Source organism: Dehalococcoidia bacterium (assembly GCA_025054935.1).
GTDB lineage: Bacteria > Chloroflexota > Dehalococcoidia > SpSt-223 > SpSt-223 > JANWZD01.
Window position 1 is genome coordinate 1 of the sequence record JANWZD010000016.1, and the last position, 86,959, is coordinate 86,959.

Here is an 86,959-nt window from a genome sequence, read left to right on the forward strand (position 1 = left end):
GATGATGCGCCCGCGGGGGACGCCGCCGACCCCCAAGGCGAGGTCGAGGGAGAGGATGCCGGTGGGGATGACCTCGGTACTGACGCGCTGCAGTTCCCCAAGGCGCATGATGGCGCCTTTGCCGTACGCCTTCTCAATCTGCAACAGCGCCGCCTCCAGCGCGCGCGCGCGCTCCGCTGCCGGGTTCACAGTTTCAACGGGCATCGTCCCCTTCCTACCTTTATAGAACTCTTGTTCTATTCTACCGCTCGCCAGCCGAGGTGGCAAGGGGGAAGAGAGAAGAGGGCGCAGCAGCGCCTGCCGTCGCGGGCGTGGCGGGGAGGGGAGGGTGACCCTTCACCGCTTCTGATGGAATGCCTAGACAATGTAGAGAAAATCCAATACCTCTTTGAGGAGAGATATGTGATATACTTGACCTCAAGAGCATGTTCAGCGACCCGCCCGGTAGCAGCTCCGACCCATTTCTGGGTCGAACGCCACTCCGCGTCGCGCTGACCGCTCGGACATCGGCTGAAGGAGCCAGCGCAAGCATGGAGAAGGCCATGACCCCTCTCATGGACAAAACCTTGACCTGCCGCGATTGCGGGTCCGCCTTTCTGTTTACGGTCAGCGAGCAAGAGTTTTACGCAAGCAAGGGGTTTATGCACGAGCCGACCCGCTGCCGCGACTGTCGTGCCCGGCGTCGCGCCGCGATCGAAGGGAACTCCAGCTCGGGAGGAACATACAGCAGCGGCGGCGTGGCGGCATCGAGCTACGGCATGTCCTACGCCGCTGGCTCCGCCCGACGCGAATTCTTCTCGGCGACCTGCTCCTCCTGCGGCAATGAAGCGCGCGTGCCGTTCCAGCCCCGCCCAGACAAGCCGGTGTACTGTTCTAACTGCTTCGAAACCCAGCGTTCCTCTGGCGCGCCTTCCCGCGGCGGCCGCGCCACTCGGTGGTAAGCGACCGCGCCCGCTGAGCGAGCGGCGAGGACAGCGTCGTCCTCGCTTGCTTCGTCTTTAATGCCGTCCGCGCAGGAGCGAAACCGCGATACCAATCGCTGTCACGCCGGCGACTGCCCAGAATGCCCAGCGGATCGCCAGAAACGGTTCCTCTGCTCCTCCCGTCAGTCGGGTCGCTTCAGCGTAGACGGTTCCTGCGAGCGCCACTCCAACTGCCATCCCAATGTTGCGCGTTGCGCCGGCAAGCGCTGCTGCAGTCGCACGGCTGCGCTCTGGCACGGCGCTAAGCGCCGCCGCATTGTTCGGGGTCGTGAAGAGGCCGATCCCAACACCAACGAGGGCAAGCCGCCACGCGAGGTCCACCGGAGATGCCTCTGGCGCTGCTGCCCCGAGGGCGGCGAGACCTGCGGTAACCAGTCCCACTCCCGTGGCGGTCAGCCCCCGCGACCCCCAGCGGTCAGCCAGCGTTCCTGCTGCCGGTGCCGACACCATGGTCGTCAGCGGGATGATGCTCAGCAGCAGGCCAGCTTGCGCTGCGCCGACCCCCTGACCGTCGATCAGGAAGAACGGCATCAGGAAAGGCGGTACCCATCCCCCGAGATAGAGGAACACGGCGCTCGCATTCGCGGAGGCGAACACGCGCGACCGAAAGAGCCGCAGGTCGAGCAGGGGAGCCTCGACCTGCAGCTCTCGGACGATGAAGCCTGCCGCGGCAGCGACCCCGGCGCCGATCAAGCCCGCCACGCCGAGGGAAGTCCAGCCCCACACCGGCCCTTGGGTGAAGGCGAGGAGGAGGGCGCCGCTCGCCGCTGTCAGGAGCAACGCGCCGAGCGTGTCGAACCGGCTGCGGTCGGTGCGATGCGGCGCGTTGCCGGGAAGCCAGCGCGCAGCGGCGACCGCGACGGCAAGGGCAAAAGGAACGACGAACCAAAAGGCGGCGGGCCAGTCGCCGAAGGTCATGGCGATCCCCCCGAGCGCCGGGCCGACCGCGAGCCCGACGTAGGTGAACGTGACTGTCCACCCGAGGGCTTGTCCGCGTCGGGTTGGAGGAACGACGCTGACCGTAATCGCCGGGCTGGTGGCAGTGGCGAGGGCGGTGCCGATGATCACCACGACGCGCGCGCCGAGGAGCAGCACAAAGTTTGGCGCCAACGCCGACGCGAGCGAGCCTGCAGCGTAGCACAAGGTTCCCATGGCGAAGGCGCGCCGATTGCCGATGCGGTCTGCCAGCCACCCGGCGGGAAGCAGCGCCGATGTCATGACGACGTTCTGGAGGAGAGGCACCCACTGGGCGACCACCAGGTCGACCTGAAACGTTTCGGCAATCCGCGGCAGCGCCAGCCCGGCTGCGCCGAAGCCTATCGCCGAAACAAACGAGCCGACCCCGGCAATGAGGAGGGGAAGCCACCAGCGCGGAGAGAGCGCCGTGCCGGCTGCCGACGCCTGCGTTTCCGTCGTCATGTGGGGCTCAGGGTATCACGCTGGCGGCGTGCTTGGCCGGCGCATTGCTCGGCGGTGCCGGTCGTCCTTTTCCGTTCGGCGGCGGGGGGCGAGGCGCCAGCAGCCGAACGTGCGGCGCGGCCGCCGCGCTAGGCGCCGAGGCGCCCGTAGAGCTGACACAGCTCACGAAACCGTGCCGCGATCGCGGGGCGAAGCGCGTCTGGAGCAACGCGCCAGGTCCAATTCCCCTCGGCCTGACCGGGGACGTTCATGCGCGCTTCAGAGCCGAGCGACAGCAGATCTTGCAGGGGCACGATGGCCAGCTCGGCGACAGAGGCGAGCGCAAGGCGGATGAAGTCCCAGGCGATGTCGGTTCCTGGTACCCCAAGATAGCGGCGGACGAGGTCGCGCTCTGTCTCGGTCGCGCTGGCATACCAGCCGGTTGTCGTGTCGTTGTCGTGCGTCCCGGTATAGACGACGGCATTGCGCTCATAGTGGAAGGGGAGGTAGGGATTGGCCGGGACGTCGGTGAAGGCGAATTGCAGCACTTTCATGCCGGGATAGCCAAGAGCGTCGCGCAGGGCGATCACCTCTGGCGTGATCAAGCCGAGATCTTCGACGATGATGGGGAGCGGCCCGAGCGCGGCTTCCATTGCCTCGAAAACCGCCTTTCCCGGTCCGGGACGCCAAGTACCGTTGAGCGCGGTCGGCGCATCGGCTGGCACTTCCCAGTACGACTCGAAGCCGCGAAAATGGTCAATCCGGACGAGGTCGACGAGCGCCAGCATTGCCCGAAGACGCGCAATCCACCAGTCGTAGCCACGGGCGGCCAGCATGTCCCAGCGGTAGAGCGGGTTTCCCCAGCGCTGCCCAGTTTTCGAGAAGAAGTCGGGGGGGACCCCGGCGACGACGGTCGGCTCGCCCCGCTCGTCGAGGAAAAAGAGGTCCTGCTGGGCCCAGACATCGGCGCTATCGTGAGCGACGAAGATTGGAAGGTCGCCGAGGATCCAGATCCCGCGTTCGTTCGCTCGCTGGCGAATGCGGTGCCATTGGGTAAAGAACACCCATTGCACAAAGCGGTGATAGTCGACGCGGTCGGCCAGCCGCTCGCGCCATGCCGTCAGCGCCTCCGGCTGCCGGGAGCGCAGGGCCGGATCCCAGGCAGTCCACGGCCGGCCGCCAAAGTGTTCGCGCAGGGCAGCGTAGAGCGCCCAGTCTTCAAGCCATCCCCGTTCGCGGACGATGAACTCGTGATAGGAGCGACGGTCGCCCTTCCCGGAGACGAAACGCGCATGCGCAAGCGCCAGCGCTGCTGATTTCGCGACGTGCGCCGCCCGATAGTCGACCGGACCCTGCGGGGAGCCCGGGGTGCTCGCGACCTCCTCGGCGGTGAGCAGGCCCTCGTCGGCAAGGCGTTCGAGCGAGATCAGGAGCGGGTTGCCGGCGAACGCCGAGAGAGCGGCATAGGGCGAGCCGCCGGTGCCGACGGGCCCGAGCGGCAAGATCTGCCACAGCCGCGCGCCGGCATCGGCGAGAAAGTCGATCCATTCCTCGGCGACCGGGCCGAGGTCGCCCACGCCGTGGCGGCCCGGCAATGAGGTTGGATGGAGCACGATCCCAGCGCGCCGGCGACGCCAATCATAGGGGGGATGATTGTCCTGCACGGTTCCTATCCCGAGCGAGTGTGATGGCGCGCTCCCTCGGGCGGAGGAAGATCGTCCCGAGAGCATAGGCCTCATTATTGCGCCTCGGTGCGCCGGTTCCCAGCATGCTGCGCCTCTGTCCGAGGAGCGCAGCGCTCGCGCAGGCCAGCTTCTCTCCGCGGCGGAGGAGGGGATACCGCAGGCAGGCGCCTGCAGCATGCGCGGTGCCGGCAGCGCAGCGGAGTGATCCGCCCGCGCGGTTGCTCCTCCGCTCAGCGTTCTCCTTGAGCGCGGCCGACCGCGGCGGTGCACTGCGGGGAGACAGGGTTCCGCGTGGCCGGGAAAGCGCGCGCTTCCTTTCCATCCCTCGACCAAAACCGCGCTGCAGGGTGCAGCCCGCTCCACGGCTGAGAGCGACCCTGCTGGCGCAGCGAGGTGAACGCTTCTCGGAGCGGCGACGCCTGCTCAGTCCCGAGCCCTGCCGCCGCCCCTCGCCGAGCCCCGCTACTTCCTCGAGGACGTGTTGCTCCCCGCTCGGCGCGCATGAGCGATGGCGGCGACAGAGACATACTGCTGGGGCAACGGCCGCAGGAGCGTTCGCGCCTCGCGTGGGCCCTCTGCACCGAATGAGCGGCTTCCTCCCGGCACACCAGTAGGCGGCAGCTGCGCGAGATGCTTCATCCCGCTCTTGGTCTCGGAAAGGCCGCTGCCTCGCCCCTTGAGCGGAGGAGACATTCTGCCGAAGGAAAGAGCGAGATGGATGCCGCCCCTGACCTGCTCACGCGCGTTCTGGAACAGCTTCTCCCTGCGCTTGCCGATGCCGTCGCCGGACGGAGCGAGCGTCTTCTCATCTGGGTCGCGGTCGACCCCGCGACCGACCGGTGCGCAATCCGGTTTCTGACGCCGGCCTCGGTCATCCTTGCCGAACTGGCGGGGGAGCTGCCGCGCGGCGAGACGAACCGTCTTGCAAGCTGCTATCCCGCCCTTGCCCTCCCCCTCATTGTGACGAGCCCCACACGCCTTCGCCGTTCTTGGCTGCAGCTTCACCACCAGCCCCGCCCGATTTCGCCCAACTGAGTATCCTCACGGCATCTCGAACGGGAGGAGCGTGATGCCGACCAGCTTGACCCTCGCGGAGGCGCGCCAGCTGATCGATACCGCTTTGCGCTACGCCGAAGAGCAAGGGCTGGCGATGGCGGTAGCAGTAGTTGATGCGGGCGGCCATCCGATTGCAATGGCGAGGCTTGATACCGCCTCGATCCTCGCGGCAGAGTCGGTGATTTACAAAGCGCGCGCCGCGGCGTGGTTCAACCGTCCGACTGCCTCCGCTGTTGAGAGCGGCGCGCAGTGGCCGCATGTCTATCTCAGCTTCGCGATCGCGGCGCAGGGCGCGATCACCCTCAGCAAGGGCGGCTTTCCGATCCTGCGCGATGGGCAGATGATCGGCGCAATAGGGGCGGCAGGCGGCACCGGCGCCCAAGATGAGCAGGTTGCGCGCGCTGCGCTCCGCGCCCACGGCTACCCGACATGGGAGGGATAATCTGCCGCTTCCTGTGACCGCGCGCTGCTGACGAGGCAGCAGGGACGAGGGGCGAAGTTCGCTCGCCATCGGGAGTTCCCTGAGCGGAAGAGGACAAATGGCCATGACAAATCAGGACAATCGCTCAGGGAGGCTTGAGGTGGGAACCTCTCGTTTTTCTCGTCGGAACTGCCGATACTGCCAGCAACGGGAGGATGGCGTGACCCGAGACGACGCGTCGCCCAGCTTCACCGCTGGCGCGGCGCTCACGTCCCGAAGGAGGCAACGATGGAGGAGAGGTTTCTTCCTGAGGTGACGGGGGAACAAGCGGCGGTCAGAGGGGAAGCGGAACCCCTCGAGCTGGCGGATCGGCTTGGCCCCGAGGCGACGCGAACGCTCGTTGCCACCATTGTCCGTCAATTTCTTGCCGACGACCAGCGCGAAGTCTGGCGGCGGCGCCGCGAGCGCCTGCTCCATTTTCTGAATGTGGTCGAGCAGAACCTCGACTATGACTTGCGCGCGCGGGGGCTTGTCGACACCGCCGTGCGGGAGCATCGCTCCCTCTACCGCGGGAGATAGACCGCTGCAAGCCGAGCGGCTGCCGGTGACCGTGCGCGAGGGAACAGAAGCGCGAGGCAGAATGTCGTGCTGCCCTCTGGTAGAATCGCGTGCGCGGCGGATCATCCATTCCCGCCGGCGGAGCAGACGCGATGGCTCTTTTGCTGCCTACGGACTCTCCCACGCTGCTGACGCCCCGCCGCCGCACTCGTCCGGTGCGCGTGGGGCGCGTCACGATTGGGGGAGGCCACCCGATTGTTGTCCAGTCGATGATCACCGAGGAGACGCGCAACGTCGATGCCTGTGTCGAGGCGATCATTCGTCTTGCTGACGCGGGCTGCGAGCTCGTTCGGGTGACGACGCCGACCCTCAACGACGCGAAATGCCTCGGGGAAATCAAGAATAAGCTTGTTCAACGCGGCGTCGACATCCCGCTCGTTGCGGATGTCCACCATCAAGGGACTGACATTGCCGTTGCGGTGGCGGAGTTCGTTGATAAGGTGCGGATCAACCCGGGGCTGTTCGTCTTCCGCAAACCGCGCGGCCGGAGCGAAGAGTATTCAGAAGAAGAGATCCGTGCCGAGCGCGAAGCGATTGAAGAAGCGCTGGTGCCGGTCATCGAGGTGTGCAAGCGGCGCAACATCGCGATGCGGATCGGCGTCAACCACGGCTCGCTCTCGGAGCGGATGCTCGTGACCTATGGCGATACGCCGCGCGGCATGGTCGAGTCGGCGCTGGAGTACATCCAAATTTGCGAGAAGTACGACTACCGCAATCTCGTCATCTCGCTGAAGGCTTCCCGCGTGCCGGTGATGATTGCGGCGAACCGGCTGCTGGTGCAGCGGATGGATGAGCTCGGGATGGACTATCCCATCCATCTCGGCGTTACGGAAGCGGGCGACGGCGAGTATGGGCGCATCAAGTCGACGGCCGGTATCGCCACGCTGCTGGCGGAAGGGATTGGCGACACCATCCGGGTTTCGCTCGCGGAAGACCCGATCAATGAGATCCCGGTCTGCTATGACATCCTGCAGGCGTTGGGGCTGCGCCGGACCAAGACGGAGTTTATCGCTTGCCCGTCGTGCGGTCGGACGAAGTTTGACCTCCAAACGGTGCTGCGTGAGGTCAAGGCGGCGACCAGCCATCTCACCGGCCTGACCATTGCCGTCATGGGCTGTATCGTCAACGGTCCGGGCGAAATGGCGGATGCGGACTACGGGTATGTCGGCAAAGCGGGGGGCATGATCTCGCTCTATCGCGGACGTGAGCTGATCAAGTCAAGCGTTCCCCAAGAGCGGGGAGTCGAGGAGCTGATCGCGCTTATCAAAGCCGATGGGCGCTGGGTCGACCCCTGAGCCGAACTGATCGCGGCTGACCCGACGAACTTTAGCGCGAGGAACACGACGTGGACGTCGACCCGACGATCTTCAAGGCGTATGACATCCGCGGCATCTATCCGACCCAGCTGAATGAGGAGGTTGCCCGCGCGATTGGGCGTGCCTTTGTCACGTTCCTTGGCGCTGAGACGGTGATCGTTGGCCGCGATATGCGCACGTCCGGTCCGGCGCTGTTTGCGGCTGTCACCGACGGAATCCGCATGCAGGGGGCTGATGTCATCGATATCGGGATGGTCAGCACTGACCAGTACTATTTTGCCTGCTCCAAGTTCGGCTGTCCCGGGATGATGGTCACGGCTTCTCACAATCCCAAAGAGTACAACGGCTTCAAAATGGTCAAACAGATGCCCTATCTGCTCAGCGGCGAGGAGGGCATCCAAGATCTTCGGCGGCTGGTCGAGCGGGGACATTTTCCTGCGCCGCGCCGCGTGGGCGAACAGCGCGCAGTTGATCTCCAAGACGAATTTGTCGCGGCGCTGCTCCGCTTTGTCGACGTGCGCGCGATCAAGCCGTTGAAGGTGGTGGTCGACACTGCCAACGGCACGGTAGGGCCTGCGCTCACCAAGCTGTATGCAGCGCTGCCGGTGACCCTTATCCCGATGTACTTCGAGCCGGATGGCACGCTTCCGCACCACGGGCTCGACCCGCTGCAGCCGGAGAACCGCGCTGAGATTGAGGCGCGCGTGCCGCAGGAAGGCGCAGATGTCGGCTTTGCCTTTGATGGCGATGGAGACCGCTTCTTCGTGATCGACGATCGCGGCCGGTTTGTCCCGGGCGATTTCATCACTGCTCTGCTCGCCCAGTATCTGCTGCGGAAGCACCCTGGCAGCCGCATTGTCTATGATGTCCGCTCCTCGTGGGCGGTGCCGACCCTGATCCGCGAAGCGGGCGGGATCCCGCTCGTTGAGCGAGTGGGCCATGCCTTTATCAAGCGTCGGATGGCACAAGAGAATGCTCTTTTTGCGGGCGAGCTTTCGGGCCACTACTACTTCCGCGATTTCAACTTTGCCGACTCGGGGATGATCCCCTCGCTGCTGATGCTTGAACTGCTTTCTACCAGCGGCAAGCGGCTGAGCGAGCTGCTTGCTCCTCTGGAAACGACCTATTTCGTCTCAGGGGAGATCAATTCCCGGGTTGCGGACGCTGCCGCCAAGATGGAGGCAATCGCCGAACGCTATCGGGACGGCAAGGTCGAGCGGATCGACGGGGTTTCTGTCTCCTACGACGACTGGCACTTCAATGTCCGCGCTTCGAACACCGAGCCGCTGCTCCGGCTAAATCTTGAGGCGCTTTCGCGCGAAAAGATGGAAGAGAAGCGCGACGAACTGCTCGCCTTCATCCGCTCCTGAGCCGCAGCGCGACCACTCTCGTGCTGCCGGCACTCTGCCCTTGAGGATGCAGTGCTCTCAGCTTCGAGGGAAGTGCTGTCCGGGCATGGCTGCGCGGATCGGCGCGCCTGAGCAGGAAGGGTGCTTGCCTCTTGCCTTCGGGGGCCCCTTTCTCGTGCGTTGGCATGGGCGCTCCGGACCTCGCTGAAAGGCTGATCGCGCTCGGCCGCGATTTGTGCGCCTCCGGCAGAACGGGCGCGCGCTTTCGGCCGGGATTGCCACGGCCCGCCTTCGGCGGGCCTCGCAATGACGGGATGGTGCTGCCGGCGGCTGTTGCTCGATGTGGATGACGTCGGTGATGTCGCCGCCGGACTCGCAATGACGAGGTGGCGCCGCTGGCGGCTGCTGCTTCACGGCATTCGCGCTGCCGCTCCCGCTCCAGTACCTCGCAATGACGAGGCGGCGCCGCTGGCGGCTGCTGCACTTGGCGCCGGCGCGCCAGATGTCCGACTGCCGGCGCGCGATGACGGGATGGTGCTGCTGGCAGCTGTTGCTCGGGCGATTGGAGAGGACGGACGCTCGAATATATCCTCGCGATGACGAGGCGGCGCCGCTGGCGGCTGTTGCTGGTGAGGTGGATGCAGCCCTGCGGCCGGCGCGCGAAGTGCGCGATGATGGAGGTGGGCAGCCGTCGGCTGCTGTTCACGAATTTGGGATTTAGCTGCGGTCGGCCGGCTCGCCGCGACGGTGAGTGTGATGCTCTCGCTGGTGTTCGCGACAGTGGAGTTCTGTGGCCCGCGGTCAGTTCGCGATGATGGAGTGCTGCTCTCGTCCTCGTTCGCGATGAGGGGTCGCGCCGGGATCCCGCGCGGCTCTGACGGTCGGCGCTCCGCCGCCCTCGTCGTTGTTGGCGACGGTGGGGTCCCGCGGGCCGCGGCCAGAGCGCAATGATGGGGCGGCGCTGCTGTCGTCCTTGTTTGCGACGGTGGATGGAGACCGCATCTCGTAGCCAGTTCGTAATGATGGAGTGCTGCTCTCGCCGTTCTTTTTGTCGCTAGAGCGGGCGCGGTTGAGCGGGCCCGTTCCACTGCAGAAGAGTGCCCTCGTCGCGTTCAGTTGTCACTGTCATGAGGTCAGGCGCAAGCATCACGAGGTCAGGATCGCAAAGGCGCAAGCCGGTCGGGCTGCTATCGCGGCTGCGGCGGTGGACCGGGTCCGGCATCATCTCCTCCTCGAATGACCCACTGCCGCTCTGCAGTCACTGCGCGTCGCTACGCAAGGAAGGTGTCGAGAACACCGCATCTCGCATCGCCCCGTTGCTCCATCGGCTGCCTCACCACCTCAAACGTCGTCGCGAGCCGCGCGCAGCGCGGCGTGGCGACCCCGATCGTGAAGGGAACCGCGCCCCGCCTCGCCAGCAGCGAGCGCTTTGGAGGTGAGGTCGGGGTTGCCACGGCCGGCGCAGAGCGCCGGCCTCGCAACGACGCCTAACCAGCAGCGAAGCGCAACCACAGCGCCCGCCTGCAAACGACGCCCTCTCAGCAGCGCCCCCTCACCACCCTCTCTCCCGTAAACGGCGCCTGACTAGCAGCGTTCCCGAGCCGCACAAGGATAGCCCCGAGGCCAATACGCGCTCTCCCGTAAACGATGCCCGACTAGCAGCGCACCGCAGACCGGTCGCCCGCACGCCAACAACGCCCGACCGCGATGCACGTTTCTCGCCGCAGCAGGAGTAAGGATCAGTTGGAGAATCGCCGCCGACGCCTGACCGAGGACGTGCATCGCACGTTCAGATCGCTTTCTCGTGTTGCTCTGTCCTACAGGGTGGACGGCAGACTGGCGAGAAGTACGGCGTTGCGAGGAGCGCTGAGGCGAAGAGCGCGCCTCGTGAGGCGGCGACTCGCCTGCAGCAGGCGGCACCTGCCCCTGACCGCTACTCGTCCTCCTCCTGCAGGCGGGCGAGCACCGAGATATCTTCGAGCGTGGTCGTGTCGCCAAGCGAGGGGTCGTTGGTTGCAACCTTGCGCAGCAGTCGCCGCATGATCTTGCCGCTGCGCGTCTTGGGCAGGGCGTCGGTAAACCGGATCTCTTGCGGTCGGGCGAACTTGCCGATCTGGTTGCCGACAAACTCAATCAGCTCCGCGCGGAGTGCGGGCGATTTCTCTGCGTGGCCTTTGAGCGTCACGAATGCAACCAGCGCCTCTCCGGTGATCTCGTCCGGCCGGCCGATGACAGCCGCTTCGGCGACCAGCGGGTGCGAAACAAGCGTGCTTTCGATTTCGGCCGTGCCGAGCCGGTGGCCGGCGACGTTGACAACGTCGTCGATCCGGCCCATCAGCCAAAAATCGCCATCCTCATCGTAGCGGGCGCCGTCGCCGGTGAAGTAGACATGCGGGATCTGGCCCCAATATTGCGCCCGATAGCGCTCGTCGTCGCCAAACAGTGTCCGCAGCATCGACGGCCACGGCCGGTCAATAACGAGAAAGCCGCCCTGGTTCGGCCCGAGGGGATTGCCGTCACGGTCGACAACCTTCGGCGAGACGCCGAAAAACGGGCGTCCCGCCGAGCCGGGCTTCTGGGGGACTGCTCCGGGCAGTGACGCAATCATGATCGCGCCAGTCTCCGTCTGCCACCACGTATCGACGATCGGGCAGCGGCCGCCGCCGATCACGCGGTGATACCAGATCCACGCCTCGGGGTTGATCGGCTCGCCGACCGTTCCAAGCAGCCGCAGGCTGGAGAGATCGTACTTCGCCGGCCAGCTTTCGCCTTGGCGGACAAAGGTGCGGATCGCCGTTGGGGCGGTGTAGAAGATCGACACCCGATATTTCTCGATCAACGACCACCAGCGGCCGAAGTCGGGATACTGAGGCGCTCCTTCGTACATGACAATCGTGGCGCGGTTGGCAAGGGGACCGTAGACAACGTAGCTGTGGCCTGTCACCCAGCCGATATCCGCGGTGCACCAGTAGATATCGTCCTCGCGCAAGTCGAAGACATACTTCGTCGTGAGATACGTGCCCACCATATAGCCGCCGGTGGTATGGAGCACCCCCTTCGGCTTTCCGGTTGAGCCCGAGGTGTATAGGATGTAGAGCGGATGCTCGGCGTCCAGCGGCACAGCCGGGCAGTCATCCGATACCGCGGCCATCGCCTCGTGCCACCAGCGATCGCGCCCTTCGTGCCAGTCGATCGGCGTGGCAGTGCGCTGGTAGACGATCACGTGCTCGACAGTAGGGCACGCCCCGCCAGCAAGAGCCGCGTCGACATTCGCCTTGAGCGGCACGATTGCGCCTCGGCGCCAGCCGCCGTCGGCCGTGACCACTGCCCGGGCTTGGGCGTCGTTGACCCGCTCCCGGATCGCTTCCGCGGAGAAGCCGCCGAAGATCACGGTGTGAACAATGCCGAGGCGGGCACAGGCGAGCATCGCGATCGCGAGCTCAGGAATGAGCGGCATATAGATCGCGACCCGATCCCCCGCCCGCAGCCCAAGCCCTTTCAGCACATTCGCGAACTTCGCAACGTCGGTCTTCAGTTCGCGGTAGGTGAGGCGGCGCGTCTCGCCAGGCTCGCCCTCCCAGAGGAAGGCGATCGTGTCGCCGCTTGGCCCCTCCGCATGGCGGTCGACGCAGTTATACGCGAGGTTCGTCTTGCCGCCGACGAACCATTGCGCGTGCGGCTCTTTCCAGTCAAGCACGCGCTGCCACCGCTCGAACCAGTGCAGCTCGCTCGCTACTCGGCTCCAAAACTGATCGGGCTGCTCAAGCGACTCCCGATAAAGCCGCTCGTACTCTTCGACGCTCTTGACGCGCGCTCGGGCCTGAAACGCTGGCGGCGGTGGAAATACCCGCTCCTCGCGCAGGACATTCGTGATCTGGCTCATCCTCGTCTCCTGCCGCAGGTGGTGACGCGCCTCCCGGCGCCACCATTGTAGCGCAGGCGAACCCCGCTACTTGATCGCGTAGAGACGGCCTTCTTCCGTGCCGAGAAAGAGCAGGCCGCGAGCAATCGTTGGCGAGACGCGGATCTGACCGGGCAGCGCGATCTCCAAGACTTTTTCGCCGGTCGCCACACTCAGGACGAGAAGGCGCTTCTCCTCAGCGGCGGTATAGACGAGGTCGCCGGCGATGATGGGCGGCGCGGCGGGGTCGCCGACCTGCACTTGCCAGCGCCGCTGACCATCCAGCGCATTCAGCGCTGTCAGTTTTCCGTCGGTCCCCGGGACGAGCAGCACAGTTCCTGCGGCGGCCATCGCCGCCCGGACCGGCGAAGCAACATTCGCGCTCCACTTGTAGCCGGGCTGCGGTCCCGGCAGCCCGACTGGCAGTCCCCACAGATACAGCTGGGCCTGCAGCTCGCGGCGTTCCCACTCGAACGGCCCTCCCTTGGCGAAAGGGTCGAGGGCATGGACGATGCCCCGGTCGTTCGCAACGTAAGCGAACCCGCCGGCAAGCAGCGGCGGCGCGTCGATCGCGCCTCCCGCCCGGTAGATCCAGCGAAGCCGGCCGGTGACAAGGTCGAGGAGGTGCACCCGGCCGTCCGCTGTGCCAGCGACGACAAGCCCGTTGCCGATCGCAAGCGGGGCGCCGATCGCTGACCCGGCATCATAGCTCCAGCGCAGCGAGCCGCCGACTGCGTCAAGCGCATACACCCGGCCATCGTGCGAGGCGACGAAGAGCACCCCATCCACTGCCGCCGGCGCCCCGCTGAGCGGTCCGCCGGTGCGATAGTCCCAGCGCACGCTTCCGCCCCCGCTCTCTAAAGCGACAACGCGGCCATCCTTCAGGCCGACAAATACCACTCCGTCGGCGATAGCAGGGCCCGCTTCTATCGGCCCAGTCCCTCGGAACTCCCACCGTGCTTGCCCCGTCGTGACATCGCGCGCTACCACTCGGCCATCGGCAAGCCCGACGATGACGATACCTCCGGCGCTGACGGGCGGCGATGTGATCCCGGCGCCGAGACTCTGCTGCCACACAACCCGTCCTTCGAGGACCATCGCCGCTTCCGCCGCGAACGAGGTACGCGCCGGGTTGTGCCCAGCCATCGTCCAGCTGCCGGCGGGCGATGCGGTTGTCAGGGTCGAGAGCGCGCTCCCGGAGACCGCTGTCGCCGGCGGCGCGGCGAACCGGCTGACCCCGATCACGAGGAGCGCGACTGCGATGCCGCTCAAGATCGCCTCGGCCGGTCGGGCGCTGATCCAATGACGGAGCGTAGCGAGAAGATGCCGCGCCGCGTTCGCCAGAATGGCGGGGGCGAAGGAGGGCGAGCGCGGCGGCGACCCGTTGGCAGTGATGGCGGCTTGCCCGCGGCGGCGCCGCGAAACTGCGGGGGGGGCCTGCGCGACCCTGGGAGCGCTGCAGGAGGAAGAAGCCTCGACATGCTCAGTGCGGCGGCGCTCGGGCTCAGCGGCGGCAGCCGCTGGACGACGGTAGTGGAGCAGCAGAGAGCGCGGCGGTCGCCCCTCGCCTGAGGCGGCAACGAGAGCGCGCAGCACCGCGCCGGCGGCGGCGGGTCGGTCCTCCGGTCGCTCGGCGAGCGCGGCAAGCAGCGCGGCATCAACGGCGGGAGAAAGGCTGCCGACCACGGCGCTCGGCCGCGCGGGCGGCGCGCCGGACGACGTCGGGACCGGGGAATGCCCGGTCAGCAGCGCGTAGAGCAGCGCGCCGTATGCCCAGACGTCGCTCCGCGTGGTGGCAGGGTCGCCGGCGCGCTGCTCGGGCGCAAGGGAGAAGCGTTCCGCAAGCAGGGCGCCGCGCTGCCGAGGAGGGGCCAGCCAGACCAGCCGCGCCACGCCGAACTCGGCGACGGCCACAGAACCATCACTCCGCAGCAGGACCGCCGTCGGGTCGAGACCGCCGTGCACGACCCCCCGAGCATGCGCGTAGTCCAGCGCTTCCGCCACCCCTTGTGCGATTGGCAGCACTTCTCTCCAGCTGCGAGGATAGCCCATCAGTGCGGCGACGCTGCGCTCCGCATAGTCGTCGAGCACGAGATAGGGGACCCCCTCTGCCTCTCCCACATCGAGGAGGGGCGCGATATGCGGATGGCGCAGCTCTCGCACCGACGCCATCACCTCGTAAAAGCGGGCGAGGAGACGGCCGTCGGCGTCGGTCGGCAGTTGGTCGAGCAGCCGGAGGACAAGCACTCGCGCGCCGGAGCGCACCCGGTAGGCTGTTCCCAGCCCGACAGGCCCGAGCCGCTCGACAACGCGGTAGCGACCGATAACGGCCAGCGGCGCTGAACGCGAGCGCTCCATGGCGCGCAGTATAGGAAGCAAGCAAGCAGGGCAAAAGCAGTTAGCGCGCAGGCTGCACCGAGCAGCCCAGGCGGAGCCACACCCGCAGTATCCCGCTCGCGCCGATGAGAGGGCTCGGAACGGCTAGTTCGCGGCGGTTTTGATCACGTGGAGCGCGATCTCGCCGACGAGCTGGAGCGTTGCCGGCTGAACGAAGTGGGCGAGGTCGGTCGGCTTGTGGTAGTTCTCGTCGATCCCGGTGAAGAGAAAAAGCGTCGGGACCCCGATGCGCGCGAAGGAGGCGTGGTCACTCCCGCCGCCGGCGTTGGTCACCTCGGGGAGGGAGCGGCCGAGCGCTGCCGCTTTCTCGCGCGCTGGGGCGCTCAGGCGGGGCGCGCCCGCTGCCGAGAGCCGGATGTCGATGCCGACCATATCGAGGTTGATCATGCCGAGCAGTCGCGCCCGGTCAGGCTCACTCAGCTGCTGGACATAGGCGCGGCTGCCGATCAAGCCGTTTTCTTCGGCGCCGAACAGGATGAACCGCAGTTCGGCGCTCGTGGGGGAGCCGGCGAGCGCTCGCGCTAGTTCAAGAAGCACCGCCGAGCCGGAGGCATTGTCGTTCGCGCCGGGCGACCCCTCAACCGAGTCGAGATGGGCGCCGATGATGAGGATGCCCTCGCCGCTTCCTGGCCGGGAAGCGATGATATTCTCGCTTTCGATGGTCTCTTGGCGCGCCTCGACGGTGAGGGCGACCAGCACCGGGCCGGCAGCAGCCTCGCGCGCAAGCCGGCGACCGTCATCTCGCGAGATGAACACCGCCGGGATCGGTGCCGGCTGACTGAGCGACGGCTGGATCAGGCCCGCCTCGGTGTTATAGACGATCACGCCGGCTGCGCCGGCCGCGGCGGCGCGCTCAACCTTCTCTTGAAAGGTGATCTGGCCGCGCTCGATCAAGGCGATCGCGCCGGCAACGGCAGCGGGGACCTCCCCCTCGCGGCCGAGGCCGGCCGGCACGAGCGGAGCGGTAACCTCGCCGCTGCCCGAGTTCGTCATCGCCACTGCCTCAAGGACACCCGGCTGAGGCGAGACCACCCGCACCTCGACCCGGCGGACGCGAAACTCGTCGAACCGAAAGCGCTGGCGCTCAACGTGGTAGCCGAAAGCGCGCAGCTGGTTCGCCGCCCAGTCAGCGGCCCGAGCATAGCCCGCCGACCCTGCTGGCCGCGGCCCGATGGCCGTTGCGAGGTGGTCAACGATCCGCCAAGCCCGCTCGCCTGAGAATGTCGGGTCGGTGCTGACCGACGGTGCCTCCGCCCACGGGCTGGAGGCGGCCGGCGCCGGCGGCGGGGCGGCTGCCGGCGCTGCCAGCCGACAGCCCACGAGGGGCGAAAGGAGAACGGCAAGAAGAACGGCGAGAAACGCCCCGGCGCAACGACGAACCATCTGCTGACCCTGCCCACTCCGCACTGGCGCGGTCATTTCAGATAGTGTACGCGGCACCAGCTGGTTTCACTCGCCAGGCGCTCCATGCCTCAGCGGGAAGCGTTCGCCTCGCGCCGCACGCCAGCCAGTTCGGCAAGGTCGACTGCCAGAAAGCGGTCGAGCAGCCGACGCTGCCAGATGAAGAACAGGATCGCCGCCCAGACGACGACGACCAGCGCGATGAATGCATGCTCTGCGAGTCCGAGCGACGGCATCTCGAGCACCCAGTCCAGTTCCGGTACCGTCAGCACGGCGACGTAGGCGGCGAGGAGCGCGCCGGCGAGCACTGTCGGTCGCCGGTCGCCGCTGTAGCGCGCGCCGACTGCTAACCACCGAGTCGGCGGCTTCAAGAAGATGAGCAGGACCAACCCGCACAGCACGGAAAAGGTGGCGACGGCGGCTTGGGCGTAGGGCAGCGCCAAATCGGTTGCTTGCTCAGGGGGGAGCTCAGGCAGCGCCGTCTGCACCTCGAGAAAACCGAGGATCAGAAAGACGATATAGATGAACAGCCCTGCAAGCGAAAGGGTCAGGGACGACGGCAGCATGAAGTAGAGCAGCGTGCGAATATGCCGCCCTTTTACCACTGGCCCCGGCTCTGCCCACGCCGCGAGAGCGAGCGTCGGGAGCCCCACGGTGAAGAAGGTCGAGATCGAGGCGGTCTTCGGGGTGAAGGGAAACCCGCCGACGATCGAGGTTGAGAGGATGAGCAAGGCGAAATAGACGATTCGGGTCAGAAAGAGCCGCAGGATGTCTTGCATGCCGTTCAGAATGCGCTGTCCTTCACGCACGGCGGGCGGCAGCGCGGCGAAGGTGTTGCCGAGAAGCACGATGTCTGCCACGGCGCGCGTCGCTTGGCTGCCGTCTTCCATCGCGATGCCGAGGTCGGCTTTCTTGAGCGAGAGGACGTCGTTTACCCCGTCGCCGATCATCGCGACGTAGTAGCCCCGCCGCTTCAGCGCGTCGACGAGAGCTTCTTTCTGCTGCGGCGTGATGCGGCCGAAGACGTTTCCCTCCTCCGCTGCCGTCTCCAACTGCGCCGGGCTCGCGCCGACCAAGTCGAGCCCCGAGACGACACGGATATCGCTCCACCATCCTGCCTGCCGCGCGAGCGCTGCTACGGTCACCGGGTTGTCGCCGGAAATGATCTTCAGCTGCACGCCGGTCTCGGCGAATTGCTGGAGCGTCTCTTTCGCTTCGGGGCGCAGTTCGTCCGCGAAAGCGATGACACCGATTGCTTCGAGTTCAGGGGGGAGGACTGGCTGCCCATCGGCGCCGTACAGCGTTCCGCCCGGGCGTCGCGCGAAGAGCAGAACCCGCAATCCGCGCGCGACCCATGCCGCAACGATCTCGGCGGTCGGGTCGCTGATGAGGGCAGGCCGCACAATCTCCGGTGCGCCGAGGACATAGACTGTCCCCTCGAAGCGGAGGCCGCTCCATTTGCGCTCCGAGGAGAAAACGACTTCCTCCTCCACCGCCGCCGGCGTTCCGGGGAATGCCGCCGCGATCGCCTCGCTCGTTCGGGTGCCGCTGCTGGCGCTGGCGACAAACTGGCCCAGCAGCCGGCGCACTTCTGCCTCGTCCAGCCCGATCGCTTCGAGGCGCTCGAAGACGATCCGGTTTGTTGTCAGCGTTCCGGTCTTGTCGAGGCAGAGCACCTCGACGTTCGCCAGCGACTCGATGGCGTTCGCCTGCTGAACCAAGGCGCCCCGCCCCGCGATGCGCACTGCGCCGGCGGCATAGGCGACGGCGATTGCCAAGAACAGGCCGTTAGGCACCAAGCCGAAGATCACCACCGCCGCTTGGACACTCTCCAAGAAGGAGATCCCGGAGAGGACGGCATTAACGACGAGCAGGATCTCGAAGTAGACAACGGTCAGCAGCAGGACGCGGACGACGAGGTAGATCTTCCGCTGCAGCGGCGTCAGCACGCGCCGGAATGCCTTCGCTCCCGCAGTCAGCGAATGGGCGAAACTCTCGGCGCCGACTTTGGTCGCGACATAGCGTCCCGATCCGGTAATGACAAAGGAGCCGGAGAGGAGCAGATCGCCCTTCTCTTTCGGCACCCGGTCTGACTCGCCGGTCAGCAGCGACTCGTCGACCTCTATCCGGCTGTCGCTCGCAAGCACGCCGTCGACGACGATCTGATCTCCCGGGCCGACAACGAGCAGATCGCCGAGAACAATCTCCGACGGGTCGACGTCGCGCTCGACCCCGTCGCGCACTACGGTCGCTTTCGGCCGGGTGAGCAGCGCAATGCGGTCGAGCACCCGCTTGGCGCGTACTTCCTGCACGACCGACACAATGACATTGACGAGGATCACGCCGACCGAGACGAGCGCGTCGGTCACCCGGCCGAGCAGAACAAGCGTGAGGCCGAGGCCGAAGAGGACGTTATTGATGAAGGTGAAAACGTTCTCGCGCAGGATCTGGCTATACGAGCGGCTAGAGGCGAGAGGCGCGGTGTTGCCTTGCCCGGCAGCGCGGCGCCGGGCCGCCTCTTCCGAGGTCAGCCCGGTCGGCGCGACATCCAAGGTCGTTGTCATCCCGCGCTTGAGGATAGCGCACCGCTCGAACGAGCAGCAGAAAGCGCGGCGGCGGGAACTGCTCCCGCCGCCGCACCTCAAGGCAGAGGCGCCAGTTTAGCCGATAGTCACTACATTGGCGGTGCAGACCGTGCCGCCGACGAGGAAGTTGAAATTGAACGTGCCCGGCACGCCGATCTGCGCCTGCCAGCGCCAGACATAGCCTTTGCCGCCGCCCGAGACGCCGAGGAAGCGCGGGCTGCCGGGCCCTTGGACCGAGACGTTCACCGACGGCCGCGACGAGGTGACGGCGATCGTGAACAGTTGGTTCACCCGCGGCCGGCCGGGGTCGAAGCTCATCTCCTCGTCGCCTTGGCAGGCCGCCGGCTTCGGCGGGGCCCACGGCTGCCACCACCAGGGAACCCAGGGGCTCCAATACGGCTGGTAGTACGGGACGGCAGGGGTGTACGGCACGTACGGATAGGTGTACGGCGCCCAGATCCCGTAGATGTAGTAGGGATAGACCATGGGCCGGTGATAGACCCCGTAGGGATACCAGTGGCCCCAGTGATAGTTCACGGGGTAGTACGGCTGGGTTCGGACGGAAGGCGGCGCGTAGTAGGGATAGTACGGCAGGTAGTAGTACGGCTGCGGCAGCGTCACCGCCGCGTAGGGGAAGGCGCCCCCAGCCCCCCAGCGGAGCTGCTCTGCGGTTGTCGGCTGCGCTGCCCCAACGGGAATGAGCCCCGCCGCTCCGAGCATGTCGCCGGCATTGGGCACAATCACGGCGCCTGCTGGCGCGAAACTGGTGGCAGTGCGCCATTGCTGGAGCGCAAGGCGCTCGGTCCGCAGCGTGACCACCGGGCCAAAATCCTCAAGGGCAACTGGCTGGCCGAAGATCGCAGCCGCGTTCGGGATGGCGTGATAGGCGGCGGCGATGCTGCCGTTCGCGGCCAGCAGTTCAGCGTTCGGCTCGCCGCCCGCCGGCACAGCGTAGGTCGAGGTCAGCCAGTCATCAAGCCCAGCGTCGGCGAGGATGCGCATCACGCTCGCGAGCTGGACCCCCGCCCCCGGCCGCCACTCGAGCACCCCTCGCTGGAACGCTTGGACGACCGCGTCATCGAGGACGAACCGATGGGTTACCGGATAGCCCAGTGCGTCAACGCCGCCCAGCTGGCGGAATGCGTTGTAGAACGGGATACCGCCCGAGTCGAGCACGGCGAACCCCGTGCCGGCCGGCGCGGTGCCCCGCGTCTGCGTGAAGAACCACCCTCCTTGGACCGCCCAATCGTCGCCTGCTGCCGCCTCGCTCGCGCCCGGCAGCGCACTGACAAGCAGAGCACCAAGCGCGGCGAGTGACAACGCAGCGCGGAGGGCACGGCGCGGCGCAGCAATCCACCGTCGTCGCATCACTACCTCCTCCCGCACCGGCGCAGCGTTCAACTGGGCACAGTTCGCGCTGCCGGTATCGAAGCACCTCTCTCCGCTTTCGCGGCGGGCCGGCGAAGGGGGCGTGCTCTCGAAGCAAGCAGCGCTTCCTCGCCGTTTGGCCAGCCAACCAAGCACGCCGACATTCTACATTGCGCAGCATGACTGTCAAGACAGCGGCTCCGCCTATCCGGTTTGTGGAGGCGTCTTAGGCGGACCGCAAGATAGAGGGCACTCTTGGCGGCAGAACGGTTCGCCGCCCGGAGAGCGCGGAGACGAGGGAGGCGAAGGGCGGCTAGTTCTCGATATCGAAGAGCATAATCGAGTCGGGCTGGCCGGCCGAGGCAGGCCGGAGGACGCTCACGAGCGCCTTGTGAAGGTCGTGGGGCTCGTACTGGTTCTTCCCTTCGCGGTCGTCGAAGGTGAGGATGCAGCCGAAGTCGAAGCCGAGGGGCCGCGGGCCGACATTCTCGCCGGCGTGCACGCTGCGCACCGATTCGATGCCTTTGAGAGCGTAGCACGCCTGCTTCAGAGCGGCTTTCTCCTCGTCGGTGATCCCTTCCTTGAACTTCACCAAGATGATGCGGCTATACACACGGCCCTCCTCGGTGTCGTCATCCGGTGCCGGATGGGGTGGCGCCCGCGGGGCGCTGCCTCATCCTACATCATCGCCTTCAGTTCTTTCGTCAGCGCGGGAACGATCTTCTTCCAATCCCCCTCGACGCCGAAGCGCGCTTGCTTGAAGATCGCTGCCTCGGGGTCTTTGTTGATGGCGACGATCGTCTTCGCGCCGCTGCAGCCGGCCATGTGCTGCACCGCTCCCGAGATCGCGACGGCGATGTAGAGGTTCGGCGAGACGGTCGTGCCGGTCAGGCCGATCTGCATGTGGGTTGGCACCCAGCCGGCGTCGACAGCGGCGCGGCTTGCCCCCACAGCGCCTCCGAGCACCTGCGCGAGCTCCTCGAGGAGCTGCCAGTTCTCCTTCGCCTCGCCGATTCCGCGCCCGCCTGAGACGATCACGGCGGCGTCTTGGAGCTTCGGCCCGCTTGCGCGCTCCTTTTGCTGCTCGATGACCTTTACTGGCCCCTCGGGAATGTCGACCGCGAGGGGAACGACATTGCCCTGACGGCTGGGGTCTGGGGTGAGCGGTTCTTGCGTCTTCGCCCGGATCGTGAACACTTGGGGCGTGCCGTCGGGGAGGACCTCAGCCATCGCGCTGCCGCCGTAGACCGGGCGGGTCGCGATCACCTGGCCGTCTTGCACCTTCAGGTCGATGACATCGTTCGCGAGCCCAACATGGCGCCGGAAGGCAAACCGCGGGGCAAGGTCGAGGGTGACGAGCGACTTGCCGAAGAGCACAACTGCCGGATCAGCGTGGGAGACGATCGCGTCAAGCGCCGGCAGGAACGTGGCGTTGGTGTATTTCTCGAGCGTCGGCGCCTCGACGACATAGACCGTATCTGCGCCGGCGTGGATCAGCTCATGAGCAAGGCCTGCAACGCCCTGACCAATGAGCGCGGCGCTCACGGGGCCGCCGATCTGGTCGGCGAGCCGGCGTGCCGCGCCAAGCGCTTCCTTTGTCACTGCTAGCAGGCTGCCTTCGCGGTGATCCGCGTAGACCAACACACCCGAAGCCATCGTTTCTCTCCCCTGGTCGCCCGATGGGGCGAGCGTTCCTCTCTTCTTGTAACTCTAGATCACGCGCTCTTCGCGCAGGCGGCGCGCCAAGTTCGCTGCCTTCTCCTCCGGCGTGTCGCCCGGGATCCATTCGAGCTTCGATTCCACTTTGGGAACGTAGAGCCGCAGCAGCTTGACCTTGCGGCCGTTTGCGCTCAGGCCCAAGTCTGCCGCGGTCTTGACGTCGACCTTTGCGCGCGCCGCCGCCATGATCCCTTTCAAGGTGGGGTAGCGCGGCTGGTTCGCTTCGTTCGAAATGGCGAGCACCGCCGGCATCGGCACCTCGAGGATCTCGTAGCCGTCTTCGATCAGCCGTTTCACGCGCAGCGTCGACCCCACCACCTCGATGCCGGCGACCGGGGTGACGGACGGGAGGCCGAGCAGTTCGGCGAGCCCTTGCGGCACTTGAGCTTGGTCCCAGTCGGACGCCTGACGGCCGCAGAGAATAAGGTCATACGCGCCGACACTTTTGATCGCGGCGGCGAGGACGCTCGCCGTCTGGAAGGCGTCGGCATCGTCGAAGGCGGGGTCGTCGATCAGCAGGCCGGCGTCGCAGCCCATCGAGAGCGCTTGTTTGATCGCGTCGCGCGCGCTCTCTTTGCCAAGCGAGATGACGGTAATCCGGCCGCCGTGCTGCTCCTTCAACTGAACTGCAGCTTCGACGGCGTTGGCATCGTACTGGTTCAGCGTTGGGGGGATACCCGCTGGGGGGACCACTTTCTTCGCCGCTTCGTCTACTCGGAATTGCGATGCCGGCGTTTCCGGGTCCGGCACCTGCTTGACGCAGACGATGATGTTCATTCCTCACTCCTCGCCGGGCCGGCCGGCGTCCCAGCGTGTACTGCTTGATCGATCAGTTCTGCAATATCGCGAACACGGAAGCGATCGACCGCGTCCTTCACCTTCACGCCATCTTCGAACATCAAGGTGCAGTAGGGGCAAGCGGCAGCAAGACCGCTTGTTCCGGTATCGAGCGCTTCCTGCGTGCGAAGATGATTGATCCGGCTTCCGATCTTCACTTCGAAGAAAGAATGCCCGCCGCCGCCGCCGCAGCAGAACGATTTCCGGCTGTTGCGTGGCATTTCAACGATCTTCAGCCCCGGAATTGCATTCAAGACGGCACGCGGCGCATCGTACAGCCCATTGTGCCGACCAATGTAGCAAGGATCGTGATATGTCACTGTCTCTTCAATGCGTCCCTGAACGCGCAAGCGGCCGCTCTTGATCAGTTGGTCGATATATTCTGTATGGTGCATCACGTCGTACTGGCCGCCGAACTGAGGATACTCATTCTTGATGGTATTGTAACAATGGGCGCAAGCTGTCACGATTTTCTTGACGTTGTAGCCGTTCAGGGTGGCGATATTCTCCTGCGCGAGAAGCTGGAAGAGATATTCGTTGCCGCAGCGTCGCGCGGGGTCGCCGGTGCAGGTCTCTTCTCGGCCGAGGATGGCAAATCTCACTCCCGCCGCCTGCATTGTCCGTGCGAACGAGCGCGCGACCTTCTGATTGCGTTCGTCGAACGATCCGGCGCACCCGACCCAGTACAGTACCTCGATCTCTTCGCCTTCTGCTGCTGCTTCCGCGAGGATCTTCACGCCGAGTCCGTTTGCCCAATCGGCGCGTTGCGCCTTCGGTGCTCGCCACGGGTTCCCGGATGCTTCCAAGTTGTTGAACAGCCGCTGCAGTTCGGGTGAGAAGCGGCTTTCCATCATGACGAGGTTGCGCCGCATATCGACGATCGCCGGAATGTGCTCGATGAACATCGGACATTCTTCCATGCATGCCCGGCAGGTCGTGCATGACCAGAGCACGTCGTCGCTAATCACGTCGCCGACGAGCGTCCGGCCGTCCGGCGCAACGGAGGTGAGCGCCCCCTCTGCCGCTGCGCCGTTGGTTCCGGCGGCCCGCTGGGCAAGATAGCCGGGCCCCGCCGAAAGGAGATGGGCGCGGATGTCCAAGATCAGGGTCTTCGGCGAAAGGGGTTTGCCGGAAGCGGTCGCCGGACAGACGGCATGGCAGCGGCCGCACTTGATGCAGGCGGCGCTGTCGAGGAGCTGCTTCCAGGTGAAATCGGTCAGTTTGGCGACGCCGAGGGGCTCGCCGCGCTCGATCGCGCCTTCGAAGTCCTCAATCGGGCGCAGTGCCCGCCCCGCTTGCGGGTTGAAGAAGAAAATATTCAGCGGGCCAAAGAGCACGTGGCTCATCTTCGAGTAGCCGATCCAGGTCAAGACGCCGAGGGCTGCTAGGAGGTGAAGCATCCACATCGATTTGTGGAAACCGAGGACAAAGTCGACCGGCAGCGGCAGGAGCGCAAACGAAAAGACATAGGAAATCGGCGACCAGATAGCCCACTCGGGATGCTGAAGCGTTTCGGTAACGGCGAGCCGGGCTGCTTCAACGAAGAAGCCAGTCAACCCAACGACAGTGAACAGGGCGAGCGTGAGACCGTCATCGAATTGATATTCGAGCTTGCTCGCCTTCATAACGTAGCGGCGGTAGGCAGCCATGCCGACGCCGACGAGGAGGAGCAAGCCGAAGCTGTCGCCGAACAGCGAGTAAACGAGGTAGAACGGCCCGTTGAGAAAATGAATGCCGAAGAACCGCTCACCCCAGTAGTTCAGCGACTCCAAGATGGTGATGATCGTGAGAACGACGAACGAGCCGTAGATGAAGGCGTGCATCGTTCCCGCGTAGGCGTCGCGGCTGGTGCGGCGCTGGCCGAGCCCGAAGATAAGCAGATGGCGCAGGCGGCCGAGGAGGTCATTCGCCCGATACTCTGGTTTGCCGATCAGCCAGAGGCGATACCAGCGGCTGATGCCCCACCCAAGCAGCCCGACCATGAGCGCCGCCCCAAGATAGAGGACGATGCGCTCATCGCCGATATTCCAGAAGCTATCTCGACAGGGCAGCGGAGAGCAGCGAGGTTCCACGGCGGCCGTCCTTTCGATTGAGCTTCCCGGCGGCTCAGGTGCCGCCGACCGCAAGGTGAGGGCGCGTTATCGACGCCGTCATGGCGGGGAACGAGGCGCCGCTGTGTCAAGAGCACGTGAGCGCGCCGCCGACCATCGGGTGCAGCAGCTCGACCTTGTCGCCATCGCGAAGCGGGGTTTCGGGCGGGGAGTGTTCGCCATTGATCGCGATCATGATGAGGTCGTGATCGCTTGCGGGAAACTCGCGGTCGAGGATATCGCGCGCGCGCATGCCCGGCTCAAACGGGATCTGCTGTTCTTTCTTGCCCGACCGCGACAACTGGGGCAAGTCAAGGTACATCACGACAGTGATCACGCGGCTCGCCCCTCGGCGACTGCTCCCTCGTATACGAAAACCTGCACTCCCCGGGGATTGTACGGAGCGTCAATCCGCCTCGTCAAATGCGTTGGCCGCCGGGGAGGGCGCGCTCTGGGCGCGAAAGGAGCAAGCGGCGCAGAACGCGCTCGCCTCCTCGGATGCGATGGGCACGGGAGGAGGCGGTGCTTTAGGCGAGAATGCGCGAGACGGCGGTCGTTCTGTCGAGATAAGAAGCGCGCGTCGCGGCGAGTGCCGCATTCTCCCTCGGAGCTTCTGGAAGGATCGTCGGAAAAGGCTGGTCGCTGGGCGGCTGGGGGTGCTGCGCCGGCCTGCGGCTCGCTCGCAACGACAGGGAGCTGGACGTTCAGAGGCTCTCTAGGAAGTGAACCGTGCTGTCATCCCGACGGGCCTTGCAACGACGGTGACCCGGCGTGTGCGGAGGTTTGTGCCAGGGAGATGGCGTGCGCTCGCCCGCTGGACTCGGCAACGACAGCGATCATGCACTTTTTCTGCGACTGTTGGCGGAGAGCGCACCGAACGGCAGGGGACTGTCCCAGTAGCCGGCGCGAGAGAGAAAGCGCAGGTCGGCTGTCGTGATGGGTAAGGGTGCGCGCTGGTTCGTGCGGGGGTACGGCGGAAGGGAGGCCGTCACCGGAACGAGGGGGAGGAGATGTTCTGCCCCTCGAGCAGGGCGGCAGAGCAGCTGTCACGGCAGGCGAGGATGCGGGCGGGTCTTTGATGCCTCAGAAAGTGCAAGGCAGGAGGGTGGCCGTCATTGCGAGCCCAAGGCGAAGGGCGCAGCACTCCTGCCGGCATTCGTCCCTCGTCCCGGTCGCCGCTCTTTTCCCCAGAAGCAAGGCGCATGGCAATCCCGTCCTCTCGGCCGCTCCTGTCGTCCGCAGGGCCTGACGGCATCGAGCGGCAATTCTGTCCGCGCCTCCTCTCTCCCAGCTGCGGCTCTCACGACGACTTCGCCCGAGCGAGGCCCGGCGCCTGAATGCATCGCGCCGACACGACGGGGCGCGCCGGTGCGGGCGCTACAGGTTCGACGCCCCAAGCGAGCGCCCGCCGCAGACGATCAAGGTCTGGCCAGTGATGTAGGACGCTTCATCCGAGGCGAGGAAGAGCACGGCGTTGGCGATGTCGATCGGTTCGCCGATCCGGCCGAGCGGGGTGTTGGCGAGCATACGCTGGATATTCTCTTCGCTTGTCTGCCGCAGCAGGTCGGTCATCACCGCCCCGGGCGCGACAGCGTTGACGTTGATGTTGAACTTGCCGAGCTCGAGGGCGAGCGCCCGCGTCATGCCCACCAGCCCGGCCTTCGACGCCGAGTAGTTCGATTGCCCCGGATTGCCGAGCATCGCCCGCGACGAGATGTTGACGATCTTGCCGTAGCGCCGCTCGCGCATGCCGGGCACGACACACTTGATAAAGTTCCACGCGCCGAACAGATTGATCCGCAGCACCCGCTCGAAGTCCTGCGGCTCCATTCGAAAGATCGACTTGTCGATGAAGATGCCGGCATTGTTGACCAGGATGTCGACGCGTCCCAGCTCGCCGAGTGCCTGGTCGACCACAGCGCGCACGTCCTCGAAGTTCGCGACATCGCCGATGGCGACAAGCGCGCGCCGACCTTTCGCCCGCACGGCGGCTGCCGTTTTCTCCGCGCTGGCTCGGTCGATATCATTCACAACGACGTCTGCGCCTTCCTCTGCTAGCCGCAGCGCAATCGCCTCCCCGATCCCCTTGCCGGCGCCTGTGACTAGGGCGACCTTGTCACCGACTCGCACAGTGGTCCTCCTCGTCCGAAGTTCGGCGGCAGTGTAGCCCAAGCGGCTGGCGGTGCGGCGCTAGCGGTCGAGCAAATCGATCGGCTCTGCCGGGTCGGTAGCGCGGACATGCCGTCCGAACTGGGGATAGCGCTCGCGCAGCCGCTCCGCCATCTCCCACGCAGCGCGGCGGTATGAAAAGTGGCCGCTCGGTTTGGTGCGCAGCTCGGCAATATAGGCCGCTTCGGCGAGGTCCATCTTGAAGAGCGACCGGCAGCGTGTCGCGAGGGGCAGCAGATAGGTCGCGGCATGAGGAGCGCGGCTCGCGAGCTGTCGGACGGCGTCGTGCGCCCCGGCGATCGCGTCCGCGTAGCGCTGATGGAGCCCGGCAGCGAGCGCGGCCTCTGCTGCTTCTCCAAGGCCCTCGCGGAAGACCTCTGCTGCCGGGTCGACCCCGTAGATCGGGGAGAGCGGCTGCAGGATCTGCACGCAGCGCCGATGGCGGTGGAAGTCGCGGTAGGCGCCGAGATCGATGAGGAGATCGAACTTGACCGCATAGCCAGACCGGTGGAGCCGAAGCAGGTCATCGTGCCGGCCTCGGCAGCGCATCGTCAGGTCGAGCACCGCGTGTTTGCGCTCGTCGCTCCAGCTGCGGACAACCCCCTGCACTTGACGGTACGAGCGACCGTATTGGTCAGCGGAGAAGAGCGCGGTGGCGACCACTTCGTCGAGCGGGGTCTCGTCGTCGGCGAGCGCGACCCGCGCCGTCATGTCGGGCGGCAGGCCGTTCAGTTCGCGCCGCGCCAAGGCGACCAGCGCCTCATGCGTATGCGGGGAATAGCGGTCGGGGTGAGTATATTTGACCAACGTAGGGGCGACCGGGGTCGGCGTCAGCCACGCGAGCACCTCCTCGAGCGCTGCCCGGGCCGATGCGGGCAGCTCGGGGTGGGCCGCGACCGCCGCGACGTTGTTGCGGATCGCCTCGAGCAAGGGGGCTTCGGCCGGTCGTTGACAGGCAGCGCGCAGCTCTTGCCCGATCTGGCGGACTTCCTCGTACTCATTCGCCAGCAGACGACTGATCTGCCGTTCCAGCACCCGAGCGCTCACCACTTGGCCGACGCTTGTCGCCGTGGCGAGGGGCAGCAGCCCGCGAGTGACATCAAAGGCGCGCGCGCGCAACGTTCGGCGATAGTCCCGCTCATCCATCGCTGCTGGCCGGGGCACGGTCGCGGTCAAGATGGCGAGCAGCGTCTCTGTCAGAGCGCGGTATTCCGCGAAGAGCCGATCCGCGACAGCGCGGAAGAACTCGGCGTCGTCTCCTTCAAGCCCCGGCGGGACGATGTAGCCAGTCCGCGAAAAATCCTGATAGCGCGTTGAACGCTCCTGGCCATCCCAGAGCGGCTCGTCCACCAGCACAATCGCCGCCAAGATCGAGATGTCTTCGACCGCGAAGAACAGATGCGCGAGGTCCGCGATCGAGCGGTGGCCGTATTGAAAGTAGAACGTTTCCAGGAACCGCTCGGCTTTCTCCGCATTCAGTTCGGTGATGCTCTCCAGCATCGATTGACTGGAGCGGCTGTATTTCGCCATTGCATACGCTTGGATCTCGGGGGGGACGCCAGTCACGCTATAGATCCGCATCGGGTCACCTCCCGCTGGAACGCTTGCTTGCCTGACGATACGCTCCAAACACCGGTCCTGCTAGAAGTTATCTCGGATCGCGCGCGCGAAGGGAGAAGCCTCCTCGGGAGCGGCGCGGACGCGCCTCAGGTCGTGCTGTCGGCCGCTGCATCGCGGCTCGCTCGGCGGGCTGGAGAGCCCGCGACGTCTCGGCCGGCGCCCGGGGGCTGCGCCGCTGCTTCCCTGAGGGTGGATGCGGTTGGCGCTGAGCGCATGCGGCAGCGCAGCATCGCCCTTGACAACAGCGGCGCGGCTGGCAACGATCGCCTGCAGGGGGGTGTCATGAAAACCTTCGCCGATCTCGAGGTTGGCATGCGCTTGCCGCCGCTGAAGATGACGGTCACCGAGGAGTGGATTGCCACCGATCTCGCGCTGGCAGCCGACCCGAATCCGCCGGAGAAGAACCCCGATCACTTCGGCAGTGTCATCGCGCCGCCCGCCTTGACGAATGCCGATTTTGATCGCGTTCTGCGCGCGAACGGCTTCGACATGTCCGGCGTGATCCCAACCAAAACCCGCCACGAGTATTTCGGCCCCCTGCATCTGGGTCAGACGATTGTCACAACGTGCGAAGTGATTGACAAGTATGAGCGGAAGGGCAGAATTTATGTCACTTTCGAGTTTGTCACCTCGGACCTGACAGGGCGAGTGCTCGTGAAAAAGCGAGATACACTGCTCCAGATGCCAGTGGAGGCAGCCTGATGCAGGCGACGATCGAGACCCCGATTGGCGCTGCGTTGCCGGAATGGAGAGGCGTCGCCTCGAATGTGCACGCTCGGACTGATCGAGCGGGCGAGATGAATGTCCATGACGACGCGGCTGCGCAGAAGCTTGGCTTCCAACGCGGACTTGTTGCCGGCGGCCAAAGTCTCGCCTGGATCTCGCGCGCGCTTGTCCACTTTTTCGGGCCGACGTATTTCCAGACCGGCCGGCTCGAAGTGACCTACGTTTCCCCGGTGTACGACCAGGACCGCATCACGGTCAAGGGAGCGGTGCGCGCGCGTGTCCCCGAGGGGGAGGGGGTTCGGCTTGTCTGCGATGTCTGGCTCGAGCGTGAGGACGGCACGAAGGCGGTTGTCGGCACGGCCTCCGCAGTCGTTCGGGGCTGAGCGATGACCGAACCGCTCCGTGCGGCGATCCGCGCGGCGATGCCGGCCGCCCGCGCCGACCTCGAGCGGCTCATCCGCATCCCCTCGGTCGCGTTTCCCGGCTTTCCGTCCGAGCCGGTGCGAGCAGCGGCCGACGCAACGCGGGAGATCCTCGCCGCTGCCGGCTATCAGGGCGCGCGCCTGATTGAGATCCCGGGCGGGCAGCCGGCAGTCTATGCCGAGATCCCCCCTCCTCCTGGCGCGCCGACCGTGCTCCTCTACGCTCATTATGATGTTCAGCCCGCCGGCGACTGGCCCGAGGCCTTCACCCCTGTCGAGCGAGACGGGCGGCTGCGCGGCCGCGGAGCGGCGGACGATAAGGCGGGCATCATCATGCACGCACTGGCAGCGCGCGCATATGACGGCCGGCCGCCCGTCGGCATCAAGGTGATCGTCGAAGGGGAGGAGGAGACAGGAGCAAGCCGCCTCGAAGCGACCCTCAGCGACTATCGCGACCTGCTGCGTGCCGACGCGATCGTCGTCGCGGACGCGGGCAACTGGAAACTCGGCGTGCCGACCCTGACCACGACCTTGCGCGGAGTGGTCAAGGCGGTCGTCGAAGTGCGGGCACTTGAGAAGGCCGTGCATAGCGGGCTGTTCGGCGGTCCGGCCCCGGATGCGCTGATCGCCTTAGTGAAGATGCTGTCGGCACTCTACGATGATGAAGGCAACACCGTTCTCCCCGGGCTGGCGCGCGAGCCGTGGGAAGGGCTGGACTATCCCGAAGAGGAGTTTCGCCGGCAGGCGGGCGTTCTGCCCGGGGTCGCTCTCGCCGGCAGCGGCACGCTCTCTGAGCAGCTTTGGACAAGCCCCTCCGCCGCAATCATCGGGCTGGATGCGCCGCGGGTCGAGGGCGCGGGGAATGCGCTCGTGCCGGCTGCCCGCGCCGCCATCGCCCTGCGCATCCCGCCAAGGCAGGACCCGCAGGAAGCCTTCCACCTGCTTGCGCAGCATCTCCGGGCGGTCGCGCCGTGGCAGGTCCAAGTCGATATCCGATGCGAGGGGGTGGGCGCCGGCTTTGCCGTCGATACTGCTGCTCCCGCCTTTGCCGCTGCCCGCCGCGCGCTCGAACGCGCGTACGGCCAGCCGGCGGTGCTGATGGGCTCGGGCGGGTCGATCCCGCTCATCCCTGCCCTCGCAGCCGCCTTCCCCGGCGCGGCAATCGTTCTGTGGGGTGTCGAAGACCCCGAGGCGGGCATCCATGGGCCGAATGAGGGCGTTGATCTCGCGGAGCTCGAACGGATGGCGCTCGCGGAAGCGCTCTTCCTTGAAGAGTTGGCTGCTGCGTCCTGAGCGCGTCCGAATACAGGAGGACCGATGCCGAGCCGCGCGCATCCTTGGCTGACTGCTCCCGCGCCGATGGCAGCGCTGCCGCGCGATCAGTTAGAAGACCGGATCGAGCAGTTGCTCGCCTCGCAGAACATGGCGGTGCTGGCGACCGTCGACCGGCGCGGCGACCCGGTTGCCAGCCCGGTTGAGTATTACCACGCCGGTCTCACCGTCTACTTCGTCGCCGACACCGGCTCGCCGAAACTGGCGAACCTCCGGCGCCACCCGCGCGTCTCGCTCGCGATCTTTGCGCCGAACGTCGGCTGGGCAAGCGTCCGCGGCTGCCAACTCTTCGGTGAGGCGCGTGTCCTTGAGCCCGGCACGCCCGAGCACGCCGCCGGGATGGAAATCTACCGCTGGCAATCGTCCGCTGCTGACCTCGGCCGCCCAATCGTTGCGCCGCCCGCTACGCCGCTGGTTGAGGTGACGCCGCACCGCATTGTCTATACCGAACTCTGGCTGCGCAAGCACGGGTATGCTGCCAAGCAGGTCTGGCGTCTCCAGCCCTGAACGGCGGATAACGCGCCTGCTCCTTGGCCGACAGCGGCTCCGCAGTTCTGCATGTCCGGAAGACCGCTGCTCGCGCCTCAACGTCGGTCGGTCGGGGGGCAGAACGGGTGCAGAGGACGGGGTTCCCGCGGCCCGCTGCGCCGGCCTTGCAGCGATGGTGAAGAAACGCATCTCCTAGCGGCAGTGGGCGCACGCGCGCGGCTGGCGCGTGCCGGGCGAGTATCAGGCGTGCCTGAATGCGTCAGAACGGTGCCGGCAAGGACGATACCGTCCCGTTATGCGCGGGCGAGTGGCAGTCGCGCCTGAAGGCGTCAAAACGGCGTAAGGAAGGACGATTCTGTCATTGCGCGCCGGGCGCAGCCCGGCGCGGCAATCCCCCTCACCACAAAGAGCGCCCATCCGCATGGAGCGCTAACCGGATCACCTTCCGGCAGGGCAATCCTGACCAGCGCGAAGAGTGCCTCCCGTCGGCCGCGAGGCGTACGCTGGGAGCACTCCTCGGCGCTGCGAACACATGCGTCCATCAACCGGTGAAGGGCGTGCCGTCGGCGCCGTACACTGCGCTGGCAGAGGGAGGGAACGATGACCGCGAAGGCGCATCCCTGGCTCGCTCAGCCGTCGCCGCGCGCGACCTTACCGCGTGACCAGCTCGAAGCGCGGATCGAGCAGTTGCTCGCGACCCAAAACATGTGCGTTGTCGCGACGATGGGGAAGAACGGTCCGGTTGCCAGCCCAGTCGAGTATTACCATCATGGCCTGACAATCTATTTCGTCTCGAACTCGGGCGCGCCCAAGCTCCGCAATATGGAGCGCGACCCGCGCATTTCTGTCGCCATCTTCCAGCCCTTGGTTGGGTGGGCGAGCGCGCGGGGCTGTCAGCTGTTTGGGAAGGCGGAGATCCTGCGGCCAGGCACTCCCGAGCACGAAGCCGGAATGGAGATCTATGCCTGGCAGAAGGGCGCTGCCGATCTCGGCCGCGGTTTTGACCAGCCGCCCCAGCTCCCGCTGATCAGGCTCGTTCCAGACCGGATCGTCTACACCGAGCATTACTTGCGGAAAGAGGGCTACGCGCCCCGGCAGATCTGGCGGCGCGACGGCTGACGGCCGGCAGAGGGTGCACGAGGCAATACTTCCATCCTAGCGTGCAGGAAGGCGCGGCGTGGCCGGGCGGCAGGGCGGCGCCGCCCGGCCGCACGCTCCCCGCGAGACGGAGACGCACCCCGACAACGAGGGCCGTCTTCCGCCGCAAGCGCGCCTGTGCTTCAGAAAGGGGCGGAGCGCGCTCGCGCGGAGTTCGGCGGCGGCGCTGGGCGTCACCCTGTCGACGCGGGGCGGGCAGTCCGAGGCCGAGTTCCGGGCATCGCCGGCGCCTGCGCGTTCGCCCTGCCGCGAAACCGCGGGCCCTCCCGACACTCTCGGCGGCCCAGCATGGTACGGCGGAACCGCTCGCCGAAGGAGGCTGCTCCGCCGCCGAGGAGCGGGAAGCGCCGAGGACAGCGCCAACGCGATCCCGTCCCCCGTCCTCAGCGCATGACCCGCCGCAGGCCCATGCACGCCCCGATCCCCTTCTCGTTCCTGCGCGAAGTCATGGCCGCCGGGCGGACCGACCTGTTCGGACCCCTCTCCCATTTCGTTGAGGCCCCGCCACCCGCGCGGGCATGACGAAGTGACGCAGCCGGGCGCTCCGCTCCCCACAGTCGGACGCGAAAGAGCGCGCGTTCTGTCTCCGCTGCTCCCAGCGCACCGGCAGAGCCGCCGGCAGGGTGCGCGGCTGCTTGCAGCCGCGCGGGGTCTGCGGGAGCGACGGGCGCGCTGACGATCGCCTGCTGCTGGGGCGCGCGGCGGGACTCCCCCCGGCAGGATGGTTGGCATCGCGGCCGGCGTCGCGGGCCGTCCATCCGCTCTTCGGCACCCAGGGACAGCGACCGCGTAAACGATGGTGCGCAGCAGCTCACAGCGACAACCTGCCCTTCGGAACGCCGCAAAGCAGCCGCTCTCTAAGGACGACCGCGCGCGGCGCGCTCTTACTCTCGGCTGCGTGGCGAGCCGAAGCGGATACCTGCTCAGACACCGCTCCCTTGCCGCAGAGCCGCAGCATCGTCAGTGGGGGCGTGCAGTGCGCTGGCCCGTCCAAGCGCGGTCGGCCTCGGGCTCGATGCGCCGCTCGAGCAGGGTCTGCCGAAGCGAGCAGCGGCCTCGACGACGTGCTCGACACGGTCCCTTCCGCGAGTTCCCGCTTGACCTCGCAGCACAGGTCGCCTCCGAAGCGGCCCGGGGCGCGCGCCTTGGAGGCCCGTTCCGTCTTGCGGGGCTGCAGACGGTCCAAATGGCCGGGGAGGATGGCCGAGGAACTGGTATCCTTAGCACGGCGCGTGCGTTGGCCGCGTCGACACCGAAGAACTGTACCGCTGGGAGCACACACCTTCTGAAGGCGGAGGGGGCTTGCTCGCGGCGTGTCACGGGCCGGCGCTGCCTATCGCGGCCCGCTGCCGGAGCGGAGCACGGAGCAGAGGAGGAGCACAATGGTTCGCCCGCAGATCGGCACCACCCCTGCGTTCACCGAGCTTGATACCGAACTGTATCTCGATTTCGTCCAAGGACTGTTCGGCTTCGTCAGCAAACTTGACGCCGCCGCCCGTCCGCTCGTTGAAGCGGAATATGCTGCCTTCCGTGAGCGCGAGGGGCGGCCGATCACGGACATCAACGAGGCGCACGAGCGGTTCGGCAAGCTGCCGATCGTCGCTGCGCGGCATCGCATTCGCCATGCCATCCAGACGATGAACCATACTGCTGTCCGCACCGACCTCGAGCGGCGGCGAGAGGAACTGCTCGCGGAACTCGACCGCGCCGAGAAGATGGGGCCGGGCACGCTTCAGTACGACCCGAACTGGAAGATCCCTGAGTACGCTACGCGCGAGATCCATCGGCTGCGCGGCGGCTACGTCACCGACCCCCTCGCCGGGTACTTCTACCACGCCAACACCCGTCAGTTCTACGGAGGGCGCAACGACTACGACGAGATGCACCAAGCGCAAGTCGACAAGCTCCCCATCCCGGCGGATGGGCAGGTGCGGCGGATCCTCGAGATGGGGTGCGCCTCCGGGCAGAGCGCGACCGCGCTCAAGCGCCGCTTTCCGAACGCCGAGGTCTGGGCGATCGATGTCGGCATCCCGATGCTCCGCTACGCGCACAAGCGCGCGGTCGACCTCGGCCTCGAAATCCATTTCAAGCAGGCGCTCGCCGAAGATACCGGCTTTCCGCCCGCCTCGTTCGACATGGTCTATGCCTACATTCTCTTCCACGAGCTGCCGCTCGAGATTGCGGAGAAAGTGTGCGCCGAGGCTGCGCGGATCGTGCGTCCTGGCGGGCTCTTCCTCGTCCTCGACTTTCCGACCATCGATACACCGATGGGGCAGGCGCGCGGCATTTACGGCGAGATCCTCGGCGATATCGACCGCCGGCATAATGAAGAGCCGTATCGCGAAGCGTTCACCCACTCCGATTTCAGCGCGATGCTGCGCCGCCACTTCCCCAAGGTCGAAGTGATCACCGAGGGCTTTGGGCTGCCGCTGCGCGTTGCCACGCGCTAGGCCGCCTGCGACACCGTTCAGGCGTCTCTCTCGGCGCCATCGCGCCCAAGGTCGGCGTTGTCGGCATCGGTGTCGAGCAGCTGCTGCGCGGCAAGGCGGAAGCCGGCTTCGAGCGCTTCGACTTGGCGGACCACCGTCTCGCAGGTAGCAACAAACTCAGCGGTGGTGATCAGGCTCGGGGGCAGGTTGTGCATGTAGGAGACCACCGCCTGATTGTTCACCTGCTCGATGCACCAGAAGCCGCGCTGGTTGTGCGCGTTGCGCTCGAGGAGAAAGGCGAGCAGCGGCGCCGGCAGGTCCTGCGCCGATGCCTCGCGGATCGCGCTCTGGCAGGAGAATTCCCACACCTCTCCCATATCGATCACGAGGAGCGTCTGGGTGCTCTCACCAATCCCAAAACGGATGATTGCCCGCTGATCGTCGAGATCGTGGATCGCGATCCCGGCGGCATCGGCGAGGGTCTGGATATGCGCGCGAAAGCCGTTTCCCATCGGCCTCCTCCTCTCGGCGACTGCCCACCCGCATTGTGCCGAATTGCGGCCCGAATGTCGCCCACTTGATGCGCTCTGTTCTCAAGAGCGAGAGATGTCCGGCGCGCGCAGGCAGACGTTTCACGCCGGCGCGAGAGCGGTGCCGATGTCATCGCCCGCCTCAAGGCCAGAGCGCGCCGGCCCCAGCACGCTTCGGCCGCGCTCGCCGCTCTCCTCTCCTGCGGCCGAGAGCGTGACGCCCCCTCGCGTTGAGGCGCTGACTCCCCGTCGCCCAGAGCGGGCGCACCTTCCCTGCCGGCAGAAAGGCGCGCGCCTGGCCCACCGTGTTCCGCCCGACCCTGGCCGACGCCCGCTCGCTGCGGCGGGCGACAACGCGCTCGGGTGAACTCCGGCGGGGCGGCAGGCAGTTCCCGGGAGCTGCGTGCTGCTGCTGCCGCTCAAGGGGCGAGGCGCACCGGGACCGTGCCGCTTGCGGCAGGGAGGACCGGGAGCGCGGTTCGGTCGTCGCCGAGGCAGGACGGCGCCAATCGAAAAGAGGGCCGCGCTCCAGTATCGCCTGTCCCGTCGTGTACACTTCAAGCAGGCACGTTCCCGTAGAGAGAGGCGGGCGCCGATTGTGCGGCTCGGATCGGCATGGATCAGCGCTATATCCGCAATTTCTGCATCATCGCTCATATCGACCACGGCAAGTCAACCCTCGCGGATCGACTGCTTGAATACACCGGCACCATAAGCGAGCGCGAGATGGAAGAGCAGGTGCTCGACTCGATGGACCTCGAGCGCGAGCGCGGCATCACCATCAAGCTGCATCCGCTCCGGATGTATTACACCGCCAGCGACGGCATCGAATATGAACTGAACCTGATCGACACGCCGGGGCATGTCGACTTCACCTACGAGGTATCGCGCTCGCTCGCGGCGGCAGAGGGGGCGATCCTCGTCGTTGATGCCAGCCAAGGCATTCAGGCTCAGACCCTCTCGAACGTCTATCTCGCGCTGGAGAATGACCTCCACCTGATCGCTGTCGTCAACAAGATCGACCTGCCGAATGCCGACCCCGAGAAGGTGATCCACGAGATCGAAGAGGTGATCGGGATCCCCCGCGAGGACATCATCCTCGCGAGCGCAAAGGAAGGACGAGGCACGCGGGAGATCTTGGAAGCGATCGTTCACAAAATTCCGCCGCCCGCCGGCAATCCAGATGCGCCGACGCGCGCGCTTATCTTCGACTCAAAGTATGACCCCTACAAGGGCGTGATCGCGTATGTGCGCGTCGTCGATGGCAGGCTCGAACGGGGGCAGAAGCTGCTCCTGATGTCGAACCAGAAAGAGATCGAGCCGGTCGAGGTGGGCATCTTTCGCCCGGAGATGACGCCGGTCGATCGTCTCGAGGCGGGTGAATCGGGGTATGTCGCCACCGGCTTGAAGCAGGTGCGCGAGTGCCGCGTGGGCGATACGATCACGCTCGCGGAGACGCCGGCTGCCGAGCCCCTGCCGGGCTACCGACCTGCCAAGCCGATGGTGTTTGCGGGGCTGTACCCCGTCGACGGCGCCGATTATCCGCTGCTTCGCGACGCCCTCGACAAGCTGAAGCTGAACGATGCGGCGCTCGTCTATGAGCCGGAAACCTCGGCGGCGCTCGGTTTCGGCTTTCGCTGCGGATTTCTCGGCCTGCTCCATATGGAGATCATTCAGGAGCGGCTCGAACGCGAGTACGGCCTGCAGCTCCTCGCCACCGCGCCGAGCGTCGAATATCACGTCACCAAGACCAACGGCGAGGTAGTGGTGGTGGACAACCCCGCCGACCTGCCGCACGGCTCCGTGATCCAAGAGATCGCCGAGCCGTGGATGACGATCACAATCATTGTTCCCGCGCGCTACATCGGCCAGATTATGGAGCTCGTCACCTCGCGACGCGGGGAGTTCGTCAAGATGGAGTATCTCGAATCGTCCGGCCGCTCCGATACGGTGGCGGGCGATCAGCGCGTCTTGCTGCAGTACGACATCCCGCTCAGCGAGATCCTCGTCGACTTTTACGACCAGCTGAAGTCGCGGACACAGGGCTACGCCTCGCTCGACTATGCGTTCAAAGAGTATCGCGCCGGCCGGTTGGTGAAACTGGACATTCTGGTCAACAATCAGCCGGTCGATGCTTTGTCGATCATCGTCGACGCCGGCTCTGCGTATGAGCACGGCAGGCAGCTCGTCGAGAAGCTCCGCGGGCTCATCCCGCGCCAGCTGTTCGATGTCCCCATTCAAGCGGCGATCGGCAGCCGCGTCATCGCCCGCGAGACCGTGCGGGCGCTGCGCAAAAATGTGCTCGACAAGTGCTACGGCGGCGATGTCACGCGCAAGCGCAAGCTGCTCGAGAAACAGGCCGCTGGCAAGAAGCGGATGAAGCGGATCGGGCAGGTGGAAATCCCCCAAGAGGCGTTTCTTGCCGTTCTCCAGTTGAGCCGCTAGCGCTCGTTGCGCCGGTCGCGCCCGCTGCCGCCCCAACCGAAGCCGTGTCGGCAGTCCCGAGTGCCCGGCGCTCCTGCCCGCAGCTCGGGCGGCGGTCGCCGCCAGCGCATGCCAGCAGCGGGGTCCGATGGTCCCGCACCGACGAGCTGCGCGCTATTGCGCAGCCTCCCGCGCTCGGCGCCACGCGCAGGGGAGCTGGCGGCCGCGCAAACTGCCAGAATGCGGCGCGCCGCCGGTTGCTGCGCCGGCCTCGGGGCTGAGCGAGTGCGTTAGGCGGTCAGTTCGTGAACGAGCGCGACCGTCTCGCGCAGCGCCTCTGCCGACGTGCCGGGGAGGACGCCGCCGCCGAGATTGACGATATGTCCCGGCCGACCGTCTGCCTCAGCGAGCAGGGCCGCGACGCCCTCGCGCAGCGGCGCGCCCCGGGTGAGCAGCAGGGTCGGGTCGAGGTTGCCCTGCACTGCCCGGCCTCCTCCGCGCTCCCAGGCGGTGCTGAGCGGCACGCGATAGTCGATGCCGAGCGCGTCTCCGCCGGCCGCGCTCATCGCTTCGAGAAGGTGCGCGTTGTTCGTTGCGAAGTGGATAGTCGGCGTGCCAGTCAGCGCGGCGAAGATCCGCGCGGTGTAGGGCGCTGCGAAGCGCATCCAGTCGTCGCGTGAGAGCACCCCTGCCAGCGAGTCGAACAGCTCGATCACGTGGGCGCCCGCGGCGACTTGGGCACGCAGGTGGCGAGCAGTCACCTCGGCGAGCGCGCTGAGCAGCGCGTCCCAGGCGGCGGGCTCGGTGCGCAGAAAGGCCTTTGTCACTCGCCAGTCGGCGGAGTGACCGCCTTCGATAAGGTAGGCGGCGACGGTGAAGGGTGCGCCGGCGAACCCGATGAGCGGCACCCGCTCTCCCAGCGCCCGTCGCGTCAGGCGGATGCCCTCGAGGACGTAGTCAAGGGCTGGCTCTGCTTCCTGAGGACGGAGCCGCTCGATATCGGCGAGCGAGCGGATGGGAGGGTCGACCCGTGGCCCGACCCCGGGGAGAATATCGAGCGCCGCCCCCATTGCTCGAGGAATGAGCAGAATGTCGGCGAAGAGGATCGCCGCGTCAACGCCGCACCGCTCCACAGGTTCGAGTGTCACCTCGGCGACGACCTCCGGCCGCTCGCACATCTCGAGAAAGCGCAGCCGTTGCGCGATTGCGCTGAAGCGCGGCATCGCTCGCCCGGCCTGCCGGTGGAACCAGACCGGCGGCCGCGGGGTGGGGCGCCGTGCGAGCGCGCGGAGGAGCAGATGGTCTTCCTGCACAGGAACCTCCGAGGTGTCTGCCACGCGAATTGTGCCTATGATCCTGCCTGCCGTGAATAGACCGCCCGTCCTCCTCTTCGTCCAACATGGCTGGGCAGATCGTGCCCGCTCGCTGAGCGCCCTTGCGCGCCGGCTTGTCACTCCCACGACCACCGTGGTCAATCCGGACCTCGGCTTTTTTCAGACCTGGACGCGGATGGACCTCCTCGTCGACCGAGTAGAACGGGAGGCGGCCGCGGCGATCGCGGCCGCGCCGGGGTCGCTCATCCGTGTTGTCGGGCATTCGATGGGCGGGCTGATCTGGCTGGAAGTGCTGAACCGCCACCCGGAGTGGTGGACCCGCATCGATGGGGTGGTGCTCCTCGGCTCCCCTATCGGCGGTGCGCGCCTTGCGCATCTTGCTGATCCGCTCGATCTCACGATCGGGCGCGACCTTAAGGTAGACCGCCGGCCGCTGGCGAGCCAGCTGGCAAGGCGCATGCGCCTCCTCTCAATCGCGGGGAAGTCTGATGCTGCAGGGGATGGCGTTGTCCGCATTGCTGACGCCACGGCGCCTGGCATCCGGACTGTCGTTGTGCCGGGCGTGCCTCATCGCGATCTTCGGACGAGCCGGCCCGTTCTCCTCCTTGCCCGAGAGTTCTTCCGCAACCGGAAGACGACTATGCCGTCCCCGCAAACCCTCATCGCTCGGCTGCGCGCGATCCCAGGGATGACCGACAGTCGGCAGCGATCGATCTTCCTGCCTCCGCTTGCGGTGCTGTTCCGCGACGGCACAACGCTGCTCGCAGGCCGGACGGTGCTCGGGGTCACCGAGGTTGCTCTCGTCGCGCCGGCCGGCACGCCGCTGTACGCTGGCTACGTCGGCAAGGACGCCGTCGTTCACCTCCGCGCCGGCCTCGCGGCGATCGCCGCAGACTACGCGAGCGCTATCCTCTGGGCAGCGCAGCAGAGAGAGGGATGAACGTGCGGGGACAGCTCGTGCGCCGCCTCGGTATCGGGATTGCGGCGAGCTGCGCTGCCGGACTGGGCACCGCATGGCTGACGCGAGTTCGGACCGACCACCTCCGCAGTCGGCCGAACCCGGCGACCACCTATGACGAAGCGATGGCGCGCTTTCAGGCGCTGGCCGCGCTCGATGGACCCGCCGTCAACCCGGTCTGCCGATCCGCATTGCTGACCCACGGGCGGCGCGTGCGGCGAGCGATCGTCTTCATTCACGGGATGACCAACTGCCCGGCGCAGTTCGAGCCGTTAGGCCGGTTGTTCTTCGAGCGCGGCTACAACGTGCTCCTGCCGCGCATGCCGCAGAATGGCTACGCTGACCGGATGACAACTGCGCTGTCCCGCCTGACCGCGGAGCAGCTGCGCGACTTTGCCGACCAGATCGCGGATATCGCGGCAGGGCTGGGAGAGGAGGCCATTGTCGCTGGCCTGTCAGCGGGCGGGGTGGTCGCTGCTTGGATCACCCAGTTTCGCGCCGACATTGCGCGCACCGTCCTGATTGCGCCCTCGCTTGGGCTGGGCCGCTATCGCCCCACGCTTCAGCAGCTGCTGCTGCGGGCGCTCTTGCGGGTGCCGAACATCCAGACACAACGTCTCCGCCCCTTTGAAGATGGCCCGCCGTACAGCTACTACGGCTACTCAACGCGCGCCCTTGGCGAGGTGCTGCGCCTTGGGCTGGCGACAACGCGGGCGGCGCTCCAAGGACCGCCGGCCGTGCAGGACGTGATCGTCGTCACGAATGCTAACGACGCGGCTGTGAACAACAATGTCACGCGCCGGCTCATCGCTCTCTGGCAGGCCCAGGGGCTCGAGCGCGTCACCTCCTATGACTTCCCGAAGCGTGCCGGTCTTGTCCATGACCTGATCGACATTCATCAGTCCAAGCAGCGGACCGACCTCGTCTATCCGACGCTGCTCGATCTGATCGACCGGCCGGCGGCGCGCGTCTGACGTCTCAGACCTGCCTGCGCGGAAAGCGCCCGACGCATTGCCCGCCGCGCTCTCTACGCGCAGGAGGCCGCTCCTTCCCTCCCGATGAGGGCCATGCTCATCAAGGGCGCGCCCGGCCGACCTCCGCGCTAACTGGACGGGGGCTGCACGTTCAGTTGGAGGACCATCGGGGTTCGGACAAGCGGTCTCGTCAAACGGACAGTCAGCTGGGGGCGGCGACGGGGGCGCGGGGCTTTTCTGCGCATGGTTGCCCTCGCGTATCGGAGACGGTGAGCGGCCAGACTATGACAAGTATATGTCAAATCACAGACGAGGTGTGTAATTGATCTGTTAGCCTCGTAAATCCTCGGTGAAGTTCTCTTGCCGCTCCTCAGGCACCGCTCCGCGCGGGAGACCGCTCGTCTGGGCGTTATGACGCCGCGCGGCGCGGCGGCGCTCGGAGGGAGGGCGCGACCTGCTCCGGCGCCCCAGCCGCGCCCTCGTTCGGGGAGAACGGACGGCGCAGCTCCTGAGCGCGCGCCTTCCCGGGGACGGTCGTGTCGGCGCCGACGGCTTGTCTTCCCCCTGCGCTTCGCTCCGGCACGCGCGCGACGCGGTCGCGTATCGTCCCGCTCCGCGATTGCAACCATTCGCTGGAGACAGCGGACGGCGACAAGGTCTTGCTTCGCGAGCTTTTCTGGCGGGAACTCAGCTTCGGCCAGACGCCTCGCCGACTTGCCCGCGGCAGGGCGCGTCAGCCGGCGCGTTGCTACAATCGCTCCTTGCGGCCGCGGTGCGCGTGAAGCAAGCGGTCGGTACGGATACGCCTCCATGGAGCGAACCCAAGCGGGCTGGCGTCCCCGGACAACCCTGCAGCTGCCCGGCGCGCCGGCAGTCGGCCGCGGCGCACGGCGCAGCGCGCTTGCGGAGTGCAAACCGAGCTTCCTCGCGGTGATGGCGGGCGGCCTTGCAGGGCGCGGCGGCTCGGTCGTGCGTGGCCCCGCGATCACCCGCGTGATCGCCGCGAGCGGCGTCTTTCGCACTGGCGGGGCGGCTGGCGCTCGCAAAAGCAACTTCATCTTCTCGGGCGCGCTCGGGGCGCCGATTGCTCACCCTGTCGTCAACAGCCGCCCGGAAAGCAGTCCGAATGCCGGCGGCATAGCGGCTGCGGCCGTCCGCACGAGGCTGCTCTCCGGCGGCGCCGTCCGCTTCACGCAGGGGAGCACCGCCGGCGCGGCCGTTGGCAGGGGGACCGACAGCAGCGGCGCGAGCGCGCGCAACCAGCGAGGAGCATATTGGCTGACGAGACGGCAGCGCGTTGAGCGGGCGGCCGAGGGTGAGGTCGCGGTCTCCCGAGGGGCGTTCCTATCGCCTTGCTCGGCCAGCCGGCCGGTTGCCCGCGGGCAGCGCAGCGGGAGAAGGTGACAATGCCGATGAGCGACTATCCCCATGTCTTCTCGCCCTTCGATCTGGGCGGTATCCGGCTCAAAAACCGGATTTTCATCAGCGGCCATACGACGAATTTCGGCGAGAATACGCTGCCGAGCGATCGCGATGTCGCCTATCACGCCGAGCGCGCGAAAGGCGGCGTCGGACTGATCTTCACGGGCGGCATTCGCGTTCATCCGGCGAGCGTCGACCGGGCGCAGTGCATTGTCGCCTATGATGAGCGGGCACTGCCGCGTTTCCGGCAGATCACCGAGGCCGTCCATGCGCACGGCATCCCAATCTTCGCTCAAATCCTCCACACTGGGCGGCAGACGACAAACGTCCACCTGCGCATGCCGTCGTGGGCGCCCTCCCCGGTGCCGTGGTCGGCGACCGGCGCGATCCCGCATGAGATGACGCCGCGTGAGATGGAGGAGGTGAAGGATTCCTTCGTCTTCGCCGCTCAGCTTCTCGCGGATGCTGGCTACGACGGATTGGAGGTGCATTTCGGGCATGGGCACCTCCTGCATCAATTTCTCTCGCCGGCGGTCAACAAGCGCCAAGACGACTACGGCGGCAGCGTCGAGAACCGGCTCCGCTTCCCGCTCGCCGTGCTTCGCGCCGTTCAGCAGGCAGTTGGCGATCGCATGGTGGTGGGCATTCGAGTCTCGGGGGATGAGCTCGTTCCCGGCGGCCTCGGCCTCGCGGAGAGCGTCGACCTGATCGCACGCATCCATCAGGCGGCGCCTGTCCAATTCATTAATGTCTCGGTGTCGGCGTACGCCTTGCCGAGCATCGGCTTTCATGTCGCCGAGATGAACTATGGTCTTGCCCCCTTCCGCCACGTTGCCTTCGCCGTGCGCGAGGCGGTCCCCGACGTGCCCGTCTTCACGATCATTCGGTATACCACCCTTGCTGCCGCCGAGGAGACGCTTGCGACCGGCAAGGTTGACCTTGTCGGGATGACGCGCGCCCACATGGCGGACCCTCATCTGATCAAGAAGACAATCGAGGGACGCGAGGCGGAGATCCGTCCGTGCGTCTCCTGCAACTTCTGCATTGGTCAGCTTGCCAAGATGGTGCCGATCACCTGCATGATGAACCCGACGGTGGGCAAGGAGCGGGAATGGCCTGTTGATCCGCCCAAGACCGCCGCGCCGCGCCGAGTGTTGGTGGTCGGCGGCGGCCCCGCAGGACTGGAGGCAGCGCGCCTCGCCGCCGAGATGGGCCATCATGTCACTCTCTGGGAGCGGTCGGATGCGCTCGGCGGGCAGCTGCGGGTGGGGCAGCGGGGCGCCGGCCGGAGCGACCTCGGGCTCGCCATCGATTACTTCACCCGCCAGCTCGACCGGCTTGGCGTCGACGTTGTCCTCTCCTATGAGGCGACGCCAGAGCGGATCCGCGCCGCAGGGGCGGAGGTGGTCATTCTCGCGCTCGGTTCGACGCCAACCCCTCTTGTCATCGAGGGGTACGGGCCGGCGCCGACGGCGGCGGAGGTGCTCGCCGGCGACCTCGCTTCCTATGCCGGCCGCCGAGGGGTTGTCGTCGACTTGATCGGCAGCTGGGCAAGCGCCTCTGTGGCGGAGACCTTAGCGCGCGCTGGTGCGCAGGTCACCCTCGTCTCGCCCGGCGACGTCGTCTTCTGGGATATCAACATGTACAGCCGGGCAACAGCGATCGATCGGCTGGTCGCTCTCGGCGTCGTTCTTCGGATGTACCGCCGGCCGCTCCGCTATGAGCAGGGGGCGCTCCTCATCGGCGATGTGCTCTCCAGCATCGAGGAGCGTCTCGAAGGGGTGGAGTGGATCGTCGCCGTCACACCCAATACGCCGCAGGCGCTGCTTGCACGCGAGCTGGAGAACGAGATCCCCCAGCTGATCACGATCGGCGACATGCGCGCTCCGCGCTCCTTGCTCGAGGCGATCTACGAGGGACACGCCGCCGTTCGCGCTCTCAGCGCGGCGTAGCCGCTCGGTCGGGAACTTTTTCCCTCTCGGGTCGGGAAGAGCTCCTCTTCCCTGCCGCACTGGGCAGTACCTATGCTCATCGTACCGCGGCAACGCCCCTTCCTCGAAAGGCCGACAGGGGAGCCGCGTTCTCGAGGAGGTTCTATGGGACTGTTGGACCGACTGTTTGGACGACCGTCTGCCCAGCAGGCACCTTCGCCGCCGCCAGCGGGCGCGATGACCGACCAGCAGGCGATCGCCCGCTACCGCTACCTGCTCCAGACTGCGCCGCCTGAAGCGATCGAGCAGGCGCACCAAGAGGCGTTCGCCAAGCTGACCCCAGAACAGCGTGAACTGGTTCGCCGAGAGCTGAACGCCGTGGTGCCGCCGCACGAGCAGGCGACGAAAGATGACCCGGCGACACTCGCGCGCGTTGCCACCCGCGCCGAAATGCGCCAGCCGGGCACCCTCGAGCGTGCCTTCGGCGGCCGGGGGCCTGGCTTGGGGACGATGATCGGCGCCAGTCTCCTCTCGAGCATCGCCGGCGCCTTCATCGGCACCATGATCGCTCAGCAGCTGCTGAGTGGATTCGGAGACCCCATGGCCATGGCCGAGACGGGGCCGCTCGCTGATGCAGGGGCAAGCGATCCCGGAGACGACTCTCTCGATGCCGCCGACTTCGGCTTCGGCGATTTCGAGGAGTTCTAAGTCGCGGCAACGAGGGCTGTGCCTCAAACGAGGGGAAGTCATGGTGCTCGCTGTGAACCGTCCTGACCGCTCTCTCCCGCAGTCGGCAACGATGCCGGAAGAGTTCAACGGCGTGCTGGCCGCCTCGCTCGACTGGCCGGAGCTCCAGCGCTACCGCTACTTCCTCTGGTTTGCGCCGGGACCGGCTGTTGAGCGCGCGCATGAAGAGGCGTTCGCGCGCTTCACGGCGGAGGAGCGGGAAACCGTCCACCGAGTGTTGTGCCGCCGGCTCAGTCCCATCGACCAGTGGGACCCGGCGCTCGAAAAGACCGATGAGCGCACCCTCGCCTTTCTCGCAACCCGTGTCGAGCTGCGCCGGCCCGGCGAAGTGGAACGAGCCCTCCGCCGCCGTCTTCCCGGCGCACCCGACTTGCTGGCGAAGCTGGTCAACGGCGTGATCGCGTCGAGCGCTGGTCGCGCTTTCTTCCAGGAGGCAAGCGAGCGGATGATCCCATCCTGACCGCGCATCCGCGCGCTGCCGGCCGTCCCCGCCCGGCCGGCCCTTCCCCTTTACCCCCCGGCGATGCGGCGCGACCCCCTGCCGTTTCCCCACACCGCGCGCCGCCTCTCGCCGGGGTAGCATATCTTTTAGCGGCTCCGTACGATCTTCGACATGGCCGAGCAGCAAGACCCCGCCCGATGGCAGCTTCTGCGCCAGTTGCGCTGGCCGCTTGCCGCGATCTTTGCGGCCTCCTTTGCCCTCGTCCGGCTTCTTGAGACCAGCCTCCTCAACACCATCCGCAGTGAAAGCCGCGATCTCATCGACCTTGTTGTCTGGAGCGCAATCGGCGCCTTGGGGATCTGGGTCTGCCTGACGTGGCTGGCAAGCCGGGAAAGGCACCACCAGGCCAGCCTCGAAGCGACCCTCGCCGAGCAGCGGCGGCTGAATGCCGAACTGGAGCGGACGAACCGTCACCTGCGTCTTCTCAGCGAAGTAACCCGCCGGTTCGCGTCCTCCGCCACCCTCGATGAGATCCTCGACGCGGCTCTGAGCGCACCAGCGCAGCTCGTGCCGGTCGAGGCGAGCGCAATCGTCCTGCTCGACGGGGGCGACCCTACGGAGGTGCGCCGGAGCGGCGCAACGGCAGAGACGCTTGCTGTTCGTCGCCATGCGCTCGGCCTTCCGGAAATCGCGCCGAGCCTCACGGAAGCGCGATCGCTCACCTCGCCGTGGGGGGAATGTCTTCTCCTGCCGCTGTACGACGGGCTTGCGGTGATCGGCTGGATTGAGCTGTATCTTGGTTCTGTCCGCTCCACCGAAGATGAGCGGACACTGCTGTGGACGATCGGGCTGGAGGTTGCCGAGGCGATCAGCGGGGCGCGCCGCCGAGTGCGGGAAGCGGTGGCGGTCTATCAACTTGATCGCGCCATTGCTGAAGAGCGCGCTCGGATTGCGCGCGATATCCACGACGGCGTTGCGCAGAGCCTCGCCTTCCAGCGGATGCGGGTTGATCTCTGGTTAGACTGGGTCGAGCGCGACCCGGAGCGACTGCGCGCCGAGCTGGTCAACCTCAAGGCGATGCTGCGGGAGCAGATCGGCGAGATACGCCGCGCCATCTTCGCCTTGCGCCCCCTCCAGTTCGATGAAGTGGGCTTTCTTGCCGGCCTCAGCCGCTATGCGCTCGAGTTCGCCAATCAGCACGGGTGGCAGATCGAGATCGACACCGCCGACGCGCCGGCAGAGCTCTCGCCGGAGGTCGAAGCCGCCTGCTTTCGTGTCGTCCAAGAGGCGCTGACCAACGTGGCAAAACATGCCAAGGCACGACAGGTGACGCTCACCCTAGCGGCGTCGTATGGCGGGCTGGCGGTGACCGTTCGCGACGACGGCTGCGGCTTCGCCGCACCGCCGCGCGGCGGGCTGGGGCTGCAGCTGATGCGCGAGCGGCTGGCAGCGATCGGCGGCCGCGTCAGCGTCACCAGTCAGCCGCAGCAGGGCACGGTCGTTCGGGCGTGGCTGCCGCTGCCGGCGCGCTCCTTGGTGGCCTCCTAATGCCAATCCGCCTCCTCCTCGCAGACGACCATCGGATGTTCCGCCAGGGCTTGCGCGAGTTGTTGGAGCGTCAGCCCGCAATCGAGGTTGTCGGCGAAGCGGCGACCGGTCCTGAGGTGATCGCTGCCGTCGAGACCCTCCGCCCCGATATCGTCCTGCTCGATATTCAGATGCCTGGGCTCAACGGTGTCGAGGTTGCCAAGCGGCTTGCGGCCAGCCACCCCGAGGTGAAGCTGATCATGCTGACGATGTATCGGGAGGACCAGCACCTGATCGAGTCGATCCGGGCCGGAGCGCGGGGCTACCTCCTGAAAGACGCGGACGCCGAGGAGCTGATGACCGTGATCAGCCGCGTGGCGCGCGGCGAGTCGGCGCTCGACCCGTCGCTCGTCGCCGGGGTGTTTGCGGCCGTTCGAGGTGAGATACGGCCGGGCGGCGGGCCGCTCACTGAGCGCGAACTGGAGATTGTCCGTCTTCTCGCCGCCGGGCACGACAATCGCACGATAGCCGCTCGGCTCTACCTTTCGGAAAAGACGGTCGCAAATCGGCTGAGCGAGATCTTTCAGAAGCTCGGCGTCACCAATCGGACGCAGGCAGCCCTTGTCGCCATTCAACGCGGTCTCGTCTCACCAGACGAAGCGAACTGAGCGTCGCGCCTCCTCTCCTTGCGCGGTCTCATCGCCGTGTCCGCTATCATGAGGCGCACTACGTGCAAGGAGTGAGCATGGCAGTCGAGATCCCGGTCAAATGGTGGCGCTATCTCGGAGACCAGAAGATCGCTCGGCTGGCGACGGCCGACAAGCGCGGACGTCCCCATGTCAAGCCGACGTGGTACATTGTCTTCGAGCACAATATCTACATCGGCACCCAGAAAACCCGAAAAAGCTTCCGCAATATTCTCGAAAATAATCACGTCTGCTTCTGTGTCGACTCCGGGACGCGGGAGGACGAGTACAAAGGCATCATCATTTGGGGCTCAATGGAACTGCTGCCCGAAGACGATTTTCATGTCCTCTTCCGGCAGTTTCTTATCCAGCGCTACTACGGCACTGAAGATAACCCGGGATATCAATACGTCCGTTCGCTGCCCGCGCCTCAGCTGATGCGCCTCAAGCCGACCAAGATCTACACCTGGGACTTCTCCAATTTTGCCTAGCGGCGGTGGGCGCAGTTCGTCCTCCACGGCGCCTTCTCGGGGCTGGGCGGAGGCTTAGAGCAAGGTGCTCTGTCGGCGCTGGTAGTCGACAGCGGGCGGCGAGGTCATGCCGCCGACCCGCCGCGCCAGCCCGTGGAGGGCGGCGTTCTCGCTGTCATATTCCCAGCGTCCTTCGGGGGTCTCGGCGATCCACTTGCGCCGCTTCTTATCGAAGTAGACGCGGTTCGGTCGCGATTTTGGCTCGTCGCTCATCGTTCTCCTGCGTGTGGGAATAGCTGCCGGTTCTCGCTCTCCTCGTGGTATCATACTGCGGGCGGGGGAATCCGGTCGACGCGATGGTCAAGCACACGGGGCGCGCGTCGCGATGCCCCGTCTGGGCACACGGTCGCGCAGCAGCGACGGAGGAAACGCAGGAGTGGCCCGAGAGATCGCGGTCTTCTCTGGACGAGCGCATCTCAGCCTTGCTGAAGCCGTTTGTCAGGAACTCCACATCCCCCTCGGCCAACGCCAACTCTTCGATTTCACCAACGGCCAGACGTTCGTCAAGTACGAGCAGATGGTTCGCGACCGGGATGTGTTCATCATCCAGCCCGGCGCGGCGCTGCCGAACGGGTCCGTCAACGACGCGATCATGGAGCTGCTCATCATGATCGAGGCGGCGCGGCGCGCGTCGGCGTGGCGGGTCACGGCGGTCATGCCGTATTTCGCCTACGCCCGGAGCGACAAGAAGGACCAGCCGCGGGTGCCGATCACGGCGCGGCTGATCGCCGACCTGCTGGTCGCGGCGGGCGTCAACCGCGTGCTGACCCTCGACCTCCACGCCGGCCAGATCCAAGGGTTCTTCCCGGCGACGGTGCCGGTCGACGAGGTGACCGCATTTCATCTCCTCTGCGATCACATCTCCAGCCGGCGCTTTCGCAATCTGGTCGTGGTCGCCACCGATCTCGGCTTCGCCAAGCGCGCCAAGAATTTCGCCCAAGTGCTTGGGGCGCCCGTCGCCTTTGTCGCCAAATCGCGTCTTGGGAACACCGACCTGACGGAGGCAGAGCACCTCATCGGCGATGTCGCCGGGCGGGTGGCGCTGCTCGTCGACGACGAGATCGATACCGCAGGCTCGATCACGTCTGCGGCGCGCATCTGCATCGAGCACGGCGCCACAGAAGTGTATGCGGCAGCAACCCACGGGCTTTTCTCGGGGATGGCAATCGAGCGCCTCGCGCAGTCGCCCATCACTGAGCTGATCGTCACCGATAGCTTGCCCCAGCATACCGTTTGCGAGCGGCTGCCGAAGGTGACTGTACTGCCAATTGCGCGTCTCATCGCGGAGGCGATCCACCGCATTCACGAGGGCGAGAGCGTGGGCGCGCTCTACCGTACCCTCTATGGGGACTGGCTGCCGGTTTCTTAGCCGCCTGCAGGGGGGACTGGTAGAATTTGCGTATGCTCAAGTGGCTGAAGAACCTCCTCATTAGTGACTCACCCGAGAAGACGATCAAGCGGCTTACCCCCATTGTTCAGCAGATCAATGAGCTCGAGCCGCAGTTTGTTGGACTGAGCGACGAGGCGCTGCGCCGCAAGACCGAAGAATTTCGGCAGCGGCTCGCCGACGGCGAGGGGTTAGACGACCTGCTGCCCGAGGCATTCGCTGCCGTCCGCGAAGCAGCGCGCCGCTCGATTGGGCTGCGTCACTTCGATGTCCAGCTGCTGGGCGGCATGGTGCTTCACGAAGGCAAGATTGCGGAGATGCGGACGGGCGAAGGGAAGACCCTTGTCGCCACGCTGCCCGCTTACCTGAATGCGCTGACCGGGCGCGGCGTCCATGTGGTCACAGTGAACGACTACCTCGCTAAGCGCGATGTCCAATGGATGGGGCCGGTGTATCATCGGCTGGGCGTCTCGGTGGCGTCGATCCAGCACGAAGCATCGTTCTTGTACAACCCGGAATGGACAGAAGGCGACCCGCGCTTTCTTCATCTCCAACCGATCACGCGCAAAGAAGCCTACGCTGCAGATATTACCTACGGGACGAACAACGAGTTCGGCTTCGACTATCTTCGCGACAACATGGTAGTCGACCTGTCTCAGCGCGTGCAGCGAGGGTGGTACTATGCCATCGTCGATGAGGTAGACAACATTCTGATCGACGAAGCGCGAACGCCGCTCATCATCTCCGGCCAAGCGGAAGAGCCGACCGAGAAATACTATCACTTTGCGCGCGCAGTGCAGAATCTCCAGCCGGAAGAGGATTACACGGTTGACGAGAAAACCCGCTCGGTAATGTTAACTGATCAAGGGATCACTCGAATCGAGCGGATTCTCAAGATCGATAACCTCTTTGATCCGGCGAATTTCGAGATTGCCCACCATGTTCAGAATGCGCTCAAGGCGAAAGTGCTGTTCAAGCGTGACCGCGACTATGTCGTGCGAAACGGCGAAGTAGTGATCGTTGACGAGTTTACCGGTCGGCTGATGTTTGGTCGCCGGTGGTCAGACGGCCTCCATCAGGCGATCGAGGCGAAAGAAGGGGTGAAGATCCAGCGAGAGAGCGTCACGCTGGCAACGATCACCTTCCAAAACTACTTCCGCATGTATGAAAAGCTCGCCGGGATGACCGGAACGGCGCTCACCGAACAAGAAGAGTTTCATAAGATCTACAACCTGGACGTCGTTCCCATTCCAACCCATAAGCCGATGATCAGGATCGACTACGGCGATGTGATCTATAAGACCGAGAAAGCGAAATTCAATGCCGTTGTCGAAGAGATCATCGCTGAGCATAAAAAAGGCCGACCGGTCCTTGTCGGCACAGTCTCCATCGAGAAGAGCGAATATCTCTCCAGTTTGTTGTCGAAGCGCGGGATCCCGCACAATGTGCTCAACGCCAAGTATCATGAGCGTGAGGCATTGATCGTCGCTCAGGCTGGCGCGCCCGGCCAAGTCACAATTGCCACGAACATGGCAGGTCGCGGCACCGACATCATCCTTGGCGGCAACGTCGATCTGATGACCGACGATCTGCTGCGGAAGCAGGGAATTGAGCCGCATCAGGCGACGGAAGAACAGCGCGCTGCTGCGCGCGCCGAGGCCACTGCCCTCTGGGAGAAGCAGCGGGAGCAGGTCGTCGCTGCGGGAGGGCTGCATATCATCGGCACCGAGCGCCATGAAGCGCGCCGCATCGACAATCAGCTTCGCGGACGCGCCGGTCGTCAGGGTGATCCCGGGTCGTCTCGCTTCTTCGTCTCGCTTGAAGATGACATCATGCGCCGCTTCGGCGGCGATCGTGTCAAGAAAATCATGGAATGGGCCGGCATGGAAGAGGATGTGCCGATCGAACATCCTCTGGTCAGCAAGTCGATTGAGACGGCCCAGACCAAGGTCGAGGGATATAACTTCGACATTCGGAAGCACGTCGTTCAGTATGACGACGTGATGAATAAGCAGCGCGAAGTCATCTACGGCGAGCGGAACAAGATCCTCTCCGGTGCCGACCTCAAGGCAAATATCCGGGAGATGATCCACCGCTCCCTCGAGAACCTGATCGCACAATATGTCGGCGATCGCGTCGACGAAGAGACCGATTTCGAGCCGCTGCTGAATCAGATTCGAATGATCTTCCCCCTGCCGGCTGAGATTACGCCGGAGTATCTCTCGAGGATGAGCGCCGACGAGGTGATCGATGTCATCCTCGAGGCCGCCGACCGTGCCTATGAAGAGAAAGAGCGCGAGGTCGGCAGCGAGAACATGCGCTTGCTGGAGCGGCTTGTCCTCCTCCGCGCGATCGACACCAACTGGGTCCAGCATCTGACCCAGATGGAGCATATCCGCGAGGGAATTGGGCTCCGTGCCTATGGCCAGGCCGACCCGCTGGTGGCATACAAGAAAGAGGCGTTCGCGCTCTACGACGAGCTTCGCGCAAACATTGAGCGCGATACTGTCAACATGATCTATCACGTCGGCATTCTTCAGACGCCGCCTCCGCCCCCGGCGGTCCGCAATATTCAGGAAAACCGTCCCCCAGACGCCGAGTCGGCCGCGCGCGCGCGTGCTGCCAGCCGCGCAGTGGCCCCTCCCGCTCGGAATGGCGCTCGCGCCGCCGCTCCTGTCGCCGTGGGCGCAGGCCGCAAGGTCGGACGCAACGAGCCGTGTCCCTGCGGAAGCGGGCGCAAATACAAGAAGTGCCACGGCGCCCTCTGAGCGTGGCCTGAGTCAAAAAGGCGTTCATCCCTCTGCGGAAGCGCGGCCTCGTTCCTTCTCTCGCTGAAGGGGGGGAGGCGTTTCTGCGCATCGCCGCCAGCAGGAATAGCTTGCTGATTCCCTCGGCGCTGAGCGGATGGCGCTGTTCGGGGTGAAGAGCGCCGGCGCTGACCCCGCCTGCCCACCGCCGGCCGCCAACGAGGTCTCGTTGCTGTCGCGGCGAGAAAGGTCAGCGCGAGAGCGCGTCACATGCCTGCATGCTGGCCCGCAGCGTGCCGGCGTCGCAGAAGGGGCGCTGCGAGCAGGCGGAATGCACCAGCCAGAGGAAGGCGGTGATTGCCGAGCGTCGCTGAGAGGGCGTTGTCGCGACCAGAACGTCCAGCTAGCAAGGCTGCGCGTCATGCCAAGAAGGTCGCTCGACTGAAGCGGCGTTTTGAGGCACGGGCGGGATGGACGAAGCGTCATTGCGGGGACAACGCGGCGCTGCCGGCACCGAACGCTGTCGCAGCGCTCCACCGGCTCGCGCCCGAGCAAGAAAACGTTATGGCGAGGAGGGCGCGAAGCGCCCGACGCGACAATCCCGATCAGCCCTGCCCCGCCGCTGTGCCGCAGCGAGCGAGAAAGAGGCGGTAGGCAGCAATACGCCGCTGCAAAACGTGCCGAGCCGCCGCCGGCGATTTGGCTTGCGCTGCGCGCCCCTCGAGACGGCCCGCCTATCGCGCGGGAGAAGGGGGTTATTGCCCGCGCTGAAGGCGGCGGATCTTATTCACCAGCAACCAGCGGTCCTGCTCGTTGAGCAGATTGCCGAAGGGCGGCATGCCGTTCTGCGTGCCTTCGGGGTTATAGTTCAGGCCGCTCGTCAGAATGTAGAACAGGTCGCCGTCGGTTCGGTTCACGGTTACGGGGTCTTTCAGGCTCGGCGCGGGACGTCCTTGATAGGCAGTGAAGAAGGCATTGGCGCGCCCGTTCCCTTCTCCCTGCGGGCCGTGGCAGAAGGCACAGTTCGTCGCATAGAGGGCGTCGCCGCGCTGGGCGTTTTGAGTGAGCGGAATAGGGTTCTGCAGGCGGCTTGCTTCGACTGCGCTTGGCTTGTAGTTTGCGCCTGTCACCGGTACCGCGCCCTCGGGGGGATACAGCCGTCGCGGCTCTTGCGAGCGGAACGACTGTTGGTAGTGCATCTCGGGGAAGAGGTCAAAAGGATACTGGCCGCCGGCAAACGGCCAGACGTTGCCGTTCAGCGGTTGATTCACCGTCGGAGTGCAGGCGGTCGACAGCGCGCTTGCGCCTATCGCGAGGGCTGCAAGAATGAGCGGGAGTCGCATCGGCGCTCTCCTTAGCCGGCTCGCCCGGCAGCGGCCGCTTCCCGAACGACATCTTCGGCGCCGACCCGCTGAAAGATCGCCTCTGCTTCGGCCAGCCGCTCCGGCGACCCTTGCGCCACAATGCCGATGAAGCCGTCGGTCGTGATACGCGGGTCGTAAACGCCGCCTTCGAGGTTGGGGAGGCGCGATTCAAACAGCGTGCCGAGAATGGTGAAGATGATCGCGCCGAGCATCGTCCCTTCGTAGGTGATGATGACCATCGGCGGGATCGAGAGGATCGGTTTCCCGCCGGTGATCATCGGATAGGTGATCTGCATCCCGCCGGTGATCAGGATGCCCGCGACGAAGCCACAAATCGCGCCGATGATGGGGAAGATGAACAGCCGGTGCGGCGCGACATGCTCCCCAAAGACCTCTTCGGGATAGGGACAGCCGGTCAAGATGTCATAGTCGCCTTTGTGCGGGTCGAAGCCCGCGTTCTTGAGCGCCTGCGCGGCATCAGCCGCCAGCTCGGGCGTTTTGAAGAGGCCGAGAATCTGTGCCATCGCCCTTACTCCTTCACAATCGCCGGCACGCGCATCCGGCCGAGCGGAATGTCGGCAGTAAACTTCTGCCCCTCTTTGATCTCCCAGAGCGGGATCGGTGGGCACACCTTCGAGAACAGCAGCAGGAACAGCCCGACGAGCGCGACCGACCCGATGACGAGGCCGATCTCGACGAGGTTCGGGTTATAGACGTTCCACATGTAGGTGAACTCTTCTTTCTGCTCGAGGGCGGGAACGATCAGCCAGAACCGCTCCGACCACATCCCGATGTTGACGAGAACCGAGGTCCAGAACATGAGGGTGATGTTCCGCCGGTTGCTCCGCTTCAGCCAGAGCGGGATGGGAATGATGAACGAGGTGATCAGCACAACCCAGAAGAGCACTCCCCACGGCCACGAGAAGAAGCGCAGTTCCATCACCACCAGCTCGGCGGGCTCGGCGGCGTAGATCGCGTAGAAAACGTCGAGCATGAAGAAGTAGAGCCAGGTGCAGGCGACAGCGATCAGCAGCCGGCCGATCGCATCAAAGTGCTCGGGGCGGAGGTGGTTCCGCCAGCCGAAGAACTTCCGCATAATCGCCATCAGCGTCAGCACTGCAGACACGCCGGAATGCACTGCGCCGATCACGAAGTAAGGGGCGAAGACGGTCGCGTGCCACACGGGAACGAGCGAGACAGCGAAGTCCCAAGACACGATCGAGTGGACTGAGACGAAGACCGGCAGAATGAGCGCCGAGAGCAGCACGCCGACGATCGTCTGCATCTTCCATTGGCGTGGCGTACCCCGCCACCCCAGCGCGAGGGCGCCGTAAATCGTCTTCCGCATTCCGGTCGACCGGTCGCGGATGGCGGCGAAGTCGGGGATGAGCGCCACGAGCACAAACAGCGCCGACCCCGTCAGGTAGGTGAAGATGGCGCTCGGGTCCCACACGAGCGGCGAGCGCGGGTTCGGAAAGATCTGGTGGTTGAAGTCGTACGGGAAGACCCAGTAGACGATCCGCCACGGCCGGCCGGTGTGGATCAGGGGAAAGAGGGCTGCGGTCGCGAGCGAAAAGACCGTCATGGTCTCGGCGGCGCGCGTAATCGGCCGCTTCCATTCTGCTTGGGTTAACCGGAGGATTGACGAAATCATCGTTCCGGCGTGGCTGATGCCGACCCAGAAGACGAAGTTTGTGATCATGAAGCCCCAGAAAACCGGCCGGTTCAGCCCGGTCAGCCCGAGGCCAAAGATCACCATGAAGGTGAACGAGATCACCATCAGCGAGGCGATCAGCGCAAGGATCGTCGCCGAGACCCAGAACCGCATCGGGGTCACAAAGATCGAACGAAGCAGCTCCTCGTTGATCTGCCGGTCGGTCAGTGTCACGCGTTCTTGCATCGTCTTACTCCGGCTTCCCGATCACAACCACCTGGCCGAGAAGATACTTGCGTCTCGTCCGGTAGAGCAGCCCTTCCTTCATCTCCCAGAGGTTCAGCCGCGGGACGAGGCGAAGGGCGACGAGGTAGAGAAAGACCGCGCCGCCGATAAACCCCGGGATGATCAGCAGATCGGCGAGGTCTGGCCACTGGAACGGCGGAATGACCTCCACCAGCTCGCCGCCGTGCTGCGTGAGCGACCACGGTCCGACAAAGAGCCGCACATTGTTCATGAAATTGCCGAAGAGCACGATACAGGCGACCACAATCGGCCCCCGAATGCTCTTCCGGATGGGATTCCACATCAGGATGAGCAGCGGAAGGACGAAGTTGCTCAGGAAGGCGAGCAGGAAGGGAATGAAGTAGGGGCCGAACATCAACAGCTGCAGCAGCTGAATCTCGTTCGGCTTGCGGCCGTACCAGAAGAGGATGAAAGCGGACCACCAGAAGTAGAACCAGAGCAGCGACAGGGCGAGCAGCAGTTTGCCGAGACCCCAGAACTGGTCGAGGCCGATGTAGTCTGCGTAGCCAAATCGGCGGTAGAGGCCGAGCGTCACGATCAACGTTGCAACGCCCGCCTGCAGACCCGTGATCGAGAATTGCGCCGGGTAGACCGCGTCGATCCAGCCGGGAACGAGCGACATCGAAAAGTCGGTCGCGATCAGCATCCCGGCGAAGACATACATCGCAAGATAGAAGGCGCCGAGCGGCGTGAGCGCTGTCCGCGCCACCCGCCACTGTTTCATCCCGCCAATCCATCCTGCTGCCCGGTCAAGCAGCGGCCCCCGGATGCCGCGGTCGCGCAGCGCAGCCCAGTCGGGAACAGCGGAGACAGAGAACATCGCAAGGCCGACTGCAGCGAGCCCGAGCAGAGCGAGAAAGTCATAGACCCACGGCGCGCCGGGCCAGCCGAACCAGATCGTCCGCTGGCCGGGAAGCCGAGTTGGGAGCACAACGAGCAGCGGGATGGAGAGCAGCACCAGCAGCAGGGCGGTCACGGTGAACGCTTCGGCGGGCCGCGTGAACGGGCGGCGCCAATCGCCTTTCACGAGGCGTGTCGCAATCGCCGGCAGGGGCGCGGCGACGAAAGCGCACATGATGAAGGCGAAAGTCGCTGCGGTCCACCCCCAGCCAGTCGAAGGGGTAGCAAGCAGGATCTTCAGGGCGAGCCCGACGATGCCGACAACGAAGAGAATGCCCGTCACAAGCGTCCACGTCCGCAGCTGCGGCGCGGGGTTTTCGTAGCGCCGGGCGAGATCGGTAGTCAGCGAGGCGCTGGTATAGGTTGGCAGCTCCGGGCCGTGGGGCCCGGCGGCGTGATAGGTGTCGTCAGCCATCAGGGTTCCCCTTGCGCGCGCTGCTCTCCCAGCCGGCGGCGCGCAGACCCGCGCGCTCCTCAGTCCTGCGACACGACAGCATGGGCGACATCAGCGGCTCTTCTCCGCGCCTTGGTAGTTCGGGTCGACTTTCTTCAAGTGATAGACCCCCGGCTCCGTACCCAAATGCTCGAGGAGCCGGTAGTGACGCGCATCCTTCGCCAACTGGCTGACCAAGCTCGACGGGTCGGCCAAGTTGCCGAAGACGATCGCGCCTGTCGGGCACGCTTGGGCGCAGGCGGTCGTGAATTCCTGATCGCGCACGGTGCGGCCTTCGAACTTGGCCCGCCGCTCGGCCCGGCGGATGCGCTGCACGCAGAACGTGCATTTCTCCATGATGCCTTTGGAGCGAATGGTGACGTCCGGGTTCAGTTGGAAATTGAGGGGCTCTGGCCACTCGCGTTCCCAGTAGTTGAAGTACCGCGCGTGATACGGGCAGTTGTTGGCACAGTAGCGTGTTCCGACGCAGCGGTTGTAGACCTGAACGTTCAGCCCCTCGGGGTTGTGATAGGCGGCATAAACGGGGCAGACAGGCTCGCACGGCGCGTTCGTGCAATGGACGCACAAAACCGGCAAGTAGCCGACCTTGACCTTCGCCGGGTCGTTCTCATCGATGCCCGACCAATAGCGTTCGACCCGAATCCACTGGATCGAGCGAGCCTGGAGAACAATATCCGGCGTGTTGAGGGGGATGTTGTTCTCCGCCTGACACGCCACAACGCACGCCTGACAGCCCGTGCAGCGGTCGAGGTCGATCACCATGCCCCAACGCTTTCTCTCCGCCATCGTCGATCCTCGCGGCGCGGTTGCGCCTAGCTATCCTTGTTCGTGATTTTCAGCGCCTCAGCGCCCTTGAGCTGGACGGCCGGCACATAGCCCTCGAGCTTCGTCAGCGGCACACGCCGGCCGGTTTTCGTCAGCCGCACCCTCGTCGCCGCCCACGCAAGGGCTCCCGTCTGCGGCTCGGTTAGGTCAGCAAGAAGGCCGATCGGATTGACCCCCACCCCTTTCTGCCAGCGGCCGCCTGCGGTGTGGCCGTTCCCGATCGGGATCGCGACCGTCCAGTCAGGGGTGCCGTAGTTGATGTAGACCGGCGCCTCGATCCGGCCGGTTGGGCTTTCGACGACGACCACGTCGCCTTCCCGCACCCCGAGCCGGTCGGCCACCCGCCGGTTGATCTCGACCCAGGTTCCCCAGGCCATTGTCGTCACTGGGTCTGGCGTCTGCTGCAGCCAGGGCAGCTGTGCCCCCTCGGGCGAGCCGAGCGTCGGCGACATGAACGGCTGGAGGAAGAACGGATAGCTGTCGTCGCCGGCAAAGCGAGCGGGCTCGGGCGAGGTGGCGAAGCTTGCCGGCCGCGTCGCCGCTGCCTGCGTGATCGCTGTTGACCACCACCCGCCGCGCTGCTGCACCCCATTCAGGAAGAGATCGAACGTCTCCGCAGTCACAGAGCCGGCGCGACGGTCAAAGAACGGCTGCACGAACAGCCGCGCCCCGTCGCGGATGGTAGGGAACGGCACAGCCCGCACGACCTCCCCGCCGATCGCGCGCATCACGTCAAGAATGGTGTCGCCGAACTGCCGCGTATCGAACACGCGGTTGACAACCGGCTGCTTGAAGGTCACGACTTGGTATCCCGGGCCGTGATCCGGCACCTCGACGCCCCACTCTTCGAGCGGGCTGTGCGATGGCAGGATCAGGTCGGCGAGTTCGCTCGTTTCGTCGGGCAGGGTCGAGAAGCTGATGACACGGCCGGCGTTGAGCATCACCTCGCGAACACCGAGCGCCGGCGGCAGCGAAAAGACCGGATTGACGTTGAAGACGAGAATAACTGCCGCGCTGCCGAGCTGGCGCAGGCGGATCATCTCCCCTTGCCAGCTCGTAAACGAACTCGTTCCGCTGCGGAAAGGAGCGGTGAAATTCGGAATTGCGGGCGGCGCGGGGTTGAGGCGCACGCCGCCGGGCCGCCCGACTGTGCCAAGGAGGTGGTTCAAATTCAGAATCTGGGTCAGGTTGAACAACCCGTTGGTGTGCGCCCCCGCTGACCCGCCCCCGATCACGACTGCGGGACGGTTCTGCCCCAGCCGTTGGGCGATCGCTCGAATGCGTTCGGCCGGAATACCAGTCTGCGCGGCGACTTGGTCGGCAGCAAAGGCCGCCAGCGCTTGCGCTCCGCCGCTGGGATAGGCGGCCGGGTCGCCGAAGTTCCCCGCCATCAGCGCCTGCGCGATTGCCAGCGCGACAAGCCCTTCCGATCCCGGGCGGCAAGGAACGTACTCGTCGGCATTCGCGGCGGTCGCCGAAAAGCGCGAGTCGATATGGATAAGATAGCCCCGCGTCGCTTTTCCTTGGCGGAACTGCCCATAGCCGATGCCGCTCCGCACCGGGTTGCCCCACGCTCCCAGCCAGTCGGCGCCGATCGAGAGCACCGTGTTGGCGCGCGCGAGGTCGTAGTCGGGGAGCGCCTCGGCGCCGAAAACCCGCTGAACGGCAGCGCGGTAGACCGCGTCATCGTTCAAGTCGAGGGTGAGCAACGACCCCCCGAGGGCGCGGACGAACGCCTCGACGGCGACCAAAGTGGGACCGCTGAGCGGCGGGGTCATCACGACGAGACGGCCGCCTGTCGCCCCACGGACCGCTTCGGCGGCCTGGGCGATAGCGTCGCTCCACGAGAGCGGGGCGTAGTTTCCGCTACCGCGCGGCCCGTTCAGGCGGAGCGGCCGCTGATAGCGGTCGGGGTGATAGAGCAACTGGACAAGCGCTTGATCCCAGACGCTCGATTTGCCTTGGTTGACTGGATGGTCGGGATTGCCTTCGACCTTGAGCGCGCGGCCCTCCATCACGCGGACGATGACGCCGTTGCCACGCGTGCCGGCGGTGGCATACCAGTTGTCGCGGCCGGTGACCAAGTCCTCGGGAATGCGCGTCGGGCTTTCGACCTTCATCTCGCGCGCGGGGATCGTGCAGCCGGCAAAGACGACCGCTCCTGCGGAGGAGGCGCCGGCGAGTTTCAGAAAGTCTCGGCGACTTGCCGCCATCGGCTCCTCCTACTTGTGACAGGTCCAGCAATCGACTGGAGCGCTGTTCTCACGGTGGCAGTTCAAGCAGTCTCCCATCCCGAGCGCCCGTACCTGCTTCACCCGACCAAGCGGCATCTGATCGATGTTGGTGACATCGCCATGGCAGGTCGCGCAATCAAAGCCCCGCGCAATGTGGGTCCAATGGACGAAACCAACGTGATCCGGCTGGCGATGGACGCGCACCCAGTTGATCGGGTCGTTCGTGCGGTAGGAAGTGATCAGCTTTTGGATCTCGGGGGACTGCGTCTTAACGACTACGTGGCAGAAGAGACACAGTTCGACCGGCGGGATGGTCGCATGCGCCTCGGTGTCGACGCCGCGGTGACAGAAACGGCATTCCATCCCGAGGGCGGAAACATGGACGGTATGGGGAAAGTTCACCGGCTGCTCTGGGCCGGGAGCCATCTGGGCGGCGAAGGCGAGTCCTGCCACGCCGACACCGACGAGGAGCAACGCGGCAATCAGCGCCGTACCGAGGACAAGGCTTCTCCGATTCATTCAGCTTGCTCCACCACACCCGCGTCTGCCTGCGAGCGGTTGGCCCTCTCACGCCACGCGGCGAGGCTGGGAACTGCATCGTCAACCAGAGTAGCTAGCGTTCCCTCTTCCGCCGCGACGTGCGCGAGGGAGCATGATGTTGCTGTGTCTTCCAGACGAGGGCGGGAACCCGTCGGAATGCGGCGCCAGCGAGACCGCGCCATTATAGCCCACCCCTCTTGCGGGGACGCCGCGCCGGCGCGCACCTAGATCCAGACGCGCGGCCAGAACGGCAAGACCGCCGGGTAATAGGTCATCACCGCAACCACGACAGCCACAAACGCCCCCGTCAGCAGCGCCACCGCGCCCACGAGAAACACCGGGCGAAGGCGGAACAGGCGCGCTAACACCGGGTTCTTCCGCTCGGCCCGCGCCTGTGTCGCTTCGAACGAGGGGATGACGATAATGGCTGCCGCCAACGAGAACGCCCCAAGCCCTCCGAGGAGGACGAGCAGGAACAGCAGCCAGGTACTCACAGCAAGCGATTGCCACTGCGCCGCAGTGAACTGGGCCTCTGACATTGACCTTCCTCGCGGGGTTTCCGGTTGGCGTGGATGCGTGACACCGACGAGTGCGGGGACGACCGTATCATACTCGTTCGCCACAACTGATGCAAAGCCACCCCACGAACAAGCCCGTCACGCTGGCCAGCGGCGTTGCGAAACTCGTCTGCCCATCGCGAAAATGGTTGCACAGTATAAACTTTGCGGATTTCCCGCCCCCGTTGCTACTGTATTATTGCTATGGCGGCTGGAGAGCGCGCCGAATGCGAGCGGCGCTGAGGATGGCGCCAGCGAAATTCGGCGCTTGGGGAGCGCAGGGGCGCAGCTCCCCGCAGCGAAGAAGAGGAGTGCTGGGCTCGCTGCACTGCTCCCTGCTCGAAGCCGGAGGATCGGGGAGCCTGCTCTTGCAGCGCCTCCTCGCGACAGATCGGTGTCGGTCGCGGGCCTGACGGCGGGCACGCCAAGTCCGGAAGCGGCTCTCTCCGGGAGACAGACGTCCCAACCGGCGTCATCTCGAATTGCGAGAGCCCCTGTCGCTATGGCCGAAAAGAACGTCTCGATCCTCGCGTCTTGGCTCTCTTCTGACGAACACCAATCTCGGCGTCAGCCGTCGCGCTCCGCCTTGCTCCTCAGCAGGGGCGCGGTCGGGCTCGCCGTGGTGGGAATGCTGGCGCTCGCCTCGGCAGCATGCGGCCCGTCGGACCCGGTCTCCGAAGGACGCCGGCTTGTCGTTCAGAAAGGATGCACCGGCTGCCATGTCATCCCCGGCGTCGGCGGCGGCGGTGTTGTTGGTCCGGGGCTTGCCGGTTTCGCCTCCAAGCCCACGATCGCGGAGACAATCCCGAACACCCGCGACAATCTGGCGCAGTGGCTCACCAATCCCTCGAGCCTGAAACCGGGTACCGCCATGCCAAGCACTCGCCTCTCATCTGCAGAGACGGAAGCGATTGTGGCGTTTCTCCAAACCCTGAAGTAACGGGGTCGCGGGGGTGACCTAGAGAGAGGGGCGATGAAGCGTCTGGTAGCGCTCTCTGTCGTTTCAACTGTCGCGTTTGTCCTCGTTGTGGCGGGCGCGGTGACGATCCTGCTCACCTCTCAGCGGAAGGCGGTGACCGCCTCGCTGATCACTCCCCCGCTTCCTGCGGCTGACTTTACCCTCCGCGATACCAGCGGCCAGCTCGTTGCCCTCAGCAGCCTGCGGGGCAAGCCGGTGCTGCTCACGTTCGGCTACACCAGCTGCCCGGATGTCTGCCCGATTACGCTCGCGAAGCTGGCGTATGCCAAGAGCCAACTCGGCGCTCGGGGCCGCGACCTTCACGTCATCTTTGTCACGGTCGATCCCGAGCGGGACCGGCCCGACGTCGTCCGCGCCTATCTCGACCGGTACGACCGTTCGTTTATCGGGCTCATCCCTACGGCTGAGGAGCTTGAGCAGGTCGCGAAGCTGTATCACCTTGTCTACGAGAAGGAGCCAGCCAGCGAGGCGCTCGGCTACATCATCAACCACACGGCGGCCACGATCGTGATCGACCGCGAGGGGCTGGTGCGGATGCTGTTCTGGCCCGAGATGACCCCAGACGAAATGGCAAGTGACCTGCGAACGGTGCTGGGACTATGAAACGCGCTCTTCTTCTCTTCATCAGTGGGCTTCTGCTTGCGGCGTGCGCTCCGACCGGTGCGCAAGGAGGGAGCATCCGCGTTGAGGATGCGTGGAGCCGTCCGGCCGCTGCTGGCGCGAACGGCGCAGTCTACTTCACGCTGCGCAGCGGCGGCGCTGCGGACCGCCTCGTTGCAGCGTCGAGCGACGTGGCGCGTGCTGTCGAACTGCATCAGACGACGATCGAGGGAGGCGTTGCCCGAATGGCGAAAGTGCCGAGCATCGACGTGCCAGCAGGCGGGAGCGTCGAACTGAAGCCCGGCTCCTATCACGTCATGCTGATCGGGCTCAACCGCGAATTGCGAAACGGCGATAAGTTCTCCCTCTCCCTCTCCTTCCAGAGCGGCGCTACCTCGACCGTGCAGGTAGAAGTGCGGGGGAACGCTCCCGCGTCAACGCACGGCGGGCACTGACCAGCTGTCCGATGCGCCGCGGGTCGGGAACGGGCGCGTGCGCGGGCAGTGCGGCGCGCCGCTCTTCGGTAATCCCGCTCCTGTCTGCCGACCCGGCGCGCCGCCCAGGAGCAGGCGCGGCTTCGCCGAAAAGCGCCCGTCGGAGCAGTTAGAGCTGGCTTTTGAGCTTCTCCGCCAGCCGGCGCGTCATACCGACGACGGCCGCGAGGTCATCGACCGACGCCTCACGGATCGCCTTCACGGAGCCGAAGTGGCGCAGCAGCGCTTTCTTGCGGCGGGGGCCGATCCCGCGCACCTGGTCCAGTTCAGACTCGAACGCGCCCCGGGAGCGCACCTTGCGATGGTAAGCGACGGCAAAGCGGTGCGCCTCGTCGCGGATGCGCTGGACGAGGTAGAGCGCCGGGGAAGTCGCCGGCAGCAGCACGGGGTCTGAGACGCTCGGAAGGAAGAGCGCCTCCTGCTCTTTGGCGAGCGCTGCGACGGGGATCGAGGCGAGCCCGAGGTCGCGCAGCACGTCGGACGCGACCGAGAGCTGGCCTTTTCCGCCATCGACAAGGATCAGGTCGGGCGCCGGAAAGTCGAAATTCGTCTCCGACCGCTGAGTGCTCGCCTCGCCTTCTGCCGCGACGACGGCGCGGGGCGCTGCAAGATACTTCAGCCGGCGCCGAAGCACTTCCTCCATCGCGGCGTAGTCATTGTTGCCGGGGACAGATTTGATGCGAAAGCGCCGGTAGTGGGCGCTCTTCGGTTTGCCGTTTTCGAAGACGACCATGCTGGCGACTGTCGCAGTCCCGTGGATGGTCGAGATGTCGTAGCACTCGATCCGGGCTGGCGGATGGGCAAGCCCGAGAGCATCGGCGAGCTCGCGCAGGGCGGCACCGTTCCGGTTGTCGTCGGCGAGCCACTTGGCGCGCATTTGCTCAAGCACTTGCTGCGCGTTTTCGGCGACCAGCTCGACGAGCTTCTTGCGGTCGCCCTGTTTTGGCACCTGAAGGCGCACTTTCTGACCGCCGCGCTTATCCCGCAGCCACGCCTCGATCACCTGCTCCTCGTCGAGCCGGTTGGGCAAGAGGATCGTCGGCGGCACCTCCGGAGCTTGGTCGTAGAACTGTTTGACAAAGCTGGCGACGATCTGCTTGCCGTCCTCCTCGCTCGTTCCCTGCAGGATGAAGTGCTCCCGCCCGATCAGCCGCCCATTGCGGATGAAGAAAACTTGGACACACGCCTCGCCGTTGTTGCGCGCAAAGGCGATCACGTCCTGATCCTCTCCTTTGGCGGAGACGACCTTTTGCCGCTCTGCCACCTTTTCGACCGCCGCGATCTGGTCGCGGAGGGCCGCCGCTCGCTCAAACTCGAGGTTCTCCGCCGCGGCCTCCATCTGCGCGCGCAGGCGCGCGATCACTTCCTCTTGGCGGCCTTCGAGGAACAGGATCACTTGGTTGATCACGTCGCGGTAGCCTGCCTCGTCGACCGCCCCGATGCAGGGACCAAGGCAGCGCTTGATGTGGTAGTCCAAGCAGGGGCGGGTGTCTGTTCCCGTGATCGGGCGGTCGCAGGAGCGGTACGGGAACAGCTTGTTGAGCAGGTCGAGCGTTCGCCGCACCGAGCCGACGTCGGCATAGGGGCCGAAATAGCGCGCTCCGTCATCGAGGAGGCGCCGAGTGATGACAACTTTCGGAAACGGCTCGTTTGTCACCTTCAGGTAGGGATAGTTCTTGTCGTCTTTCATGACGACGTTGTAGCGGGGACGATGCCGCTTGATCAGCGTGCATTCGAGGATGAGCGCTTCCAGTTCGCTATCGGTGACAATGAACTCGAAGTCCGCGATCCGCTCCACCATCTTGCGGATTTTCGGGGTGTGGCTCGCCGAGGCCTGGAAATAGGAGCGGAGCCGGTTCCGCAGGTTGATCGCCTTGCCGACGTAGAGAATTTCCCCTGCCGCGTCCCGCATCAGGTAGACGCCGGGACTGGCAGGAACCGCAGTCAGTTGGCGCTGGATCCGTTCGGAAACCACCACGTTTCAGTCCGGAGAGCAGTCCGGGTAGTGCGATTATACCCTGTTGCTTCCAGCCGGCCGGGCCGTGTGCTAGGCTATCGCGCAGACCTCGAGGGGGCAAACGATGTCTATCCGGAAAGGCTACGTCGATACCGCGCAGGGGCAGGTGCACTATCGAACGGCAGGGGAGGGCGACCCGGTCGTGTTGCTCCATATGTCGCCTGCCTCATCGGCAATGTGGGAGCCGATCGTGCCTCGGCTGGCGGCTCGCCGCTACCGCGCTGTCGCCTTCGACACGCCAGGGTACGGCGACTCCTTCCGCCCTGCTGCGCCCCCCTCGCTCGAAGAGTACGCCGCCGTCCTTCTCGAGGCGATCGACGCGCTCGGCATCGACCGCTTCTTCCTCCTCGGCCATCACACCGGCGGGATGATCGGGGCGGCGCTTGCAGCAGCTCATCCCGATCGCGTGCGGAAGCTCGCCACCTGGGGCTGGACGCTGATGGAGGAGAAGCGGAAAGCCCAGCTGCTCGCCATGCCGCTTGCGGAGTACGATGAGGAGGGCACCCAGCTCGTTGCGCGCTGGAAGGCGCGGGTCGCAGCCCTCGGGGAGCGCTGGACCCCTGAGCTCGGCATCCGCGCTCTCATCGACTCCCTCAAAGCGGGCCGCGAACTGCCGTACGGCTTCTGGGCGGTCGCCAAGGCGGATCATCTCGCCATGGCGCGGGCGATGACAATTCCGGTGCTGGTGCTCTGCGGCGAGCGCGACACGATCTTCAACGACAGCCGCCAAGCAGTCCATCTCATGCCGAACGGCCGCTTTTATCACCTCCCCAATGGGAGCATCGCTGCCCCGGATGAAGCGCCCGATGAACTGGTCGAGGTGGTCGACCGGTTCTTCCGCGAGGGGGAAGGGGAGTAACGCCGGCCCCCTCACCCGCGGCGCGTTCCGACGAGAGAGCGTCTTCGCGCTTCCCTCGCGGGAAAGCGCTGCCTGAGGGGACCTGACGGGAGGAGGCAGCCCGCTGAGGGCTGCCGAAGCGGAGGTCGGGATGCCCAGATTTGAACTGGGGGCCTCTGCGTCCCGAACGCAGCGCTCTGGCCTGGCTGAGCTACATCCCGGAATGATTCCAGCGGGGCGCGGGCGAAGTATAGCGGAAGCACGGCGCTCCTCGCTATGCGGCACGAGAGCGAGGAGCGTGCTGCTGCTTCGGCTGGGGTCCGGGGCTACTGCTCCTTGCCGTCTGTCCGCGCGCTTGTCGGCATGCTGGCGGCCGCGCTGTCGCGAAGCTGGGGCAGGCGGCGCATCAGCTCCTCCAGCTTCAGCCCGGTCAGGGTCTCAACGAGCGCGGGCACTTGGGCGATCACCTGCGCCATATCGGTGGTCAGCTGGTTGATCCCGACCCCCCGCGCGCCGTCGCTGCCAGTCGAAACGACGGTAATCTTGTCGACCTTCGTCAGGGGCTCGGCAAGCGCGCGGACGATCTCAGGCAGTTCCGAAAGCAGCTTATCGACGATCGCGGCTTGGTTATACTCATGGAAGGCGCTCGCCTTTCGCGCCATCGCGATCGCTTCGGCCTCGCCCTTGGCGCGGATCACTTCCGCCTCGGCGAGCCCCTCGGCGCGAATGCTCTCCGCCCGACCGAGCGCTTCGAGCTCAAGCCGCCGCTTCTCGGCCTCGGCGAGGGTGAGCACCTTTGCCCGCTCCGCCTCGGCCGGCTTCTGGACGGTCGCGATCAGCTCCCGCTCACGCCGCTGAATCTCGGCTTCCTGCACTTTCACCAGTTCCTCGCGCTGGACGCGCTCGATAGCGACCTGCTCGGCGATGATGCGCTGCTTCTGGATGTTCGCTTCGATCTCGTAGGCGGCATCGGCCGCGGCCTTGGCGCGCTGAACTGCCGCTTGGTATTCGGCGCGCTTCGTCTCGAGGTCGCGCTGTGCTTCCGCTTGGACGGCGAGCGATGCGGTCTCGGCGATGACGCGCTGCTGATCCGCTTGGGCGCGAGCGATCGCGGCTTCCCGCATCGTCTCTGCCTGCCGGATGGCAGTGTCGCGCTGCGCTTCGGCGGTCGCCACGTCGGCGTCGCGCTTGATACGGGCGATGTCAGGCCGGCCCATGTTCGCGATGTATTCGTTCTTGTCCGTAATCTCCCGGATCGTGAACGAGACGACTTCGAGTCCCATCTTCGCCATATCTTCGGCGGAGGTCGCCCGGACGCGGTCCGCGATCATCTCCGGCTCTTTCACGATCTGCTCAACGGTCAGCTGTCCCACCATGCCGCGCAGATGCCCTTCCATCACCAGCCGGATAGCGGCTTCGCGCTCGGCCGGCGGCTTGGTCAGAAACTGTTCTGCCGCCGTCCGGATCGATGACGGGTCAGACTTCACCTTGATTTGGGTCACGGCCTCCACTCGAACCGCGACGCCCTGCGAGGTGTAGAGATCCTGGGTCGGCGCGACGTCGAAGGACATCAATTCGAGCGATAACTCCTGCGCGTTCTGAACGAGGGGCAAGACGACCCGACCGCCGCCAGTGACGATCTGCGTCCCGCCGAGCCCGTAGATGATGAGCGCTCGGTTCGGCCCGACAACGCGGTAGAGCCGCGCCGCAATCGAGACCAGCAGGAAGAAGACGACAACGAGGACAACGGCGATGATGGCGATGGAGAGCAGTTCCATGGGCGTTTCCCTTACTTGTTGAAGAACTCGTCGAGCGGCTCAACGTAGGCGATGCCGTGCTCGTAGCGCACGATCACCACTTCATCGCCTTGGGCAGCCGACCCTGGCCCGACGAGGCGGGCGCCCTCGACCCGCTGGCGCCCGCCTTTCTCAAAGACGATCTCCCCAATCCGCCCCTCGCGGATCGGGGAGGTAACGCGGGCGATCGTTCCCGGCAAGTCGTAGTCTCGCTCGCGCAGCACCGGCGTCTGCCCGCCGTAGATCACCTTCGCCAGCAGCCAGAAGATTGCACCGCCGGCGAGCAGTCCCCCGACTGTCGCCAGCAGGAAGACGAGCGGTCCCCACATCGGCCCGGCGATGCTGAGAGCGTAGCCGACGCCGCCGAAGAAGGTGATGAACGCCGCCAGCACCTGGAGATTGAACGGCGAGGGGGCGTGTCCGACCTCGTGGCTGGAAGGGGCGTCGACGCCGGTTCCAAGGTGAACGCCATTGCCGGCGAAGGCGTGACTGCCGAGGAGAAAGGAGGCCACCGTGAACAGGAGCCCGACGAGGAACGCGCCGAGATAGACGCCAGCCATTGCGTCTGGAATTGGCATCGAGCGCTCGCTCGGCCGAGACTGAACTTACCGCGCTGCCTCTGGCGCGGCACCGCGTCCCGGCTGGTTGAAGCGGTTCATCGCTGCCGGAATGCCCTCGAGAATGGCGGTCTCGATGGCCGCGACTGCCCGAGCAATCGCCTCATTGATAATAACCCGTTCGTCCGATGAGAAGTTCCCGAGCACGTGCGCGGTCACGATCTCGTCGCGCCGTCCTAGGCGTTCCTCCTCGGGCGGGCGGCCGATGCCGATCCGGAGCCGGGGAAATTTCGTCGTGCCGAGCCGCTGCGCGATCGATTTCAGCCCATTGTGGCCGCCCGAGCCGCCCTGCTCGCGCAGCCGGAGGGTCCCGAGCGGGAGATCGAGGTCATCGCAGACGACGAGGATCCGCTCCGGCTCGAGCTTGGTGAACGCTTGCAGCGCTTGCACTGCCTCGCCTGACAGATTGACGTAGGTCTGGGGTTTGGCCAAGAGGACGCGCTGCTCCCCGATCGCGCCGTCGGCGATCTCAGCCTTTCCCCGCTTGCGGCTGAAGCGGAGGCCGTGCCGCTCAGCGAAGGCGTCAACCACCATAAAGCCGACGTTATGGCGGTTGTGGGCGTAGCGCTTGCCGGGATTGCCGAGACCGACGACGAGCATGGCGTACTGGCCCGGCGCCTCGTTCGGCTGCTCGCGGCGGGACCGGAGGAACACCATGGACATCACAGTTCGAAGACGCTCACGCATCAGGCCGCGCCAAGATGCCGCAGCGCTCCGCTGCGGCGGCGGCGATCCTAGCCGATGGCGGGCAGCAGCGGCTGGGCCGTCCCGGCCCGTTCCGCACGTCGCCGTTCGCGTTGTTCTCTCCGTCCGCCGGCGCTCGCCGCGGCGGCTGCCTGCGCAGGGGGCAAAGGGCATCGCGCCTCGCCAGCACTGCGTTGCAGCCTGCCTGCGGCCAGCGCAGCGCCGTCTGGCGCCGGTGCCGAGGGCGTGGCGGCTCGCTTACGCTTGCAGCCGCGCGGACGCCGCCTCTCCTCCGAGCATCGCCGCGCTAGTACGCGTTCTTGTCCGTGATGATGGAGATGAGGGTGCGCAGCATGATCTTGAAGTCAAGCCAGAGCGTCCAGTTCTCGACATACCAGAGGTCGTAGGCAGTGCGCTCCTCAATCGAGGTGTTCCCGCGCAGCCCGTTCACTTGGGCCCAGCCGGTGATCCCGGCTTTTTCGCGGTGGCGGTCGAGGTAGCGGGGAACGCGCTGGCTGAACTCCTGCACGAAGTGCGGGCGCTCAGGACGCGGCCCCACGATGCTCATGTCGCCAAGCAGCACGTTGATAAACTGAGGCAGTTCATCGAGCGAGAACCGGCGCAAGAAACGCCCGAGCGGCGTGCGCCGGGGGTCGTTCGCTTGCGCCCAAACCGGGCCGGTCTCGGCCTCGGCATCGGGGCGCATCGAGCGGAACTTGATCATCATGAACGGCTTGCCGTCCAAGCCGACCCGCTCTTGGGTGTAGAAAACCGGGCCATTTCCTGATGTCAGCTTGATCAGCAGCGCGGTCAGCAGCATGAACGGCGAGAGCAGGATCAGGACGGCGGCGCTGATGACGATGTCGACGAACCGCTTGACCGCAAGATTCCAACCGCGCAGCTGAGCATCGCGGACAGAGACAAGCGGCATCCCCTCGAAGTCGCCGATCGACACTTCCGAAGCGATGATCTGAAAGATGTCGGGGAAGACGCGAATGTTGACATTCTCGCGCTCGCTCCGGCCGACGATGTCGAGGATCTCGCGGTGGCTCATCTCGGGGTCGGCGATGATCACCTCGTGCACCTGGTGCGCGCGGATGACACGGGCGACCTCCTCCGGCGTGCCGAGCACCGGCGCTCCCGCGACGAGCGCGCCCGGCGGGAGCGTCCGCGAGAGGACCCCCACCGTCTGGTAGCCGAGACGGCGCGAGGCGGCCGCTTTCTGGATCAGCGTCGCCGCGATTTCGCCGTCGCCGATAACGAGCAAGCGCTCGGTTCCGACGCCGCGGCTGCGGAGCAGGCCGTGGACCCAGTACTGCGCGAGCCGCTGCGTCCAGATCAGCCCGATCGCGAGGATCCAGACGATCGGCAAGATGGCGCGGGAATAGTCGAAGTCGCGATACGTGAGCACGGAGACGGCGAGGGAGAGGAGCAGCGCAATCGAGGCGGCGCCGAAGATCTTGTACAGCTCGTCGATGCGGCTGGCGCTCTTGGTCAAGCGGTAGAGCTTTGAGAACGCGAAGACGAGCGGCACGATGGCGGCAAAGATCACGGCGAAAGCGAGATACGGCTCCCAAGGATGGATGGCGATAACAGAGATCCAGCCGGACTCAAAGCGGATCCGATACGCGAGAACGACGGCCAGAAACGCGGCCGTGACATCGCCGAGGAGCACCAGCAAGGCGAGCAGCGGCCGCGAGCGCGGGATCGCCGGACGGCGGGCCGGCTCGGCCGGAAAGTCCGGGCTGGGGTCGGTCGCAGGCGGCGTCGCAAGCCCGACCACTGCCTACCTCGCTGGGGTCAGGCGCCGTGGCGCAAAGCCTTGGGGAAGCGGCGTCAGGGGCGCAAGCCGCAGCGACACGGCTGTCAGCAGCCGAAACCCCCGGATCGCCAGCAGCACCAGCCCATTCATCAGGAGCGAATGGCGCGCCGCGTAGTGCTTCCGGTAAAACAGCTCCATTGCGCGGTAAAACTCGACCGTGGCACGGGCGCGCCGCTGCCGGCTGCTCTGCCCTTTGTAGTGCAGGACGGTCACCGCCGGGTTGTAGCGGATTGTCCATCCCCGCTCTTTGATCCGGAACGCCCAATCGAGATCTTCGCCGTACATGAAGAACATCTCGTCGAGCAGGCCGACTTCCTCCACGACCTCTCCGCGCACCATCATGAAAGCGCCGACGACCGAGTCGACCTCGGTCTCGATCTCGGGGCTGAGGAAGGTCAGGTTGTAGCGGCCGAAACGCTTGCTGCGCGGGAACAGCGTGCTCAGCCCGACGAGGCGATAGAACGCCACTGCCGGCGTCGGAAATGAGCGGCGGCAGGCGTAGTCAAGCGAACCGTCGGGCAGGACCAGCTTGGGCCCTGCCGCGCCGACCTCAGGCCGCGCATCGAGATAGGCGGTCATCTCGGCGAGCGCCCGAGGCGGCACGACCGTGTCGGGATTGAGCAGAAGGATGTAGCGCGGCCGGTCGCCAGCGGGGCGAGCGAGATACTCGCGAAGGGCGAGGTTATTCGCATAGGCGAAGCCGCCGTTGTACGGGCTCTCGATCAGCCGCGCCTGCGGGAACTCGGCGCGCACCATGGCGGCGCTTCCATCGCTTGACTGGTTGTCGACGACAACGATCTCGGCGCTGACCCCGTCGGACGCGATAACCGACCGCAAGCAATCGCGGAGCAACCGCTCAACGTTGTAGCTGACGATCACGATGTAGAGGTCAGCCATGCCGGCCGCTATTGTAGGGGCGCAGCCGAGGCTTGAACAACCAACTGGGCCGAGGCTCGTCTTGCGCGCCTGATCCCGCAGCGCGGAAAGGGAGCAGAACCTAGCCGACGTTCAGTTTCAGTTCGCCCCGCGCGAGGTGAGGGGGCAGAATGGCGTGCGCCTCAATCGTGATCGGCGTGCCGGTCGGCACCACCGCGGGGATGGTGATCGTTGCGGCGCCATGCCCCTCCTCGGAGATAGGCACGAGCAGCACGAGGTCGGTCCAGTAGGCCGAATTGTCGGGCGCAAGCGGGAAGCGAACGATTACCGCTGCAAAGCCGCCGGCCGGGTTGCCTCTAGAGTCGACAGCGCGGATCGTCAGGATGCCGGGCTTGCCCGAGGGAAGACCGCTCTCGGCTGAGAGCGTAACACTAAGAGGCGGCACGACCCCCGTCGGCGCAGCGGAGAAGTCGCCGCTTCCTCCGCTCGCGCCGGCGAATGGCGGAGGAGGGGGAGGCGCGGGGGCGCCGTTCGGCTCGTCGGCCAGCGCAATCGCCGGGAGCGCTCCGCTTAGGATCACCGTTGTCCAGAGCGCCCCTAGGATGCGTCGAGATATCTGCATGTTCCGCTCCCTTCGGCGGCAGCGCCGCGCACACCCTGCGACCGCTGCGCCTGTCTTGACCTAGATGTTGTGGGTAGAAGCTATCTTACCACAACATGATGCAGTCAAGCGACCAAGCGCAGGGTGCAGCGGCTGCCGTCTTTCCAATGCAGGTAAGTTAGCTGATAGCAGGCGACTTGACAAGGGGCTGATCTGCTGCCCGTCTTTGGAGAGCGGCGGCAAAGCAAACCCCCCTTTCCGGGCGGAAAGGGGGGCGCTCGTCGGGGAGAGCGCTCAGCCGACGACGAAGTCGATCGTGGTTTTGCCGATTGCAGGAGGATAGACCGCGGAGATAGCGATCTGGGCAGGCACGCCGGCCGGCACCGCCGGATCGATCAGGACATCGACGACGGAGACCCCGCGCGAATCGGTTTCAGGACCGAAGAAAATGCCGTCCACGGTGTAGGCCTCTTCGTCGCCCGGCTTGAGGGGGTAATTGACAATCACCAGCACCTTCGCGCCCGCGACCGGCTGGCCGCTCGCGTCGGACACCCGAACCGTCACCTTGGTCGTCGCCCCGCTTGCAGGGGAGCGCGTTGCCGTCACGGCGGTGAGGTAGAGGGGCGGCGGCGTGTCAGAGCTGCTCGAGGCCGCCGGCGGGGAGCTCCCCGGTAGGGAGCCTCCTCCGGCGGCTTGGGCGCGAGTTTGGGGCTGGAAGACGCTGGCGGGGAAGATGCCGGCATCGCGAGCGATCTCGCCGGCGCGGGCGTAGAAGATCGTACCGTCGCTGAGCGATTGGTAGATCGCCGTGCGCTGGGTGCGGAGCGTCAGGACCCCGCCCATATCGCGCGCGCGGGCGGTCACGCGGCCGTTCAGGTCAGCGCCGAGCCATCCATAGGCGTCGCGGAGCGAAGGATGCTCGTTCAGCGCTTCCTCCGAGTCGATCGTCGGATCGACAGGTGGGATGCGATGGTGGGTCGCCAGCCAGCCGTCGAGCCCGATGCTGCTGAGCAGGTCCATCACCGACAGCAGTCGGACCCCCTCTGGCCGCGCCTGCAGCACGCCGTTCTGGAACACCTGCGTGACATAGCCGCCGGAGGTGAAGCGCCGGCTGATCGGGTAGCCGAGATAGTCAGGTCCGCCATACGCCACATAGGCGCTGAAGAGCGGAGCTGCCTCGTCATCGACGACGGCAAACCCGAGCCCGACGTGGGGCGAGCCTTGGGTGTAGAACCGTCCGCCGAGCAAGGGACTGTCGGGCTCTTGGGCCGACAGCGGCGCGGCCACGGCCGCGCTGAGGATGGTGAGCATTCCGAGCAGGGTAAGCCGTAGTTGCATGGGTGCTTCCTCACGTGTCCGCTAGCCGACGACCATCGGAAGGGTCAGTCGGCCGCCGGTCGGCGGATAGAGCGCCGAGACCTCAAGCGTAATCCCAAGCCCGCTGGGGACTTTAGGGTCAATCATATACTCAGCGACCACCACGCCATTCTGGTCGGTGCGGTTGCGCGAGAAGAAGATCCCGTCGGTGGCGTAGGTCGTGTCGTCTGATTTCAGCGGATAGTGGACGAGGATAAGAATGACCGCTCCGGGCACGGGGTTGCCTCGGCTGTCGGTCACGCGGAGCGACAGGCCAGCTTGTTGCCCGGGGCGGGGACGGGCAGCTTGGCCTACCAGCTCCACTCGGAGTGCCTCGCCGGGGGTGAGCATCAACGGAGCGGCGGGCGCAGCAGCCGGTGGCCCCGCCGGCGCGGGAGCGGCGCTTGGTGGGGCTGGGGTCGCCGAACTCCCTGCTGGCGCTGTCGCTTCAAGGAGGGTCATTGGGCGAAGCGCCTCAGCGGGGAAGAGCCCCGCTTCCTTGGCAACGTCTCCGCCGTTGGCGACAGTCACCGTCTGCGCGCGCGCCCACGGCACGTCGATCTTCCAGTACTGGAAAACCACTCGCTGCGCGCGCAGCACCTGCACGTTGGGGTAGTCGGTTATTTCGCTCGTGGGCAGGCCGTTCATCTCGATCGGATTGCCGCGCACATTGTTGTACGCCGCCTTGATCGCGGGGTTCTTGTCGAGCAGCGCGAGGCGGCTCGCCACAATCTGGTCCCACGGCTTGCCCTGTTCGTCGAACCTGCCGCGGTTGGGCACCTGCTTGGTTGTCGCAAGCCAGTCATCTTTGCCCGCCTCTCCGAGCAGGTCGAAGACATTCAGGTAGTCGACCCGGTTCTCGCCGGGCTTCCATTGGAAGACGAGCTTCTGGAATGCTTGGGTTTCGAAGCCGTGGTACGTGAAGCGCCGGCTGATCGGATAGCCGACCACCGCCGCTCCGCCGAGACGCTGAAACTCGCTCCAGAAGCGGGCGCGGCTGTCGTCGACAACGGCGAAGCCGGTGCGCCGGCTCGCATCACCGCTTGTCTGCGTAAAGAACCGCCCGTTGGGAAGCGGCACTTCTGCTTCTTGTGCGCTCACGGGTCGATGCGCTAGGAGCGGCAGCATGACCACCACGGCCACGACAGTTGCCGCAAGTCGCTTCATGGACGCCTCCTGCGGCCGCGCCTTTGCCGGCGCAGCGCAGGTCGGGATTGTAGCCAGGCGGTCTTCCTCTAGGCAACTCGGATGCTCCCCCGGGAGGTCAGCGACGGAAGGGCAGGCGCCACTGCCATCGCCGGCGGCGCGGTTCCTCCGGCGGAAGAGCCGGCTCCGCCAAGGAGGCGACCGGCCAGTCGGCACTCTTGGCCGCGTGACGGAGGGGAGCGCGCAGCACCGCGATGGTGGTGGGCCGGCCCGCGGGGTCCTTGCGCAGCGAGCGGGCCACCGCGCGGACCAGTTCGTCAGGCGCTTCCGGCGTCATCATCGCCAAGGAGGGCGCGATGGTGTTCCGATGGCGGCGGAGCACCTGGTCAGGGGTCTCGCCAGGAAAGGGCGGTTTTCCTCCCACAAGCCAGAGGAGGAGTGCCGCGGCGCTGTAGAGGTGTTCGGCGACGGTGGCGGGACGTCCCGTCGTCATTTCCGGCGGGCGCACGTAGAGCGCGGGCGCCACTGCGGCGCCGAGCGGGGCGAGAGCGACTGGCTGGCCGAAGTCTCCCACCTCGACCCCGCCAAACGGGTTGAGGAAAATGTTGTCGGGGGTCAACCCCGGATGACTGATCCCCGCCACAATCGCGGCTTCGACAACGTCTAACGCCCGCTCGACCACACTCGCCGCAAGCGCGAGCGCCATTGGCTCGCCGCGGGTCAGGCGTTCGCGCAGGAGCGCGCCGCGCGGACGCTCCGTCACCGTATACAGCCGCTCCCCCTCGAATCCCAGTTCGCGCAGCGCCAGCGCACCGGGCTGCTTCCAATCGAGCGCCGCCGCCAGCTGATGCATCGCGGCGCGCCGCGCCTCCCGAGTGGGAAAGGCATCAGGATGAAACAGCCGAACGCGCACCGGCGCGTCGTCGGCGAGGTCGCGCGCAAAGAAGATCTCGGCGGACTCGTCTTCGCCAAGGGGCCGGAAGAGCTGGTACCGCTTGCGCAGCCCGAGCTCGGGGCTTATGGTCGTCATGGTCGGCGTGGTCTTAACCCTACCGGAGCGGTGGCAGCACAGAAAGTACTTCCTGTCCTTGCCGTCACTTGAGTTGGAAGAAGGGGGCTGGTAGACTACTGCCCAGAGCAGAACGGTGGGATGGCCCCCTCGGGGGCGTTCGAGCGAAGCCGGTGCGAATCCGGCGCTGTCCCGCAACTGTGATCGGCAAAACGCCGTAAGCCAGGTCGCCTCCTCCCATCGTGGACTGCCTGCGCCGCGGAGCGTAGGGTCCGTTGTAAGGAGTGACTCCTGGGTCAACGGGCCCGGGAGTTTTTCTTTTGGCTGGAGGCCGCTGAATGCGTGACCGCGTTGAGGCTGTCTGTGGCGCCATCCCCCCGCTCGACCGCGCGGCAATGGAGGCCGCGCGCGCGCGCCAGCCGCAGTTGACGAAACCGTGGGGCAGTCTCGGCCGCCTCGAAGACCTCGCCACTCAGCTGGCGGGCATTACTGGCCAGCCGATCCCGCGCTTCGGGCCGCGCACCATCATTACCTGCGCGGGGGACCACGGCGTCGTTGAAGAGGGCGTGAGCATGTTCGGCCCGGAAACGACGCCGGCGATGGTCCTGAATTTCCTCGCCGGCGGCGCAGGGATCAATGTGCTTGCCCGCCTTGCTGGGGCAGAGGTGCTGGTTCTCGATGTCGGCGTCGCTGCTGACCTGCCGCCTCACCCGAAGCTCCTGATCCGAAAAGTGGGGCGCGGCACCCGCAACTTGTCGCGCGAGCCGGCGATGACCCGTGAGCAGGCGTGGGCCGCGATCGCGGCAGGCATCGAGGCGGCCGAAGCGGCGATCGCGGCGGGCGCCACCCTGCTCGGTACTGGCGACATGGGGATCGCGAACACCACGCCCTCCAGCGCGATGGTCGCCGCGTTCACCGGCGAGCCCGTCGCGCGCGTGACGGGGCGAGGCACGGGGATTGATGACGCGATGCTGGCGCGGAAAATTGCGGTCATCGAGCGCGGCCTCGCCATCAACCAGCCTGACCCTGCCGACCCGATCGATGTCCTCGCGAAAGTGGGCGGCTTCGAGATCGGCGCGATCGCCGGCGTGTGTCTTGCTGGCGCGGCGCACCGGGTGCCCGTTATCGTCGACGGCTTCATCTCAGGCGCTGGCGCTCTGCTCGCCTATCGGCTGGCGCCAGCAGTGCAGCCCTATCTCATCGCCGGCCATGCGTCGGTGGAGATTGGCCAACGGGTCATTCTCCGTGAGCTTGGTCTCCAGCCGCTGATCAATCTCGACCTCCGCCTCGGCGAGGGGACCGGCGCCGCGTTGGCGATGACGATTGTCGAGGCAGCGTGGCGCATCCTCGCGGAGATGAACACCTGGGAGGGAGCGAACGTCGCCGGACCCTTGAATGCCGTGCCTGATGCCCAAAGCGCGTGAGCGGTCTGCGAACGGCGCTCCAGTTTCTGACCGTCGTTCCCGTCTCGGGAGGGGCCGACCTCGCGAGCGCCGTTCGCTGGGGGCCGCTCGTCGGCCTTTTCCTCGGGGCGCTCCTCGCCGCTGCCGACCTCGCGCTCGCTCCGTGGGTGGGGCCGGCAGTGCGCGCCGTGATCCTCGTGGCGCTGCTGGCAGCGCTGACCGGCGCCCTGCATCTCGATGGTCTCGCCGACAGTGCCGACGGCCTGCTGGTACATCGTTCGCCGGCCGACCGGCTGGCGATCATGCGCGATCCGCGGACCGGCGGGTTCGGGGTGGTGGCGGTGACCCTCGTTGTGCTTGCTAAGGTGGCAGCGCTCACTGAACTCGAAGGCGCGCTGCGAACGCCGGCGCTCCTCATCACCCCGGCCTTGGCGCGGTGGACGATCGTTGCGCTCGCTCGCCTTCTCCCCGACGCGCGCGTCGGGCTGGGCAGTGTCTGGCGCGCCGGGTCGGGCGGCGGGGCGTTCGTGCTGGCGACAGCGCTCGCCCTGCTCCCTGCCGTCATCCTTGCTGGGCTGGCAGGGGTCGTGTTGGCCGGGGCTGCAGCGCTGACAGCAGCCGGAGTTGGGCTGTTCTCGCGGGCACGGATCGGCGGGGTCACCGGTGATGTGCTCGGCGCGACAGTCGAGCTCGTGGAGGCAGCATGCTGGATCGTGGCAAGCGCGTTGTGATCGATGCACCCCTCCAGGCTGCGCCGGCGGCCGCGCCGACGGTCCCATCGCGCCGGCGCTCGATTGTCGGGCGCCTCCTCCTCTGGGTCGGGAGCTTGAGCGTGCTGCTGCTTGTGGTGATCGTCGCTGCGGCATCGGTCGGACCGGCGTCGGCACCGATCGGGGCGACGGTGGCAACAATTGCGCGGCGCGCCGGCGTGCCGTACGGCGAGGTCACCCCTGCCCAGCAGCGCATCATCGAACAGATCCGTCTTCCTCGGATTGTGACGGCGCTGCTGGTCGGCGCGGCGCTGGCAACGGCCGGCGCGGCGCTCCAAGCGGTGTTTCGCAACCCGCTCGCAGACCCCGGCGTGATCGGCGTTTCGGGCGGCGCGGCGCTCGGCGCGGTAAGCGGGATCGCGCTCCGTTTCGCTACCGCTGCCGCGCCTGGCTGGGCATTGCCCCTCACTGCCTTTGTCGGCTCCCTCCTCGCCGTCGGCGGAGTGATGGCGGTGGCGACCGCCGGCGGCCGGCTCGCTCCCGCGACGCTGATCCTCGCCGGACTTGCTGTGCAGGCCTTGACGGGCGCGCTCACCTCCGCTGTCATCACGATGACCGGCGACCCGGAGCTCGTGCGCAACATGCTGTTCTGGCTGGTCGGCGGCTTTGACGGCCGCTCGTGGGCGCACGTGAACGCGATCCTGCCGGCCATTGCTGGCGGCGTGTTCGCGCTCGCGCTGCTCGGCCGCGACTTGAATGTGCTTGCTCAAGGGGATGAAGCGGCGCACGGTCTCGGTCTTGCTGTCGGCGCGACCCGGCTGCTTGTCCTCGGGATCGCGGCGGTCATCACCGCAACGGCGGTCTCGGTCTCCGGGACAATCGGCTTCGTCGGCCTGATCGTCCCGCACGCCTTCCGGCTCCTCGTCGGCGGTGACTATCGGCTGCTGCTGCCTGTCTCCGCCGTTGGAGGGGCGGCGTTTCTGATCACCGCCGACACAGTTGCCCGCACCGCGCTGCAGCCCGCCGAGCTGCGCACGGGGGTTGTCACGGCGCTGCTCGGCGCGCCGTTTTTCATCTTCCTCCTCTGGCGCAATCGAGCGCGGATCGGAGACTGGTAAGGTGGGCCATCCTGCTGCGCCGTCGCCTCGAGTAGCGCTGAGCAGCGTCGGGTTTGCCGTCGGCGGCAGCTGGCTGCTGCGGAATGTGAGCCTGACCATTGATGCGGGCGAGGTCGTGGGGGTGGTCGGCGCCAACGGCGCCGGCAAATCAACCCTGCTGCGACTTCTCTCCGGCTATCTCCGTCCGACGGTCGGCACTGTCCTGCTGGAGGGGAAGCCGGTCGCCCGCTATCGCGCGCGGGAACGGGCACGCCTTGTCGCTACTGTCCCCCAGTTGACGCATATCGAAGGGGAGCGCCGCGCCGAGGATATTGTGCTCCTTGGCCGCTATCCTCACCTCGGGCGGTTCGCCATCGAAGGCGAGAAGGACCGAGCGATCGCGCGCTTGGCAATGCGCTCCACCGACACCGATTGGCTGGCAGACCGTCCGGTCTCGACTCTCTCGGGGGGCGAACGGCAGCGGCTCCTGATCGCGCGCGCCCTGGCGCAAGAGCCGCGCCTCCTTCTGCTCGATGAGCCGACGGCGAGCCTCGATTTGCGTCAAGAAATACAGATCCTCGACCTCGTCCGCCAGCTTGCGGACGATGGACTCACGGTGGTGGCAGCGATCCATGACCTCCGTCTCGCGGCGCGCTATGCCGATCGGCTCGTCGTGCTTCGCCGCGGCGAAGTGATTGCCGACGCTCCGCCGCGGGAGGCGCTGACGCCCGAGGTGCTTGCGGACGCATTCGGCGTTCGCCCGCTGATCGAGCCTGACCCCCTGACCGGCGTTGCCGAAACGGTGCTGCGCCCAATCAGGGCGCCGATCCCGCGGCGCAGCCGGGTGCACGTTATTGCGGGCGGCGGACGAGGTGCTCCTGTGTTAGCGCGCCTTGCGGCAGCGGGTTTCGAACTGTCGGTCGGCCCTCTTGGCGAAGGCGACACCGACTTGCCCGCTGCTCGGCTGTGTGGCGCGCGCGTGCTCACGCACCGCCCCTTCGCCCCGATCGACGATCGTCTCGACGCGGAGCATCGCCGCTGGGTGCGCGAGGCTGATGCGGTCATTCTTGCCGACGTCTGCTGGGGCTATGCCAATCTCCCGAACTTGCTCGCCGCCGAAGAGGCGCGCCGCCTGCTCGCCATCGAGGGCGAGCCCATCGCTCGCCGCGACTTCACCCAGGGCCGCGCGACGGCTATCTTCTGCCGGCTCGCAGCGCGTCTCGTCTCGCTTGACGCGCTCGTTCCGGCGCTCCTTGAGGAGTGCCCATGATCGTCACGTTCGAGGGCAAGACCCCGAAAGTCGCACCGACTGCCTTTGTCCACCCGCTCGCCTACGTTGTCGGCGACGTGACGCTCGAAGATCATGTGACAGTGATGCCCTTCGCATCGATCCGAGGCGAGTTCGAGTCGATCGTCATCGGGGCGTACTCGAATGTCCAAGACAACGCCTCGGTCCATGCCGACCCTGGCCAGCCGCTTCGGATTGGCTCGCGCGTCTCGATCGGGCATAACGCTGTCTTCCATGGTCGGCGCTGCGGCGACAACACGCTCATCGGCATGGGTGCGGTGGTCGTCCAGCAGTGTGAAATCGGCGCGTGGTGCCTTGTCGCCGGCGGCGCGGTGCTGCCCCAAGGGATGGTCGTCCCTGACCGGTCGCTGGTGCTGGGGGTCCCGGCGACCTATCGGCCGCTCACCGACGCGCAGCTCGCTCGCTTGCGCGACAATGGCGCGAACTACGTTCGTCTCGGCGCCGCCTATCTCGCCGGCGCTGCTGACCTGCCCCGGGGATGATCCGACTGGCCCTGCAGCAGCTTCTCGGCACGCGCCTCGTGCTGCTGAAGCCGCTTCTCCCTCTCGCCGCGCTCCGAAAGCTCGCCGTGACGCGAGGGGGAACGCTGGCGCTTGCGGCGTTGCTCGACTGGGCCCTCGCTGAACCGCCGTCGGCAGTCCATCCGGTCGTCTGGATGGGGCGGCTGCTTGCCGCGGCTGAGCCGGCCTTGCTCCGGGGTCCCTCCTCCCGTCAGCTGGTGGTCGGCGCCTTGGTCGCTGCCGGGGGCGCCGGCGGCTGGTTTGTCGTGGGGCGGGCGCTCGACCAGTTCCTCGTGCGCTCGGCGCTGTTTCTGCCGCTCCGGGCATGGCTGCTCAAATGCTGCTTCGCGTGGCGGGCGCTCGATGAGGCGGCCGCCCGCGTTGAGGGGCTGCTGCGGGAGGGAAGGCTGGCGGCGGCGCAGACGGCGGTCCAGTCGCTAGTCAGCCGCGAGACAGCCGCCCTCGATGCAGAACAAGTTGCTGCAGCTGCTATCGAGTCGGTCGCCGAAAACTTGGGCGACAGCCTTGTTGGGCCGGTTCTTGCCTACGCGGTGGGCGGGCTGGGGGGCGCCTTCGCCTACCGCTGGGTGAACACGGCCGACGCGATGGTCGGCTACCGCGGCCGCTTCGAATGGGGAGGGAAAGCGGCGGCGCGGCTCGATGACCTCGCGAATTTCGTGCCGGCGCGCCTTGCGGCAGCGCTGCTCCTCCTCTGCGGCGGCGACCGGCGGAGCGGTCTCGACGCGCTGCGCCGCGACCGTGGCCAGACGGCCAGCCCAAACGCCGGCTGGCCGATGGCAACAATGGCCGGCCTGCTTGGCCGCTCACTCGAAAAACCGGGCGCCTACCGGCTGAATGCGTCTGCGCCGGCGCCGGGTCCGAGCGACATCCTCGCGGCGCGCCGGATCGTCGCTCGCGCTTGGCTGCTGCTGGCGGCGGTCGGCAGCACGCTTCTCCTGCTGAGGCGACGATGACCGTTCTGCGTCCGGAGCTGCTCACCCTTGCCGAGGTGCCGCATGGCTCGCTCGCAGCGAGCGAGGCGCATGGCCGTGCGGACGTGCTCGATCTCAGCGCGAACCTCTCGCCCCTTGGTCCCCCGCCCGCGGTGATCATGGCGGTGCGCGCCGCGCGGCTTGACGCCTATCCTGAGCCCGACGCGCGCACCTTCCGAGCCGCCGTCGCCGACCGGGTCGGCGTGACCCCTGAGCAGGTGGCGGCAGGGAACGGCGCCTCCGAGCTGATCTGGCTTGCCGCGCTTGCGGCGGTGCGCCCGGGCGCCCGGGTTCCTATCCTCGGCCCGACCTTCGGCGAATATGCGCGAGCGGTCCGCGTCGCTGGGGGCGAGCCTGTTCTGGTTCACGCTCAGCCGCCTGACTTTCTCCCGCCTGTCGAAGCCTTTGTCGACGCGCTTGAGCGGCTGGCGCCTCCGATCGCGTTTCTCTGCAATCCGAACAATCCGACCGGCGCGTTGCTTCCCCGTTCCGCAATCGAGCGGCTCCTGCGCGCTGCGCCGGCGACCCTCCTCGTCATCGACGAGGCGTATCTGCCGTTCAGCGGCGCGCCGGATTTGGTTCCCCTTCTGGAGTGGGGCAATGTGCTGCTCATTCGGTCGCTGACGAAGGTGTACGCTATTCCGGGCGTTCGGCTCGGCTATGCCCTCGCCTCGCCGGCCGTGGCGACAACGCTGCGCCGGATTGCGCCGCCTTGGAGCGTGAGCGCGCCGGCCATCGCGGCGGGGCTCGCTGCCCTTCGCGACCCGGCGTGGGAACAGCGCGCGGCGGCCACTGCCCGTCTTGAGCGGGAGCGCCTGGCGGCTGGGCTTCGGGCGCGCGGCCTGCGTCCCCTGCCGAGCGCGGCAAATTTCCTGCTGGTCGCGGTGCCGAACGCGCCCGCGGTCCGCCGGACCCTGCTCGAGCGGGGGGTGCTGGTGCGCGATTGCGCCTCGTTCGGGTTGCCGGACTATCTGCGCATTGCAGCCGGTCCGCCCAACGCTATCGATCGCCTGCTCGCGGTCTGGCCTGCACGTGAGGACGAGCGATGAAACTGCTTTGCGTCCGCCACGGTGAGAGTGTCTGGAACGCAGAAGGGCGCACCCAAGGGCAGGCCGATGTCGCGTTATCCGAGCGAGGAAGACAGCAAGCGGCGGCAATCGCGGGGCGCTTAGAGCGGGTCCCGATTGGGGCGGTGTTCAGCAGCGACTTGGTTCGCGCGTGGGAGACCGCGCTGCCGATCGCGGCGGCGCATGGCGCGCCCCTTGTGCCGGTCCCGGCGCTCCGGGAGCGGCATCTTGGCGCGTTTCAGGGATTGACCTTCGAGGAGATTGTGGCGCGGTTCCCTGACCTGTGGGAGGCGGTCTTCCGGGGGGACGGTCGTCCTCCGGGCGGGGAGACACGCGCTGAGGTTGGCGCGCGCGTGCGCTGCTTCCTCCGCGAGCTGCGCGCTGCGCCGCCAGCGGAGACAGTCGTGCTGGTCGGTCATGGCGGGTCGTTGCGCGCTGCCTTCGCTGAACTGCTCGGGCTGCCGCAGGAAGAGGGGTGGCGGTTCCGGGTCGACAACGGGTCGTTGACTATCTTCGCCCTCTACCCCGAGGGCGCGGTCGCGGAGGTGCTCAACGACACCTGTCACCTCGACGGGGGAAGGAGCCCCGAATGGTAGCGCGGACGCTGATGGTGCAAGGGACAGCCTCATCCGTGGGTAAGAGCGCGCTGGTCACCGCACTCTGCCGGATCTTTCGTCAGGACGGGCTGCGCGTCGCACCGTTCAAGTCCCAGAACATGGCGCTCAACTCAGCGGTAACGGTGGACGGCGGGGAGATCGGGCGCGCCCAAGCGGAGCAGGCGGCAGCAGCCGGGATCGAGCCGACGGTCGACATGAACCCGATCCTGCTCAAGCCCGAAGGGGAGATGCGCTCGCAGGTTGTCGTCCGCGGTCGTCCGTGGGCGACCCTCAGCGCGTGGGAGTACCAGCAGCGCAAGGCGGAACTGCTCGGCGTTGTGGCCGAGTCGCTTGCTCGTCTCCGCGCCGCGTATGACCTCGTCATCATCGAAGGCGCGGGCAGCCCGGCCGAGATCAATCTCAAGGCGGACGAGATCGTCAACATGCGGGTCGCAGCGCTCGCCGACGCGCCCGTGCTGCTCGTCGGCGACATCGACCGCGGCGGGGTCTTTGCCTCGCTCCTCGGTACGCTTGAGCTGCTGGAGCCGGACGAACGGGCGCGGATCGCGGGGCTCGTGATCAACAAATTTCGCGGAGATCGGCGGCTGCTGCAGCCGGGGCTAGAGGTGCTGGAGGCGCGCACGGGGAAACCGGTGCTCGGCGTTATTCCCTACCTGCCGAATATCGGACTTGCCGAAGAGGACTCTGCAACCTTGGAGGACCGCCCGGCGGCTGCAGCCGATGGCCGCGTTGAGATCGCCGTCATCCGCCTGCCCCGGCTGAGCAATTACGACGATTTCGACCCGCTCGCTGCTGAGGCGGCCGTTCGCTTTGTCGACCAGCCGCGTCACCTTGGGGAGCCTGACCTGATCATCGTGCCTGGCACGAAGAGTACGGCGGCCGACCTCGCTTGGCTGCGCGCGAGCGGTCTTGCAGCGGCGATCGTCGAGCATGTCGAACGAGGGGTTCCGCTCCTCGGCATCTGCGGCGGCTATCAGATGCTCGGTCGGCAGATCCTCGACCCTGATCGTGTCGAAGCGGAGGCGACCACCACGCCAGGGCTTGGTCTGCTCGATGTCGTAACCGAGTTTCTGCCGGAGAAGCAGACGGTGCGCGTGGAGGGGGTGGTCGAGGGCGGCGCAGGGCCGTTTGCGGCGCTGCAAGGAAAGCGGTTCCGGGGGTATGAAATTCACCATGGCCGCACCCGTCGTGGCGCGGAGATGAGCTGGCTGCGGCTGGAGCAGCGCTCAGGTCACCGGGTGGATGATGTCGACGGCGCGTTGCGGCAAGACGGCCTCGTCGCCGGCTGCTACATCCATGGGTTCTTCGACGCTGACGAACTGCGCGCCGCCCTGCTCGAGGCGCTCGCCCGCCGGCGCGGGCGCGCCGTCGTCTCGCGGCCGTTTTCGCGGCAGCATGCCTTTGACCGCTTGGCCGACCATGTCCGTCGTCATCTCGATCTCGCCGCTCTCCGCCGCATCATCGGGCTGTCGAGCGACTAACCCGCCTCACGCTCGGCGGTGCCGCGCTGCCAGTTGGAACAGCTTCTCCCGCCATGCCGCATTCAGCGGCGGCACCGGCATCGCGCTCTCAACGACGACGTGTTCAAGGTAGGCCAAGATCCGCTCCGCTTCCAGCCGTTGGAGGCGCAGAGGAAGGCGGTCGAGCTGGAAAGCGAGGTCGACAAGCGCGCTCCGCAGTTCGCTCAAGCTTCCTGGCGCGAAATGGACAATCCCCCGGACATCGCCGATGAGCGGCTGCGCTGACCGCGCAGGAGGAGAGGAGCGCTCAGCCGGCGAGACGTCAGAACGGTGTGCGGTATTCATCGCGAGGATCATCGGCTCGCCTGCGCACCCGAACTAGAGCCGAACTGCCCAGCGGCAGCGGGACGACCTCGTCCAAAACGACGATGCGCGAGGGGAACCGTCCCAGCGGCTGGCTCCTCGCGCGAGCGGGGCTGCGTTCGCGAGCGAGCGGCTACGGGGCGGCGCCGAGGCCGCCGGGGAGGCCGGCGCCGGCAGCGGCGGTGCGGAATTCGGCCGACCACGAGAGCGGCGCGCCGGTGGTGAGGCCGGTGCTGGTGTAGTTGCCGTTGCGGCGCACCACCGCTGCGAAGGGGGGCGACCCGGTCGGGCGCTCGTCAGAGGCGGTGGAGAACCAGAGCCAGCTGTAGGTGGTGAAGGAGCGGCCGCTGTTGTCGATCAAGATGTAGAAGGGGCCTTGGACTTGGCCTTGGCGGACGAAGTGGTTGACCCAGCCGACCTGCTGGAGGGCGGGGGAGAGGCCCTCGAGTTTGCCGCGGTTGAAGCCGGGGTCGCTGGCGTAGGTGTCGACGACGCGGGCGGTGGTGGGGATGGCCCAGCGGACGTCGACGAAGGCGTGCTCGCGGAGGGTGCGGTTGCCGACGAGGCCGAGGATGATGGTGTTGGTGCCGATGGTGGCTTGGAGTTCGCCGCTGAAGACGGGCGGCCACGCGAGCGTGTTCGCCGCACCAAACTGCGGCACGTC

General features: G+C 66.3%; 77 protein-coding genes, 1 tRNA gene and 1 riboswitch. Of the genes, 37 read left to right on the top strand and 41 right to left on the bottom strand.

Translation table 11 applies throughout. The annotated features are described in order from the left end of the window. Positions 1-204 (bottom strand): DNA recombination/repair protein RecA (locus tag NZ773_14400; protein MCS6803114.1); only part of this gene is annotated, 204 nt, incomplete at its 3' end. Positions 205-542: 338 nt separating this feature from the next. On the opposite strand from NZ773_14400, the gene NZ773_14405 reads away from it, so the two are divergent. After that, complete coding sequence (locus NZ773_14405) at positions 543-941, top strand: zinc-ribbon domain containing protein (protein ID MCS6803115.1); 399 nt, start codon at positions 543-545, stop codon at positions 939-941. Between the two features lie 57 nt (positions 942-998). Here the strand turns inward: NZ773_14405 and NZ773_14410 are convergent, their stop codons facing one another. Together NZ773_14410 and malQ are read right to left on the bottom strand one after the other, a co-directional pair. Continuing rightward, positions 999-2,402 (bottom strand): MFS transporter, encoded by a 1,404-nt coding sequence (locus NZ773_14410; protein MCS6803116.1) that lies wholly within the window; start codon positions 2,400-2,402, stop codon positions 999-1,001. 128 nt (positions 2,403-2,530) lie between these two features. Then, positions 2,531-4,045, bottom strand: coding sequence for a 4-alpha-glucanotransferase (malQ, locus tag NZ773_14415; GenBank protein ID MCS6803117.1), 1,515 nt, complete (start codon positions 4,043-4,045; stop codon positions 2,531-2,533). Between the two features lie 735 nt (positions 4,046-4,780). Between malQ and NZ773_14420 the strand changes: the two genes are divergently transcribed. From NZ773_14420 to NZ773_14440, 5 genes are all read left to right on the top strand, one after another. Further along, the gene (locus NZ773_14420; GenBank protein ID MCS6803118.1) at positions 4,781-5,101 is read left to right on the top strand and encodes a hypothetical protein; all 321 of its coding nucleotides are present in this window, start codon (positions 4,781-4,783) and stop codon (positions 5,099-5,101) included. A 34-nt stretch (positions 5,102-5,135) separates the two neighbouring features. Continuing rightward, positions 5,136-5,564, top strand: coding sequence for a heme-binding protein (locus tag NZ773_14425; protein ID MCS6803119.1), 429 nt, complete (start codon positions 5,136-5,138; stop codon positions 5,562-5,564). Positions 5,565-5,831: 267 nt separating this feature from the next. Beyond that, the gene (locus NZ773_14430) at positions 5,832-6,122 is read left to right on the top strand and encodes a hypothetical protein (protein ID MCS6803120.1); all 291 of its coding nucleotides are present in this window, start codon (positions 5,832-5,834) and stop codon (positions 6,120-6,122) included. Positions 6,123-6,253: 131 nt separating this feature from the next. After that, the gene (gene ispG / locus NZ773_14435; GenBank protein MCS6803121.1) at positions 6,254-7,456 is read left to right on the top strand and encodes a (E)-4-hydroxy-3-methylbut-2-enyl-diphosphate synthase; all 1,203 of its coding nucleotides are present in this window, start codon (positions 6,254-6,256) and stop codon (positions 7,454-7,456) included. 50 nt (positions 7,457-7,506) lie between these two features. Further along, positions 7,507-8,847: a phosphomannomutase/phosphoglucomutase gene (locus NZ773_14440; protein MCS6803122.1), complete on the top strand. Its 1,341-nt coding sequence runs from the start codon at positions 7,507-7,509 to the stop codon at positions 8,845-8,847. A 1,033-nt stretch (positions 8,848-9,880) separates the two neighbouring features. On the opposite strand, the gene NZ773_14445 is transcribed toward NZ773_14440, so the two are convergent. The 14 genes from NZ773_14445 to NZ773_14510 all read right to left on the bottom strand — a co-directional run bounded on the left by NZ773_14445 (position 9,881) and on the right by NZ773_14510 (position 28,874). Further along, on the bottom strand, positions 9,881-10,051 hold the full coding sequence (locus tag NZ773_14445) for a hypothetical protein (protein MCS6803123.1): 171 nt from the start codon (positions 10,049-10,051) through the stop codon (positions 9,881-9,883). 46 nt (positions 10,052-10,097) lie between these two features. Then, positions 10,098-10,280: a hypothetical protein gene (locus NZ773_14450; protein ID MCS6803124.1), complete on the bottom strand. Its 183-nt coding sequence runs from the start codon at positions 10,278-10,280 to the stop codon at positions 10,098-10,100. Positions 10,281-10,759: 479 nt separating this feature from the next. After that, positions 10,760-12,709, bottom strand: coding sequence for an acetate--CoA ligase (acs, locus tag NZ773_14455; protein MCS6803125.1), 1,950 nt, complete (start codon positions 12,707-12,709; stop codon positions 10,760-10,762). A 66-nt stretch (positions 12,710-12,775) separates the two neighbouring features. After that, positions 12,776-15,085 (bottom strand): PQQ-binding-like beta-propeller repeat protein, encoded by a 2,310-nt coding sequence (locus NZ773_14460; protein ID MCS6803126.1) that lies wholly within the window; start codon positions 15,083-15,085, stop codon positions 12,776-12,778. 123 nt (positions 15,086-15,208) lie between these two features. After that, positions 15,209-16,543 (bottom strand): M28 family metallopeptidase, encoded by a 1,335-nt coding sequence (locus NZ773_14465; protein ID MCS6803127.1) that lies wholly within the window; start codon positions 16,541-16,543, stop codon positions 15,209-15,211. 53 nt (positions 16,544-16,596) lie between these two features. Beyond that, positions 16,597-19,089, bottom strand: a complete 2,493-nt coding sequence (locus NZ773_14470) for an HAD-IC family P-type ATPase (protein ID MCS6803128.1) — start codon at positions 19,087-19,089, stop codon at positions 16,597-16,599. Positions 19,090-19,185: 96 nt separating this feature from the next. After that, a complete protein-coding gene (locus NZ773_14475; GenBank protein ID MCS6803129.1) occupies positions 19,186-20,478 on the bottom strand; it encodes a hypothetical protein in 1,293 nt (430 codons plus the stop codon). Positions 20,479-20,791: 313 nt separating this feature from the next. Beyond that, on the bottom strand, positions 20,792-21,091 hold the full coding sequence (locus NZ773_14480; GenBank protein ID MCS6803130.1) for a Dabb family protein: 300 nt from the start codon (positions 21,089-21,091) through the stop codon (positions 20,792-20,794). 65 nt (positions 21,092-21,156) lie between these two features. Next, the gene (locus tag NZ773_14485; protein ID MCS6803131.1) at positions 21,157-22,134 is read right to left on the bottom strand and encodes an electron transfer flavoprotein subunit alpha/FixB family protein; all 978 of its coding nucleotides are present in this window, start codon (positions 22,132-22,134) and stop codon (positions 21,157-21,159) included. Between the two features lie 54 nt (positions 22,135-22,188). After that, the gene (locus tag NZ773_14490; protein MCS6803132.1) at positions 22,189-22,974 is read right to left on the bottom strand and encodes an electron transfer flavoprotein subunit beta/FixA family protein; all 786 of its coding nucleotides are present in this window, start codon (positions 22,972-22,974) and stop codon (positions 22,189-22,191) included. Next, positions 22,971-25,106 (bottom strand): heterodisulfide reductase-related iron-sulfur binding cluster, encoded by a 2,136-nt coding sequence (locus tag NZ773_14495; GenBank protein ID MCS6803133.1) that lies wholly within the window; start codon positions 25,104-25,106, stop codon positions 22,971-22,973. Before NZ773_14495 ends, NZ773_14490 begins: the two co-directional genes overlap by 4 nt. Positions 25,107-25,212: 106 nt before the next feature. Further along, the gene (locus NZ773_14500) at positions 25,213-25,461 is read right to left on the bottom strand and encodes a MoaD/ThiS family protein (GenBank protein ID MCS6803134.1); all 249 of its coding nucleotides are present in this window, start codon (positions 25,459-25,461) and stop codon (positions 25,213-25,215) included. Between the two features lie 1,040 nt (positions 25,462-26,501). Then, positions 26,502-27,254, bottom strand: coding sequence for an SDR family oxidoreductase (locus NZ773_14505; GenBank protein MCS6803135.1), 753 nt, complete (start codon positions 27,252-27,254; stop codon positions 26,502-26,504). A 60-nt stretch (positions 27,255-27,314) separates the two neighbouring features. Then, a complete protein-coding gene (locus tag NZ773_14510; GenBank protein ID MCS6803136.1) occupies positions 27,315-28,874 on the bottom strand; it encodes an FAD-dependent thymidylate synthase in 1,560 nt (519 codons plus the stop codon). Between the two features lie 228 nt (positions 28,875-29,102). Here NZ773_14510 and NZ773_14515 point away from each other — a divergent pair, with 228 nt between their 5' ends. The 6 genes from NZ773_14515 to NZ773_14540 all read left to right on the top strand — a co-directional run bounded on the left by NZ773_14515 (position 29,103) and on the right by NZ773_14540 (position 35,490). Then, complete coding sequence (locus NZ773_14515; GenBank protein MCS6803137.1) at positions 29,103-29,615, top strand: MaoC family dehydratase; 513 nt, start codon at positions 29,103-29,105, stop codon at positions 29,613-29,615. Then, a complete protein-coding gene (locus NZ773_14520; GenBank protein MCS6803138.1) occupies positions 29,615-30,022 on the top strand; it encodes a hypothetical protein in 408 nt (135 codons plus the stop codon). The genes NZ773_14515 and NZ773_14520 overlap by 1 nt, the downstream gene beginning before the upstream one ends. Before the next feature lie 3 nt (positions 30,023-30,025). Continuing rightward, on the top strand, positions 30,026-31,354 hold the full coding sequence (locus NZ773_14525; protein MCS6803139.1) for a M20/M25/M40 family metallo-hydrolase: 1,329 nt from the start codon (positions 30,026-30,028) through the stop codon (positions 31,352-31,354). 24 nt (positions 31,355-31,378) lie between these two features. Further along, complete coding sequence (locus NZ773_14530) at positions 31,379-31,900, top strand: pyridoxamine 5'-phosphate oxidase family protein (GenBank protein MCS6803140.1); 522 nt, start codon at positions 31,379-31,381, stop codon at positions 31,898-31,900. Positions 31,901-32,482: 582 nt separating this feature from the next. After that, entirely contained in the window at positions 32,483-33,001 is a 519-nt protein-coding gene (locus NZ773_14535; protein ID MCS6803141.1) for a pyridoxamine 5'-phosphate oxidase family protein, read from the top strand. A gap of 1,421 nt (positions 33,002-34,422) precedes the next feature. Next, on the top strand, positions 34,423-35,490 hold the full coding sequence (locus tag NZ773_14540; GenBank protein MCS6803142.1) for a class I SAM-dependent methyltransferase: 1,068 nt from the start codon (positions 34,423-34,425) through the stop codon (positions 35,488-35,490). A 17-nt stretch (positions 35,491-35,507) separates the two neighbouring features. Here the strand turns inward: NZ773_14540 and NZ773_14545 are convergent, their stop codons facing one another. Then, complete coding sequence (locus NZ773_14545; GenBank protein ID MCS6803143.1) at positions 35,508-35,981, bottom strand: hypothetical protein; 474 nt, start codon at positions 35,979-35,981, stop codon at positions 35,508-35,510. Between the two features lie 633 nt (positions 35,982-36,614). On the opposite strand from NZ773_14545, the gene lepA reads away from it, so the two are divergent. Beyond that, positions 36,615-38,444: a translation elongation factor 4 gene (gene lepA, locus NZ773_14550; protein ID MCS6803144.1), complete on the top strand. Its 1,830-nt coding sequence runs from the start codon at positions 36,615-36,617 to the stop codon at positions 38,442-38,444. Between the two features lie 269 nt (positions 38,445-38,713). Here the strand turns inward: lepA and hemE are convergent, their stop codons facing one another. After that, a complete protein-coding gene (gene hemE, locus NZ773_14555; protein ID MCS6803145.1) occupies positions 38,714-39,760 on the bottom strand; it encodes a uroporphyrinogen decarboxylase in 1,047 nt (348 codons plus the stop codon). 28 nt (positions 39,761-39,788) lie between these two features. Between hemE and NZ773_14560 the strand changes: the two genes are divergently transcribed. The 9 genes from NZ773_14560 to NZ773_14600 all read left to right on the top strand — a co-directional run bounded on the left by NZ773_14560 (position 39,789) and on the right by NZ773_14600 (position 48,935). Beyond that, the gene (locus tag NZ773_14560; protein ID MCS6803146.1) at positions 39,789-40,697 is read left to right on the top strand and encodes a GPI inositol-deacylase; all 909 of its coding nucleotides are present in this window, start codon (positions 39,789-39,791) and stop codon (positions 40,695-40,697) included. Continuing rightward, complete coding sequence (locus NZ773_14565; GenBank protein ID MCS6803147.1) at positions 40,694-41,689, top strand: alpha/beta fold hydrolase; 996 nt, start codon at positions 40,694-40,696, stop codon at positions 41,687-41,689. The genes NZ773_14560 and NZ773_14565 overlap by 4 nt, the downstream gene beginning before the upstream one ends. A gap of 810 nt (positions 41,690-42,499) precedes the next feature. Continuing rightward, positions 42,500-43,093 carry a hypothetical protein gene (locus tag NZ773_14570; GenBank protein ID MCS6803148.1) on the top strand — a complete coding sequence of 198 codons (594 nt, stop codon included), beginning with the start codon at positions 42,500-42,502 and terminating at the stop codon, positions 43,091-43,093. Positions 43,094-43,101: 8 nt separating this feature from the next. Next, positions 43,102-45,063 (top strand): FAD-dependent oxidoreductase, encoded by a 1,962-nt coding sequence (locus NZ773_14575; GenBank protein MCS6803149.1) that lies wholly within the window; start codon positions 43,102-43,104, stop codon positions 45,061-45,063. A gap of 144 nt (positions 45,064-45,207) precedes the next feature. Then, positions 45,208-45,750, top strand: coding sequence for a hypothetical protein (locus tag NZ773_14580; protein MCS6803150.1), 543 nt, complete (start codon positions 45,208-45,210; stop codon positions 45,748-45,750). Between the two features lie 40 nt (positions 45,751-45,790). Then, a complete protein-coding gene (locus NZ773_14585; protein ID MCS6803151.1) occupies positions 45,791-46,249 on the top strand; it encodes a hypothetical protein in 459 nt (152 codons plus the stop codon). Positions 46,250-46,402: 153 nt separating this feature from the next. Further along, positions 46,403-47,779, top strand: a complete 1,377-nt coding sequence (locus tag NZ773_14590) for a GAF domain-containing sensor histidine kinase (protein ID MCS6803152.1) — start codon at positions 46,403-46,405, stop codon at positions 47,777-47,779. Continuing rightward, the gene (locus NZ773_14595) at positions 47,779-48,426 is read left to right on the top strand and encodes a response regulator transcription factor (GenBank protein MCS6803153.1); all 648 of its coding nucleotides are present in this window, start codon (positions 47,779-47,781) and stop codon (positions 48,424-48,426) included. Before NZ773_14590 ends, NZ773_14595 begins: the two co-directional genes overlap by 1 nt. Before the next feature lie 77 nt (positions 48,427-48,503). Further along, positions 48,504-48,935, top strand: a complete 432-nt coding sequence (locus NZ773_14600) for a pyridoxamine 5'-phosphate oxidase family protein (protein MCS6803154.1) — start codon at positions 48,504-48,506, stop codon at positions 48,933-48,935. Between the two features lie 54 nt (positions 48,936-48,989). On the opposite strand, the gene NZ773_14605 is transcribed toward NZ773_14600, so the two are convergent. Continuing rightward, positions 48,990-49,187 carry a hypothetical protein gene (locus NZ773_14605; protein MCS6803155.1) on the bottom strand — a complete coding sequence of 66 codons (198 nt, stop codon included), beginning with the start codon at positions 49,185-49,187 and terminating at the stop codon, positions 48,990-48,992. Positions 49,188-49,299: 112 nt separating this feature from the next. Here NZ773_14605 and NZ773_14610 point away from each other — a divergent pair, with 112 nt between their 5' ends. Together NZ773_14610 and secA are read left to right on the top strand one after the other, a co-directional pair. After that, positions 49,300-50,343: a ribose-phosphate pyrophosphokinase gene (locus NZ773_14610; GenBank protein MCS6803156.1), complete on the top strand. Its 1,044-nt coding sequence runs from the start codon at positions 49,300-49,302 to the stop codon at positions 50,341-50,343. 32 nt (positions 50,344-50,375) lie between these two features. Further along, on the top strand, positions 50,376-53,129 hold the full coding sequence (gene secA, locus NZ773_14615) for a preprotein translocase subunit SecA (GenBank protein MCS6803157.1): 2,754 nt from the start codon (positions 50,376-50,378) through the stop codon (positions 53,127-53,129). A 734-nt stretch (positions 53,130-53,863) separates the two neighbouring features. On the opposite strand, the gene NZ773_14620 is transcribed toward secA, so the two are convergent. The 8 genes from NZ773_14620 to NZ773_14655 all read right to left on the bottom strand — a co-directional run bounded on the left by NZ773_14620 (position 53,864) and on the right by NZ773_14655 (position 61,924). Next, positions 53,864-54,451: a cytochrome c gene (locus tag NZ773_14620; GenBank protein ID MCS6803158.1), complete on the bottom strand. Its 588-nt coding sequence runs from the start codon at positions 54,449-54,451 to the stop codon at positions 53,864-53,866. Positions 54,452-54,462: 11 nt separating this feature from the next. Beyond that, positions 54,463-54,996 carry a DUF3341 domain-containing protein gene (locus tag NZ773_14625; GenBank protein MCS6803159.1) on the bottom strand — a complete coding sequence of 178 codons (534 nt, stop codon included), beginning with the start codon at positions 54,994-54,996 and terminating at the stop codon, positions 54,463-54,465. Positions 54,997-55,001: 5 nt separating this feature from the next. Beyond that, the gene (gene nrfD / locus NZ773_14630; protein MCS6803160.1) at positions 55,002-56,372 is read right to left on the bottom strand and encodes a polysulfide reductase NrfD; all 1,371 of its coding nucleotides are present in this window, start codon (positions 56,370-56,372) and stop codon (positions 55,002-55,004) included. Between the two features lie 4 nt (positions 56,373-56,376). Further along, on the bottom strand, positions 56,377-57,747 hold the full coding sequence (locus NZ773_14635; protein MCS6803161.1) for a hypothetical protein: 1,371 nt from the start codon (positions 57,745-57,747) through the stop codon (positions 56,377-56,379). 90 nt (positions 57,748-57,837) lie between these two features. Beyond that, positions 57,838-58,572 (bottom strand): 4Fe-4S dicluster domain-containing protein, encoded by a 735-nt coding sequence (locus tag NZ773_14640; protein MCS6803162.1) that lies wholly within the window; start codon positions 58,570-58,572, stop codon positions 57,838-57,840. Between the two features lie 26 nt (positions 58,573-58,598). Then, positions 58,599-60,824 (bottom strand): molybdopterin-dependent oxidoreductase, encoded by a 2,226-nt coding sequence (locus NZ773_14645; protein MCS6803163.1) that lies wholly within the window; start codon positions 60,822-60,824, stop codon positions 58,599-58,601. A 9-nt stretch (positions 60,825-60,833) separates the two neighbouring features. Further along, positions 60,834-61,364: a cytochrome c family protein gene (locus NZ773_14650; protein MCS6803164.1), complete on the bottom strand. Its 531-nt coding sequence runs from the start codon at positions 61,362-61,364 to the stop codon at positions 60,834-60,836. 245 nt (positions 61,365-61,609) lie between these two features. After that, positions 61,610-61,924: a hypothetical protein gene (locus NZ773_14655; GenBank protein MCS6803165.1), complete on the bottom strand. Its 315-nt coding sequence runs from the start codon at positions 61,922-61,924 to the stop codon at positions 61,610-61,612. 520 nt (positions 61,925-62,444) lie between these two features. Between NZ773_14655 and NZ773_14660 the strand changes: the two genes are divergently transcribed. From NZ773_14660 to NZ773_14670, 3 genes are read left to right on the top strand one after another with little or no spacing between them, the layout of a single operon-like run. Continuing rightward, complete coding sequence (locus tag NZ773_14660; protein MCS6803166.1) at positions 62,445-62,882, top strand: cytochrome c; 438 nt, start codon at positions 62,445-62,447, stop codon at positions 62,880-62,882. Between the two features lie 33 nt (positions 62,883-62,915). Continuing rightward, entirely contained in the window at positions 62,916-63,524 is a 609-nt protein-coding gene (locus NZ773_14665; protein ID MCS6803167.1) for an SCO family protein, read from the top strand. Beyond that, positions 63,521-63,976 carry a copper chaperone PCu(A)C gene (locus tag NZ773_14670; GenBank protein ID MCS6803168.1) on the top strand — a complete coding sequence of 152 codons (456 nt, stop codon included), beginning with the start codon at positions 63,521-63,523 and terminating at the stop codon, positions 63,974-63,976. The genes NZ773_14665 and NZ773_14670 overlap by 4 nt, the downstream gene beginning before the upstream one ends. A gap of 148 nt (positions 63,977-64,124) precedes the next feature. On the opposite strand, the gene uvrC is transcribed toward NZ773_14670, so the two are convergent. Beyond that, positions 64,125-65,993, bottom strand: a complete 1,869-nt coding sequence (gene uvrC / locus NZ773_14675; GenBank protein MCS6803169.1) for an excinuclease ABC subunit UvrC — start codon at positions 65,991-65,993, stop codon at positions 64,125-64,127. A gap of 103 nt (positions 65,994-66,096) precedes the next feature. Here uvrC and NZ773_14680 point away from each other — a divergent pair, with 103 nt between their 5' ends. Next, positions 66,097-66,891, top strand: coding sequence for an alpha/beta hydrolase (locus NZ773_14680; GenBank protein MCS6803170.1), 795 nt, complete (start codon positions 66,097-66,099; stop codon positions 66,889-66,891). Positions 66,892-67,016: 125 nt separating this feature from the next. On the opposite strand, the gene NZ773_14685 is transcribed toward NZ773_14680, so the two are convergent. The 10 genes from NZ773_14685 to NZ773_14730 form a co-directional block, all read right to left on the bottom strand. After that, a tRNA-Pro gene (locus NZ773_14685) sits at positions 67,017-67,091 on the bottom strand. A gap of 105 nt (positions 67,092-67,196) precedes the next feature. Next, on the bottom strand, positions 67,197-68,648 hold the full coding sequence (locus NZ773_14690) for an SPFH domain-containing protein (GenBank protein MCS6803171.1): 1,452 nt from the start codon (positions 68,646-68,648) through the stop codon (positions 67,197-67,199). A gap of 11 nt (positions 68,649-68,659) precedes the next feature. Continuing rightward, positions 68,660-69,244: an NfeD family protein gene (locus tag NZ773_14695; protein ID MCS6803172.1), complete on the bottom strand. Its 585-nt coding sequence runs from the start codon at positions 69,242-69,244 to the stop codon at positions 68,660-68,662. A gap of 27 nt (positions 69,245-69,271) precedes the next feature. Then, positions 69,272-69,883: an aminoacyl-tRNA hydrolase gene (gene pth, locus NZ773_14700; GenBank protein ID MCS6803173.1), complete on the bottom strand. Its 612-nt coding sequence runs from the start codon at positions 69,881-69,883 to the stop codon at positions 69,272-69,274. 391 nt (positions 69,884-70,274) lie between these two features. Further along, positions 70,275-71,750, bottom strand: coding sequence for an undecaprenyl-phosphate glucose phosphotransferase (locus NZ773_14705; protein MCS6803174.1), 1,476 nt, complete (start codon positions 71,748-71,750; stop codon positions 70,275-70,277). Between the two features lie 3 nt (positions 71,751-71,753). Continuing rightward, positions 71,754-72,686: a glycosyltransferase family 2 protein gene (locus NZ773_14710; GenBank protein MCS6803175.1), complete on the bottom strand. Its 933-nt coding sequence runs from the start codon at positions 72,684-72,686 to the stop codon at positions 71,754-71,756. 100 nt (positions 72,687-72,786) lie between these two features. After that, on the bottom strand, positions 72,787-73,287 hold the full coding sequence (locus NZ773_14715) for a hypothetical protein (GenBank protein MCS6803176.1): 501 nt from the start codon (positions 73,285-73,287) through the stop codon (positions 72,787-72,789). A gap of 273 nt (positions 73,288-73,560) precedes the next feature. Beyond that, positions 73,561-74,604, bottom strand: coding sequence for a hypothetical protein (locus NZ773_14720; protein ID MCS6803177.1), 1,044 nt, complete (start codon positions 74,602-74,604; stop codon positions 73,561-73,563). Between the two features lie 21 nt (positions 74,605-74,625). Next, positions 74,626-75,789: an Ig-like domain-containing protein gene (locus NZ773_14725; protein MCS6803178.1), complete on the bottom strand. Its 1,164-nt coding sequence runs from the start codon at positions 75,787-75,789 to the stop codon at positions 74,626-74,628. Between the two features lie 97 nt (positions 75,790-75,886). After that, entirely contained in the window at positions 75,887-76,798 is a 912-nt protein-coding gene (locus NZ773_14730) for a hypothetical protein (protein ID MCS6803179.1), read from the bottom strand. A 102-nt stretch (positions 76,799-76,900) separates the two neighbouring features. Next, positions 76,901-77,031, top strand: a riboswitch (cobalamin riboswitch). Between the two features lie 84 nt (positions 77,032-77,115). On the opposite strand from NZ773_14730, the gene cobT reads away from it, so the two are divergent. From cobT to NZ773_14775, 9 genes are read left to right on the top strand one after another with little or no spacing between them, the layout of a single operon-like run. Then, positions 77,116-78,201 carry a nicotinate-nucleotide--dimethylbenzimidazole phosphoribosyltransferase gene (gene cobT / locus NZ773_14735; GenBank protein MCS6803180.1) on the top strand — a complete coding sequence of 362 codons (1,086 nt, stop codon included), beginning with the start codon at positions 77,116-77,118 and terminating at the stop codon, positions 78,199-78,201. After that, the gene (gene cobS / locus NZ773_14740) at positions 78,198-78,911 is read left to right on the top strand and encodes an adenosylcobinamide-GDP ribazoletransferase (protein ID MCS6803181.1); all 714 of its coding nucleotides are present in this window, start codon (positions 78,198-78,200) and stop codon (positions 78,909-78,911) included. Before cobT ends, cobS begins: the two co-directional genes overlap by 4 nt. Beyond that, positions 78,884-80,008, top strand: coding sequence for an iron ABC transporter permease (locus NZ773_14745; protein MCS6803182.1), 1,125 nt, complete (start codon positions 78,884-78,886; stop codon positions 80,006-80,008). The genes cobS and NZ773_14745 overlap by 28 nt, the downstream gene beginning before the upstream one ends. 1 nt (position 80,009) lies before the next feature. After that, positions 80,010-81,257 carry an ATP-binding cassette domain-containing protein gene (locus NZ773_14750; GenBank protein MCS6803183.1) on the top strand — a complete coding sequence of 416 codons (1,248 nt, stop codon included), beginning with the start codon at positions 80,010-80,012 and terminating at the stop codon, positions 81,255-81,257. Continuing rightward, positions 81,254-81,778 (top strand): gamma carbonic anhydrase family protein, encoded by a 525-nt coding sequence (locus NZ773_14755; GenBank protein ID MCS6803184.1) that lies wholly within the window; start codon positions 81,254-81,256, stop codon positions 81,776-81,778. The genes NZ773_14750 and NZ773_14755 overlap by 4 nt, the downstream gene beginning before the upstream one ends. Then, positions 81,775-82,770 carry an adenosylcobinamide-phosphate synthase CbiB gene (gene cbiB, locus NZ773_14760; protein ID MCS6803185.1) on the top strand — a complete coding sequence of 332 codons (996 nt, stop codon included), beginning with the start codon at positions 81,775-81,777 and terminating at the stop codon, positions 82,768-82,770. Before NZ773_14755 ends, cbiB begins: the two co-directional genes overlap by 4 nt. Further along, positions 82,767-83,837, top strand: coding sequence for a histidinol-phosphate aminotransferase family protein (locus NZ773_14765; protein ID MCS6803186.1), 1,071 nt, complete (start codon positions 82,767-82,769; stop codon positions 83,835-83,837). Before cbiB ends, NZ773_14765 begins: the two co-directional genes overlap by 4 nt. Continuing rightward, the gene (locus tag NZ773_14770) at positions 83,834-84,451 is read left to right on the top strand and encodes a histidine phosphatase family protein (protein ID MCS6803187.1); all 618 of its coding nucleotides are present in this window, start codon (positions 83,834-83,836) and stop codon (positions 84,449-84,451) included. The genes NZ773_14765 and NZ773_14770 overlap by 4 nt, the downstream gene beginning before the upstream one ends. Further along, positions 84,445-85,953, top strand: coding sequence for a cobyric acid synthase (locus NZ773_14775; protein MCS6803188.1), 1,509 nt, complete (start codon positions 84,445-84,447; stop codon positions 85,951-85,953). The genes NZ773_14770 and NZ773_14775 overlap by 7 nt, the downstream gene beginning before the upstream one ends. Positions 85,954-85,959: 6 nt before the next feature. Here NZ773_14775 and NZ773_14780 read toward each other — a convergent pair whose 3' ends face one another. Then, entirely contained in the window at positions 85,960-86,277 is a 318-nt protein-coding gene (locus NZ773_14780) for a hypothetical protein (GenBank protein MCS6803189.1), read from the bottom strand. Between the two features lie 151 nt (positions 86,278-86,428). Next, the coding region (locus NZ773_14785; GenBank protein ID MCS6803190.1) for a hypothetical protein at positions 86,429-86,959 on the bottom strand (531 nt) is incomplete at its 5' end.

Bases quoted from the DNA above. Each gene is read 5' to 3' on its own strand.
- NZ773_14405 (MCS6803115.1), top strand. From the start codon at position 543: ATGACCCCTCTCATGGACAAAACCTTGACCTGCCGCGATTGCGGGTCC.
- NZ773_14410 (MCS6803116.1), bottom strand. From the start codon at position 2,402: ATGACGACGGAAACGCAGGCGTCGGCAGCCGGCACGGCGCTCTCTCCG.
- NZ773_14420 (MCS6803118.1), top strand. From the start codon at position 4,781: ATGGATGCCGCCCCTGACCTGCTCACGCGCGTTCTGGAACAGCTTCTC.
- NZ773_14425 (MCS6803119.1), top strand. From the start codon at position 5,136: ATGCCGACCAGCTTGACCCTCGCGGAGGCGCGCCAGCTGATCGATACC.
- NZ773_14430 (MCS6803120.1), top strand. From the start codon at position 5,832: ATGGAGGAGAGGTTTCTTCCTGAGGTGACGGGGGAACAAGCGGCGGTC.
- ispG (MCS6803121.1), top strand. From the start codon at position 6,254: ATGGCTCTTTTGCTGCCTACGGACTCTCCCACGCTGCTGACGCCCCGC.
- NZ773_14445 (MCS6803123.1), bottom strand. From the start codon at position 10,051: ATGATGCCGGACCCGGTCCACCGCCGCAGCCGCGATAGCAGCCCGACC.
- acs (MCS6803125.1), bottom strand. From the start codon at position 12,709: ATGAGCCAGATCACGAATGTCCTGCGCGAGGAGCGGGTATTTCCACCG.
- NZ773_14460 (MCS6803126.1), bottom strand. From the start codon at position 15,085: ATGGAGCGCTCGCGTTCAGCGCCGCTGGCCGTTATCGGTCGCTACCGC.
- NZ773_14465 (MCS6803127.1), bottom strand. From the start codon at position 16,543: ATGACCGCGCCAGTGCGGAGTGGGCAGGGTCAGCAGATGGTTCGTCGT.
- NZ773_14470 (MCS6803128.1), bottom strand. From the start codon at position 19,089: ATGACAACGACCTTGGATGTCGCGCCGACCGGGCTGACCTCGGAAGAG.
- NZ773_14475 (MCS6803129.1), bottom strand. From the start codon at position 20,478: ATGCGACGACGGTGGATTGCTGCGCCGCGCCGTGCCCTCCGCGCTGCG.
- NZ773_14485 (MCS6803131.1), bottom strand. From the start codon at position 22,134: ATGGCTTCGGGTGTGTTGGTCTACGCGGATCACCGCGAAGGCAGCCTG.
- NZ773_14490 (MCS6803132.1), bottom strand. From the start codon at position 22,974: ATGAACATCATCGTCTGCGTCAAGCAGGTGCCGGACCCGGAAACGCCG.
- NZ773_14510 (MCS6803136.1), bottom strand. From the start codon at position 28,874: ATGCGGATCTATAGCGTGACTGGCGTCCCCCCCGAGATCCAAGCGTAT.
- NZ773_14520 (MCS6803138.1), top strand. From the start codon at position 29,615: ATGCAGGCGACGATCGAGACCCCGATTGGCGCTGCGTTGCCGGAATGG.
- NZ773_14525 (MCS6803139.1), top strand. From the start codon at position 30,026: ATGACCGAACCGCTCCGTGCGGCGATCCGCGCGGCGATGCCGGCCGCC.
- NZ773_14530 (MCS6803140.1), top strand. From the start codon at position 31,379: ATGCCGAGCCGCGCGCATCCTTGGCTGACTGCTCCCGCGCCGATGGCA.
- NZ773_14535 (MCS6803141.1), top strand. From the start codon at position 32,483: ATGACCGCGAAGGCGCATCCCTGGCTCGCTCAGCCGTCGCCGCGCGCG.
- NZ773_14540 (MCS6803142.1), top strand. From the start codon at position 34,423: ATGGTTCGCCCGCAGATCGGCACCACCCCTGCGTTCACCGAGCTTGAT.
- NZ773_14545 (MCS6803143.1), bottom strand. From the start codon at position 35,981: ATGGGAAACGGCTTTCGCGCGCATATCCAGACCCTCGCCGATGCCGCC.
- lepA (MCS6803144.1), top strand. From the start codon at position 36,615: ATGGATCAGCGCTATATCCGCAATTTCTGCATCATCGCTCATATCGAC.
- NZ773_14565 (MCS6803147.1), top strand. From the start codon at position 40,694: ATGAACGTGCGGGGACAGCTCGTGCGCCGCCTCGGTATCGGGATTGCG.
- NZ773_14570 (MCS6803148.1), top strand. From the start codon at position 42,500: ATGGAGCGAACCCAAGCGGGCTGGCGTCCCCGGACAACCCTGCAGCTG.
- NZ773_14575 (MCS6803149.1), top strand. From the start codon at position 43,102: ATGAGCGACTATCCCCATGTCTTCTCGCCCTTCGATCTGGGCGGTATC.
- NZ773_14580 (MCS6803150.1), top strand. From the start codon at position 45,208: ATGGGACTGTTGGACCGACTGTTTGGACGACCGTCTGCCCAGCAGGCA.
- NZ773_14585 (MCS6803151.1), top strand. From the start codon at position 45,791: ATGGTGCTCGCTGTGAACCGTCCTGACCGCTCTCTCCCGCAGTCGGCA.
- NZ773_14590 (MCS6803152.1), top strand. From the start codon at position 46,403: ATGGCCGAGCAGCAAGACCCCGCCCGATGGCAGCTTCTGCGCCAGTTG.
- NZ773_14595 (MCS6803153.1), top strand. From the start codon at position 47,779: ATGCCAATCCGCCTCCTCCTCGCAGACGACCATCGGATGTTCCGCCAG.
- NZ773_14600 (MCS6803154.1), top strand. From the start codon at position 48,504: ATGGCAGTCGAGATCCCGGTCAAATGGTGGCGCTATCTCGGAGACCAG.
- NZ773_14605 (MCS6803155.1), bottom strand. From the start codon at position 49,187: ATGAGCGACGAGCCAAAATCGCGACCGAACCGCGTCTACTTCGATAAG.
- NZ773_14610 (MCS6803156.1), top strand. From the start codon at position 49,300: ATGCCCCGTCTGGGCACACGGTCGCGCAGCAGCGACGGAGGAAACGCA.
- secA (MCS6803157.1), top strand. From the start codon at position 50,376: ATGCTCAAGTGGCTGAAGAACCTCCTCATTAGTGACTCACCCGAGAAG.
- NZ773_14620 (MCS6803158.1), bottom strand. From the start codon at position 54,451: ATGCGACTCCCGCTCATTCTTGCAGCCCTCGCGATAGGCGCAAGCGCG.
- NZ773_14625 (MCS6803159.1), bottom strand. From the start codon at position 54,996: ATGGCACAGATTCTCGGCCTCTTCAAAACGCCCGAGCTGGCGGCTGAT.
- nrfD (MCS6803160.1), bottom strand. From the start codon at position 56,372: ATGCAAGAACGCGTGACACTGACCGACCGGCAGATCAACGAGGAGCTG.
- NZ773_14635 (MCS6803161.1), bottom strand. From the start codon at position 57,747: ATGGCTGACGACACCTATCACGCCGCCGGGCCCCACGGCCCGGAGCTG.
- NZ773_14640 (MCS6803162.1), bottom strand. From the start codon at position 58,572: ATGGCGGAGAGAAAGCGTTGGGGCATGGTGATCGACCTCGACCGCTGC.
- NZ773_14645 (MCS6803163.1), bottom strand. From the start codon at position 60,824: ATGGCGGCAAGTCGCCGAGACTTTCTGAAACTCGCCGGCGCCTCCTCC.
- NZ773_14650 (MCS6803164.1), bottom strand. From the start codon at position 61,364: ATGAATCGGAGAAGCCTTGTCCTCGGTACGGCGCTGATTGCCGCGTTG.
- NZ773_14655 (MCS6803165.1), bottom strand. From the start codon at position 61,924: ATGTCAGAGGCCCAGTTCACTGCGGCGCAGTGGCAATCGCTTGCTGTG.
- NZ773_14660 (MCS6803166.1), top strand. From the start codon at position 62,445: ATGGCCGAAAAGAACGTCTCGATCCTCGCGTCTTGGCTCTCTTCTGAC.
- NZ773_14665 (MCS6803167.1), top strand. From the start codon at position 62,916: ATGAAGCGTCTGGTAGCGCTCTCTGTCGTTTCAACTGTCGCGTTTGTC.
- NZ773_14670 (MCS6803168.1), top strand. From the start codon at position 63,521: ATGAAACGCGCTCTTCTTCTCTTCATCAGTGGGCTTCTGCTTGCGGCG.
- NZ773_14680 (MCS6803170.1), top strand. From the start codon at position 66,097: ATGTCTATCCGGAAAGGCTACGTCGATACCGCGCAGGGGCAGGTGCAC.
- NZ773_14690 (MCS6803171.1), bottom strand. From the start codon at position 68,648: ATGGAACTGCTCTCCATCGCCATCATCGCCGTTGTCCTCGTTGTCGTC.
- NZ773_14695 (MCS6803172.1), bottom strand. From the start codon at position 69,244: ATGCCAATTCCAGACGCAATGGCTGGCGTCTATCTCGGCGCGTTCCTC.
- pth (MCS6803173.1), bottom strand. From the start codon at position 69,883: ATGCTCGTCGTCGGTCTCGGCAATCCCGGCAAGCGCTACGCCCACAAC.
- NZ773_14710 (MCS6803175.1), bottom strand. From the start codon at position 72,686: ATGGCTGACCTCTACATCGTGATCGTCAGCTACAACGTTGAGCGGTTG.
- NZ773_14715 (MCS6803176.1), bottom strand. From the start codon at position 73,287: ATGCAGATATCTCGACGCATCCTAGGGGCGCTCTGGACAACGGTGATC.
- NZ773_14720 (MCS6803177.1), bottom strand. From the start codon at position 74,604: ATGCAACTACGGCTTACCCTGCTCGGAATGCTCACCATCCTCAGCGCG.
- NZ773_14725 (MCS6803178.1), bottom strand. From the start codon at position 75,789: ATGAAGCGACTTGCGGCAACTGTCGTGGCCGTGGTGGTCATGCTGCCG.
- NZ773_14730 (MCS6803179.1), bottom strand. From the start codon at position 76,798: ATGACGACCATAAGCCCCGAGCTCGGGCTGCGCAAGCGGTACCAGCTC.
- cobT (MCS6803180.1), top strand. From the start codon at position 77,116: ATGCGTGACCGCGTTGAGGCTGTCTGTGGCGCCATCCCCCCGCTCGAC.
- NZ773_14745 (MCS6803182.1), top strand. From the start codon at position 78,884: ATGCTGGATCGTGGCAAGCGCGTTGTGATCGATGCACCCCTCCAGGCT.
- NZ773_14755 (MCS6803184.1), top strand. From the start codon at position 81,254: ATGATCGTCACGTTCGAGGGCAAGACCCCGAAAGTCGCACCGACTGCC.
- cbiB (MCS6803185.1), top strand. From the start codon at position 81,775: ATGATCCGACTGGCCCTGCAGCAGCTTCTCGGCACGCGCCTCGTGCTG.
- NZ773_14765 (MCS6803186.1), top strand. From the start codon at position 82,767: ATGACCGTTCTGCGTCCGGAGCTGCTCACCCTTGCCGAGGTGCCGCAT.
- NZ773_14770 (MCS6803187.1), top strand. From the start codon at position 83,834: ATGAAACTGCTTTGCGTCCGCCACGGTGAGAGTGTCTGGAACGCAGAA.
- NZ773_14775 (MCS6803188.1), top strand. From the start codon at position 84,445: ATGGTAGCGCGGACGCTGATGGTGCAAGGGACAGCCTCATCCGTGGGT.
- NZ773_14780 (MCS6803189.1), bottom strand. From the start codon at position 86,277: ATGAATACCGCACACCGTTCTGACGTCTCGCCGGCTGAGCGCTCCTCT.